We start from the raw sequence: 115,343 nt of genomic DNA on the forward strand, positions 1-115,343 counted from the left end.
CGACGAATTAATTCACTGTAGTCTGGATAAATAGATACTGGGTTATTTACATCTGAGTTTGATAACAAATCTAGTGCATAGATCACTAATTTTCCAGAATAAACAGTAGCAGATATTTCAGTGGAAAGTTGATAATAGTGACCTGGAATTGTTCGGATTGTATTTTTTACAAGACCAGAATTACTAATATTCCCATCGATTTTAAAAACTATATCACTACTGGTTGCCGTTGCCTTCACAGTATTATCGGCTACAAGGTTTTTAGAAGTGGTTCCATCCCAACTAGGAAAGGATATCCAATTTAGCGTACCATAACGATTATATCCTTCCCATTTCCCTAACAAATTATACTTAGAAAGAAGTGTTTGATCCGCTACTTCTGGAGGTATTGGTTCTGTTTTAGTTAAATCGTTCGTCGTCTTCTTATTCTCTTCCGCTTTTAAACGTGTCTGTGGTTCCGTCTTTAAATAAAAAAAACTTGTACAAATGATAGGTACCATAATTAGTGTTAAGATAAGATACCACTTTTTTTTATTCATTTTCTTTCCTCCTATTTTATGCGTAATCATATAAATACATTATAGGATTTAAAACTAAGCATTTTTCTCCACTTCTCCTCCATCTCTCGTCGAAGTAGATTTTTAAACGTCTAAATTATGTTGAGTGGAGGATCCCCCTACTAAAAGGTCTTCAGAAGCACTTATTATTTGCTACTAATTAAGGCGCGGTCAACTTCATCTAAGATCCAAAACAATGCTTCTTATCCATCTAACAAATGTTAAATAAATTTTTATCATATTTAATTAAGATATTTTTCTTTTTTCTGCCACTATATTATCATAAAACATAAAATTTTTTTTTGAAAATCCAAAACTGAACACATTTCAGTTCTTTTTTAGATAAAATAATAACTATAGTTTATTTAAACTAATCTAAATAAAGGTTTCTATGATTAAAAATAACAAATATAAAAGAAATAATATTGATTTAAATATTAGCTTCATTGACTTTGTTTTTTTTCTAATCTATAATTCCACGGAAACTACTAATTAAAGGATGTACCTGAATGGAATTTTTTTTAAATGACAAAAACAAGAAAAAATTAGAACTTTTTAAAAAATTAATCTTTAAAGATGGTGAAAAAGTTTCTTTCACTTACCTCCAACATTATTTAGATATTTCTTTAAGCACATTAAAAAGATACTTTAATGAGCTAGAAACAGATGTTCAAAAAAATGAAGACCTAAAAATGATCATTTTTGAGAAAAATACAGGGGGATTCCAAGTAAACAATTATTCTGATTTTAAAATTGATTATCTACTTATACATTTAAGACTCCATTACTTGAATGAGTCTTTACAATTTAAGATCATTTCATGTATTCTTACCAAAAGCTATTTGACTGCAGATGAATTAGCAGAAGAGTTATTTGTAAGTGTTCCTTATCTCTACAAACAAATAAACACTTTGAACGAACAACTCAAAAATTTTCATATAAAAGTAGTTTTTCATTCAAATGAAAATTTGTGTGGTGAAGAAAAGCACCTGAGAATGTTTTGTTTTTATTTTTATTGGAATGCCTATCGCGGGACCATTATTCCTTTTGAATCTGAACTCAGTTGTGTATTTTCTTGTCCAGATATAATAGATAGTTTAGAGAAACGTTATTCATCTTCTGTGATCAATCGCATAAAATTAATGCTTGGCATCACTATGATGAGGCAATTTAAATATCAAATTCAGTTACCAACAGAAATCAAAAATATACTAAAACCTTTTGAAGTAACAACCGAAATTTCAATGTTGGTTAAGAGATACTTTATCTCTGAAGACGAACACTTATTTTTTAATTTGATGTTACGAAGTTTCATCTCAGACATCGATACTTCAAAAGAGAAAATCATCCTTTTTGATATGTTTCCAAGATCTTCTTCTTTAGTTTTTTCTAGTGAATTGTTAGTTAATGAATATGAAAAAAGTTTTTATTCTTCTGCTTCAATGACCTCTAAACAAAAAGCCAATATTTTTTATTATCTACTTATAGGATTAGTTCATTCTACTTTTTTTGAAATTAATCCAATGTATTTTTTCAGACAAGTGATGATCAACGAACAAAGTAATACCGAATTCTTAAAAAAATATTTAAAGAGACATCCAAAGAACTATCGCTTCTATAAAAAATTCAGAAAAAATCATCCTGAATTTACAGTAGATCCTACATTTAATTTTGGGATTTGTATGCTGTTGACAATTTTAACTGATATGTTTTTGATCCCTACAGTATCTATTTACATTCAGTATAGTAGTAATAATTTTGGTTCCGTATTTATAAAGAACAAACTTTTAACACTTTTTAATCCAGAGTCAATTAACTTTACAAAGCAAATACATGAAGCAAACATTGCGATTGTAGACAATTTTGAAGTTCATGAAGAAAAGGAAGAACAAACTTTTTTCTTCGTAAATAGTTTTTTAGATGAACGGATGTGGCTTGATCTGATCATTGTTATTCAAAAAATTTTACTATGGAGTGACTAGTACAAAGAAGGAGTCATTATTTGAAAAATAATAAAAAGCAAGACTATATCAGGTTGATATAGTCTTGCTTTTTTATTAGCTTTTTAATTACTTTTCATTAATTCAGTAACATATGCTCTTGTTTCAGGCTGTTCTGTTTCAATCTTAGCAATAGCCTTTGAGAAATTCGGTAAATGGTCTTTATGAGCAATCAACAACTCATCTAGCAATGTTTTGGCCATCGTACCACCTGGCACTAACGGATTAATGGTAAATGCATGTAGCGCCGCACCATAGTCTCCGTCTATTGCAGCACGAATCACGGTTTCTTCCATCCCTTTCATCACTTGAATGATACCACGTGCTGCTGGTGGAAACGCTCCCCAATTATAGGGTTCATGTCCATGAGAAGTTACGGGTCCAGAAACTTCTACAACACAGTCGTATGGCAAATCAGTGATTGTTCCGTTGTTTTCTGTAGAAACAACCATATCCGTTCGTTTATCATTATAAATTGATGCAATCATTTCGCATGCAGCATCACTGTAGTGTGTACCTCCACGTTCCTCTAATTCTTTTGGTTTGTAATCTAATTGAGGATCTTTATATAATTCGAATAAACGTGCTTCAGTTTCCTTTACAACTTGTGCTCTTGTTTCACCCTTTTCAAATTCTTCAACAGAATGTTTCAGCATTTCATCTTCAATATAATAATAACGATGGTAACCACAAGGCAACATACCTAGGTCTTTTAGTTGTTCATAGTGAAAAGGTGCATCCCAAATGTTCTTCAGATGACTTTCTTGTTCATTTTGTGGTCCATAGATTAAGTCTATCAATTCTTGCGTCCGTTCATTTCCTTCTTTGTCCCATACACGATGCCAATGGAAATGGTTGATACCGGCAAATTTAAAGAACAGGTCTTCTTCAGGAATTCCTAGTTTTTCTGCCGCTTGTTTACGATGCCCAATCGGTACATTACATAAACCAACCGTTTTCTTCCAACCGCCATGTTTAATAGCTGCCTCGGTAACCATTCCTGCTGGATTCGTAAAATTAACTAACCAAGCGTTTGGACAGAGCTCTTTCATATCTTCTATGATGCTTAAAATGACTGGAATTGTACGAAATGCTTTGAACATACCTCCTGCTCCGTTTGTCTCTTGTCCTAAAACACCATGTGATAATGGAATTCTTTCGTCTTTGATTCGAGCGTCTAATAATCCAACACGGAATTGCGTGGAAACAAAGTCAGCATCTTTTAAGGCTTCACGTCGATCCAAGGTAAGATGAACTTCCCAGTCAAGTCCTGCAGCTTTGACCATGCGTTTTGCCATAGCTCCTACTATTTCTAATTTTTCTTTACCAGCTTCAATATCTACTAACCAAATTTCTTTGATTGGTAATTCATCTTTTCTTTTAATGTAGCCCTCGATTAATTCAGGTGTATAACTAGAACCTCCACCAATTGTAGCGATTTTCAATGCATCTCTTGTCATGTGTTTCCCTCCTGATATTTTGTTCAGAATATGTTCTGACATCGTTTACATTCATATCATAATATGTGGGAATGTTCCCAGGTCAAGCTCTTTTCCTATTTTTTTTGTGTTATACTAAAAAGTGAACAGATCTTTAACTAGTTAAGTGTACAAAAATCTGAAAGAATTCTTTATTCTTCTAAATAATAAGGAGTAAAAATGACAACAATTATTGATGTAGCTAAACAAGCTCAAGTTTCAAAATCAACCGTGTCTAGAGTGATTTCAGGAAATGGCTATGTTAGTCAAGAAAGCCGTAAAAAAGTTCTCGATGCAATGGAAGCGTTATCGTACTCTCCTAACTTAATTGCTCGAAATTTACAAAGTGGTGAAACAAAAACAATTGGTTTTCTTGCCCATGGTTTTTTCGATCCTTTAGGAATTTTTCTTGAGAGTTTCATTTCCATTGCAAAACATTATAATTACTATGTCACCTTATATTTTACGGATGGTGATAAGGCAAAAGAAATTGATGCATTAAATCAAATGAAGTATAAACAGCTAGACGGTGTATTTATTTTAACTAGAGCAAACGAATGGGAAGTTATCGAACCTTATAGCATTTATGGTCCTATCGCAACTTGGCATCGAATTGATTCCGAGAGAATTTATTCTTCTTATGTTGATCATTATTCAGGTTATTTACGATCATTAAATTATCTTTTTCAGCGTGGATACCACTCTATTGGTCATGTTTTAGGTAATTCTGAAAATCTAAATACAAAAGCTAGGCTACGAGCAATCGCTGATTTTCACAACGAAAATCATATTCCAAACAAAAGTGAATGGATATTTCATGATAATGCAAGGCAAGACAACGGACGTATTATTGCTCGTCAATGGCATAGTATGGCGAATAGAACGGATGCAATGGCCTTTTACACAGATTCAGTTGCAGCAAGTTTCATCTCTGAATTACAAATTTTGGGTTACTCTATTCCAGAGGATGTCGCTGTGATTGGATTCGACAACAGTGAAATTAGTCGTTTGATGCACATCACAACTGTTGATTACTCTATTAAGCACCAAGCTGAAAATTCTTTTATTTATATTCATAATCAACTGAATAAAAAAACAATTGCTGAACGAAAAATGAGTGTTCAATTGATAGAAAGAAGTACAGTTCCTGTGAGAAGTGATAAAAAAAAGCAATGAAGTTTTTCTTCATTGCTTTTTTTGCATTATTTTTTTCGTTCATTTTTTAATATAGAGATCGATTGTTTCAATGATTTCCATACGCCGCCTTCACTATAAACCAATACATTTGATTTATATAATTTTGCTGAAAACATGGTTAACAATAGTCCAAAAACTATGAGAATCATAACAGAAATAATAGCTCCTGCCGTTGTTACTGTCTCACTTGCTAAACGAATAGGCATAATAAAAGATGAAATCAAAGGAATATAAGAAGATACCTTGATTACAATATTCTGTGGATCAGTCGTTCCTAATGAAATTCCGATAAAATACCCAATCATAGCAATATAGATAATTGGCTGAACTGCTTTTGCTGTATCTTCTGGTTTGGACACCAGTGATCCACATAATGCTGCTAATACTGAATAAACTAATACGCCCAATACAAAGAATATCAACGTGAAAAATAGGAAGCTTCCAAATAAATTTGCAGAGGACAATCCAGATAAGAAACCCTTGACCATATCTAAATTCTTCAACTGCGTATAACCGATTCCGATCGCTCCCGCATAGATTACGATTTGAGTCAGTGCTACTAAAATAACACCTGTCAACTTTCCGTAAAAATGTGTTTGTGCTTTCGTACTTGATAAAATAACTTCCATGATTCTCGTTCCCTTTTCGGATGCAATCTCTTGAGCAATAATTGATGCGTACGTGATAATAATCACCCAAAGAATGATGGTTACCACAAATGACACAGCTGATTGAATCGCTGTATTATCTTGCCCTGTCGTCATTTTCCCATCTTTATCGAAACTAACTTTGGTCTTTTTAAAATTTGCTGGTTGGCTTAAGCTCGCTAATTGTTCAGGAGTTAAGTTTAATTTTCCAGCATTCAGAGAAGATTGTAATCCATTAAGCATTTGACTCATCATTAGTTCAGTCGTTGTGCCTAATGACGATTCAGCATATAACTTTCCTTGAACCTGTTTTGATTCTGTTTCTAACACAAGAAACGCTTCAATATCTTTGTCCTTCAACTGCTTCTCAGCTTCTTTTTGAGACTTGACTACTTTAAATGTATAGTCATCTGTTTTTGATTTCGCTAATTCTTCTGCTACTTTGGGATTATCTGAAACAAGGCCAACCTTTGTCTCTTCTGAAAAACCCCCAGCTAGTGAACCAGCAACATAAATAATCCCCATAACTAAAAATGGAACGAGTATCATGATGACAAAGGAAACAGATTTTACATTCTTTTTATATACATCACTTGCTATGATCCAAAATTTATTCATTTGGTTCACCTGCTTTCATCTTGAAAATTTCTTCTAGGGTTGGCGGTTGTTGATTGAACATTGGAATATAGCCGTACTGAGTCGCACGAGCGAAAATTTCTTGACCTGCTTTTGGATCAGACAATGTCACTTCAACAACACCATCTCCACGTTTGACAGCTGATTTTACTCCATCAATTGGCAAAACATCTTCAGGATTTAGTGGTGATTCTAAAAATACTTTCGTTCGTCCAAAACTTTCTCGGATTTCATGAACTTTGCCATTTAGCACCATCTTCCCACTCTTTAACATGACTAGATGATCACAAATTTTTTCCACATTATCCATATTATGACTTGAGAATATGACACATGATCCTTTTTCTTTCAAAGCGATAATTCCATCTTTTAAAAGCTCTGCATTGACTGGGTCTAATCCACTAAATGGTTCATCCAAGATAACCAATTTCGGTTCATGAATCAGTGTTGCGATTAACTGAACTTTTTGCTGGTTTCCTTTAGACAGTGATTTTACTTTATCTGTTTTTTTGCCTTTAACTTTGAACCTTTCCATCCATTCATCGATTTTAGGTTCGATTTCTTTTTTTGTTTTTCCTCTTAATTCAGCAAAATAAATCAATTGTTCTTGAACAGATACTTTTGGATATAGACCACGTTCTTCTGGCAAATAGCCAATATCGTTATAGTCTTTAACACTTAGTTGGTGCTCATTCCACAACACCGTTCCACTGTCTTGAGTTAGAAAATCTAATATCAAACGAAATGTCGTTGTTTTACCAGCTCCATTTTGCCCGATTAACCCAAGTATTTTTCCATCTGGGATTCTAAATGAGATATTATCTACTGCAGTATAATCACCAAATGTTTTTACCAAATCATTTACTTCTAACATTCCCCATCCTCCTGTATTCAATTTAAATCAACTTTTTATAAAAAAAGTAAATTAAGTAATTCCTGATCAAAGGTTTTCAAATTAATCTTTAATCCATTTTAACATGTATCAGCATAAAAATACTAAATATTCTGATAATTAAACCATAGATTCGATGATACCTTTGATTATTTTTTTCTCCAGCTTCTCTTTTGATATACAAACAAGAAATTTCTCAAAAAATGTTTTTCTGCTACCCAATCATTATATAAATATTTTCTGTTTATATAATTTTGATGGACGGTATATAATGATATGATATCGTTAGTTATTAATAGTGTCAAACTCTTTTTTTTCGAAATGAGCCTTTTAGTTGACAAATAAACTAACGTGATAATTAAGAAAAGTTCTACAATAAGTATATTATCAGCAGAACTTTTCTTCTCATTATCCAACCATTTAAAACTCTTTTTTTGAGTCAAGTTCCTGATGTAGATGGTCATACACATTTTTGGCAACATTTTTCGGCAATCCAGAAGCATTCAATTCTTCTACGGATGCAGCGGTAATGTTTTTTAACGATTTAAACTGTTTCAATAACTCTTTTTTACGTTTTGGCCCCAACCCTTCTATGTCATCTAAGCGTGAAGAAAAGCTGTTTTTACTTCTTAATTGTCGATGGAATGTAATCGCAAAACGATGAACTTCATCTTGAATGCGTTGCAATAAAAAAAATTCTTGTGAATTCCGTTCTAAAGGAACGATATCTAAATTAGAACCAAAAAGAAGTTCGCTTGTTTTATGTTTGTCATTTTTAGCTAGACCTGCAATTGGAATATCTAAGCCTAATTGATTATCTAAAACCTCTTTGGCGGCATCAACTTGACCTTTTCCCCCATCAATTACAATCAAATCAGGAAATGGTAAATTTTCTTTTAAGACACGTGAATAGCGTCGATAAATAACTTCTCGCATCGAAGCGTAATCATCTGGTCCTTTTACCGTTTTTATTTTATATTTACGGTATTCTTTTTTGTCTGGTCGTCCATCAACGAAAACCACCATCGCTGAAACCGGGTCGGTTCCCATAATGTTTGAGTTATCAAAAGCCTCAATTCTTACAGGAGCTGGAATATTCATAGCATTCCCTAATTTTTCAACAGCTCCAATCGTTCGTTCTTGTTTGCGTACAATTAAATCAAATTTTTCTTGCAAAGCAACTGTCGCATTTTTTTCGGCTAATTTGACTAATTTCTTTTTTTCTCCTCTTTGAGGTTGTAGTACTTTTGTTGCCAACATGGCTTCCACACTTGCAATGTCGATATTGTCAGGAATCAAGACTTCTTTTGGAATAAAGTGTTCGTTTTCCTGATAAAATTGTCCCATAAATGTTAAAAAGTCTTCTTCCTCCTCATTATAAAACGGAAAAATAGAGACATCACGCTCAATCAATTTTCCTTGACGAACGAAGAATACTTGAACACACATCCAACCTTTGTCAACTGCATAACCAAAAACATCACGGTCAACTAAATCAGCATTGGTCATTTTTTGGCGAGTCATCACAGTTTCAATTGCTTTGATTTGATCACGATATTCAGCTGCTTTTTCGAACTCCATCTCTTGTGCAGCCGCATTCATTTTTTTCTGTAATTCTTCTTGGATTAATGGATGTCCGCCATTTAAGAAACGCTTGATTTCTCCAACCATTTCTGTATACGTTGATTTTGGGATATCAAATACGCACGGTGCTAAACATTGTCCCATATGGTAATACAAGCACACTTCTTTAGGTAAAACTCGACATTTTCTTAATGGAAATAACCGATCAAGCAATCGCTTGGTTTCATTTGCTGCACCAACATCTGGATAAGGTCCGAAGTATAGAGCTTTATCCTTTGAGACTTTTCGAGTGATCAATAAACGAGGATAATCTTCATTTGTAATTTTAATAAAAGGATAACTCTTATCATCTTTCAACATGATGTTATACTTGGGATCATTTTTGTGGATCAAATTTATTTCTAGAAGTAATGCCTCAATATTTGATTCCGTCACAATATATTCAAAATCCTCGATTTCGCTGACAAGACGCTCTGTTTTTGTATCATGACTGCCAGTAAAATAAGAACGTACACGATTTTTTAAGACTTTAGCTTTCCCGACGTAAATAATGGTACCATTTTTGTCTTTCATTAAGTAACAACCTGGTTGGTCAGGAAGCAATGCTAATTTATTTTTGATTTTTTCGTTCATAATACTTCCCTTCTTTTTTCTTGATAAATTATATTATACCATTTCATCTAGATTTAGACATAAAAAATAGGATGAAGAATATCTCCATCCTAAGAATTAATTCTACAGATATTTGTCGATCATTGCACGTAATTGTTCTTTTGACTGAACGCCTACTGCTTTTTCTACAACTTCTCCGTCTTTTTTCAAAAGTAATGTTGGAATACTCATGATTCCAAATGAAGCAGGTGTTTCTGGATTTTCATCTACATCCATTTTTGCGATTTTCAATTCGCTCTCATCATATTCTTCACTTAATTGTTCTAAAATTGGCGCCTGCATACGACAAGGACCACACCATGTAGCCCAAAAATCGATTAAAACAAGACCACTGTCTGTTTCGGCTGAAAATTCTTTATCTGTAATTACTTGTGTCATATTAAAAAACCTCCTACTCTTTTATATCTAAAACGATTATATCACTCGTTTGATTGTTCGACTAGTTTTCTGCTTACTAAAGGTAAGCGAACTATTTAAATTTAACAATTGTTGCTCCATTACCACCCTGATTCCCTGGGGCGAATTCAAAACTGCTAACACTTCGATGATTTTTTAAATAATCTGTAATACCAGTACGTAATGCCCCGGTCCCTTTACCATGAACAATCGTGACTTGAGGATATCCCGCTAAAATAGCGGCATCTAAATATTGATCTACCTCTGCCAACGCCTCTTCGTAACGTTTTCCTCGCAAATCTAATTGATTTGCTACGTGGCTCACTTCACTTGAACGAACAGCTGTCACTCTTTGTTTGGGCTCTTTTTCTGGAGCTACAGGTGTCATATCACCTTCGTCAACAGACATTTTTAAAATGCCCAACTGAACTTGCCATTCATGATCTCCTGACTTACGAATCAGCGTTCCACGCTGTCCATAAGTATTCACGATGACTTCGTCTCCTATTTTTAATTTCTTTTGTTCTTTTGCCTTTTTCAAAACTTTATTTTTTTCCAACTTCGCTTCTTCTTGATGTAAATTAGAAAGTTTGGATTTCGCATCAATCAATTGATGTTCTTTTATCCCACCTTGATTAACTCCGCTAAGCTGCATTTTGCGAATATCAGAAATAATCCCACTTGCTTCTTCTTCTGCTTGAGAAACTAACTCATTGGCTTTTTTACGAGCTTTTGACATTTCTTTTTCACGTTCATCGAAAAAGTAAGTGTAGGCTTCTTTTAACTCGTTATGCAGTCGTTGCGATTCATCTACATAATGACGTACTTCTAAATATTCAGTTTCTGCCATTTTACGACGATTTTCCAAATCAGCGATCATTTCATTTAAATCTTGGCTTTCGCCGTCCATAATGTGTTTTGCTTCATCAATAATCGTTGTGTCTAAACCAAGACGTTTTGAAATTTCAAAAGCGTTACTGCGTCCAGGAACACCAATCAATAAGCGATAGGTTGGACTCAACGTATCCACGTCAAATTCCATACTAGCATTAATTGTACCTGAACGATTATACCCATAAACTTTCAGCTCTGGGTAATGGGTTGTAGCCATCACATAAGCACTTTTACTTCCTAAGGCATCTAAAATGGAAATAGCTAGTGCTGCACCCTCTTGAGGATCCGTCCCAGCGCCTAATTCATCGAATAATACTAAGCTATGATTATCGACTTTATTTAATACATCCACAATATTCGTCATATGAGAAGAAAATGTACTTAGGCTTTGTTCGATTGATTGTTCATCGCCAATATCTGCAAAAACTTCATCGAAAATCCCCATTCTACTTTCTTCACCCGCTGGAATTGGCAACCCTGATTGTCCCATTAATTGAAGAAGACCTAGCGTTTTCAATGTTATTGTCTTACCACCTGTATTTGGTCCAGTAATAACAATTGCTTGATACTCTTTTCCGATCATGATATCGTTTGGAACAGCCTTTTCTTGATCCAACAATGGATGTCTTGCTTGCTTGAAATAGATATGATTCTCTTCATTGATTTCAGGAACTACAGCTTTCAATTCTTTACCAAAACGGGCTTTGGCATTTATAAAGTCCAATTTTCCGATCACATATGCATTGTGCATAATGTCGTTTCGATGAGGAACTAATTCGGCAGATAATTCGGATAAAATCCGCTCAATTTCATTACGTTCTGCAATCTGATGCTGACGTAAGCGGTTATTCAGTTCAACAATTTGTTTCGGTTCAATAAATAAAGTTTGACCTGATGCGCTTTGGTCGTGTACTACACCGCCAAAAACACTTTTATACTCTTGTTTAACTGGAATAACATAACGTTCGTTTCTCATTGTCACAATTGCATCACTTAGATATTTTGCATTCTTGCCTCTAACAATACTATCTAGTTGTTCCCTGATCGTCTGCTCACTTCTGCGGATATTATTTCGAATAATTTTTAATTCTGTGGATGCTTCGTCAGTCACCCGACCATCTTCATCAATCGACTCTTTCAGACGATGGTTCAATTCAGGTAAAACAATCAATTGTTCCGCCCAAGAATATAGTCTTAACAATTCAATCTCACTGTCTTGTAAATCATTAAAAAAGCGAATGATTTCAGAAGTCGTTGACAATACTCGCCCTACTTGTGCCAGTTCAATACCATTTAAATCTGCACCAATTTCGATTCGTTTCATATGAGGACGAATATTCTCCACTTTAGGAATCGGGATGCCTCCACGTAAACGTTGAATTTTTAATCCGTCTTCTGTTTCCTTCAACCAAGCATGAATTGTTGCTGCATCATTTATAGGAACCAAATGTTCAACTTCTTCTAGCCCTTGAGCTGTAACAAGATGTTGAGAAATTAACTGTTTGACTTTGTCAAAACCTAGTGTCGTTAAAATTCGTGTGTTCATTTTTTCACCTTCTGTTCTTTTCAAACTTAGACATAGCTTTTCTAAAATACAATGTTTCAATTATTTTAGACAGCTAATTGTCAATTAAGCCTTTATTTGATCATCTGTTCAATCCACATATGATAGATTTGCTTTGAAAAAAGCGGTGTATCTTTTACGATAAACCTAGCTAGTCCACTATTTTTAAACTGGTTTTGAACAGCGTCAACAGGCAACATTGATAACATGCTTAACACTAAAAATACACCAATGTAAATAACTAGTACACTTATTAAACCTCCAGCTAATCCGTTGGCTTGTTTTAAAACTGGAATAAAAACTAATCCGTGAGCAAAAATTGCTAAGAAGCGTACAACTAGCCAACCAGCTACTAATATAAGTAGAAAAGCTACCGCACCATAAAATGCCTGATCCAAATCTAGTGTTAATTCTTGGTTGAAAAAAACTAATTTTGTATCTGCTGTTGGTGAAGGATATGGGATGTACAATTCTAAATGAGAGGCCAAGCTCTTATAATACGTTTTCGCCACTAAATAAGAACAAAGATAACCGAATGTATATATAATCTGCAGAACTAATCCGCGTTTAGCTCCTGTGTAAAATCCAATGGCTAATAGTAGTAAAATGAGTAATGTTAGCATCCTGTCATCCTCTCAAATTATTGATCTTGAGTGCTTTTGTTTTGAATCTGTTGTTTACGATTTTCATTTAAAATTTGTTGTGCTTCCATATGATTATGGATTTCAACGTCTTCTTGACCATTGTTTTTCAGCACAACTCTCGCTTCTTCTTCGATTGCTTCGATACGCTTGATACGATTTTCAAGTTCTGCTAATCTAATTGTTCTCTTTTTTAACTCAGCCACTTCTTGTTCCAGATTAAGTGCTTTTTCTTGTTTTTTTAATTGATCAGAAATTGCATTGATCGCTAACAAAACAGATGCTTGCTCATCGTTCGTTTGTGGTGAGATATGCTTAATTTCCGCTAATTGTTCATTGACTAACCTTGTTACTAAATCCATATGCTGTTTACTTTCTTGCCCGATAATCGTATATGTGTGATCGGCAATCACAGCTTTATATCTTGTTTTTTCTTTGACCATGATCGTGTTCCCTCCTGTAGTGATCCATTACATGCTATTGTACCATGAAAATCGTCCATGTGTTCTCTAATAAACCCTTTCTTATTATATGCTACAAAACAGAAAAATTAAAGGTTTACTGTTATTATTACAACCTTCATTCACTTTTTTCCTTATTTATTACAAAATTTGAAGTGTAAATACTGGGGATTCTTTGAAAATAAAGCGAAATCCACAAAAATTTTAAAATCAATTTTCGTGGATTTCTTTTTATAACTTGAGATCAATCGCCTCTGACTTTTTATAACATGTCAAATAATGATAATTGGTTTTCATCTGGTAAATCTTTCAGCACACCATTTTCATTCATATACTCGATTAAAGTTTTAGAAACTTTTCCTCGACTTGCAAGATCTTCCTTAGATAAGAAGGGTTGTTCTCTTGCATCAACTATTGATTTTGCAACGTTGAGACCCAAACTAGGGACAGCTCTGAACGGTGCAATCAGGGTATCTCCATCAATCACGAAATTTTCCGCGTCTGATTTATATAAGTCGATCATGCCAAATTTAAAACCTCGTTCAATCATTTCGTTAGCAAGTTCTAAAACAGTCAATAGATTTTTCTCTTTCGTAGATGCTTCTAATCCTTTATCTTGAATCTCTTTCATTCGAGCTTTTACTGCTTCTTTTCCTTGTGACATGGCAACTAAATCAAAATCGTCTGCACGTACAGAAAAATAAGCACAGTAGTAAAGAATTGGGAAATACACTTTAAAGTACGCCACCCGTAAAGCCATTAGAACATAAGCTGCTGCATGGGCTTTTGGAAACATGTATTTAATTTTTGAACAAGAATCAATATACCAGTCTGGCACATTATTTTCTTTCATAGCCGTTAAATATTCTTCCCTTAATTCATCAGGAATTTTATTCCATAAACCTTTACGCACTGTTTCCATAATCTTAAATGCCATCCCACTGTCTAATCCTGAGTGAATCAGATAAACCATGATATCATCACGACAGCCGATAACCTCTGCTAAGGTTGCTTCACCTCTACGAATCAATTCTTCAGCATTCCCTAACCAAACATCCGTACCATGAGAAAGTCCAGAGATTTGTAGTAACTCCGCAAAAGTTGATGGATGTGTTTCTTCCAGCATTCCTCGTACAAAACGAGTACCGAATTCTGGAATCCCCAATGTGCCTGTTTTAGAGTAAATTTGTTCGGGAGTCACACCTAATACTTCAGGTCCCGCGAAAATCCGCATCATTTCAGGATCGTCAGTTGGAATCGTTTTAGGATCAATTCCAGATAGATCCTGCAGCATACGAATAACAGTAGGATCATCGTGTCCCAGAATATCGAGTTTTAAAATATTATCATGAATGGAATGGAAATCAAAGTGAGTCGTTTTCCATTCAGAATTTTGATCATCTGCCGGATATTGAATCGGCGTAAAATCATACACATCCATATAATCCGGAATAACAATAATTCCCCCTGGATGTTGTCCAGTTGTTCGTTTTACACCTGTAGAGCCTTTAGCTAAGCGATCAATTTCAGCTCCTCTAAAGTGTAGATTGTGATCACGTTCATAACCTTTCACGAATCCATAAGCTGTTTTATCCGCAACTGTACCGATCGTTCCAGCTCGATAAACGTATTCTTCTCCGAACAAAACTTTAGTATAATTATGGGCTTCTGCTTGATAATCACCAGAAAAGTTCAAATCAATATCGGGAACTTTATCTCCGTGGAAGCCTAGGAAAGTTTCAAACGGAATATCATGACCATCTTTAAACAAACGTTGACCGCAGTTGGGACAATTTTTCTCTGGCATGTCAAATCCTGAACCATATGACCCATCTTCGAAAAACTCAGAGTGCTTACAATTGATACAATGATAATGCGGCGCTAAAGGGTTTACTTCTGTAATACCCGTCATCGTCGCTACAAAGCTTGAGCCCACAGATCCACGGGAACCAACTAAATAACCATCTTCCATACTTTTGTGCACGAGTTTTTGTGAAATCAGGTAAATAACGGAGAACCCATTTCCGATAATACTATCTAATTCTTTTTTTAATCGTTTTTCAACAATGTCAGGCAATGGATCACCGTACAACTCTTTGGCACGAGTATAACTCAAATTTCTGATTTCATCTTCCGAACCTGGAATTTTAGGCGTATATAAATCATCTTTAACTGGTGTAATTTCATCACACATATCCGCAACTGCATTAGGATTTTCTACAACCAATCGATGAGCAGTTTCTTCACCCAAAAATTGGAAAGCCGTCAACATTTCGTCGGTTGTTCTAAAATGAACTTCTGGCAAACTATGGCGATTCAATGGATTTGCACCACCCATAGAACCAACTAAAATTTTGCGATAAATACTGTCTTCTTCATTTAAATAATGAACATTTCCTGTCGCCACGACCGGTTTCTCTAGCTCATCACCAATCTTGACCAAATTAGTGATAATTTCTTCAAGGTCGGCTTCGCTTTTCACTAACTCTTGCTCAATCAACGGCGCATAAACAGCTTTTGGCATTACTTCAATATAATCATAAAATTTCGCCCGATTTTTTGCTTCTTCCACACCTTTTTGCATCATGGCTTCAAAAATTTCACCATTGGAACAAGCTGATCCGATGATCAGACCTTCCCGCAATTTATTCAATTGAGAACGAGGAATACGAGGAATTCTGAAAAAGTAATTAACATTGGACATTGAAATCAACTTGAAAAGATTTTTCAAACCAGCTTGTGTCGTTGCTAGTATCGTAGCATGAAATGGTCTGGCTCGTTTATAAGAATCGCCTTCTCCAATATGCATATTCAATTCATCATGGTAATTCATATTATGATTTTCTTTGGCATCTTTTAAAAAGATCCAACACAAATGTCCAGTGGATTCAGAATCATAAATTGCTCGGTGATGTTGTTCTAAATTAACACCGAATTTTTTAGATAATGTATTTAATCGATGACTTTTAAATGTCGGATGTAAATAACGGGACAATTCTAATGTATCAATAACTGGGTTTTCAGCTTCAGGAATATCGTATTTGCCATAACTTGTATTTAAGAACCCCATATCAAACGAAGCATTGTGCGCTACTAGAATAGTATCTTCTGAAAATTCTCTAAACAAACGAAGAACTTCTTCTTCGGATTTTGATCCTCTGACCATTTCGTCTGTGATCCCAGTTAAATTGATTGTTGTTTGAGATAAGGGATGACCCGGGTCAATAAATTGTTCAAAAGTATCAATGATATTTCCTTTATGCATTTTGACAGCAGCCAACTCGATAATCGTATCATAAACAGCAGATAATCCAGTTGTTTCCACGTCAAATACTACATAGGTCGCTTCACTTAATTCAATGTGGGCTTCATTATATGCAATAGGTACACCGTCATCAACTACATTGGCTTCCACACCATACAAAATTTTCACGCCAGCTTTTTTTCCTGCGCTGTGGGCGTCTGGAAAGCCTTGGGCTCCGCCATGATCTGTAATGGCAATCGCCTTATGTCCCCATTTCCCTGCTTGAGCCACAAAATCAGCGACATTGTTTGTTGCATCCATCGTACTCATGTTACTGTGCAGATGAAGCTCTACTCGCTTATCACCTTCTGGTGCATAATCTTTCCGTGGTGCATGTTTTACTTCCATCAAATCTTGACAGTTCATCACTAAATCTCGCATGAATGTATCTTCTTGAATGCTTCCACGAACTCGTATCCAACTATGTTTTTGGATTGCGTCAAAAATTTGTTCATCTTTTTCGCCATTTGAGAATTTCTTAACGATAAATGATGAGGTGTAGTCAGTAATCTTTAAAATTAAGATTTTACGTTTAGATCGTAATTCACGTACCTCTACATCAAAAACAAATCCTTCAATCGTTACTCGACGTTCTTCTTCTAAAATGTTCTCCATAGGTATGATCGGTTCGTCATTTGGTATATTTCTGCCAAGACGAATTGGCCCTTCAAGTGCAGGCCCTTGCTGCTGTTGTTGCTTTTTCTTTTGCTCATGTTTAACAAGTGATTCTGCTGCTTGTTGTTGGAAGGCAGCATCTTGTTCTTGTTTACGCTCTTCGAATAGTGCTAACACGCGTTTGGCCTGTTGTTCGTCCATTTTAGGTTCGATATGAAACTTTTGAAAACCATAATTAATATACAGCTCTTCAATAATTGGTAAGTACTGTTGTTTTAAATAGGGTATAACTGCTTCATTGTCAACAGGTAGAATTATTTTTTTATCCTCAATAATGGGGGTTTGTGTTTTTATTACGCGTTGAACCAACGGTGTATCACATTGACTATTTAATAATGCTAGTTGCCAATAGTCCGTTAATTGCTCTTCTGAAAAGTCCGTTTTGTCCGCCGAGATTTTTACAGATATCCCTGCAATTTGCTGAAAAGCAAGTTCTAATTGTTGCATGAATGATTGATACAGCATCACAGGTAAAATTTCTGCGAAACCTAAATGAAATTCCCATAAGCGACTTTGTTGATGAACGACTACTTTGTTGATTCTTCCCTGTTGAATCAGAGGATGCTGACGTTCTTGGTCACTTAACTGAATCTGATCAATCAACTTTGCGAATAACTCCTGTGCCTTTTCTGCCACTAAAAGAACCTCCTTATTTTAAAAGCTGAACAGGCTAACCTGCGAAGTTAAATATATACAAAATCCAATAGCTTTTTAATTGGACAACTTGATAAGAAAGAGGCCCTTAGACATTCCTGCCAAGTGCCTCGCCACATTTAAGTATACTATTTTTTTTGTTGGAATACAATGTAAACAAAAAGATCTCTTCTTTATTTTCTTCTCTTTTATCAAGCCAAAACCAACAAGAAAATGTCTGCGAAATCTGATAAAGACAGATTCCACAAACATTTTTTATTATTCTTTATCTGCGTTCAGCAAAATAGATAATGTGCTTTCAAGTTCTTCTTTACGAACTTCCACCATTTCACCTGTTCGTTTAATTTTTACCTCTACAACTCCATCAACTGCTTTTTTACCTACAGTGATACGAATTGGACAACCAATTAAATCGGCATCAGCAAATTTGACACCTGCACGTTCATTACGATCATCAACTAATACTTCGTAACCAGAAGCCGACATTACTTCTTCTACTTCTTGAGCTAGTTTTGTTTGATACTCGTCTTTTACATTCATTTGAACAACATGCAAATCAAATGGGGAAATACCCGCTGGCCAATTAATGCCATTCTCATCAGTATTTTGTTCAACAATTGCTGAAAGTAAACGGCTGACTCCAATGCCGTAGCATCCCATAATTACATGTTTTTCTCTGCCATTTTCATCTAGAACTGTTGCACCCATAGACTCACTATAGCGAGTACCTAGTTTAAAGATATGACCAATTTCAATTCCCTTAGTAAATTCTAGAACACCATTTCCATCAGGTGAAGGATCGCCCTCTTGTACAAAACGTAAATCTTCATAACTAATTGGTGTAAAATCACGTCCTGGATTAACGTTGCTTAAATGGAAACCAGTCTCATTAGCTCCTGTAATAGCATTTGCTAAATCTTGGACATGAAGATCAGCATATAATTTCACTTCTTCAGACAACTCGACTGGACCAACAGAGCCAAAGTCTGCACCTAGATATTTACGTGCATCTTCATCTGTTGCTTCATCTAAGAAATCCACACCCAAGAAGTTTTTCAGCTTCACATCATTTACTTCGTGATCTCCACGAATCAAAACTAATACAGGCTCTTCATCAGCCATGAACAGAACAGATTTGATAATACGTTGTGGTTCTACATTAAAGAACGCAGAAACCTGTTCAATAGATGTAACATCTGGTGTTGCTATTTTTTCTATATCTAATTGTGTCTCATGTGATTTTTTAGGTGTATACAAACTAGTTGCCATTTCTAAATTGGCTGCATAATCACCTTCTGTTGAGAAACAAATTGTATCTTCACCAATATCAGAAATCGCCATAAATTCTTTAGAATCTTTTCCGCCCATCGCACCGCCATCACCAATAATTGCACGGAAATTCAAGCCGCATCGTTCAAAAATTGCTGAATATGCTTTTTCATAATCACGATAGGACTGATCAAGACTTTCTTCATCAGCATGAAATGAATAGCCATCTTTCATAATGAATTCTCGTCCTCTCAATAAACCAAAACGAGGGCGTTTTTCATCACGATATTTTGTTTGAATTTGATATAGATTCAACGGTAGACGTTTATATGAGTTTACTTCATCACGAATTAATTCCGTAAAGGTCTCTTCGTGAGTTGGTCCAAGAATGTAATCACGCTCATTACGGTCTTTTAAACGATAAAGATTAGGACCGTATGTTTCATAACGACCAGATTCCTTCCAAAGTTCCGCTGGAAGCAACGCTGGCATCAGCATTTCAACTGCATCAATTTTATCGAATTCTTCACGCATGATGTTTTTCAATTTCTCAATCACCCGATTAGCCAATGGTAAATAAGAGTAAATTCCAGCTGAGACTTGACGAATATAGCCTGCTCTCAGCAACATTTGATGGCTTAAGACTTCTGCGTCGTTAGGCACCTCACGTAGAGTAGGGATTAGCATTTTTGATTGTTTCATTAGAACTCTCCTTTGTTTAAACGAATATGTTGAAACTCCTCAAGTGATTCGTCATAAAATCTAATTATTTAATTAAAGAAAAAACGTTGAATATCGTTCCAAGTAACTAACACCATCAATAACATGATAAACCCAAAACCAATGAGTGTTAATACCCCTTCTTTTTCCTGACTTAAAGGTTTACCTCTAAGTCCTTCCAAAATATTCAAGACAATTTTACCGCCATCTAAAGCTGGAATTGGTAATAAATTAATAATTCCTAAATTGACCGACAGCATAGCCATTAATAGAATCACTGTGTTCAATCCTGCTTTAGATGCTTCTGAAGACATTTGGAACATCATTACTGGACCACCCAATTTGTCTAAACTAAATCCAGTAAATAGTGATTTAAGTGCTTTGAAAATTTGCATAGAACTATCTAGAGTTGTTTGGACACCACCTAGTAGTTTATCTGATAAGCCTGTTTTCTTTGGTGGTAAAATTCCAATTACACCAATTTCTTTTTTACCAGACTTTTGACTTTTAGGCGTTATATCTACTTCTCTTGTTTTACCACCAGATTCGACCAGTAGATTTAATTCTTTATCTGGACTCTCTTGAATGATCTTTGTAAATCCTTCCCAGTTAGCAACTGATTGTCCATCGATTGACACAATTTTATCATCTGCTTTCAAACTAGCTTTTTCCGCTGGACTATCTGCTTGTACTCCGCCAATGAGATTAGTGTTAGTATACGTTACTCCACCTTGCATGAATACATAAACTGTGAATAATACAAAAGCCAAGATAAAGTTGTTCATCGGACCTGCAAAATTTGTCAACATCCGCTGCCAAAGTTTCGCTGACTGAAACTGTACATCGATTGGTGCAATTCTAACTTCTGTCCCATCTTGTTCAATGATTGTAGCATCATGATTCACTTTGTAAGTGATCTCTTGTGACTCATCACCATTAACATAACCCTTTATAAATAAATCTTTTTCCAGATCTGCTTCCAACATTTCCATTGGAACACTGTTAGTTAACTGAATTTTCTTACTTGTATTGATCTTCACGACTTCTTCCTGTTCATTTAACTCAACAGAAAGAGTCATCCCGGGGGCTAGCTCCGTTTCATCTTCTCCCATACCAGCCATACGTACATAACCGCCAATCGGTAAAATACGAATCGTATAAGCTGTACCATCTTTGCCTTGATGAGCAAAGATCTTGGGTCCCATACCTATCGCAAACTCACGTACTAAAATACCAGAACGTTTTGCGAAGAAAAAGTGTCCAAATTCATGTACTAAGACAAGAATCCCAAAGACAATAATAAATGTAATGATAGTTTTCATAAACGACCTTCTTCCTTAATCCATCTTTCTACGATAGTTCTTGTTTTTTTATCAATTTCAATCACTTGTGCTAAAGTAACTTCGGTAGTTTCAGTGTAGTTCTCTACTGCTCTTTGAACAAGTTGTTCGATTTGCAGATATGAAATTTGTTCATTAATGAAGGCTGCCGCAGCAATTTCATTAGCTGCATTATAGACAGTAGGATACGCACCGCCCTTTTTTCCAACCGTGAAAGCTAATTTCAACATTGGAAAACGCTCGAAATCCATCGCCTCAAAATTTAATTGACCAATCTGTGTTAAATCAAACTCTTTTTCTTTTTTTATGGGTAAACGAGTTGGATACGTCAACGCATATTGAATCGGTTCTCGCATGTCACTAGCTCCTAATTGAGCCAAGTAGGCACCATCTTTTAAAACAATCATTGAATGGACTATACTTTCTTTATGTAAAACAACTTTTATTTTATCATAATCTACCCCAAATAACCAATGGGCTTCAATAACTTCTAACCCTTTATTCATCATTGTTGAAGAATCTATCGTAATTTTTTTACCCATTGACCAGTTTGGATGCTTCAATGCCTGTTCTAAAGTCACAGATTTCAGGTCTTCACGACTTAAATCTCTAAAGCTTCCTCCAGAAGCCGTAATCATTAGCTCCTTCAAATTGTCTTTCTTTTGACCTTCTAAGCATTGAAATATAGCCGAGTGCTCACTGTCTACGGGCAAGATATTCACATTATTTTTAATTGCTGCTTCAATTACCCACTTTCCTGCCATTACCAACGTTTCCTTATTTGCTAGAGCAATATCTTTACCAGCTTCGATTGCTGCCATCGTGGGTTTTAACCCCACACTTCCAGAAACCGCAGTCAAAACAACATCCACAGTATCAAGTGTTGCAGCCTTTATAAGCCCTACCTCTCCCACACCAAATGCAATGTTTGGAAAACGCTGAGAAAGCTCAATTTCCATTTCTTTTGAACCAACGCCCACATATTGGGGATTTAATTTTTCAATCAAAATCGAACCTTCTTCAATATTGGAATGAAACGTTAAGGAAATGATTTGAAATAAATCTGGATAAGATGTGACCACATCAATCGTACTTGTACCGATCGAACCTGTAGCACCTAACAATGCAATTTTTTTCATATTAAAAAGAAAAACCCTGAACATTCAGAGTTTTTCACCTTCCCTTCTTGTTTAGAAATTAAAATAACCCGAATAAATGCATGATTGGAAAAACAAAAAGTAAGCTGTCAAAACGATCCAGTATGCCACCATGTCCTGGTAATATATTTCCAGAGTCTTTCACATCATAATGTCGTTTGATAGATGATTCAACTAAATCACCAAATTGACCAACAACTGAAAAGACTACTGTTATAATCAACATCATTGGCAAATTGTATGCAAATAATTCTTTATTCGGCGTTAACACCAAGAATAATAGTGCGACAACAACTGCACAAAGAATACCACCTAGTGATCCTTCGATCGTTTTATTAGGTGAAACCTCTGGCCAAAGCTTTCTTTTCCCAAAACGTTTCCCAATAAAATAAGCACCTATATCTGTTGACCAGACAACGAATAATGCATAAAGCAAAACAACAAATCCAGTATGTCTTGCACTTACAAAATTTTGGAAACCAACACCTACATATAAACTTGTGATTACAGGAAATCCTGCTTGAGAGATGGTATACATATTCTTTGAAGCAACTAATCCGCCCAAAAGAATCATGACAGTCAAATAAAATAAAATAAAATTATCCGCTTTTTCTGGTAAAAAGAAAAACCAACGTTCTTTCGGTAAAACTAAAAATACGGCTCCTAAAGCTGAAAGTACGCCTTCAAAGCTAGCGATTTCCAACCCTTTCATTCGAAATAATTCATATACACCAACGACTGCAAGTAAGGCCGCCGCAAGTTCAATAACAAACCCCCCGTACCAAATAATTGGTATAAATATGACCAATGCTAGGACCGCCGTAATAACGCGCTGTCTCATTTATCTTCCTCCTCAGTTTCTTTTAAACCGCCAAAACGTCGGTTTCTATTTTGAAATGATGCTAGAGCACTCTCCAATAGCTCGGCATTAAAATCAGGCCACAGCGCATCTGTAAAAAATAATTCACTGTATGCGATTTGCCAAAGTAAAAAGTTACTGATTCTCTCCTCGCCACTTGTGCGAATCAATAATTCAGGATCCCTTAATTCTTCTGGTAAAAAACCAGTCATTAGGTGGTCTGCAATTGTCTTTTCAGTAATATCCTCTGGCAAAAGTTGCTTAGTTTTTGTTTTTTCAGCAATTTCTTTCACAGCTGTAATGATTTCAGCTCTTGATCCATAGTTTAATGCAAAATTCAAAACCATTCCAGTATTATTTTTTGTTTGCTCAATGGCACGTTCAATTGCATCTTGTGTATGAGCTGGTAAAAACTCTTGATACCCCATAACATGCACTTTTACATTTTCTTTGATTAGTTCCGGCACAAAGGTATCAAAGAAATCAACTGGTAACTGCATCAAGAAGTTTACTTCTTCATTTGGACGCTTCCAATTTTCAGTAGAAAATGCATACAAAGTAAGGACTCTTATCCCTAATTTATTTGCATGTTTTGTGATTTTTTTTACTGTATTCATACCTTCTTTGTGCCCAGCGATTCTTGGTAAACGACGATTTTGAGCCCATCGTCCATTGCCATCCATAATTACTGCTACGTGTTTAGGAATTGCTCCCTCATTATTAAAAGTAAACGTACTTTCTTTTTGTATGTATTTATTTTTTTGCGGAAAAAAACGTAACATATTTTTCCCTCCAATCCAAAATCTGTCTAAACCATTATAACAATATCTTTCAGAAAAGCCTATGCAAATGAAAAAATTTTCGATATTATTTAAAGATTTTATTGATGTTTCATTCTGCTATTTACTAAATCAGCAACTTTTTTTTACTTATTATTCCCAATTCAAGTCAATTCACCTCAAAAGAAAAAGTGAGGATGAGACAAAACAAACGTTGTTTTGCTGCACCCTCATTTAACATTAAAATCAATTTTCTGCTTGTTCTTGTTTTTCTGAATTTTTATTTTCTTCTGGTTTTAAGTTTCCTTTACTTATGCCGATTTGAACAACACAATCAGTTGGTACGAATTCATTATATCTACTCATTTTTACAACGGTTCCTTTAGTCACTGTCGAATCAATATAGTAAACTTGATACGTGATGTTAGCACCCTTAGATTGATATTCATCATAAAAAATCTTTTGAAGATCACCTTCTAATGTACTATCCTTCAAATCTTTGATGTATGGCTTACCGAATGAATAAACAACCTGAATCGTCGGTTTTTCATCTTTTTCAGTATATTTTTTGCCTATCTCCACAGACTGGCTAATGAAACGGCCATAAGGAACTGAATCGTTAAATACTTGTTTCACTTGTACTTGTAATCCATTGGCTTTCGATTCTGCTTCTTCCACTGTAAAGTTTGAAAAATCTGGAACTACTAAAGCTTTACCGGTCGAAACTTGGATTGACATAGATTCTTTTTTTGCAACTTTGGTGTCTTTGCCGATACTTTGCGATATGATCTTTCCATTTTCAACTTTTTCGGAATCTGCTTCATCTACTTTTAACGAAATTTCATTTTTCTTTGCCCACTCTGCAGCTTCTTCTTTTGGTTTCCCTGCAAAATCAGGCACTGAGATATCTTTTTCAAAGACTTCTTTTCCTTTTGAATAATAAACCTTGGCTTTATCTTTACGCTTGTAGTTTTCAGATTTGACGTCTTTATTTGTAATTTCAAATTTTAAGTAGTCTCCTGCTGCTACTTTATCACTGTATTCTTCAATGATGGCTAGATTATCTGCTTTGTGTTTACTAATCCAACCTTTTGCTTCATCAAGCTTCATTGATTTAAAATCTGGCAATGCAACTGGTTCTTCTGGGTCAGGTCCCAAGCTAGCATCAATCAGTAATTCTTGATTCTTTTTAATTTTTTTATTTTTCACTTTTTGATGGATGATTATATTCGCTGCTTTATCAAAATCATATTTCTGTTCTACTTGCAGTTTCACACCATTTTCCGATGACCACTGACGAACTTCTGATAATTCTTTCCCTTCGAAATCGGGTACTTTTACGTGTGTCATTTGATAGTAACCAAAGTACATTACTAGTACTGCCGCTAAACTTCCTAAACCGATTAAAACGAATTTTCTAATTTGTTTCTTTTTATACGTTGGATCTGTCTCAATCATTTCTTCTGGATTTCTTTGTTGATTTGTCACTGTTTCTACTGCAACAGCTGGTTCTTTTTTTGGTTCATATTTTTTCTTTTTTGATCGTTTTTTGGTATAAATCAACTCTTCTAAGTTCTCTGGTTCACTATGAGTCTTAGGCTGTTCTTCATTTTTTTTAGAGGTGTCGTACACATTTGTCTTACTATTTTTAGGACCATAAGACATTTCCGACTTAGCTTCTACTCTATCGGTACTTTGCTTGTCCTTATTTATTGAAAGACTTCCTGATCTGGTTTTCTTTTTCGCCTCTGATTGACTCTGTTTTTCTTTCTGCTCATCTTTTTGTTGGCGGATTTTTTCATAATTATCTCCGCTAAAATTCGATAAAAAATCACTCATATTTTTTTAACACACCTTTTTTCAGGTAATAGGTTTCATCAGACTGCTCAGCAATATCATTTGAGTGAGTCACGACGATGACGCACTTGTTGTGAACTTTCGCAAGATTTTGAAAAATATCGACTATCTCTTGTTCCATTCCTTCGTCTAAGTTCCCAGTTGGTTCATCTGCTAAAATAACATCAACATTTGTAGCTAATGCACGAGCAATAGCTACACGCTGTTGTTCACCACCAGAAAGTTGATTCACAAGACGATCAGCTTTTTCACTCGTAATACCAATATAATCTAATAAATTATATGCCACTTCCTTCTGATTAGAAGGCAATTCGTTATCTGTAATTGACATTGCAACTAAGACATTTTCCAAAGCTGTAAGGTAAGGGACTAAATTGTAACTCTGGAAAATAATACTAATCTCATCGCGACGATATTTTTCATAACCGATTGTCTTAATATCTTTTCCGTTCAATAAAATCTGACCTTCCTTAGGCGTGTCTAACGCACTTATCAACGAAAGAAATGTTGTCTTTCCTGAGCCGGACTGTCCTAAGATCGTATAAAATTTACCCTGTTCAAAAGAAACATTTGTATCTTTTAAAATAAATCGACGTTGATCGCCATCTTGATAATAATAATTAAGATTTTTTGTTTCTAAAATCGCCATTCTTCTTACCTCCTACATCATGATTTTTTTTGGATTCAAGCGAACAATATAAAGCAATGGTAAAACCGCTGATAACAATACTGTTCCCAACCCAACAAGCAAATAAGTCACGATATATCCTAATGAAAACTTCACTTCGTAGGCATTCATAATATCATCAGTTGTAATCTCTATAGAATCTAATGTATCCAGTCCAAACGCATTGATTGAATCACCTGTACTGTTTAGTATATCGCTATTCAGTAATGATTCTGAAACCATTTTTCCTAAAAAGTTTCCAGTAATCAATGAAAGAATCAAAGCAACACCACTGATAATCAACATTTCAATAATGATTTGTCCCATAACATGGCTACGCTTATCTCCTAATGATAGATAGATACCTAATTCGTGTTTACGATCACGCATAAATAATAAAACTACAAGAGAAATAATTAACAGCGTAGCTATAACTGCAATCAAAACAACATATCCTGAAATTTGAGACATTTTTTTCATGCTTCCGCCAATAGTTTCGTATTGATCTGTTGAAGCTCTTACCTTATATAATTTTGGTATCAAGGGTTCAGTTTCTTGTTTAAACGCTTCTACATCATCAGGACTTTTTAAGATGTAAATCGGGGTATAATATTCACCATCATTTTCTTCCGCACCTTTTACGTACGGATTTTCTGGATCTACTTTTTTCATCTTCTCAATATAATTTTTACTGATATCCGACACTGTTTTATTTGGCAGATAAATTGTGTTGATCTGTTGCAACGAAACAAATTGTTGATTGGAATTTTGTTGTTCTGTTTCTTTGTTTTCTTTATCCTTCATTTGAACCGTTGTCGGTTCAAAGATTCCAATAATTTGAATAGGAACATCTATTTTAAGTAGCTCTTTCTTACTGCCATCTTCATTAAAACTATTTCCTCTCATATCCATAACCATCTGGTCACCTACGGATAAACCATTTTCTTCCGCAACTTTTGAAGAAATCAACCCAACATTTTTTCCGTTATCTATATCTTCTTGAGTAAAGACTTTGCCTTCAAGAAGTTTGATTTTATTTTCTTCTACATCTAAAATTTTGGAATAATTTGAGCCTTTCAAAGAGAATCCTTCCATTCCAAAACCTTCTTCTTCTTTGGCTGAAACGCTCTTCAAATCCTTCGTCTCTGCCCAGCTGCTCGCATTATAATCGTAATATTTCACATAAGGTGATTCACCAATTTTTTTTATTAATTTCTCATCAAGTTGTTCAAGCTTACCTTCTGCTGCGGTAACCTCTTCTTGATTATTTTCATAATCAATTTCAATTGTTGCCATACCACCCAGTTGTTTTTTGATATTTTTTTCAACGTTCTGAGTAGATTGCTGAATCGCGATCGACCCTGCTATGACATTTCCCAACACAAAAATCACTGCAAATAAAATTAGCGATTTCCCTTTTTTTCTTGTCACACTGCATAATGCACGTTTGATAAAATTCATTTTCTCATCTCCCTCTCAAAAAAATTATAGCTACTAACTATTATTCCATAACACTTGACGTTTAACAAGCTAATTTTTAACACACGTAACTAAGTAGATATATTTATCTGAATCTCATTTTATAATCAAATTTTTACATTTTTTTAAAATAACAATTAATTTTAACATAACAAAAAAATCCTATCCAAATTAATAGATAGAATTTTTCATAACCACTATAATTAAACTTCTAAAAGTTCTTTTTCTTTTTCCGCTGTGATTGCATCAATATTTTTCACGCTGTCATCAGTCAATTTTTGAGCTTCTTTTTCTAAGCCTCGTAATTCATCTTCTGTGATTTCGTTATTTTTTTGTTGTTTTTTCAAATCATCAATAGCATCGCGACGAATATTACGAACAGCTATTTTAGCACTCTCAGCTGATTTTTTTACATCTTTCGCTAATTCTTTACGACGTTCTTCCGTTAATTGCGGAATAACTAAACGAATAACTGTCCCATCATTTGTTGGACTAATTCCGATATCGCTTGCTTGAATTGCTTTTTCGATATCTTCAAGTGAGTTTTTGTCAAATGGTGTGATCATCAATACTCGAGCTTCTGGAATGTTAATTCCAGCTAGTTGATTCACAGGTGTCATTGCACCATAATAATCAACTTGGATTCTGTCTAAAAGACTTGCATTGGCGCGTCCCGCACGGATTTGACCAAGCTCACGCTGTAGACTTTGTTCTGCTTTACTCATTTTTTCTTTTGCTGTTGCTAATACATTTCCACTCATTTTTTATTTCCCCCTTACGGTTGTTCCAATGTTTTCGCCAAGGCATGCACGGCGAATATTACCCGTTTCATTTAAATTGAATACCACTAATGGAATATCATTATCCATACTTAGTGAGCTTGCTGTTGAATCCATTACTTGTAATCCTTTTGAAATCACATCTAAGTGTGTTAATTCTTCAAACTTGACTGCATTTGCATCTAGCTTTGGATCAGCAGAATATACACCGTCTACGTTGTTCTTAGCCATTAAAATCACATCTGCATCAATTTCAGCTGCACGTAATGCTGCTGTTGTATCAGTTGAGAAATATGGATTACCCGTTCCGCCAGCAAAGATAACAATTCGTCCTTTTTCTAAATGACGTTCTGCACGACGTCTGATATATGGCTCTGCAATTTGACGCATCTCAATAGAAGTCTGTACGCGCGTTGGAACACCTAAGTTTTCTAATGTATCTTGTAATGCTAATGCATTCATTACAGTAGCTAACATGCCCATATAATCAGCTTGAGCACGTTCCATACCCATTTGGGCACCAATTTGTCCACGCCAGATATTCCCTCCGCCGACAACAATTGCCATTTCAATTCCTAATTCATGGACTTCTTTGATTTCTTTTACAATCTCTTTAATTGTTGGAGGTTTAATTCCAAACCCGTCTTCTCCGGCCAAAGCTTCTCCACTTAACTTTAATACAACACGTTGATATTTAGGTTTTACCATTTTTTATTTCCCTCCACCATTTGTCTAAGAACATTTTAACATACTCTAGGCATTCTGCCAGTCTATTTCTTTTGTTTTGCCTAAAAAAAGGGAGCGCATCTCAATGCGTTCCCAACTGCTACACAAGTAACAGATTTATTTTTTAATTTGACTCATAACTTCATCCGCAAAGTTATCTTCACGTTTTTGGATTCCTTCGCCAACTTCAAAACGGATGAATGATTTAACTGTTGCACCTTTAGATGCAACATATTTTTCAACTGTCATGTCTGGATCTTTAACAAATGGTTGATCTACTAATGAAATTTCAGCTTTAAATTTGTTTAAGCGTCCCACAACCATTTTATCAACGATATTGGCTGGTTTACCTTCGTTTAAAGCTTGTTCTGAAAGAATTGCTTTTTCGTGTTCTAATTCTTCTTGAGGAATTTGTGATTCATTCACGTAACGAGGGTTAATCGCTGCTACGTGCATCGCAACATCTTTAGCAACTTCTTCGTCTGTAGTTCCTTCTAATACAGTTAGTACGGCAATACGTCCACCCATGTGTAAATAAGCACCAAATGCAGCGTTATCGTCTTTTTCTACTAATTCAAAACGACGGAAGCTGATTTTTTCACCGATAACAGTTGTTGCTTCGATCAATTCAGTTTCTAAAGTTCCTTTATCTGTTTTAAGCGCTAAAGCTTCTTCCATGTTTGCTGGTTTGTTTGTTGCAATCTCAGTTGCAATTTTTTTAACTAAATCTTGGAACATTTCATTTTTAGAAACGAAATCCGTTTCAGAGTTAACTTCAACGATTGCTGCAAAGTTACCATTTGAAGCAACGTTTGCCAAACCTTCTGCTGCTACACGATCATTTTTCTTAGCAGCTTTTGCCATGCCTTTTTCGCGTAGGTAATCAACTGCGGCTTCCATGTTACCTTCTACTTCTACTAACGCTCTTTTTGCATCCATCATACCGACACCAGTCATGTCGCGTAGTTCTTTAACTAATTTTGCTGAAATATCTGCCATTTTTTTGTTCCTCCTAATTTTAAAAGCCTAGCGGGCTCGTCTAGTTCTGACAGAAAAACATGAAAATATAACTGAGCTGTTTGTGCCTCTTGTATATTTTATCTTTTTTCCGAAGAGCTAGCCCACATAGCTAGATAATTTAATTCTAAAATTCGTTTTAAAAAAGCTATCTCAAAGGAGAATCAGGCTTTTTCGCCTAGCCTTCGAGACAGCTCCGTCATTTTAAATTATTCTGCTGAATCGTTTGTTCCTTCAACAACATCAACGATTTCTTCAATTGATGCTGCAGCTTCTGGTGCTTCTTCAACAAAAATTTCTTCAACAGCTTGATCTTCACCTTGATTTCCTTCGATGAAAGCATCAGCCATTTTAGCTGTAATCAATTTAACCGCACGAATTGCATCATCATTTGATGGAATTACTACATCGATTTCATCTGGATCACAGTTTGTATCAACCATCGCAACGATTGGAATGTTCAATTTTTGAGCTTCTTGAACAGCAATACGCTCTTTACGAGGATCAACAATGTACATTACATCTGGAATTCTAGGCATATCAGCAATACCACCTAAGAATTTTTCAAGACGTTCACGTTGTTTGTTTAAACCAACAACTTCTTTTTTAGGAAGTAAATCGAAAGTTCCGTCTTCTTCCATTTTATTGATATCTTTCAAACGTTTGATACGTTTTTGGATTGTATCCCAGTTAGTTAATGTTCCACCTAACCAACGGTGGTTTACAAAGTATTGACCTGAACGAATAGCTTCGTCTTTGATCGCTTCTTGTGCTTGTTTTTTAGTTCCTACGAATAATGCAACGCCGCCATCTTCAGCAACATTTTTCATGTAATCGTAAGCTGCATCTACTAATTTAACTGTTTTTTGCAAGTCAATGATGTAGATACCGTTTCTTTCTGTGAAGATGTATTTCTTCATTTTTGGGTTCCAGCGACGAGTTTGGTGACCAAAGTGTACGCCGGCTTCTAGTAATTGTTTCATAGAAATTACTGCCATTTTTTGTTTCCTCCAATTTGGTTTTTATTTGTTCCCTCTTTCCAGCTTTAAGCTCCCTTGTGGACTGTATTCCTACAGCACCTCACAAGAAATATACTGAAAATGTGGATTTGATGCAATTTCCAGAAATTCTGAAAATAACACCTTTGTTAGTATACAACAGAACCTTAACAATTTCAACAGATTTTAAACCTATTACTTGTTTCAGTTAAAATTATACTATTATTTCGGTTTAATTAGCTGTAATTTACAGTTCTATAGATATACAGCCCAACATCCACATGCAATCAAGTCAACTAGTGGAAATAGCTCTAATTAGTACAATTCAAATCACCGATTGGTTATTCATCATGTTCTAGAATCACTCGATCATTTAGCGATTGAATATTTCTATTATTATGATCATAAAATTTTTGGAATGATTTAATTTGTTCTTTTGATACTTGGACAGGATTTTTTAAAATATACCATTCTACATTTTCTGTTAATGGTGGTGTTGTTAAGGAACCCAAATAGTGATAGTAACTCATATTTTTTGGAAACATTTCAGGAATATCAGAAATTTCTGTTTTTCTATCATCTGTGACATCATTGAGTACTTCTTGAAAGCCTTTATTTTCCGATCCTTCTTCGAAAAATACACCAATAACAGCCAAACGTCCATCTTGAGCTTGGTTAACAAAATGTGCTTCCATAGGATAATGCTTACCGTCTATTGTGTGTTCGCTTTCTGCATGAAAATGAAACTGTGTCAAATTAAACTCTCGTTCATCAATTGTTGCAGTGCCAGAGTCTGTAACTTGGATACTATGTCCGTTATTTTCAGCATTGGTAATTTTAGAACTGTAATTCAACTCGATTTTTCCACTATCAGTCATTTTTTTAGCTGATGAACTCAGAATATTGATGGGCGATTGCATCTTACCACTTGTTTGTTCCCAGCTTTTTTGATCATCATATTCAAAATGACCAGCTACTTTCTTGTGAGCGCTCTCTTGTGTGTGTGAAGCGCTCTCCTTAGTTTTTGTTTGAGCTTGTTGCGTACAAGCTGTCACAAGCAGTAGTGATGAAAACATCACTGGAATAAGTAATTTTTTTTTCATATTGTGTATCCTTCTTCCGACTCCGATTTGCTCAGCGTAAATTCTAAGCGTAAATCAGTATAAATTAAACAGGGCTAATTTTCTACTGGTAAAACCATTAACTTTAAATTAAATTTTCGTTAATCACAATAAAAACCGAAACAAATCTCTGAATAACCATAGATCGTTTCGGTCTTATTAATAAATTATTTAGTTAAATGGTACATTAAAATCCCTGCTGCAATAGCCACATTCAATGACTCTGCTACACCTCTAATTGGAATGTAAATATTTTTATCCGTCTTTTCTAAAAAACAGGCTGAAACTCCCTGACCTTCGTTCCCCATGATCAACGCATAATCATTAACTTTCTTTATTTCTTCGTATGAAACAGCTTCTGGATTTAGTTCGGTTCCGTAAATAGGAATCTGTGCTTCTTTGAAGCCATCAATCATTTCAGCTAATGGCTTGCGTATCACTGGTAAATGATAGTTACTCCCCTGCATCGCCCGAAGTACTTTGGTATTATAAATATCCGAACTTCCCTCGCCTAAAATGACACCAGATAAACCAGCTGCATCTGCTGTTCGAATCATCGTTCCCACATTACCAGGATCTTGAACATTATCCAAAAGTAACCAACTCCCTGAAAACTGTATATCTCCTTCATGATTTGGCATCTGAACAATAGCAATCATTCCTTGGGGTGTTGGCAATTCTGAAAGAGAGACTAAAACTTCATCAGAAACTTCAATCAATAACTCTTCTGGTTGTCCCTCAAGCCATTCCGACCATTCTGTCTTCCCCCGTTGATTATAAAGAATCCAAGTGATTTCTTCATTCGCTTTAGCTGCTTCTTCAATCAAATGAAAACCTTCAATTATATATTGTTGTTTTTCTTCTCTGTGTTTCTTTTTATGTAATTTTTTAAATTCTTTTATCATTGCATTTTTTGTTGATAAGATTTCTTTCATTTCTACACCTCACGTATTTATTATACCACGTTTTTTTTTAATCAAACAATCACTACTTTACTTGCCAGATAATCAAAGAGTCGCTATCATTAATTTAACGAAGAGCGAGGTGTTCAAGTATGAGAAAAGTACGCATGAATGTACAAGGAAGAGTTCAGGGAGTGGGTTTTCGTTACATGACTAAAATGGTTGCTGATGAACTAGGTATTAAAGGTACTGTTCGAAATGAAGAAGATGGTTCTGTATCCATTGAATCTGTTGGTGATGATGAAGCCATGACACAATTCATCAAAAAAATAAAAGATTCCCCTAGCCCTGCCGGACGTGTCACATATTTAGATATTCAAGAAGATTCAATGATGGAAGAACACATGAATTTTAAAGTTATAAACTGATTTAGACAAGAAGAATCTTACTCAGTCTTGAGGTTGATTCTTCTTATTTTTATTGAAAAAAAACACTTTTTCAAGTATAGTTAATCTTGTGCAAATTTCTTAGAAAAGGAAAGAATAGAATGAAAAAATTAAATAAGTGGCTACTAGGTTCCGGGCTTTTTACTTTAGTATTGTTTTTATCTGGATGTGTGAAAACGGGGTCAGATGGTCAACCAACTGGTGAAGGAATCATTTATAACGTTTTAGTTAAACCAATGAGCAGTGCCATTACATATCTAGTGGATAATTTCGATTGGAACTATGGCTGGGCAATCATTTTTATCACAGTTATTGTCCGAATCATTATCTTACCGTTAGGATTAAGTCAATCTAAAAAAAGTATGATCCAAACGGAAAAAATGCAAGCCATCAAACCTCAAATCGATGCTGCACAAGCTAAATTAAAAGAAGCAACCTCTCGTGAAGATCAAATGAAAGCGCAAGCTGAATTGCAACAAGTCTACAAAGAAAATAACATGAGTATGATGGGCGGTATCGGTTGTTTACCATTACTGATCCAAATGCCGATTTTCTCTGCATTATTCTTTGCTGCTCGTTACACACAAGGAATTGCTGATGCTAGTTTCCTCGGGGTCAATCTTGGAAAGCCAAGTATACTTTTTGTCATTTTAGCTGGAGTAGCATATTTAATCCAAGGATACATTTCCACAATTGGTATTCCTGAAGAACAAAAGAAGACAATGAAATCCATGCTGATCGTATCTCCTTTAATGATCGTTTTCATGTCTATTAGTTCTCCTGCTGGGGTAACCTTATACTGGGTCGTTGGTGGTATCTTCACCTGTATCCAAACATTCATTACAAATATTTTATTAAAACCAAGAATCAAAGCTCAAGTAGCTGAGGAATTAAAACAAAACCCACCCAAACAAGTCGTTACACCTCGTAAAGATGTAACCCCGACTGAAGAAAAATCGACAACACAAAAAAACGTTTCTAACCAAGGACGTAATGCTGGAAAACAGAATAGAAATTAAGGAATAAAAAGAAGAGCCTTACGCAGTCATATTTTGCGTTGGCTCTTCTTTTCCTCTTTATTTTCAGTGATCCCGTATATAAAAAGATCAACAACTTGAGTAATAGTCAGTAATGAATTACTTTGTTGTGTCTTGATGTAAGGGGAAAGTGTGTTAAGAAAATGCGTCGTTGTCATTTCAGCGGAAAGACCTGAACGTAGTAAAAAATCACTTTCTTCGAACAGTTGTAACAATGGTGCCTTATATGATTGATTCCAAAGCATAAATAATTTGAACTGGGTCTCCTCTTTTAATTTTGTCTTAAAATCATGCATCATTAAATCAAAATCGAAAGGATGTTTTGTTTTTAAACACTCCGCAAACTGTTGTAATTTGCTAATAGTATCAAGCTGCTGATCTTTAACAATCTGCAATAACTCTTCATTTACATCACTTAATAAATTTTCGATAACGCCAACATAAACTTCTTCTTTATTTTTAAAATGATGATATAAATTGGGTTGTGTAACCGCTGCTAATTCAGCGATTTTCCTTGTTGATGTACTTTGGTACCCATTATCCATAAACAATCGCGTTGCAACATGGATAATTCTAGCTCTAGTATTTTTCGTTTCTTTATCCATTATTTAGCCACCTACAGTAGATTTCTCTATTATTCTAACAGATGGATACAAAGAAAAATAGACTAGGTAGCTTTCTTTTTGTTTTTTATTTGTAAAAACAATTCATAAACACAAACAACGACAAGAATAACTAAGCACACAATAACAGTTGTAATAATCATTGGATATTTTTGATTCCAACCATCCACTGACTGATGTTTTAGCAAAATTCCAAAGTATGCCCATAACGCCACTAACCCATAAGCGACGTCTTGATTATGAATGATCGTCCAACTAACAATGAATACACCTACAGCTAAAATAATAACTGTCCATAAGATTTGATTATTTTGAAAGAAATCTATATTCTTATCAACAAAAAATGCTGTGATATTTGCAATAGTTGCAATGGTGATCCAACCAAAATAAACACTAAACGGAAGTCTTACAAAAATAGACTCTTTTTTATTTAATGAAGCTTTTGCTAAAACCTGATTTATATAGATCAATGTAATTAGTAAACCTAGCATAATCAAAACAGATAAATCAATTTGGAGATATTGCCACGCAAATAACCATGCGCTGTTCAGTATAGATGATAGGATAAACAATATCCGTAATTGCCCACTTATTTTCTGATCCGATAAAATAGATTTACCCGTTGGTGCAAGCCATTGATAAACAACAAAGACTGCCAACAATAAATAAATCAATGACCAGATCGTAAAAGTCAAACCTGCTGGTGCAAATAAATTAGAGTACGTATCTGAAACTTCTTCTGTAGTCATACCATTCAATGGTAACAAAACAGCCGCTGCATTTGTACCAAGCATGGTCATATAAGTAATAGTTACTAGCCACTTCAATATAGATGATTTCCTTAGTTTCATTTCAGTTCCTCCTTATTACAATCCTTTTTTACCGATAAATGGAAAAAATTTAGACGTTTTATTTGCGTAAACAATAAAATCTGGCCGATCTTTATATTTCTTTTCCAATAATGGAACACCTGACACAAATAAAAGTAACATTGTGATTGTGATGGGACCAATAACTCCCCATATATTTCGTGTCTCATTCAAACTTATGAGAAAAATCCCCCACCAACTTACTGCTTCACCGAAATAGTTTGGGTGTCTTGTCACTGACCACAGCCCGGTTGTTAAAAGCTTCCCGTGATTACTTCTATCTTTCTTAAATTGTGTCAGTTGATAATCACCTATTGTTTCAAACCCAAATCCAACCACCCAAATGACAATCCCTAGGGCATTCCACCAATAAAAGTCATTAACTGAACTTGTCATAACAAATAAGATTGGCATTGAAACAATCAACAAAAGAACACCTTGCAAGAAAAATACATTTAAGTAAGCTTTCAGTTTCACCCAGTGCGTTCCCCAACGTTTTCTCATATTTACATAACGATAATCTTCGGGTTTTCCGATATTTCTTTTTGCCAAGTGCCAGAACAAGCGAATTCCCCAAATCGTAACTAAAGACAATACAATTGTGCTAACCTTTGTTTTATCTGGTGTCACTAGATACCCCGTCACTGCAACGATTACAAACCCAATTCCCCAAGCTAAATCAACAATTGAATTATTATGAAGATATTGCGCTAAAAAAAATAACGCTGTAAAGTAAACAAAAATCACACTAATAATAATACCGATCGTCATAACGGTTCAACTCCTTCTTCTATTTCAAACGCCACAGCTACACTTCCTTGACCTGCACTCATTGCAACTACTGTTGAGATATCCATAATATAACTTGGTTGGAAACCAACTTGCTCTGCTAATTTATCTCCCCAAAAACGGGCTTTACTTTCTGAATTTGCATGAATAACAGCATATCGTTTTATTCTATTTTTCTTGTGTAATTTTTTTAACCGCTGAAATATCTTCTTTTCAATTCCTTCACGGCTGAATGCAAAATCACTCAAATTACCTTCTCCGTCTTTGTTCAAACTAACTATAGGTTTCAAATTAATCTTCTTCGCTATCTTTCCAGCAAATTTTGGAATTCTTCCAGAAGCAATCATTGGATCTAAGTCATCTACGCTAACCAGAATTTCTACTTGATCTCGTTTACGCTTTGTCTTTTCTATGAGTTCTTCAAAAGGAATTCCTGATTGAATCCATTCATTTGCGTTCATTACTAATAAACCTTGTGCGGCAGAATTTTGTTTGGAATCAATAACTGCTATCCTAGCTGATGATGTCGTTCGTTTCGTTGCTTCTTTTACAGTGTGAAATGTTCCGCTTAGTTTACTTGACACAGTGATAACCAAAATGGATTCATATTTTGTTTCTAAAAATGAAAACAGATTCTCTACGGTTTTTAGCGTTGGTTGAGAACTCGTTGGACGTTCCTTTTGATTGCCCTTCATTTGAAAAAATTGATTCGTTTGGATCGTTATTTTATCAATATAATTTGTATTTCCTATCAAAATATTCATTGGTAATACATGAATTTGATTGTTTAAAATATAATCTGTTGGTAAATCAGCTATCGAGTCCGTTACTAATGCAATTGGCGCTTTTCTTTGCTTACTTACTTGATACTGTAATAGCATATCATCTGCTTTTTGCTGAATTGGCTGACCAACAGTACTTAAGTAACTTAACACTTGACTTGGTTGATTAGAATGAATATGAATTCTGGCTTTTCCTCGATTGACGGCCACAACTAGTGAATCTCCATAATCATTTAGTTTTTCTTGAATTTCATTTTTAGATTGTGTTACGTGATCTAGTAAAATTTCTGTACAATACCTATACACAGGTTCTGAATTTATAGTATGTAGCGATTCCGACAGATCAATTTTTACAGAACCGCTTGAATCCTCTGCCCTCTTTTTAATTGACTGTTTATTGACGAATGCTTCTGTGAACCCTTCGATGAATAAATAAAAGCCTTTCGCTCCAGCATCCACCACTTGATTTTTTTTCAATATTTTCAATTGGTTCGTCGTATTTTCTAATGCCTGCTTTGCTTGTAAGAGTGCCTCAGGTAATACTTTTTCTAAGCTAGTCAGGTCTTCATTTTCATTTAAAGCTTCCGCCCATGAGCGAATAACAGTGATAATTGTCCCTTCAACAGGATGTTCTATTGCCTGATATGCTTCTGTAATCGCTAATTTTACACTTTTTACAAAACTATGAACAGAATTCGTTTCTTCCAAACACAATAAATTATTATAGATTCCATTAAAATATTGAGCAAAAATAATTCCTGAATTTCCTCTTGCACCTAATAAAGAAGCATCTGCAACCTTTTCAAAAACTTCAATGACAGAAGATGACTCTTCTTTTGTTTCTTCCAATATCGTTTGCATCAATGAAGCTAGGTTACTGCCTGTGTCTCCATCTGATACGGGAAAAACATTGATCTGATTCAACGTTTGTTTCCCATTAATCAGTTGGATAGCTCCTTGTTGAAAAGCAAATAATAATTCTTTGTGATCAATCATTTGTTTTGTTTTACTGCTTTTCATAAACAACGTTACCTCCAATTAAAATGTTGTGCTACATACACAGTAATTCCTGAAACACTTGCTGTTACAACGGTTCCCCAAATCAAATCAATAATCGTCACCAGATATGGCCAATCCTTAAGTGTGGCCAAATTGGTCAAATCATAGGTCCCGTAGCATAAAAAACCAAGGAAGCCCCCAGCTACAAGAGCGTACAGCAAACTGCCTTTTTCCAATGCTGGATTAACGACAAAAAATACAATTCCCATAAGATAGATTACATAAAATACAATAGCTGGGACTAATTTGGTCTGACCCATTAGTCCACCTAATTGTTCTTGGTAAAGTTTTTTCGCAATCAATAATAGCCAAATAAAATCAAATGTAAGGAACGTAACTGCTGAAACACTGTACAATTTTAACAAATAACTCATCTTATCCCCTCCTCAATTAAAAACTAAACCGGTTAAATTAACCTTATTGAAAATAGTAGTACAACAATTTTAGTTAGAAGCACTTTTATCTTTTTTCACCCCAGTACTTAGAACTTAATAATTTAAAACAGTACGACTACCTTATCGATTGATAAGGTAATCGTACCATGAATAGGTTGTTTACAAAAAAGTTTTGCTCTGGAATTTGTCTAAATAATTAGTTGGTTGATAACAAATAAAAGATGGAGACCACGCTATTTTCTAGCGGTTTCTCCATCTTTCATTTAATTATTTCACGATTAATAAGTCTAAACTAGCAAGAGATAATGACATTTTTGCAATTCGATTTAGTTCATTCAATCGATTTACTTTTACTCTCTCATCTTCTACCATAACCATTGTTTCTTCAAAATACTGTTCGATTAGCGGACGTAGACTCACTAACGCTTGATAATTTTCTAACATTGTACTGTCTTTAAAACTTTCTTCAATTTTATTCACAGCTTGGTGTAATGCTTTTTCAGCCTCATTTTCAAATAAGGATGTATCTATTTGATTTTCTTGATTCAACACTTCTCGACCTTTTTTAGCTAAGTTGATCACGCGGGTCAAAGCCTCTATCGAAGGTCTAAAATCTTTATCTGCCAGATGTTTTTTGAGAATAGCTGCAGATGAAAATAGTTGTGTAAGATCCTTTTGTTCTGCCGAAATAACAGCATCAATTACATCGTGACGAATATCTTTAGTTGTTAATAATTGACGTAAACGTGCTTTTACAAACTCTATTACTTCTTCTTGTCCGCTAGTCAATTGAATACCATATTTTTGACGATCAGAGTTAACCGCTTCATCAATATCCATTTGTAACTGAACTAATGGGAACTGCCATTCTTTATTTTCAACAATTCGAATCACTCCATATGTTTGACGACGTAGTGCATATGGATCGTTTGAACCACTAGGGATCATTCCAACCGCAAAGAATGAAAATACACTATCTAACTTATCCGCAATTGCCAGAACTGCTCCTATAGAAGAAGTAGGCAACTCACCTTCACTTGAAGTTGGCATATAATGTTCTCGGATTGCTTGAGCCACTGCTGGTTTTTCACCTTGTAGCAATGCATATTTTTCTCCCATAATTCCTTGTAATTCAGGGAATTCACCTACCATATTAGTAACTAAATCAAATTTATAAATTTCAGAGGCACGTTTCAAATCAGTCAACTCAACTTCTGATAAACCAACTTCTTTACCAATGATTTGCCCGATAATTCCTACCCGTTGCATTTTTTCATAGATCGTACCGATTTTTTCGTGGAACGTAACTTGTTTTAATTTATTTACACATTGTTCGATAGATACTTTTTTATCTTCGCTATAGAAAAACTCTGCATCTTCTAAACGAGCAATCAACACTTTTTCGTTTCCTTTTATTACATTCTCAATATGAACGTTATCTCCGTTTCTTACTGAAATAAAATATGGCATCAATAAACCTTGATCGTTACGAACATCAAAGTAACGTTGGTGCTCTTTCATAGAAGTAACTAATACTTCCTCTGGAACAGATAGATATTTCTCGTCAAAACCTCCAACAAAAGCTGTTGGATATTCAACTAAATTAGTGACTTCTTCCAATAAGTCTTCATCCAAATCCAGTGTCCAATTATTTTTTTCAGCAATTTTATTCGCTTGATCAACGATCATTGACTTTCGTACCATTGGATCAACAATAACAAATTGCTCTTTCATTTTTTCTTCATATTCATTTGAATGAGTAAATGCAACGTCATCTCCTAAGAAACGATGACCTCTAGAACGATTGCCTGTTTCAACATCTAGAATTGAAAATGGAATCACTTGGTCATCAAACAAAGCAACTACCCAATGAATTGGACGAATGTATTCAAAGTCATAATCTGCCCAATGCATGGTTACCGGGAAAGTCAAACTAGTAATAACCTCTTTTAAACCAGTTAATACATCACTTGTTTTTTGACCTTGGTTATGTTTAGTTACATAAACATACTCCACTCCATTTAATTCTTTATACGTGATTGCCTCAGTCGTCACCCCTTGTCCTCTGACGAATCCCTCAGCAGCTTTACTCCAATTGCCTTGATCATCTTGTGCAATTTTTTTTGCTGGGCCTTTGACTTCTTCCATTCTATCTTCTTGTTTTTCTGGTAATTGCGTCACTCGAACAGCCAGACGACGAGGTGTTGAAAAACTTTGTACTGTTTCATAAGTTAGATTATTCTCGTCTAAAAATTTCACTATTTTTTGCTCTAATTGTAACCGACTAGGGCTGACAATATGAGCTGGCATTTCCTCTAAGCCAATTTCAAGTAATAGATCTTTTGCCATGTTATTTTGCCTCCTTAGTCGTTTTATTTTCTTTGTTTAGCAGTGGGAAACCTAATTTTTCACGCTCCGCCACGAATATTTTTGCTACTGCACGAGCCATATTTCTGATACGAGCTAGATAACCTGCACGCTCAGTAACAGAAACGGCTCCACGAGCATCAAGTAAATTAAATGTATGGCTACATTTCAAAATGTAATCATATGCTGGATGTACTAGATTTTCATCAATGCAACGTTTGGCTTCTTTTTCAAACTTGTCAAAATTCTCCAGCAACATTTCTTGATTGCTGACTTCAAATGAATACTTAGAATGCTCATATTCCGGCTGATTGAAAATCTCACCGTATTTTACTCCTTCAGTCCACAATAGGTCATAAACACTTTCCACTTCTTGAATATATGAAGCTAAACGTTCAATTCCATAAGTGATTTCTGATGTTACAGGGTGGCAGGCCAATCCTCCTACTTGTTGAAAATAAGTAAACTGAGTAATTTCCATGCCGTCTAGCCAAACTTCCCAACCTAAACCAGCACAGCCCATAGATGGATTTTCCCAGTTATCTTCAACAAAACGAATATCGTGAGCTAATGGATCAATCCCTAATAATTCTAAACTTTCTAAATACAACTCTTGAATATTATCCGGTGAAGGCTTCATAACTACTTGAAATTGATGGTGCTGATATAAACGATTTGGATTTTCCCCATAACGACCATCTGCTGGACGACGTGAAGGTTCTACATACGCCGCATTCCAAGGTTCAGGTCCAATTGCTCGTAAAAATGTATAGGGACTCATTGTTCCCGCTCCCTTTTCAGTATCATAAGCTTGCATCAACATGCACCCTTTTGATGACCAAAATTTTTGCAATGTCAAAATCATTTCCTGTACAGTAAGTTTCTTTTCCATTATGTTCCTCCTTATTTTAAAAGCTGAATAGACTCATTAAACCTTTTCTTCAAAAAACTAGCCCACGAAGCTATATAACATAAAAATCGATAGTCTTCTGCGAAAAAATAAAAAGTCCCTATGCCTCTTAGAGACATAGGGACGAATAATCGCGGTTCCACCCTACTTCTGACAATATTTGTCAGCAGCTTTATTGACTCATACTCAAAAGCGCCCTTCAAAAGTTCCTTGTACCTGGCTCTCACTTTCCCAGACTCGCTATGACAGCAGTTCTTTTTACTCTTCTTTTTCAACGTATGTATTTAATTACTTCTTATGATAATCTTTGATGAGGAAGTTGTCAAATGATTTTGAAAAATCATTTAGAAGTTAAGATTAAATCTTAGAATCTTCTTCACCTTTTTTTTCGCGCCTCGGTAATTTGAGCGTATCTTCCCAACTTTTCATCTGATCGATAAATTTCTTGCTCTTGAGGTGGAGACCTACATACTCATCATATAATTCATCAATTGTTTGTCTAATTGCTACTTTTGTTTCCGACTTAACATTAATATCTTGTACTTTATCATACGAAATTGCAGAGAAGAGACGAATAAAATGAATGGCTCTAGGATCTGCATGGTAACGATGGTTATCAAAATGCCAATGCCGTTCACAAAGTACTCCACTGTATTTTGATGAATAATCAAACTTCCCTCGTGTCTCTTGACAGACTGCACAATGGGTCCATTCGGGTGTAATTCCAAAACGACTAAGCAATTGGATTTCAAAAATATTAGTGATAATTTCAGCATCTTTGTTTTCATTCAATAATCTTAATGCTTGTTGAACAAAATGGTATAGATTAGGATCATATGTCCGATCTTCGATTGCTGCATCAACTAAATTTAATATGTAAGTTGCATATGCGTTCACAAAAATATCTTCTTGGATCGTACGAAACGGTTGTATCTCTTTACTACCATTTAAAAAAGATAACCCCTCTTCTCGAAAGTCCCCAATATACACGGCTTCTGTAAAAGGCAAAATAGCCGGACCAATTGGATTATTTTTACGATGTGCTCCTTTTACAAAAAACATCAATTTACCAAAAGACTCCGTAAAAATTTTAACCAGCTTATCTTTTTCTTTGTAATCTTTGGTAAATAAAATAATTCCTTTTGTTTCCCCTAAGCTCATGATTTCGCCTCCAATATATGTTCTAATCTATTTTAGCAGAGATATACATAAAAGAACAATCCTGCATTACTACAGAATTGTTCTTTTGTTTCTTATTAATAATCGTCTTTGCGATAACCAAAATCTTGCAGGTGAACTTTTTTATCACGCCAGTCTTTTTGAACTTTTACCCAAAGTTCTAAATAGACTTTATCATCCAATAAATATTCAATATCTTGTCTGGCTTTAGTTCCGATCTGTTTAAGCATCTTACCGCCTTTACCAATGATAATCCCTTTTTGGCTATCACGTTCAACAATGATCGTTGCTTGGATACGAACTTTATCGTTTTCATCTCGCTTCATCGAATCGACAACTACTGCAACTGAGTGCGGGATTTCATCTCTAGTAAGTAACAATACTTTTTCACGAACTAATTCAGAAACAATAAAATATTCAGGATGATCTGTTATTTGATCATCTGGGAAATATTGCGGACCTTCTGGTAATTGATCGACCAGAATATCCATCAAACGTTCCACATTGTTTCCTTCTGTTGCTGAAATTGGCACGACTTCTGCAAACTCCATCTGAGTTGAGTAATCTTCAATAATTCCCAAAAGCTGATCTGGATGAACCGTATCTATTTTGTTAATAACTAAATAAACTGGACTATTCATCGTTTTAAGGCGTTCAATGATGAAATCGTCCCCTTTGCCTCTTTTTTGGTCAGCACTGATCATAAACAACGTAGCATCTACTTCACGTAAAGCACTATAGGCTGTTTCAACCATAAAATCACCTAAACGATGTTTTGGTTTATGGATACCAGGTGTATCAATGAAAACAATTTGAGCTTCTGGAACTGTATAAATTCCTTGGATCTTATTTCTCGTAGTTTGTGCTTTATCACTCATAATCGCAATTTTTTGTCCGACAATTCGATTAAGTAACGTAGATTTGCCGACATTCGGTCTTCCTACAATCGCTACAAATCCGGATTTATGTGTTTCTGTCATTGTTTCTCTCCTCTATAAAAAATCTTTTAATATTTGCCAAATTTTCGGGACAAACAACAGCAATCCAACGACCACCGCAAAACCTGTCGTTAATAGAACTGCACCTGCAGCCATATCTTTTACTTTCTTTCCGATTGGATGAAAATGAAAATCCGTCACCATATCAACTACATTTTCAAAAACCGTATTTATGATTTCTACAACTAATACTAGAAAAATTGCCAATAGCAACCATAGCCATTCCGTAATAGCCAATCGGAAAATAAATCCAATAATTATAGCCACTACTCCCATAAAAACATGAGTCCGCATATTGCGCTCTTCCTTAAAAACAGTGCGAATACCTTGAATAGCAAATTCCAGTGATGTAATAAAGTGCTTATTTTTCTCCGTACCTTTATCTTTCGAGTCCATAGGCATCTAAAATCTCTTTCTGTAAACCAAACATTTCTTTCTCATCATCAGCTTCCATATGATCATAGCCATTTAAATGTAAAAAACCATGTACAGCCAAAAATCCTAATTCACGTTCAAAAGAATGGCCGTACTCTTCAGCTTGCTCCGACGCCCTTTCAGTTGATATCATTATATCCCCTAAATTTCTAGGAAAAAGGTCTGCTTCGTCTTCAAAGATAATCGGTAATTCATCCTCACCCTCTTCTTCCAAAGCAAAACTAATCACATCAGTTGGTGCATCTTTTCCTCGGTAATCTCGATTAATTACCTGAATACCTGAATTATCCATAAATGTTACAGACATCTCTGTCTCTTCTGATATTTTCAGAAAACCTGCTGCGAACTGCAACAAATTTTCTACTTCTTTTACATGATTTTCCGATAAATCCTTCGTTTCATCAATGAAAGTTATATCCACTAGTCATCTCTCTTTTCTTGTTCGTCTTTCATTTTCTCAGCTTCTGATTTCATTTTTGGATACTTGATTCTTGAGTGGAAAGTACTGCACAATCCACTGACAAGAGATTTCTCCACAATCCGAATCTCTTTCATAGTTAAACCACAATCATCCAACTGTCCATCAGAAATCCGATCTTGGATAACATTATGAACAAATGCTTGAATTTTATCATTTGTTGGATGATCCATCGCTCGAACAGCAGCCTCACAAGTATCTGCAATACTAACGATTCCCGCTTCTCTTGTTTGAGGTTTAGGACCAGGGTAACGGAAGTCTTTTTCAGCAAGATCTGGATTTCTTTCTTTTGCTTTGATATAGAAAAATTTCATTAACGTCGTCCCATGATGCTGACGGCAGATATCAATCACCATTTCAGGCATATGGTAATCTTCTAAAATCTTAGCACCATCAATAACATGTCCAAAAATAATTTGTTTGCTATCTTCTGGCAGTAAAAAATTATGCGGATTTTCTGCACCCGCAGGTAAATTTTCCACGAAAAAATTGGCGTGCTTGATTTTGCCTATATCATGATAGTAACAAGCCACTCGAGTCAACAATGACCGTCCGCCAATCTCAGCTACGGCATTTGCACTTAAGCTGGCCACCATCATACTATGATGGTACGTTCCAGGCGCTTCTTCTAGTAGTTGTTTTAATAACGGATGATTGGGATTACTTAGTTCATTTAAAATGATCATACTATCATCCGTTACCAATAATTCAATGTAAGGGTGAAGTCCCATGGTTGCTAAAAAGGACAATACAGCTCCGGCAAGAGCGCAAATCATCATCGTCCATGTTTTACTATCAAAGACACTCATTCCTTGATAAACGACTAAGATAAAATCCATACAAACAGGGAAGATAATTACCCAAAAAACAGCAACCATTCCTTGTTCACCTATTCTTGTCCGCTTAACCACTGTTGCAAAAAGACCCGAAACCATATAACTTACTATAATAATCGTTAATGAGTTCGTACCTATAGAATTATAAAAAACAAATAATGAGAATATCACTTGGAAAACAGCTGCAAGTACTCCAGCTCTTCGACTGACAAAATAATTTAATACAAGTGGTGTAAATGCTGCTGGAAAAAATAGTGAAATGTACATCATTTGTTCCGTTTGGAAGATTTGGAAAAATTTCATTAATAAGACACTTAATGACATCGCTCCTACGTAAAACAGAACAAAGTGACGACGTTTGCCTTCTTCGGTAACTTGTTTAGTAAAAAATAATAGAACAAGAATCTGCATCACGATAGATAGTGCTAAAGCTGCCATTGGAAATAAAGAAGTACTTTGACTGGTCATACCTAATAATTCAAGTTTTTCCATCGCTTTACTATCGATTTGTGTTCCTTCACGAACAATGATCTCTCCTTGATAAATCATAGCAGGAGGAACCGCATCCATCGCATTCCGACGCATCTCTTTTGTTTTTTTATCATTCGCAAAATCATTTGCGACAATACCTTCGTTCACAATATAACGAATTTCTTGTTGAGAAGTACTGTCAACGTCAAGAAATTGAATTTTTTCAATAGCACTCTGACGGACAACATCTAAATCAGCTTCACGAACGTGATTCTTCATCTTTTCATCAACAATTTTCAAACTTTCAGTTTTCACTTGTTGAATCTGATCTACATTCAATGCAAAAATATTTTGATAAAATACATTTGAAAACTTTTGATAAAAAGAGACCTCATCTTGATCTAGCAATTCAAACTGAGCTTTTAAATTAGCTACTCTCTCTTCTATCGTTGGTTTAGGAATTGTTTCATCTTTTTTTGCTTTGGCTTTTTTTTCTTGGTAGTCTTTGTCTGTTTTTTCATTTGCCGCAGTAATCAGCTTGAAGAGCTTTTCAATTCGTTTATGCTGAACATCTGCTGTTTCCTCCTGATAGATGTATTCTGGAGTAACTGCTTCGGCTGCCAACTTTTTCTTTTGCGATGTTTCATAGGTATTTTCAACGTTTTTATTCGCTCGAATCGTATTCTCAGCAAGTTGACCTTCTTTTATTTCCACTTTTTTCTGATGGATACTTCCAAACATAACAATAAAAAGAAAAATAGAAAAAACAAATAAAAGTATAGGGATGTAAGCTTTACCTAGTTTATCACGTAATTTTAGTAATGAGTACTTCAACGGAATTTTCACTCCTTTCCGCAGGTTTAAATCTAATTTTGATTCTCTTTTTCATATGCTCTAATGATTTGAGCCACAACTGGATGTCTGACAACATCTCCAGCATCAAAATGAACAAAAGCAATTTTATTGATTGATTTTAATGTTCTTTCTGCATGAATCAACCCACTAGCAACACCTTTGGGTAAATCAATTTGACTTGTATCACCATTAACGATCATACGAGAATTAAAACCTAGTCTTGTCAAAAACATCTTCATTTGGGCAACAGTCGTATTTTGAGCTTCATCTAAAATGACAAAAGCATCATCCAACGTACGCCCTCTCATATATGCTAGTGGCGCAATTTCAATAACACCACGCTCCATTAGACGGTTAGTATGATCCATCCCAAAAACTTGATACAAGGCATCATAAACTGGACGAAGATAAGGATCTACCTTTTCTTTCAAATCTCCAGGTAAAAAGCCCAAGCTCTCTCCAGCTTCAACAGCAGGACGAGTTAAAATTATTTTTTGGACTTCACCTTTTTTTAGTGCAGCTATTGCCATAACAACAGCTAAAAATGTTTTACCTGTTCCAGCTGGGCCAATCCCAAAAATAATATCATGTTTTCTTACTGCATCAATGTATCTTTTTTGACCAACATTTTTGATACGAATCGCTCTGCCATGATGATCTTTAATTATTTCTTCTTCATACATTGTAACAAAAGCGTCCAAATCACCGCTTTTTGCCATCTTCAAGGCAGATACAACATCTGGGGTACTCACCTTAATCCCCCGTTGAATCAATACTTGTAACGTGCGTAATACAGATGCAATCAATTGAACTTCAGATTCTTCACCAATTAACTGAATTGTCTCACCGCGAGTATTGATCGTTACTGCGGTATTATCTTCTAAATATTTTATATGTTTATCATGGGTTCCTAAAAGCATACTCACATCATCGGAATCACTTAATTTCAATTCCAAAGATATTGACTGATTTTCTGTCAAAAAACGCCCATCTCCTTTAATTTTTTCATTCCTTATAATCATACCATATTATTTATTTATAAAAAAGAAGACATCTCTTTTGTATTGGTTTTTTAAACAAAAAAACCAACGAAAATCCGTTGGTTTCTTCATTATGACTAATTCTCTTTTAGTAATTCTTTTACAATTGCATTGACCTGATTGCCATCTGCTTTACCTTTGACTTCAGGCATTACAGCACTCATGACTTTACCAAATTCTTTAGGTGAAGACGCTCCGGTCTGATCAATTGCCTTTTGAACGATCTGATGAATCTCTTCTTCAGAAAGTTGTTTTGGCATATATTTTTCAACAATTGCGATTTCGATTTTTACTTTGTCAGCAAGATCGTCACGTCCCGCTTTTTCAAACTCTGATAAAGAGTCTCTGCGTTGTTTCATCTCACGAGATAAAACCGTTAACTCTTCTTCTCCGTCCAAATCACGGCTAGTTTTAATCTGCTCATTTTGAATGGCTGCCTTCAGCATACGAAGTACAGACAAAGTATCTTTATCTTTTGACTTCATAGCTGTTTTGATATCGTCATTCAATGTTGTTAGTAATGACATACAACCAGCTCCACTTCATCGAAAACTAGAATTTTTTACGTTTTCTAGCTGCTTCAGATTTTTTCTTACGCTTTACACTTGGTTTTTCGTAGAATTCACGTTTACGAGATTCTTGTAAAGTACCCGCTTTTGAAACGGAACGTTTGAAGCGACGAAGAGCATCGTCAAGAGATTCGTTTTTACGAACGACAGTTTTTGACATGTTAATTCCCTCCCTCCGAGCTTAAAAAGTAACCGTTTTTTATATTTATGAATTATTTGACATAAATAAAATACCGTTCTTTTTACATTATATCGAATGGTTATTTTAACGTCAACCTTTGTATTGAAAAAATGTACAAAAAAGTGCCAAAATGAGCAATGTTTTACACATATATGAAATATTCAAGTTGTTTTCTGAAAAAAAGTCATCTACATTCCTCACAACGGCCAAAAATCTCAAATCGATGACCTTCAATTTCACATCCGTTTAATTGTTCTTTAAAGAAATCCATTGGACACATGTGGATTTCTTTTGTCTTTCCGCAAACTGTACAAATAAAGTGATGGTGATGTCCTACTTCGTGGCAACAACGAAAGCGAAACTTCTTTTCCCCGTTCAAATCAGTTGTTTCCAGAAGTTCAAAATCTGCAAAGTCATGTAAATTTCGGTAAATAGTGTCGTAACTAACCCCATTGAATTCTTGGTTCATAAATTCATAGACTTCTCTTGCGGAGACATATCGATTGCGTCTAATCAAATAAGTGATCATTGCTTCTCTTTTTTTTGTATATTTTAAGCCATTCTCTTTCATTACTGCTAATGATTGTTCTATTTTAGAATTGGATTGCACCATTTTATTACCTCCAGAGATCAAATCAGAACCATTACGAATAAGATTCATGAAGGTATGGTATAATATATCTACAAAAAAAGCAAGAAAGGAATCATATTATGTCAATTGATGAACAAAAAAAATGTGTAACAATCTTTGTTATCTCTGATTCAGCTGGAGAAACAGCATCAAAATTAGCAGCAGCGTCCATGGCTCAATATCCTAGCGTTGATTTTTCATTATTCAGACGAACATTTGCCAAAGAAGAAGTTAAACTAAGAAAAGCACTTGAAGATGCAAAACGTGAAAACGCAATGGTTTTACATACAATTGTTAATGAGCGTTTAGTAAAAATTGCTAATGATTTTTTTGAGGAACACAATTTATATCATTTCGATATATTAACACCTCCCGTAGCTGAAATCGAACGCTTAACTGGCATTGCCCCAACTAGAGAAGCAGGTGCTTTACATCATTTAAATGAAAACTATTTTAAACGGATCGAAGCGATGGAATTCGCAGTGAAATATGACGACGGCAAAGATCCTAGAGGTTTCCTAGAAGCAGATGTACTATTACTAGGTGTTTCCAGAACATCAAAAACACCTCTTAGTTTATTTTTAGCTAATAAAAATTTAAAAGTAGCAAACTTACCTTTGATTCCAGAAGCACATTTACCAAAACAGCTTTGGGAAACAAATCCAAAAAAAATCGTTGGTTTAACTAATGATCCTGATATTTTAAACGGCATACGTAAAGAACGGATGAGAACTTACGGATTACCAGCTGATACTTCTTATTCGGATATTGAAAAAATCAGAAAAGAGTTAGCTTTTGCAAATGACCTCTATGAAAAGCTAGGCTGTGTTGTAATAAACGTGGCTTCACTTTCGATAGAAGAAACTGCTTCAATGATTTTAAATGCTCTTAACTTGGAAGATCATAGCTATTATGCAACAGAATCACCTGAAGCTTAATAATAATAAAAAACTAAAAGTAGTAAGACTACTTTTAGTTTTTTTTCATTATTTAAAACACCTGAATACCTTCTTTGTCGATTGATAATACATTAATCGCCGCTGAAAGTGGTAGTTTTTCCAATTCTTGAACCATTTTTTCTGTTTTTTCTTCTGGAGATAAGATTAAAACTGTTGGACCTGCTCCACTCAAAAATGCACCATATACGCCTACAGTATGCCCTAAATTCCGAATTTGATCTAAATGCGGAACTAGCTTTTTGCGGTAGGCTTCATGCCAACGGTCTTTTTCCATCATTACCCCTGCTAGTGGTAAATTGCCATTCAATATTGCAGCAATCATTACATTCGCAATTGAGCTAGCTTGCACTGCCTCTTTATAGGGAATAGATGCTGGTAACACGCTACGACTTTCAGATGTTAACAAATGAACATCTGGAATATAGGCAATCACATCACACATCGGAAAATGATGTTTCACAGAATGAACCTCGCCATCAACATAACTTGCAACAACAAAATCTCCACAAATTGCTGGAGCCACATTATCTGGATGTCCTTCGATTTCAGTGGCAATCTGCACTTTATCTTTTTGAGATAAGTTAAGATTTCCTAATCGGTTAGCAAGTTCAATACCTCCCACGATCACACTAGAACTGCTGCCTAATCCACGAGCTAAAGGGATATCCGACGTCATCTTCAATACCCTAGGCGTAAGATCAGGAGCGATTTTTAATGCTGTTTGAATCAATAAATTGGATTTATCGTTCGGGATATCCGTTCCCAGAGAATGCTTAATCACCCATTCTTCAGCAATTTCTAGTACTTCAATACTCAAGTACTGAGAAAGTGCAATACCACATGAGTCAAAACCCGGACCTAAATTTGCACTGGTTGCGGGAATTCTTATTTTCATAGTTCTGACACTCCATTACGTAAATGCATACGCATTTCCTCTAGATCACTCATTTTAGAAATTTTTACATCGGTTGCATTGATAGCTGTGTCGGGATCCTTTAGACCATTTCCAGTGAAAATAGTTACGACCGTTTCGCCTGGTTTGATTTTCCCACTCTTCACGTGTTGAATTACACCTGCTAAAGAAGCTGCCGAACCTGGTTCAACAAACACACCGTCTTGAGCCGCAACTTTACGGTATGCGTTTAAAATTTCTTCATCCGTTACAGAATCAATGAACCCTTTGGATTCATCACGTGCTGCTTCTGCCAATTTCCAACTAGCAGGATTTCCAATTCGAATTGCTGTTGCTATTGTTTCAGGTTGTTCGATTACTTCGCCTTTCACGATAGCAGCCGCTCCCTCTGCTTCAAATCCGTGCATTCTTGGTAAAAGTGTTCCTTTTTTGTCATGCCATTCCTTAAAACCTTTCCAATAAGCAGAAATATTCCCAGCGTTTCCTACTGGAATTGCTAAAACATCAGGTGCTTGTCCTAGTTGCTCACAGACTTCAAACGCTGCTGTTTTTTGGCCTTCTAAGCGATATGGATTCACAGAGTTTACCAGAGCTACTGCTTCAGTTTTCGCAATATCTCGAACGGCTTTCAGTGCTTCATCGAAATTACCTGGTATTGAAATTATATCTGCACCATAAATGATCGCTTGCGCTAATTTGCCCATTGCGATTTTCCCATCTGGGATTACGACATATGCTTTAACGCCTGCTCTTGTAGCATAAGCTGCAGCTGCAGCACTTGTGTTTCCAGTTGAGGCACAGACGATTGCTTTTGCGCCTTCTTCAACGGCTTTGGCAACAGCCATAACCATACCACGGTCTTTAAAAGATCCTGTGGGATTCAATCCTTCGTATTTTCCATATAGATTAATTCCTAATTCTTTTGATAAGCTATGCAATGGAATTAACGGAGTATTTCCTTCTGCTAATGAAATCATTGGTGTTTTGTCTGTAATTGGTAGATATTCCTTATATTGTTTTAATAGTCCTTCGTACATCTCATTACTCCTCCAATACTTTGAATGTATTTAATAATTCAAATTCATCTGTTGATTTTATTTCTTTAGTCACTTGCTTCATCTGCTCTTTTGTAATTGTATGTGTAATCGCAACGATTCTAGCTCTTGTACCATCAGATTTTTGCTGAACTAATTGGTCAAAGCTAACATTTGCCTCTGTCATTATTTGCGTTAATTTTAAAATTTGACCATGTCTGTCTGGTACTTCAATAGAGAAATAATATTTTCCAGAAATAGTCTCATCTGCAGCTAATTTAGTGTCGTGCTGATAGGAATTGAACATATGTCCTGTAGTCCCCAAACGAATATTTTTAGCAATGGTTATAATATCACTAACAACACTTGTTGCAGTTGGTTTAGCCCCTGCTCCTGGTCCGTAATACATTGATTCGCCCACACCTGAACTTTCGATAAAGACTGCATTGTATTCGTTACGAACGGAAGCAATAGGGTGAGATTTAGCAACAAGCATTGGTCCGACTTCTACCGCTATACTGCCTGATTGATTTTCAGAAGAACCAATCAATTTCACTTCGTACCCTAATTGAGCTGCCATTTCAACATCATCTAAAGACAATCCGCGAATCCCTCGGGTATCAACCTGATCCAATCTAATATTCATCCCAAATGCAAACTGACTTAAAATGACCATCTTATATGCTGCGTCGATTCCATCTACATCATTTGTCGGATCTGATTCAGCAAAACCTAATTCTTGCGCTTCTTTTAAAGCTTGATCATAAGATTTTTTTTCAGTGACCATTTGTGTCAGCATATAATTTGTTGTTCCATTCACGATTCCCAATACTTTTTGAATATTGTCAGCTGCCAAACTATTGGCAATAGTTCGTAAAATAGGGATTCCACCTGCTACACTGGCTTCATAATATAAGTCACAGTGATTTTTCTGTGCTAAAGCGACAAGTTCACTACCATGTTGCGCCAAAAGATCTTTGTTCGCAGTTACGATATGTTTGCCATTTTCTAAGGCTTTGGTAATGAAGGATTTTGCTGGTTCAACTTTTCCTATTAATTCTACAATTATTTTAATTTCATCATCATTGATAATATCATCAATATTTGTTGTGAGCTGGATATCAAATTTCTCAGCTAGTCGTTTTTTTTCTGTTTCATCACGTACCAATGCTTTTGAAATACTAATTTCCATCCCAGTCACCTGAGAAATTTTTTCTTGATGTTCATGTAAAATTGTCGGCACACCAGATCCAACTGTTCCCAGTCCGAGTAAACCCACCTTCATCTTATCCTTCATTCTTCTTCCTCCAACTATATAATTAGAATCATTTCATCTTATTCTAATAAAACATGGTTCTAGTATACCCAACTAACGTAAAAAAAACTACCCTTTTCTTTTAATTTCCCAAGGGAGTCATAGAAAAGGTGAGTTATTGGTGTTTGATATGTTCAAATGTCTGATTGAGGATATCTATAACATGGTGATCATCCAATGTATAATAGATAGTTTTACCTTCGCGTCTAGATTTTACTACGTGAGTATCTCGTAATAATTTTAATTGATGGGAGACGGCTGACTGCTCCATCGATAAACGTTCTCCGATTGCTGTCACGTTTAGTTCTCCTAGTTTTAGCAAAAGTAACATTCGCAACCTAGTTGGATCACTCAACACTTTATAAAGCTGACTTACTTTTTGAATTTCTTCGTTTTCTTTCATCGCTGAGCTCCCTTTCGTATTTTCTCTTGCTTATTATAGCAAATATTTTTTAAATGAGGATAGATTTTATTTCCATAATTATAAAAAAGACAAGTAGATAAAACATCATTACTTGTCTTTAATTAGTGTTAAATTTAACTATTTGCTTTTTTTACAGCATCCATCACTGCATATCTAAACCCATTTTTTTCCAACGCTGCAACACCTTTGATCGTACTTCCACCAGGAGAAGTTACACCATCTTTTAATTCGCCTGGATGTTTTTTAGTCTCAATGGCTAATTTCGCAGACCCTAACATCATCTGTGCAATGACTTCATAAGAAAGACTACGAGGCATACCTTCCATTACAGCACCATCGGCTAAAGCTTCCATAAATATATCGACAAAAGCAGGACTGCATCCGGCAACTGTACCGAAAGTACCTAGAATATTCTCGCTAACTTCTTCTATCTTTCCTAGTGATTCTAATACACGAGTTGCTTCCTCTTTTGATGCTCCTGGCATGTCAGAAGCAAAAACGGCACCAATCATTCCAGCGTTAACACTTACAGGTGTGTTCGGAATAGCGTGAACAACATGGATTTCTTTACCTAAAACAGCTTGAGCTTCTTCTACTGTATGTCCTGTGGCAACAGAGATAAGAATAGTACCTTTGGACATAAATGGTGCTGCTTGTTTTAAAATATCTAAAACAATTTTCGCACCCGTTGCGATAAATATAACTTTACATTCTTTAAATGCGTTATAATCTTTAATCAATTGAAAGTTGAATTTTTTTTGTAACGCTTCAGCGGTACCACTTGATCCACCTTTTACGAATAAATTTTCTGGTGTTACAATTTTCGCTTTTAAAAGACCTTCAATCATGGCACTTCCCATATGCCCAGCTCCTATAAATCCAATGTTCATCTTGATCACTCCTCATAATTTTTGCAAATGAAAGGACTGAAATAAACCTTCTATCTAGTTTTTTCAGTCCTTTTATCTTATTCTGTTAATGCATTAACTGCATGTTCAAAGTTCTTAATTTTTTGATTTGCTTCCACTTGAGAAGTGGCTTTTGTTGCCAAATAAAATTTAATTTTTGGTTCAGTTCCAGATGGGCGAATTGCAATCCAACTGCCGTCTTCTAAGAAGTATTTTAGCACATCTGATGGCGGTGTTGTTAGTTTTTCGACTTTTCCATCAGAAGATGTACGTGTTAATTCTTTGAAATCTTCTGTTTGCGTTACTTTAATGTCAGCAAATGAAGTTGGCGCTTCTTCACGGAATTTTTTCATTAAAGCTTTAATTTTTTCACTACCTTCAATACCACTCAAGGTAACTGAAATAGTTTTTTCTTCATAGTAGCCATATTCTTCAAAAATATCTTGTAATCCATCATAAAGTGTTTTTCCTTGTTTTTTGTAAAAAGCAGCAACTTCCGCCAATAAAACTAATACTTGGATTGCATCTTTATCACGAACGAAAGATTTCACCAAATAACCATAGCTTTCTTCAAAACCAAACATAAAAGTTTGTGAATGATCTTCTTCATATTGTTGAATTTTTTCTGCAATAAATTTAAATCCAGTTAAAACGTCTACCATTTTTGTCTTATATTTTTCTGCAATCGCTGTAGCTAGTTCACTAGATACGATTGATTTCAACACTACTGCATTTTCTGGTAACGTACCTGCTTGTTTATGAGCTTCTAAAATGTATTGAATCATGATCGCTCCTAATTGATTACCTGTTAAAACCTGATACGATCCATTAGGTAAACGAACAGCGGCTCCTAAACGATCTGCATCTGGATCTGTGGCGATCAATAGGTCTGCTCCTTCTTTTTCACCTAAACGAATTGCATATTCAAAAGCAGAATGTTCTTCTGGATTCGGTGATTTAACTGTTGTAAAATCAGGATCTGCAATGGCTTGTTCAGGTACAAGAACAAATTTTTCAAATCCAGCCTGTTTTAAAGCCTTCTCTCCTAGCATTTTTCCTGTACCGTGTAATGGCGTGTAGACTAGCTTTAATTCTTTCCCCATATCATCGATCAACTCTTGATTAATCGTAACGTTTTTCACTTCTTTTAAATAGGCCGCATCAACTTCTTCGCCAATGATTGTGATCAAATCACTCTCTTTTGCTTGATCGTCCGATAAAACATCAATTTTTAATGGATTCTCAATTTCACGGACATACTTAGTTAATGCATCTGCATCTGCTGGCGGCATTTGTCCACCATCAGCACCATAAACTTTATAGCCATTATAAGCTGCTGGGTTATGAGAAGCAGTAATCATAATACCTGAAAAAGCATTTAGATAACGAACAGCAAACGACAACTCTGGGGTTGGACGTAAACTTTCAAAAACAAATGCAGGAATATTATGTTGCGCTAAGGTTTTCGCTGCTTCCATAGCAAATTCTGGAGACATATGACGAGAATCGTAGGCAATAGCAACCCCACGACGCTTTGCCTCAGCACCTTGTGCATCTACAAAACGAGCCAAACCTTCTGTTGCTTGACGAATCGTAAAAATATTCATTCGATTGATACCTGCACCTAAAATCCCTCGCATCCCGGCAGTTCCAAACTCCAATGGCGCATAAAAAGCATCCTCGCATTTTTCAGGATCTTCGTTCAAATCGCTCAATTCTCTTTTTAAATTTTCTGGTATATTTTCTTCATTTATCCACTGTTCATAGACTTGTTCCCAAGACATGTTAAGCACCTCTTTTTATCATTTGTTTTCTTATCCACTAGTAAGTATATCATTCCATCGCCTTAGAAGAAAGTGATCCCTTAAAAAAGCTTTCTTATAAATTCTTTACGCTATTTCTTCAAAAGTCCCTGCATTTCTAATAGTTGATCCGTAATCATTACTGGTTCAGCTGCGAAATAATCCGAGAATTTTTGGCTCCACTGTTTTGTTTCTCTTGCTTCACCAAATATTTCCATTGTCTCATTGTATTCCTCAATCAAAGAATAATTGTATAGCTGAAACTTATCATAATGGACTACAGCCTTTTCAGGTAAACGTGGTTTGACTTCCATAGCTACAGTTGGTTTGCCTATGCTTAAACCAAATAATGGAAATGTATGTTCTGGCAATTCTAGTAATTGACTAATCTCTTTTCCATGTTTCCGTATACTTCCTACGACAACTGATCCCAGACCCAAACTTTCAGCAGCAATTACAGCATTCTCTAAAGCTAGCGCTGCATCAGTTGTAGCCAAAATAATCGGCTCGATACTTTCATCAATTAAATAAGGACTTTCGTGAGCCTTGCTCACCATTTTTGTTCGATAAAGATCACCAACAAAAATCAAAAAGACCGAACTTTTCAAGATTTGAGGATTCCCCGGATTCCATTTCACAAGCTGTTCTCGAATTACATTATCTTTAACAACAATAATGCTGTAAAATTGACCATTCATCCAACTGGGAGCTTGACGTGCGGCATCGACTATTGCTTGCAATTCTTCATTGGGCAAGACATAATTCTCATCAAAGTCTCGATAGCTGCGTCTATTTTTCAAAAATTCGATCGTTTCATTCATATTAATCTCCTCCATTTATTCTTATTTTATCATAGTGCATGCGAATCAAAAGTAATTTTTTTCGTGATTTTCTTCATTTTCTTTTCAAATATTGACAACTTATCTTCGTCTACTCTGGAAAAATTGATTCGTATACTATCCTGATTTTCACTAAAAATAAAACTTGGAGCAATTAATAGTCCTTCTTGTAGAAAAATTGCCCAGTCTTTTTGACGTAACCTCCCTCGTTTCCACTTTGCCCACAAATAAAAACCGCCTTTAGGCATTTCAACTTCCCATCCATCTATCTTGCTGACAACATCGAATACTGCCTGACCTCTTTCTTCTACCTTTTTCTTCAGATAAGTAGTTTTAGCTGAAAAGGCTTCATCAGTCAATGCCAAGTTCGCCAATACCTGGGGAAAAATACTCAATGAAAAATCCATCATCTTTCTTGCTTCAGCTAATTGTTGATTTACAGATGTCGGAGCACTTAACCAACCAATTTTTGTAGTTGACCCAAGAATTTTTGAAAGGGAACCGATATAAAGTACGTTTTCTGGATCTAATTTTTTTAGTGGCTGAATTTGATCCGATGAAATAAAATTTAATTTTCCAAAAACGTCGTCTTCTAATATTGGTACTTGGTAATTTTGACATAATTTAACTAATGCTTTTCTTCGTTTCATTGACATCGTTTTACCCGTTGGATTTTGGAACGATGGGTTAACCATAACCATTTTTACCCGATGTTGGCGAATCATCTTTTCAAGCGAGTCAAGACAAATTCCTTCCTCATCCATTTTCACACCATAAAGACGGATACCCGCTGCTTGGAAAATCGGTAACGCATAAAGAAAAGACGGATCTTCTATTGCTACACTATCGCCTGACTGGAGTAGTACTTGTAGAATCAAAAATAATGCTTGTTGAGCACCAGAGGTAATCAATAAACTTTCTGGGGGTAAGGAAAAGCCATACTCTTTTTCAGTCTCTCGACTAATTGATTGCCTCAATGGGAGATACCCTAAATCATCCTGCTGTTCTTCTTCTAAAAAATGCTTCCATGTTAATGGAGGAAACGCAAAACTGGGGATCAAATCTAATGGAAGTTCTCCTGTGTACAAATCTAATACATGTTCATTGGATTGTTTAAGCAACATTTCTATCTGCTCAATAAAAGGATCTACTTTGGCAAATGCGTTTTGCTGTAAATATTGGCGCCAATTGGTTCTTGGGGTGGTAGTGATTCCCCACTTCCCTTCATTGACGATCGTTCCGCTGCCTTGTTTTCTAACGATCCAACCTAAAGAAACAAGTTCGTCTAATGCATGAACAACGGTGGAACGATTGACTTGGAAAAATTCTGCTAGCTTTCTTTCAGAAGGTAAACGCTCACCGGGAAGTAGTTCTCCATTTTTTATATAAGACAGGATTAGTTCAATGATACTTATGTATATTGGCACGCCTTTTTCTTTTTTTAAAGACCACATTTTTTTGCCTCCTATTTGTTGATTTGGATTTTTGTTTTTTTGATTGATTCTTTATTATTGATATAGCTTAATTGTAGTATAACTTTATTTTTCTGTTTTCTTGATGTTTGATGGCATGTTGTTTCTGGCTGATTTTCGGCATTTAGTGGTAGTTAACGAAAGGTCCCAACGCTTTCTTTGGTCGCCTTGCACTGCTCAACATCGAATCATTTCATTCTTCGTGTTTCAAAACTAAGGATCAACGCTCCCTTTGGTCGCCTTGTACTGCTCAACATCGAATCATTTCATTCTTCGTGTTTCGCAGCAATTGGATGACCTGAAAATAACCCAATTGGCTGTTTTTGTCAACTTATGTTTGTTTTACAATGTATGTATCAAATTATTTATGAATAGAGGTTAGAGAATGATCAAAAAAGTTTTGACAGTTGCTGGTTCTGATTCTAGCGGTGGTGCAGGTATTCAAGCGGATTTAAAAACATTTGAAGAATATGGAACGTTTGGTTTTTCGGCTTTAACTAGTATAGTGACAATGGATCCAGATGAAGGTTGGAGTCATATGGTTACTCCTATTGAGCCTGAGTTGGTAGAAAGGCAATTAAAAACTATTTTTGCCGGTGGTTCTCTAGATGCGATGAAAACAGGCATGCTTGGTACAATTGAGGCCATTGAAATTACTCGAAGCTACATTGATAAATTTTCAATGGATAATATCGTCATTGATCCAGTTATGGCTTGTAAAGGAACGAGTGAACTGTTACAGCCGGAAAATGTCGCTGCTATGACTCGTTTACTTTTACCTAAAGCGACAATTACAACGCCAAACTTGGTAGAAGCTGGGATTTTATCTGAAATGGGTGATTTGACTTCTATAGATCAAATGAAAGAAGCAGCCAAGAAAATTCTTGCGTTGGGCCCTAAAAATGTCGTAATTAAAGGTGGTCACCGCTTGCAAACAGATAAAGCAATTGATCTTTTTTATGATGGATCTGATTTTACTACCTTAGAAAACGAATTATTTGCAACTGACTACAATCATGGTGCTGGCTGTACCTTTGCTGCTGCAGTAACTGCTGGTCTTGCTAAAGGATATTCTGTCATTGAAGCTGTAGCTCTAGCTAAAAAATTTGTGGCGTCAGCAATCAAAAACGGGCAAAAAATTAATCCATTCCTTGGTCATGTTTGGCATGGTGCATACAATCATGCAGAAAATCGAATGACGGATAATTAAGGAGTGATTCTATGTATAAAAAAAACTCAACGACTTCCATTGTTTTAGTTGGATTATTTGCTGCATTGACTATTCTAGGTACAATGCTTAAAATCCCTTTGCCTACTGGCGCATTTGTTCATTTAGGCAACGCCGTTTTATTACTAGCGGTTCTTTTGATTGGTTATAAAAAAGGTGCCTTGGCTGGTGGTTTGGGTTTTGCTATTTTTGATGTTTTAAACGGATTTGCAGCAGAAGCTCCTTATTTTATTATAGAAAGTTTTATAGTAGGCGGTGCAGCAGCTTTGATGATTGTATTTTTCCATCACAATATTAATACTATCTGGAAAATCATTGTTGTAGCTGCTGTGACCGGTATTGCAAAAATCATCATGACACAAGTAAAAAATACTATGATGGGTCTTCTTGCTGGTGCAGATTTTAATGTGGCATTTGCAAGCTCTCTGTCAAAATTACCCGCAACTTTCATCAATGTTGCTACTACTATTGTCATTGTGAGCCTTGTCTATTTCCCGCTGAAAAAAGCCATGGATATAATATTTACAAAACAAACCTTTTAATCAACCTTACAAAAAAACAGTCCACTTATTTTGACAATATCAAAAATAAGTGGACTGTTTTTTATTCTTTTCTACTAAAAATACTTTCCAACACCCCAAATGCAATTGCACCCACAGGAAAGATTATCCAGTTTGATCCCCAATTTCCTAAGAGAAAACCTTGGCATAAAAAGATTCCAACAATGATGGGCCAATAAACTTTTTCAAGTGTATGCAACCATTCTGGTTTCCTACTGTTGCGTTCAGCTTTTGCTCTTGGCCCCAGCTCATTTTCGTTTGAAATAAAATAAGTATTCTCAATCAATTTAGTAAAACTACCCATAATTACTCCACCAAAAATAAAGAAGAAAACACTAAAAGAAACTACTCCAAACATGCCTCCAACACCCAATAGCGCTCGTCCTATTGATTGATTGAATACAGTTAGTAAAACTACCGGTATCAATGATAAAATGGCCAATATTACTCCTGTAACCATGCAAAAAACAAACGAACGTTGGAAAATTTCTTTTCTTGTCTTCACTTCATTTTTCACTTGAAGAGGAATAAAACGATCATCTAGCCTTTTATTTGAATTGATCATACTTGTTCCAGCTATAATAAACAACGGAACTCCAATCGCTATACCAATAAAGAAAAACAGTAAACCAAAACCTATACCAAAAGGTCCGCCCAATACACCAATTGAAGCAAATAAGGCAGCGCTGCCCATCAAGATCATCATCACACCCAATCCAATCAGTGTAGCACCTTTACGTCTAATAGCTAAAAATTCAATCGATTCATCTATCGTAATTTCGTCGATTTCATATCCTTTCTCATCAGCAAACTCCTGCTTTATATTCATTTCATCTAGTAGTTCATCAATAGAGCCAAATTCTGAAATCACTGCACCTATAGCTTCATTTTCAGATTTCCCTTGTCTTTTTAAATCTTCGTATCTGTCTTCTGCGCTTGCAAGTAAATCTTCTTTTAGCTGTATTGTTTGGCTTGTTTCCGGTACGCTTAAAAACAAGCTGTCAATATAATCACTGATTGTTTTCATTCCATTTCCTCCTTAAATTAAAAGCATAGTAGGTTAAATAATAAAACGTTCGACCACTTTTTTTGTCAATAACCATTCGACTTTTTTTTCTTCCAAGTATTGTTTTCCAGACGACGTAATTTTATAGTACGTTCTTTTCTTCCCATGTGTGATTTGCCCGGGAAATGATTCGATAAATCCATTCTTTTCTAAACGGTTAAACGCTGAATATAACGTTGTTTCTTTGATCGAATAGTTATTTTGAGAAATCTCCGTGATTCTTTTAGAAATCGCATAACCATAAGAATCTCCTTCCTGCAAAACAGATAAAATGAATGTATCATTATATCCTCTTATTGCATCGCTGCCGATCATTGGACCACCTCCAATTACTCCATCAGATGTACTACGTCTGTCGTTGTAATTATAATACCATGATTACTACGACAGGTAAAGTAAAAACAAAAAAAGACTAGGAACTAACTCTTCGAGTCATCTCCTAGTCTCATGATATCTAGATTTTAATTAAATTGTATCACCATTAAAAATTGAATTTTTTACTATAACATAATCCACTTTACGAATTGCTTCAAGATCACGTCCACCTGCATATGAAATGGAAGATTGCAAATCTTGTTGCATTTCTACTAATGTATCAGCTAAACTTCCTTTGTGTTGAAGCCAGATTTTCTTCCCTTCAACGTTTTTCTTCTCACCTTTTTGAAATTCTGAAGCACTGCCGAAGTATTCTTTGTAAACAACGCCATCTTCAACTTTCGTCTCACCAGGAGATTCTTCATGACCGGCAAATAAAGAGCCAATCATAACCATCGTTGCACCAAAGCGTACTGATTTTGCGATATCTCCGTGTGTACGAATACCACCATCTGCAATTATTGGTTTTCTAGCTGCTTTAGCACACCAACGTAGTGCTGCTAATTGCCAACCACCAGTACCAAATCCTGTTTTAATTTTTGTGATACAAACTTTACCAGGTCCAATTCCGACTTTCGTCGCATCTGCCCCAGCATTTTCTAACTCACGAACAGCTTCAGGTGTTCCCACATTACCAGCAATAACAAAAGTATCTGGTAAATGTTTTTTCAGATGCTGAATCATATTGATCACTGCGTTGGAATGACCATGAGCGATGTCGATCGTTACATAGTCAGGAACTAAGTTGCGTGCTGCTAATTCCTCAACAAACGCATATTCGCCTTCTTTTACCCCTACGCTAATTGAAGTGATTAGACCCTTAGCATTCATTTTTTCAATAAATGGAATTCGAGCACTTTCATCAAAACGATGCATAATATAAAAATAATCATTTTTCGCTAAAAATTCTGCAATTTCTTCATCAATAATCGTCTGCATGTTTGCAGGAACGACTGGCATTTTAAAGGTGTGCTTACCTAATTTCACCACTGTATCACATTCAGAACGACTGTTCACGATACATTTATTCGGAATCAACTGGACATCTTCGTAATCAAAAACTTTCATACTTTATTGCCTCCTAGCAAGTTCTATTAAAAATACGCAAAAACCCGAACATTAAACATTAAATCGTTCGCATTTTCCAACACCTATGCTAATTTACACTATTTATTCGTGAAAGTCAAAGGTAAATGACGAAAAATATGCAGACTAACTTCCGATTGTTCGTCTTTTCAGATGAAAACTTCAAATCCAGAGTCTTCAAACAGCATTTATCTCACTTTTTTCTAATCTTGTTTGCTCCATTTTGTGTTTTTCCGCCTTTTCCTCTGGCAATAAGCGATTTAAAAGGATCGCTGCAATTGAAGCTGTAGCCACCGAAGAACTAAATAGATATTGTAAAAATTGAGGTAAAGATTGAATAAATTCCTTAGGTATTAAGGTTAACGCAATCGTAAGAATCATAGGGATTGCAATCACATACATTTCTTTTTCACTGATTTCAACTTCTTTAATTACTTTAAGCCCACTGATTGAAATAATACCGCACACAATGACGAAAACTCCCCCAATCACAGGAGATGGTATGGAAGAAATCAATGTTGATAGTTTTCCTGACAAACCAAAAACAATGAACCATGCTCCCGCTGCTACAAACACTTTTTTACTGGCAACACCAGTGATTGAAATGATTCCTGCATTCGTTGAATATCCCGTAACTGGTGTTGTTCCTAACATAGACGATATAAAACACCCAATGCCTTCCCCTACAACACCACGGTTAATGTTTTCATCTGTTAAAGGTTCTTCGCAAACATTACTAACCGCAAACCACGTACCTGTTGTTTCAGCCATTAAAACAACGTAAATGATAACCATTGTTAAAATAGATGATAGATCAAATGAAAAATGGAAATTAACAAACGGGATTTTGGGAACGCTAAGTAACTGCGCCTTAGATACCTGAGACAAATCAAGTATCCCCATAAATTGCGCAGTCAGACAGCCAATAATCAACGCCAAAATCACTGAAGATATTCTAAATATACGACCTTTCCCAGGAAAATGCGAGCCGATCATCGCAAACAAAATAAGCGAAGAAGCCGCAATGGTCGCCAATAAAATATTTTGACCTAAATCTCCCGAAGCCATAAAAACATTATCATTTAAAGCAACAGGCATTAGTGATAAACCTACAATAAAAATAATCGTTCCTCCAACAATCGGAGGCACAAAGGCTTTGATTAGTCGGTTAAAGACACCTGTTACACCTAAAATAATCACTAAAATTGCTCCAATCAAACTAGCTCCTAAAACAGTTCCCCATCCATTACCATTTTGACTATTGGCAAAATAAATACCTGCAACTGCTCCAATAGGTATAAATGAAGGGCCTTGTGCAACTGGTAGTTTCATACAAAAATAGGATTGAATAATTGTAGCAAGTCCAGCAGCAATAAAAGTAGATTGAATCAGCGCTGAAGATTCTTTAGTTGTTAGACCTATTATTGAAGCAATGATAAATGGGACAACGTATACATCCATCGCTAGAACATGTTGAATTCCTAAAAGAGCTGATTGTCCGATTGATACATCATCATTTGGCCCGACAGTTAATTTTGATTTTTTTACCTTCATCTCTGACATTATACTATTGCCCCTTTAATATCTTCATATTTTTGTCGTGAACTTTTCTTCCTTGAACCCAAACTTCACGAATATTCTCAGGTCGCGATAAATAAAGTATTTTTTGAAAAATATCCATTAACGGTTCTTCTTCAGAAAAAATCGGTAACTCCTGCGTATCAATAATTTGGATATCCCACGCATAATCAATAGCTAACTTTCCAACAGATAAACTTAATGATTCCCCGCCGCCAGCAGTCGCTAAATAAAATGCTTCGTTTAACGTAATGCTGGAATTTGGAACGCCACGTGTTTCACTACTACATTCTTTATCTACGCCATCTTCCAACATTCTTGAAGACATAACGGCTTGTTTGATGTTATCAAAAAGGCTAGGAGAAAAACCTCCTGAAATATCGCTGCCTAACCCAACTTCTACTTGATATTCCCTTAATAATTTAGCTATTGGCGTCACAGCATTGCCAAAATAAGCATTAGATATTGGACAATGAGCAACTGCTGTTCCTTTTTCCGAAAATAACTTCATGTCTTTATCAGATAAAAAACCACAATGAGCCATGACTGCTTTTTCTGTTAGTAAACCGAAATCATTTAGTGCAAAAGCATCATTTTTTCCAAATCGTTCTTTAACAAACGAGTGGGCCCAATCACTTTCACTACAATGAGATTGGATATGAACATCATATTTTGCTGCTAAATCCCCTAATCCTTTTAAAGAATCCTCTGTACAGCTTGGAATAAAGCGTGGTGTTACTACTGGATAAACGCCTTGAGGTGTTTTTTTATTTAGTTCTAACACTTCTTGTATAAATAATTCTGTTTCGGAAATGGCTTCCTGGGCATTAGTATCACGATAATACTCAGGATTTTGTTCTGGATCGTCCATCACAACTTTTCCAACTAAGCCTCTTTGCCCTTTTTCACTACAAATTTCAGCTAAACGTAGGCTTGCTTCTCGATGAACAGTTGCAAAATACAAGGCGGTGGTTGTTCCATTTTTTATTAATTCTGAAACTAAATCAGAATAGACTTTTTCTGCAAATTGCTCATCAGAAAATTTTGATTCTAGAGGAAATGTGTAAGTGTTAAGCCAATCATATAAAGGCAGATCAAGCGCAGTTCCAGCTTGGGCCCATTGAGGTGCATGAATATGAAGATCAACAAAGCCAGGTAAAATATACTGACCCTTAGCTAATTCTTGCAACTTATTTATAGCTGAATACTCATGGATCGTTTTAGCGTATTCTTCTTCAGATGAAAATATGATTTTAGTGATTATTCCAGATTCAGAAATACAAAATAAAGCATCTTCAAGAATAGTTACATTTTTTGAATCAGCACTGGAAAATGCAGTTCCTTTTACAACAAATTTAAACAAAATAAATACTCCTCTCATAACAATACAAAAGTAGTATACACAATAATTCGTATTCTTGATATATTTTTCTTGTATTTTTATAAAAAATAATCGAAAGAACAAGCGAAACACGAACATTGAAATGTCGAACACAAAAAAAGACAAGTTATTTTTACAACATTTGAATCAACTTAATAAAAAAATTCATTTAAAAAAATTGATATGATTCCTAAAAATTATTTTAGAAAGAACATCTATAGCTTTTGATTCTAGTCTAAATTGGGTTATACTTATAGAAGATTCACACTTACTAGGAGGCAAAAATTATGCTGAAAATCGAACGAATCAAAACTGGCGAGATTCAAGAAAATTGTTACTTAATCTATAACGAAAACAACCTATTGATCATCGATCCAGGTGCTGAAGCAGAAAAAATTGTTTCTTTAATTGAAAAAACAAACAAGAAACCACTTGCTATTTTGTTAACACACACACACTATGACCATATTGGAGCAGTCGAAGAACTACGTCATCATTATCATATTCCTGTATATGTTAGTCCCCTTGAACAAGAATGGCTATCAAATCCAACCTTAAATTTATCCGGCTTAGGTCGTCATGATGATATTGCAGACATCATTGTCCAACCTGCAGAAATAGAATTTGAATTAACGGACTATGATTTAGGTGGCATCAAATTTTCTGTTGTACCTACTCCTGGTCATTCAATTGGTAGTTTAAGTTTTGTTTTCGATGACTTTGTTATCACTGGAGATGCCTTATTTAAAGGCAGTATCGGTCGGACAGATTTGCACACAGGTGATATGCAACAACTTCTTCACAGTATCAATACCTATCTTTTCACATTACCAGATGAGTTTCCAGCTTATCCTGGCCATGGAGATGCTACAACTATTGAGCATGAAAAGAAAAACAATCCGTTCTTTAATTAAAACTAGACTTTCATACTTATCTTTTATATTCTCTAGCTCCTCAAAAAAAGATAAAATAAACCTGTGACTAAAAGCGTCACATCAATTTTCCTGAATAAATCTTTACCCCACTAAGCTTTTAAAACAAGGAGGATATGTCATGAATAAACCAACAACGTTATATATTATTCGTCACGGCAAAACCATGTTTAATACAATAGGCCGAACACAGGGCTGGTCAGATACTCCTTTAACTAAAGAAGGAGAAAAAATCATTCACTATCTAGGTCTTGGACTAAGGGACACGGACTTTAAAGAAGCATACTCTAGCGATAGTGGACGTGCAATGCAGACTGCTCGTATTATTTTACAAGAGCACCAACATGGCTCAACGATTCCTTATAGTACTGATAGTCGTATTCGTGAATGGTGTTTTGGTTCTTTAGACGGAGGCTATGATGGTGAACTTTGGGGCGTTGTACCTAGAATTTTAGCGTTTAAAGACTATGAAGATATGATGACAAATCGAATTAGTTATAAAGACTTAGCCGATGCCATTATTGCAGCTGACACGGCAAATTGGGCAGAACCTTATGAAAAAATCAAAGAACGTGTCTGGAGTGGCTTTGAAGACATAGCACAACACCGAGAAAAAAATGGCGGTGGAAATGTGATGGTTGTCTCACATGGATTGACAATTTCATTTTTATTATCTCTGATCGATCATAGCTTACCAATGCAAATTGGTTTAGAGAACGGTAGCGTAACTAAACTCGTATACGAAAATGGGACGTTTACCATTGATAGTGTCAATGATACTGACTACATTGCCAAAGGACGTGCTCTTTCATTATCTAATTAACTGAAAAAATAAGGTACTGGAGAATTTATTAACATTTCTCATCAGTACCTTATTTTAATTGATTAAACAAATTTTAATTGCTTTTTTTTACGATTGCCACGGCGTCTCTTGAATGTTGAATTTTTTCTAATGTAACCTCATAATTTTTAGCTGCATAAGCAAAGAACAAAACATCAACCACATATAATTGTGCTGTTAAAGAAACAGTTGCCGCACTTCTCAAAGGTGCTTCTTCTCCTTCTGGAGTTAACAATATAATCGAACTTTTTTCTGCCAACATTGAATTTGGGTTCGTTGTCAGCCCGATGACTGTCAGTCCTTTTTCTATGGCAAGATCGGCTAATGCATTTGTTTCCTGATTCATTCCAGAATTTGAAATACCAATGAAAATGCCCTTTAATCGGTTTGTTCCCATTGCAGAGGCAAATAAATGCTGATCCATCGTAAAGAAAACACTCAAGCCTATACGGGTAAATTTCTGATAGATATCTTGTGCAACTAGCGAGGAAGCACCCAATCCATAAACAAAGATAATCTCAGCATTTCCTACTGCTCTAACAGCTCGGTCAACCGCCTCATCTGCCAAATGCTCACTCGTTCTTTCCAACACATGAACCAAACGATGCTGCAACTTTTCTTTTATCGCTGCTGTTGTCTCACCATTTTCAACTTCAGTATACATTTTCGTATCCACAGTTCCTAGATTCGCTGAGAGCAATAATTTTAATTCAGTAAAGCCATTTACTTCTATTGATCGGCACAAGCGGATGATAGCAGCTGGACTAGATCCTGCTTTTTTTGCAAGTTCCTGAGCACTTAAATTAATGACTTCTCCTGTATTCTCTAAGATATATTCTGCCACTTTTTGTTCCGAACCTGGTAAATGCTTAAGATGATCTTGGATCGTTAAGATAATATTTTGCAGCATTACTACACATCCTTTTTCTGCTTAACTCAAACTTGTTTTCATAACTATAAAAAGATTTCCAATCAGTTCATAGATTTATTATAGCTAAAATCAAACAGAAAAGAAACGCATCCATTAAACCTCTATTAAAAAGTAATTGACATCTCTAAAATTCCCAACTTATGTTTCTTGTAAATCCTTTGGAATTCCGAATAAAAAGGTAGCAATAAATCCGCCTGCGTATGCAGCGAGTAAACCTAAGACATAAGCTAACCATTGATTATTAGCAATTAATGGTATCAGTGCTACACCGCTTGGACCAATGGCAATCGAACCGATGTTACCGAATGCTCCGATTACAGCCCCACCAATACCGCCTCCAATACAAGCTGTAACAAAGGGGCGTCCTAATGGCAGTGTCACACCATAAATCAATGGCTCACCAATCCCTAATATACCTACAGGTAGTGCACCTTTAATCATTTCAACAAGTTTCTTATCTTTTTTACAACGAATCCACAAGGCTAAAGCTGCACCTACTTGACCTGCACCCGCCATTGCTAGAATCGGCAACAGTAATGTCATCCCTGTTTGATTAATCATTTCAATATGAATCGGCGTTAGTATTTGATGTAGCCCAAACATGACCATTGGCAAGAAGGTAGCACCCAAAGTAAATCCTGCTAAAATACCTCCTTTTTCTAAAACAACATTGATTACACCAACAAGACTATTTGATATAAAACCTGCAATAGGCATAATCAGGAAAATCGTTATCAATCCAATCACAAGTAAGGCAACTGTTGGTGTAATAATGATATCAATCGAATCTGGTATCACTTTATGCAGTTGTTTTTCTATCAAAGACAACAACCAAACAGCAAAAATAACACCAATAATTCCACCTTGTCCAGCTGATAAATTCCCCCCAGTCAAAAAATTAGGTAAGGGTGCTTCTGGATTCATACCAGTCAACATGGTTACCGCACCGATCACTCCTCCAAGCGCTGGTGTTGCCCCAAATTCGCTAGCGCTATTAATCCCAGTATATAAAGCTAGATAAGCAAATATTCCATTTTTTATGATATTCAAAACGTCTATATATTGTTGCCATGAATCGCCGATCGTTCCAGCAACTAGCAAGTTTGACATTACTGCCGCAATCCCACCAATTATACCTGCTCCAACAAATGCAGGTATTAACGGAACAAAAATATTAGAAATCGCTTTCAAAACCTTTTTGAATCTAGAATTACTTTTATTTTTTTCCTTTTGTGTCGCTTTGACTTTAGCAGCTTTTTCTTCGACTAGTTGTTTTCCAGTTTGATCTTCCTGATCTGGAAATGGCTCACCCAATTTTACACCAGCTATGTCAACCATTTCTTGCGCCACTTTATTCACAGTTCCAGGTCCAATTACAACTTGCAATGTGTCATCTTCTACGACACCCATTACTCCCTCAATAGTTTTTAATCCTTCTAGATTAACTTTGTTGTAGTCACGAATATCCATACGAACACGTGTCATACAGTGACGTAGTTTTAATACATTCCCTTTACCTCCTACTTCTTTATAAATTTCTCTAGCCAAATATTTGATTTTGTCCTCTACCATGATTGTTTCTCCTTTCGATCTCATTTAAAGTGTATTTTTTATAAATTGGTTACCTTGTGCTAATTTTTTTAGCGCTTCGTCTTTTGACGCATTTGTCAATAACATAACGATTGCTAGTTTTACATTTTCATCTGCTTTGATAAAATATGTTGTTGCTGTTTCGTAGTTGCAAGCAGTTGCTTCCATAATAATTCGTTTTGAGCGTTCAACAAGTTTTTCATTCGTTGGTTTTACATCTACCATTAAGTTCTTATACACCTTACCAATTCCGATCATTGAAATAGTCGATAGCATATTCAAAATTAGTTTCTGAGCCGTTCCAGATTTCAATCGAGTTGAACCCGTTAAAAATTCAGGACCTGCGTCAATTTCAATAGGCCATTGTGCATATGGACTGATTTTAGCTTCTTTATTACAAGAAATTGAAGCGGTAGTGGCACCAACTGAGTCTGCGTAGATCAATCCACCGATCACGTAAGGAGTACGTCCACTTGCAGCAATTCCGATCACAATATCTTTACTTGTTAGTCCTAAATCTGTTAAATCTTGTTTTCCTAACTCTTGTGAGTCTTCTGCTCCTTCAACAGCTATAGTCATCGCTTTTTGTCCGCCTGCAATTAAACCTTGAACCATTTCTGGCGATACACCAAATGTAGGTACACATTCTGCAGCATCTAGCACACCTAAACGGCCACTTGTTCCTGCCCCCATATAAATGAGTCTCCCTCCATTATTAAAAGAATCTATGATTGATTTTACAACTGGTTCTATTTGAGGAAGTGCTTCTCTTACAGCTAAAGCAACCTTTTGATCTTCTCGATTCATTTTCTCCAGTGCTTCTTTTATGGTTAGTTCATCTAAATTCATAGTTTCTTGGTTTCTGCGTTCTGTGGTTAATTTTTCTAAATTCATTTTATAATGTTCCTTTCTCCGTCAAGTTAAACGTTCTACCAGCTTTTATCAATTGCAACAAAGAATGATCTTCTGGCGTCACTTGTGCAACAACATTAACCTTTTTATTCTCTGGTAAATCTATTTTTGTTAATTGAATTTCTCCCATATATCTTCCATAACCAATATTGTCAATCGTTACACTGCCCATTTTACGTTCTAATACTTCCTCTGGTTCAATCATTTCAATTTTTCCAAAACGTGCATCAGCACTGCGTATCACATCTCTTGCTTCATCCTGTCGATTATTATGATCACCTAAAATAAGTGAGTAATAACGACTACCAATATCTTCAACTTCCATTTGAATAACACCATACTTACTGTATATTTCAAACTGCTTCTGTGTTCGTTTGCTAATCATAGGATCTCCGAAGTAAACACCTTCAACTCTATAATTTTCTTTCAGATCAACTGCGGCTGAAAATGGATTGTCATAGCGATGTTTTTCAAGGGTAGGTAATCCTTCATATAATGGACCACGCAGCTGCTCATTCCCCGGAACAAAGGCAACTACTTGAAATCCAGTTTGCTTTAACCATTCATTTTTCTTTCTAAAAAATCGACTTGATAAACCTGTTTCGGGTCTTGGATAGTAATTATGCCACGCTTCAATATGTTCAAAATTTGCACGAAAAGATTTTAATTCTGTTATATCATCTGTTGTAATCGTGCTAGCATTCAAACCAACATCAAGAGATTGAGATACTTTTGCAATTAGTTGATTGGAAATAGCATAATCCATACGCAAACCGGTTACTCCTATAGATAAAAGTTCATCTAAATGCTCAAAGGAAAAGCCCGCACGTTCCAAAGCAATTCCTGAGATATCAACCATTAATTTCATCTTAGCTTTTTTAGCAACTTCACCAAGCTCTTTCAGTCTGTTTGCATAGAGGTCTCCATTCTCTTCTGGAATATGTAGGGAAGTAAAAATCCCTTTAAATCCAATTTGATGCATTTCTTGAATATATGTCCGTGTCTCACCAGTCATTTCTTCACCTAAGAAAATTGAAATGCCAAACATTTCAGCCACTCCTTTCTAATACGCTTTCATTATAAACTTTATGAAATTAAATTTCAACAAAAAACATAAATATTAAGATTTAACAAAATAAAATTTCGGATTAATCAATATAAAAAGAGCGAAAATGTTTATTTTTTCGACTCTCTCAAACACTCTTTTATTTATTCAATTGGCGATCCACGTTTTTACGCTGTAGCAACCCCAACTTCATCTTCTACATTTATCGGTCCAGTTCTAGTTAGATTAAAGCTCTTTACTAAATCCATATTGGTAATTACAACAACCATGTCGGTAGCTTTCCCAGCAGAAGTAATAAATTCTAAATCAACCTTAGCTATCAACGTTCCTCTAGATACTTTGCTTCCTTCACTGACTTTTATGTCAAATGGCTCTCCATTTAATTCTGCAGTATCAATTCCCATATGAAGTAAAATTTCTAAACCATTTCCCATCTTCATGCCAACCGCATGCTTTGTTTGAAACACACTAAGTACTTCCCCTTCAATGGGCGAGTATATTTCACCTGTTTCTGGAATAATTGCAAAACCGTCTCCCATCATCTTCTGAGAAAAAACAGGATCCTTAACTTCACTGATGGGAATTAAATTCCCTTTAGCAACTGCATATAGCGTTTCATTTAATTGAACTGGTTCTTTCTTTTTCAAAAATCCAAACATTTACTTTATCCTCCAATTTTCATGAATAGTAATAGTATAGAAAATTCTCAGAATAATTACAAGAATGAATATGTTGTAGTCCACTTTTCTCCCCTCACAAAAAGTTAGTTGGTTTTTTTGACACTAAAAGGTATACTATTAGTGATTTATTATTTTATTCCGGAAAGGATTGAACCTATGCTTTTATCAAATTTATGGAAAGCAATTATTCTTGGCATTATCGAAGGTGTGACAGAATGGCTTCCTATTAGTAGTACTGGGCATTTAATTTTAGTCGATGAATTTATTAAAATGAACCTTAGTAAAGACTTTATGGAGATGTTTAATGTCGTTATCCAACTCGGTGCAATCATGGCTGTTGTCTTTCTTTACTTTCATAAACTAAATCCCTTCTCTCCTCAAAAAACTGAAATAGAGAAAAAAGATACTTGGGTTCTTTGGTCTAAAGTTATTGTTGCTTGTGCACCCGCAGCAATCATTGGCATCCCGCTAGATGACTGGTTGGAAGCTAAATTTCACAATTTCTTTACAGTGGCCCTAATGTTAATTGTTTACGGAGTTGCCTTTGTAGTAATTGAAAAAAGAAATAGAACACGTAAACCAAAATGTACAGATTTAAATCAATTCACGTATAAAGCGGCAGCAGTTGTTGGCTTTTTCCAAGTTTTATCGTTGATTCCAGGTACCTCTCGTTCAGGAGCGACAATTCTTGGAGCAATTATTATTGGAGCCTCAAGATTTGTTGCAACAGAGTTTTCATTCTTCCTTGGAATTCCAGTTATGTTTGGAGCAAGCTTCTTAAAAATTTTGAAATTCGTATTGAAAGGAAATTCATTTGGATTTACAGAAATTTTTATTTTGCTAACTGGCTCTATCGTTGCATTTGTTGTATCAGTTATCGTTATTAAGTTCTTATTAAACTACCTGAAACGAAACGATTTCACCGCTTTTGGATGGTATCGAATTATTTTGGGTGTGCTACTTATTAGTTATTGGCTATTTTCATAAGACTATTAGAACCGATTGAATCGGTTCTTTTTTATTTATCGGAATAATTTAAGTAAGTAAAATGAACTCTCCTTAATGATAATGATTATCACTATTAATTAGAATCAATCTATTTAAAAACAAAAAACAAAACCTTATAAATAAAGGTTATTTCTAATTGATAACCACTATCATTCTCATTTAGTTGATTCTATTATCAATTAGATAATAGATGTGTTATCCTTTTTATAAGGAGTGATATTTATGAAACTTTCAGAAGAAAAACAAGCAATTCTATCTACTATTTTATGTTTATTATTTATGGTTATTGGCTTTATACTAGAAAAATCAGGTACAGCCCTTTACCCCATCAGTTTTATTTTAGCTATTTTTTTTGGCGGATTTAAACAAACAAAAGAAGGGCTAATTGAAACGATTAAAAATCGTCATTTAAATGTAGACTTACTGATGGCTTTAGCTGCCATCGGAGCTTGTATCATCGGTAATTGGTTTGAAGGTGCTATGCTAACATTTATTTTCTGTCTTAGTGGTGCATTGGAAGAATATACGACAAACAAAAGCAAAAAGGAAATTGCCAGTTTGATGAATATGCAACCAGAAACAGCATTGTTACTTAACGATCAAGGAAAAACGACCGAGACCGCTGTGAACCAATTACAGATTGGAAATTTATTACTTGTTCCTAAAGGAGCAAGTATCCCGATTGACGGTATATTAACAAAGGGTTCTTCAACAATTGATGAAGCAGCAATAACAGGAGAATCTGTACCTGCTGAAAAAAGAAAAGATGATTCCTTATTTGGAGGAACAATCAATTTAGGCGAAGCCATTACAATGACTGTTACTAAGAATAGTGAAGATACACTATTCGCTAAAATCATCCGACTAGTAGATGAAGCGCAAAATACTCCTTCCCAAACAGCAAGCTTTATCGAGAAACTGGAAAACATTTATGTAAAAGTCGTTTTGATTGCTATTCCATTAATGATTTTGATTCCTTATTTATTTTTAGGTTGGTCATGGAATGAGAGTTTTTATAGAGGAATGGTTTTATTAGTCGTTGCTTCTCCATGTGCTTTAGTAGCTTCAGCTACACCTGCAACACTAGCCGCAATCTCTAATGGAGCAAGAAATGGTGTATTATTTAAAGGCGGCGTGTATTTAGAAAATTTGGCTTCATTAAAAGCAATTGCTTTTGATAAAACTGGCACTCTGACACGTGGTGTTCCTGTTGTTACTGATTCCCTATTCTTAAACAACGATCAGGATGCTCTAAATATTCTTGTAGCGATGGAAAGAAGGTCTACTCATCCTTTAGCTCAAGCTATTGTCAGCCGTTTTGATGATGAAACTACATTAGATTATGAACAGATTGAAGTCAAAAACGTCATTGGTTTAGGAATGGAAGCAACTATTGCCTCTACTACTTGGCGTATAGGGAAAAGTACGTTTAACGACCAAACAACAATAGACAACACCTTACTGACAAAAATTGATGAACTCCAACAAGATGGAAAAACAGTGATTTGTTTGTTCAAAGACCAAGAAATAGTTGCATATTTTGGATTATTAGATGTTCCTAAGCCAGAAGCCAAAAAAACTATCAGCTATTTTAAAGAAGCAGGTGTTCATACAACCATGATCACTGGAGATCATGAAAAAACAGCTGCTGCTGTAGCAAAAGAACTTAAGATTGACGAAGTTTATGCGAATTGTTTACCTGAAGACAAGACAATCTTGATTAAAGAACAAAAAAAGAAATACGGCGTGAATGCAATGGTCGGTGACGGTATCAATGATGCTCCAGCTTTAGCAAATTCGGCTATCGGCATAGCTATGGGAGAAGGAACAGATATTGCTATGGATATCGCCGATATGGTTTTAATCCAAAATGACTTGGAGAAATTACAAATGAGTCATTTACTTTCAAAAAAATTGAAGCGAATTGTCACTCAAAATATTCTATTTTCTGCGGGAGTCATTATCATACTGATTTTGTCTAACTTTTTCCAAATTATTAATTTACCCTTAGGCGTGATTGGGCATGAAGGCAGTACGATTTTGGTGATTTTAAATGGCTTGAGAATGCTACAAACGATCTCTGTTAAACAATATTCTCCTGCAAAGAACTATTCTACAAAAACAGCAGAATCCGTCTAATTATCCTTACACAAAAATTCATTTTTACATGATGAAATCAATAATTTTACTGTTAAGGAAAAAAACTTGTCATCTTTTATTGCAATGCCTGTTTGGATTAGGTATAATGATTAGTGTTGAATTACATATGGATTTTCCTGTGTAAGACCTTAATTTATCGGAGGTGAAAGAAATGCCAAATATTGAATCTGCAATCAAACGTGTACGTACTAACGCTAATAAGAATGCTCAAAATTCATCTCAAAAAAATGCTATGCGTACAGCTATCAAGAAATTTGAAGATGCTGTAGCTGCTGGCGCTGACAATGTTGATGCGTTATATAAAGAAGCTGCTAGAGCTGTTGATATGGCTGAAACAAAAGGATTAATCCATAAAAACAAAGCAAGCCGTGACAAATCACGTCTAAGCAAAAAATTAGCAAAATAATGATTTGTAGAAGCTAACAAACGTTAGCTTCTTTTTTATACAAAAAAGTAAGGAAGAAAAAAACTTATGTTTTTCATCCCTTACTTCTTATTTTTCGACATAATTACTTCTAGTCCTGAAGTTCAAGTCCTTTACGATCAATTTGGATCCAGTATTCAGAAATTTTATTTTTCTCCACAAGGTAAACAGCGCTCGCAATTTGGACGACCGTTTTTCCGTTACTAATTTGTCCAGTCTGTTTCCACCGGACATAGACCTTATTATCCTCAGCCAATAGCTCTTGAATCTCTAATGTAAATTGACCATAGAGCTCCTGCATTTCCTTTACATGATCAATATAATCTTGAGGAGTTCTCGTTATTGTATATTCATTTTCAGACTGAACTTGATGCGCAACTACGGACTCATGCAAAAAATCGTGTGCCGCTTGAAGTTTTTTTCCAGACCGAACTTCCGCAAAAAAAGACTCAACTACTTTTTTAGATTCATTCATAGAAAGTTACCTCTATTCAATATTTAACTCATAACCTGTCCAGATAATTTAAGAATAAATAACTCAAAAAGTAACTCTTTATCCATCTTACCTGTTTTCATTTGATAATCATTCTCCACTAATTCATCATAGATAGCTTCCAAACGATCAAGTTCAAATCTTCGCACCTGCTGTAAAGCTAGTTTCACTCGATAAGGATGAACCTTTAATGTATCAGCAATATTTGATTGTTGATACCCTAACTTCGCTAAAATTTTTGTTTGTAAAAAGAGACGAATCTGATTTAATAAAATCGCATTTAACTTGATAGTTTCTTCTCCTTGAAGCAATAGATCTTCATATAGTTGGATTGCTTTTTCTCCATGACCAGATAAAACATCATTTGTTAGGTCAAACACATTATGTTCTAAGGATTTAGGCACTAACTCTTTGACACTATTTAATGAAATTATTTTGCTATCAGATGCATATAAAAATAATTTCTGTAACTCTCCCATCACTTTTGATAAGTTTAAATCAGTCAGCTGTAGTAATAAGTCAAAAGCTTCTGGTCGAATTTCATATCCTTCTCCATGAATTGTTTGTTCCACGTACTGTCTTACTTCTCGCTCCCCCATTGGATTAACATCAATGATTTCAGCTAGCTTTTTTATTGATTTGACCACTTTTTTTCGTTCATCTAATTTTTCAACGTTCGCAATAAATACTAGAATAGTCGTTGGTGACGGCTGCTCTAGATATTTAAGTAAACTGTCAATATCGTGTTCGAGCCCATTTGTTTTTTTCTCAGCGGTTAAAAAATAAGGATTTTCAATAAAAACCAACCGATAATCACCAAAAAATGGTATCGTTTCAGCTTCTTCCATTGCAACAGATAACGGAACTTCTTCCATATCAAATGAAGAGTAGTTAAATTGATCATCTTCTGTTTTGATCAGTTGGTTCATTAATTCTGTTTTAAACAATTCACTTAAATACCCTTCTGTTCCCTGAATTAGATAAACAGAAGCAAACTGCTGTTGTCTTACTTTTTTCAACGCCTCTTGTAAATTCATATTTTCCCTCATTTCTCTTTTCCATCCTATCACTTTGCTTAAGGAATTGCTAGTTTCCTGTTATGATTGTTTTGGCAGATGACATTTTTGAAAATGGTGACCATTCATAATAAATCATCCCATTTTTATCTGTTTGAAAAATCTTTACGTCACTCTTAGTTAATGCAGAAATTGACTCTTCATGAGGATGTTTGAACCTATTATTACGCCCACATGAAATAATTCCATCAGCCACTCTGAGCTTTTCAATGAACACAGGATCAGATGAGGTTTTGCTGCCATGATGTCCTACTTTTAAAACATCTACTTTTAGCGAAGAAAACTGTTCTAATAATTGTTGTTCCCCTTCTTTTTCTAAATCTCCTGTAAATAAAAAACGCCTTCCAGCAATCTTGGTATAAACTACCATCGAATCTTTATTTTCTCCTGTTCCTGAAATGCTAGGAGCAAGAATTTTAAGTGGAATTTTTTGACTAATCGAAGCACCAACTAAAATTGGATAGCATTTAGTACCTGTCTTTTTTAAACGATTCATCATAAGACGAAAAGCGACTTTATTTTCTGTACCAACTGGAAAATAAAGGGAACGAATTGGGATTTTGTCATTGATCGTTAATAAATCACCACAATGATCAATATCTCCATGACTGATCAACACCTTATCTAAATATTTCACGCCTTTACTTTTCAAGTATGGAATTACTGAATATTCAGCATTCTTCGGTTGTTTTGCTTTAACAGCCCATTCTTCTTTTTTAAAATCAATTTTCCCACCTGTATCAATCAAAATATTCTCCTGATGAAATGGCGCTTGAATAAAGATGCTATCTCCTTGTCCAACATCAATAAAAGCAACGGTTCCGTTGAAGGATAAATATTTATTGTACAACATCAGAATAAGAATAATACCAACTACGTATGATTTTTTTGATCGAATATACATCGTATGCAACAACAAAAAAAGTAGAAAACAAATTAGTAGAAAAAGTACTGGAGAAAACACACCAGTAACTATTGCATATGTGCTATAACGACTTAGCCACTCAAAGGCTGCTCGCTGTATTAGAAAATAAATCTCTAATCCATTAATTAACAAGTTAAGTTTAAATAAAAACGATCCTAACAGACTAACCGTTAGTACGGGTAATAATATTACCTCAAAAACAGGTAATAACAAAAATGTAAATAAACTACTCGTCAGCTGCCATTCAAAAAAGGAAAGTCCAACCAAGGGAATCATGGCGATATTCAGTAACAGAGAGAAACAATACATCTGTAGCTGTCGATTTTGGATTCGTTCTACAATTGGCTGAACATATAAAATAAAAAAAGATAAACTATAACTTAATTGGCCACCTATTGAAAATAACAAATACGGTTGAAAGATAAGTCCTACAAGCAATGATAAACTCCAACAATCCAAACTTGATAAATGCCATTTAAACTGTCGATTACTAAGGGAAAATATACTCTGTATCAACGCTCGAACAACACTAATTGAAAAGCCAGTTAATCCAGCATAAACAAAAGAAAATAATAACTGTAACCAAAATAGTCGATCAACAACAATCCCCCATCTCAAGAACAAATATCTAAAACTCCCAATAAAGAAGGTTACATGCATACCTGATAAACTAAACAGATGTAAAATGCCCAGATTAGCTAACATACCTTCTTTTTGAGAAAATTCACTTGATTTAAAACCAAAAATCAAAGTTTTTAGATGCATTGCAGTTTCTTCCAAAAAAGTATCTGAGCAATAATCGATTGCTTTTTTTCTGATTATGCTTAACCAAGCTAAAATTTCATAAAATTTAGGATTTTCAATTTTAATTGTGTGTATATCACTGATTGTTAAAGTTTGGTATACACCTTTTTCTCGCAAGTGTTGTCGATAATCAAAACCATTAAGATTCGTTTGAGTAATAGGTATCTCAAAGGTACCTGAGAGATTGATCTTTGTCACTTGATTCTCTTTTTCCCATCTCTGTTTTTCTTCCTCAGAATCAAAGCGATAAAAAGCGATTACTTTGTGCTTTTCTTTTTTATGAGTAGAGAACTCTCCCTCTAGCTGAAGTTGATCACCATCAATTTTAAACTTGTCAGGCAATACCACTAGTTGTCCGGTGGTCTCGCTTGTTTCTGAAAACTTCGGTTGTTTCTCTTTACTTAGAGTGAGATAACATGAAACAATAATCGTAAACATACATAGAAAACTAATACTAATTAACGTCTTATTTCCTGTACAAAGAACTCGACTAATAAGATAAAACCAGACCATTCCTGTTAATAAGCTTGGTTTTAAAACTAAAAAAACTGTTCCTATTGTTAATAAAACTGGAAATACCCAGTAATTATTGACCTGTTTGAGGTGCTTCGTCCATTGAAGCAATCTCTTCTTCTCCTAATTGTAATTCAGCAAAATATTTTTTTGATAAGGTTACTTGATCCACGGTTGCACCCACTTGCTGGATCAAAGCCATCGCATATTCATCATTTCGATAATCTTTTAAATAATGAATCTTTTTAATTCCAGCCTGTAAAATCATTTTTGTGCATTGTAAACAAGGGAAATGAGTCACATAAATTTCAGCCCCATCTGTTGGAATACCAAATTTTGCACACTGTAAAATTGCATTCATCTCAGCATGGATCGTTCGAACACAGTGATTATCAACAACATAACATCCCTCATCAATGCAATGAACGTCTCCACTAACTGATCCGTTATAACCTCCAGCAATGATCCGTTTGTCTCTAACAACTGTTGCACCGACTTCTAATCTGGTACACGTACTTCTTAACGATAATAATACACTTTGCGCCATAAAATATTGATCCCAAGGAATTCGTTCTACTGTCATTATTTACTCCTTTTTAATATTTATTTTTTTAAGCTATTTTTGCTGATTTTCAAATTAATAGTAGGATATACAAATAGTAAATTATAGAAAAAGTCTCGTCAAGAACCTGCACAAGATATTTGTAAAAATAGTTACTTTCCACCTCCCAGAATTAAAAAAATACAGTTTTTAGGAAGTAATTGAATCTTTTAACTTTTCAAATGTTTTCTCTCCAAATCCTGAAATATTCTTTAAGTCTTCGATTGTTTTGAACCCACCGTTTTCTTCCCGAAATCGAATAATTTCTTGAGCTTTCTTTTGACCGACCCCAGGCAAAGTCTGTAATTCTGTCTCACTTGCTTGATTCAAATTAATCTTCTTAGTATCATCATTTTGCTTTTCTATAGAATCATCATTTTTTTCAGGGTTTTGAATTATTTCACCTAGTTTTGGTACATAGATCACCATCTGATCAATAATCCGCTCAGAAAAATTGACTTGTTTTGTATCTGCTTCTTCACTTACCCCTCCAGCAAGCATTACGGCATCCCAGACACGCATATTGGCCGTTCCTTCATACATCCCTGGTTTTTCCACTGCGCCTTTGATATCCACGTATATTTGCCTAGAAATCGATTCTGTTTCTGGGAGTTGTGATGAGCTAGCTGAGGGTATAACTAATTCTTCATCTTGCAACATATCAGTAGTAGATTTACCTAAAACCAATATAACAATGATCACCAATGCTACGACCACAACGGCTCCTATAATCAAATATTGCTTATATTTGTGTAACACGGTACGATAATCCATACTTTTCCTCCTTCAAGATAAAGATACGCATTATTTTTATCTTTTCATGATAGAAAAAAAGAAACTCCGTCGTATAATAAAGTAAGAAGGTGATAAAAGATGGAAAAGGAAATAATCGAACTTTTAATAAATAAAGATTTTTTAGGGTTAGAAAAATTTATTGATCTTTTCGGGACTGATATCGTTAAATGTATCCGATCTATCTTAAATCATACGGATGAAAGAACCTATCACAAAGAAGTTGAAAACGAGGTTTTTTATCGTATTTGGCAAAAAATTTCTACTTATAGCGAGGAAAAAAGTAGTCTAAAAACTTGGAGTTTAACTATTACACGCAATATTTGTTTGGACAAAAAACGTTTGATTATTCGACAACAGAAGATGATTCCCATGGAACAACTACCTGAGAGTATTCTAGAAGAAAATTATTTTGAAAAAGAAGATTTTTTAGATTTATTGCACCATCTAACACAAGAAGATCAATTGATTTTCTTAAAATATTATTACTATCAAGACACACCAAATGAAATAGCCGAAGAATTGAATATAGATGTTTCACAAGTCTATAATCACCTTTCACGTGGAAGAAAAAAACTCAAACAGTTATTGATATGAGCCAACTGTACTTTCATATTTTCCTGTCAGAGCATACATTTTTAAAATTTAAGGAGGAATTTCAAATGGTCAATCCTTTTAAAGCTGTCATTAACCAGATCAATAAAGAAATAACAAGTGACTCAAAAAATGAGTTGAATACACAGCAAAAAAAGAATTTATTCAATCAAACAAAGATGTATATTTTTTTACAGGACTTTATAGAAAAAATTAAACCTTACTTAGAAGATGATGAAGAAATACGAGCTTATTTACCAATGACCAGCGACGGACAAAATGCTTCTGCAGTTGGGCTTGGTTTACTAGGAATGTATCATCCAGAATCTAAAGAAGCGAAAGCTTATGTGAAAGATTTCAATGACTTGAGGGGAAATAGAATCTTAATTTTTACAAATCAAAGAATGATTTTTACAACAATTATCGAATTTTTAGATCAACAAACGTTCTTTAGTTATCCTTATGACACGATCAAAGCTATTACTTTAAAAGAAAATAAAATAAACTATTTCGATTGGGAAGATTCTTTCCCACCAAAACGAGTTGCTCTTCATACGTATACTTTTGACTTTGAATCTGAGGATCATATTTTTTCAGAGTTACTAGGTCAACAAGATGCAGATATCTTGAAACGGCAATTGTTAGAAATACCTGCTTTGGAAGATATGCTTGTTACAAGAAAAATATATCGTGAGCGAAAATTTGACAGAATTGTTAATAATCCTGTGTTAGCTTATAAGTTGAGCTATTACTTTTTTAGTATCCTTGCAATAATCGTTCTTTTACTATTTGCTTTAGGAGGCTTCTTTCATATAGGACCCTTCAAAGCTACGTTTAACTTCTCTACTACTTGGATTATTCAAGAAATCTACAGTTCTTTTTTGAAATAAATAGAAAAAAGAAAACCAAACATTTTATTGTCTGGCTTTCTTTTTATTATTTTTCTTTTAATTTTTCAAGATAATTCAACGCATCCTGTACATTTTTTACAGGAATAATTTTCATTTTGGTCCCGACTTTTTCAGCAGCAGCTTTTGCTTCTTCATAATTTGTTTTAATTCCTGGTTCCGCTTTTTTCATTTCTTTTGTAATTTCATCGTCTGGTGCAAAAAAGATTTCTGTATTATTTTTGCTAGCTGTGACCACTTTTTTGTCGATTCCGCCTATTCTTCCAACAATACCGTCACTATTAATTGTTCCTGTACCAGCAATTTTATGTCCCTTACGAATCCCTTTTTGAGTCAATTGCTCATAGGTCTGCAAGGTAAACATCAGCCCTGCCGATGGTCCACCAATATCTCCAGCATCAATTTCAACTGGGATAGAAGAGTGAATCTCTGTATGATCAGTTAGCCCAATACCGATACCAGCTTTTTTATCAGTTGGTAGTTCAATCAATTTGCCAGTTGCCTCGTTTGATTTGTTATCTTGTAAATAAGTAACAGTAACCTCTTGTCCAACTTTTTGTTTTTTTACATAATCAACAAATTCTTGACTACTTTTAAAAGTCTTTCCATCAATTCCGGTTACTGTATCACCAACAGATATTTTTCCTTTAAAGTTAGAATTATCTTCAATTGCTAAAACATAAACACCTTTAAATGTCATTTCATAAGGAATTTTAGCAAGTTTAAGTGCTTGTTCTATCGCAGCATTTTTTGAAGAATCCATATAATATTGCTGTATCCGTTCATATTCACTGTTTGTGCTTGAACCCATTAAGTCTTTTTTACTAACTAGTTCTTCAAAATTAGAAAATTTTGCTTTTAACGCTGTAGCTAAAGTCGCTTTGCGCACACCAACAGTTGTCAGATAAAAAGCTCCTGGTTCTGAATCTTTTTTATTATTTACCGTAACGAATTCTTTCAAATTCTCAGTTGTACCGGGACCTTCAATATAATAAGGAATAGGAAAAATCAATATAATGATCAATAAAATGATTACTCCGAAAGGAAATATCGACTTGATTGATACTTTTTCTTCATGATTATTATTCATTGGGTTTCATCTCACGATTCTTTTGATTTAATGCTTCACAAATAACTGATGGTAAGTAGGCAGAAACATCCCCGCCGAACTTCAACACTTCTTTTAACAAACTTGAACTAATATGAGCATATGATTCATCCGCCATTAAAAAGACTGTTTCTAATTCGGGTGCTAGATGATGGTTCATCATAGCAATATCTTTTTCATATTCATAGTCCTTCACATTTCTTATACCACGAATTAAAAAACTAGCACCTAACTGCTCAGCAACTTCAACGGTCAGCTTTGTTTCCTGAACAATCACTTCAACGTTTTTCAGATCCTTTACCACGGTTTTTATCAGCGAAAGCTTTTCTTCCAATGTAAAAAGAGCGGATTTATTTGTGTTAACAAAAACACCAATGATCACTTTGTCAAACAGTTTAGTACTGCGCTGAATCATATTCAAATGACCATTCGTCAGCGGATCAAAACTACCAGGAAAAAGAGCAATTTTAGTCATTTTTTTCCTCCTGTTTATAAATCGTTATTTGAGTAATACCATATGTTGTTTCACGAAATTTTACTAACGTACTAATCGTTTCAGGTAGGTTTACAGATTTATCAGTCTCACAAACAACAATGGCATCTTCATTTAATAAATCATATGTTAGCATTCGATCGATTTGTTTTTCGATTTCCTGTTTTGCGTATGGTGGATCAAGCAAAACTAAATCAATCTTTGTTCCATCCTCTTTTAGGTACTCCAATGCTTTATTTGCATCCATCTTTTTTATGATGAATTTTTCTGGTTCTTTCGTCACTTCAATATTTTCTTTGATGATTTTAATAGCAGCAAAATTTTTCTCAATACAAATCCCTTTGTCCATCCCTCTAGATACTGCTTCAATTGCAAGTCCGCCACTGCCAGCATACAAATCTAAAGCTATTCCTCCGTCGAAATAAGGACCGATCATATTGAAAATTGCTTCTTTTACCTTATCAGTTGTAGGTCGAGTATTATCACCATCGAGTGCTTTTAGACGGCGTCCCCCATATTCTCCAGAAATAACTCGCATCTTTTACCGCTCCTTTTCTTTGACATCCAATACTTATAATAGTATAACAAATATACAGAAAAAAGATGAAAAATGTTTGAAGTCCGTTCACATTTTTCATCTTAATTTTTACACGTTTTCAGCTAGACGGATTTGGGTGTTTAATTCTTCTACTTCAAAACCTTCTTCTTTTTCATATTGATACGCATTCTTTGTCCCAATTTTCTCTGCAAAATTCATTTCTACATCCGGACGATAAGAACGTTCTACTTTACGAACAAAATGCAACCCATTGATTTTAGCTTCTGAGGGTTCAATATCTTCTTCATTCATATAAATCACAACGTATTTCATCCGACGAGATACATAGTGAATCAAGCCATAACGTTTTAATGTTTTAAGTTGTTTTAGACTATAGACCCAAACAACTAAACAGCGACGTTTTTGGATTGTAAACTCTTTTTCTTCGCTAACTTGCATGACAATTACCTCCGCAACCCGAATGTTTCCCTTTTTCAAAGAAAGGATTCCCGGCATCTACTTTAATATCCTCTGAAATTGTTTTAGCTACTGACATACCAACCAAATCTAATATTGTTTGAACAGCTGTTTCAGAAAAACGAAATTCAGCTACTTCATCGCTCATATCCAACGCTCTTTTGGCCTGTCGAAGAGCTCTTTGTTTTGTCCGAAAATCTGGCGCATGATTCCCATATGCTTCGATTCGTTCAAAAGAATCTTTAGCATCCAAAAAAGCTTTCTGTTTCTCACGAATATCTTTGGATTCATACATTGCTTGGCGATTTATTTTATAAGATTCAATACTTTCACTTGTTAAGATAGCTTGAACAAGTTTTTCTGTTTGATCTTCTATTTCAAATAGTTTTTCTGTTACTATCATAATTACTCACTTTCCTCTGTCTGAGATATTTCTTTTTCTGTCTCTTGTAATAAGACTAACATACTTGCTTTAGAGAAAGCAACGCCAATGTTTTCATTTTCTCTATGTGCAAAACGTGAATGGTATAATGAATCAGAAAACCATGCTAGAACTGTAAAAGATGGATCATAGATTGGTTCGGTAAATATTCCAGTCGCTTTCTTTTTATCCAGCTGTCCAATTTTCAACAATTTTTGATACTCATCGTTTGTTAAAGTAAATATCTCTGATGCTGTCGCTTGCTCTTTACTAAATTGCCAAATTTCAGCTCTTTCAGTTGAAAGAATGCTTTTTGTGTTTTTAGCTAATGTTTCAAAAAGTTTTTGAGCATTTTTTTGATTCTCGGTATTCACATGATACGCAGGTAAATTTTCTTTTAGCTTCAATAAATTGATCATCCTAATGACCTGATGACTTTTTATTGCGTCAAATCCATTTGTTTTTTCCGTCATCAATATAGGTACTGCTTCACCTTCCATTAGCTGATAAGGCATTAAAGTCAGTAATGTTTCTTTATCTAAATACGTCACAGCAGCCAATTGACCATTTCCTTGATTAAAAAACAAAATGGCAAATGTTTTATTATCAAACGCAATCAATGGACGATAATTCATATCTTCTTCCATCAATTCAATGTTATAGTTCTCTTCTTTATATGTAAATGCAAAATCTGAATAAATGGTCATCAATTCTGAAACTTCTGATAATGTCATACCGATAGAAAAAGGAGCTGTTTTTTTTGAACTATTAAAAGCTTTGAGCATTGTGATTTTTTCATCTTTGACATTCACTTCTAAATATTCAGAATCTTTTTCTCCATATATCCATAGTTCATAGCCCATTCCCGTTTTTTGCTTTTCAATTGGTTCTCCATAATCAGTGACAAAATCAATTGTTTTTTCCCCTATGTAAGTAGCGTATCCAGAAGTTGGAATTTCTTCGTAAGGCAATGCAGTAAGGGAGGCTTGAAGCCCCCCAGTATCTGCTTCTTGCTGCTTTTTTTCAACAGGAAAAAAGACAGGCTGTAAATAGCCAATTGTTAGGACTACAAAGAAAATGCCCAAAAAAGCTAAAAATCGTCTCATCTTTCTCCCCACTTCTCGTTTAATTTTCTTTTACTTCTATTAATAGATCGCCTGAACTGATTGGTTCGCCTTCAAGAACGTAAATATGTTCTACAACACCGTCAAAACGTGCTTCAATGGTAGTCTCCATCTTCATCGCTTCTGTAACCAGGAGAGCATCACCTTTTTTGACATTGTCTCCTTTATTTACTAAAACTTGGAGTACAGATCCTGACATCGTTGCACCGATTTGTTCTTTATTTGTTGGTTCTGCTTTACGTTTTGCCTGAATAGAAGATTTAATAGACGTGTCTTTTATGACTACTTCACGACGTTGACCATTTAAATTGAAGAATAACACTCTGTTCCCTTCAATGTCTGGATCCCCAATTTCATCTAGTCGAATAATCAATGTCTTCCCTTTTTCAATTTGTACTTCTACAGATTCACCTTGACGAATCCCTTGGAAGAAAGTTGGCGTGTCTAATAATGTGACATCTCCAAAATTTTGATATGATATACGGTAATCTAAGAATACTTGAGGATACATTAAGTAACTCAATATCTCTTCCATTTTTGGCTCATAACCGATTTTTTCAGTCAATTCTGCTTTTACTTTATCAAATTTTACAGGTGCTGCCAAATCCCCAGGTCTTTCAGTGAATGCAGGACGTCCTTTTAAAATAATTCTTTGTAAATCTTTAGGAAATCCGCCAACTGGCTGACCTAAATCACCTTGGAAAAATGTCACTACTGATTCTGGGAAGCTTAAATCTTCACCATTGGCATAGATATCTTCTTCAGTTAAATTATTTTGAACCATAAATAATGCCATATCTCCTACGACTTTTGAAGATGGGGTTACTTTAACAATATCACCAAACATCAAGTTAACAGTATGATACATCTTTTTGATATCATCCCATTTGTGCCCTAAACCAACAGCTTTGGCCTGTTGTTGTAGATTGGAATATTGACCACCAGGCATCTCATGCATGTACACTTCTGTTTGTGGTGCATTCAATCCATTTTCAAATGGTTTGTAATACATACGAACATCTTCCCAATAATGGTTTAGTTTTTGCGTATTGTCAATATTAACGTCTGGCGTACGCTCACCATTTACTAAAGCATAATATAAACTACTCATACTTGGCTGACTAGTTGCTCCACTCATTGCACTTGTTGCTACATCAACAATGTCTACGCCAGCCTTCGTAGCTGCCGAGTAAGTGATAATACCATTACCGCTAGTATCATGAGTGTGCAAATGAATTGGTAAGTCAGTAGTGTCTTTCAGCTCACTAATTAAACGGTATGCTGCTTGGGGTTTTAACAAACCAGCCATATCTTTGATTGCAATAATATGCGCACCCATTTTTTCAAGTTCTTTTGCCATATTTTTGTAATACTCAACATTATATTTTGCTCTAGAAGGATCATTGATATCACCAGTATAACAAATGGCAGCTTCAGCGATTTTCCCTGTATCTCTAACAGCTTGAATACTTTTTTCCATTTGTGGCAACCAATTTAAGCTATCAAAAATACGAAATACATCAATGCCTTGTCTTGCTGATTCTTTAATAAATTCTTCAATAACATTATCTGAATAATTTTGGTATCCTACAGCATTTGATCCTCTAAACAACATCTGTAGCAATGTATTTGGCATCAATTTACGAATTTTTCGTAGTCTTTGCCATGGATCTTCATTCAAGAAACGATAAGCAACATCAAAAGTTGCACCACCCCACATTTCACTTGAGAATAACTCCGGAAGACCTTCTCCAGTCAAACGTGCAATTTCTTTGAAATCTTGCGTTCTAACACGTGTAGCTAATAAACTTTGATGTGCATCACGGAAAGTCGTATCAGTCAATAATACATTCTCTTGCTTCTTGATCCAATCGATTACACCACTCGCACCATCTGTATCCAAAATATTTTTTGCTGTCACATAATCACTGCGTAATTCTAAATCAGTTGGAATACGTGGAGCATCAAAATATCTCTTTGTTGATTTTTCAATCCCTGGAAAACCGTTAACGGTTACTTCACCAATATACTTCATTGTTTTGTTGCCACGATCTCTTAATTTAGGGAATTCAAATAACTGCGGAGTACTATCAATAAATGTTGTTTTGGCTTCACCCGACTGAAACTCAGGATGACCAATCACTTTGTGCAGAAACGGAATATTCGTTTTAACACCACGAATTCTAAATTCTCTTAAGCAACGTTCCATTTTCTGAATTGCTTTTTCAAAAGTAAATCCATGTGTACAGACTTTTACTAATAGAGAATCAAAATACGGAGTCACCACAGCACCAGAGTAGGCATTTCCAACATCCAATCGAACGCCAAAACCACCTGGTGATCGATAGGTATCAATTTTACCAGTATCAGGCATGAAGTGATTCAATGGATCCTCTGTTGTAATACGGCATTGAATAGCTGCACCATTTAAAGTGATGTCCTCTTGAGCAGGGATCTTCATATCTTTATGCAGATCCAAACCTTGAGCAATTTGTAACTGAGAAACAACGATATCAATATCAGTGATCATTTCAGTGATCGTATGCTCTACTTGAACACGAGGATTCACTTCAATAAAATAAAATCGATCGCCTTCAACTAAAAACTCTACTGTTCCTGCATTGATATAATCAACATGCTTCATTAGTTGAACGGCGGCATCACAAATTTCTTTTCGTTTGGCTTCACTCATTGAAATACACGGAGCTACTTCTACCACTTTTTGATGGCGACGTTGAACCGAACAATCTCGTTCAAATAAATGAATCACATTCCCATGTTTATCACCTAATATTTGAACTTCAATATGTTTAGGATTAGAAATATATTTTTCTACATATACTTCATCAGAGCCAAATGCAGCTTTTGCTTCACTTTTTGCTCTCAAGTAGCCTTCTTTAGCTTCCTTTTCATCATGAGCTACACGCATTCCGCGACCGCCTCCACCAAGTGCGGCTTTAATCATAATAGGGAAACCATGTGTACGTCCAAAATCCAAGACGTCTTCCACGGTATCAACTGGTCCATCAGATCCAGGTATAGATGCGATGCCTGCTGCTACAGCAGCTTCTTTGGCTTTTATTTTATCTCCAAAAATATCTAAGTGGTGCAAAGAAGGACCAACAAAAATAAGACCTTCTTCCTCACAACGACGAGCAAATTCTAAATTTTCTGAAAGAAAACCATAGCCTGGATGAATCGCATCAGCACCAGATTTTTTAGCGATACGAATAATATCCTCCATATCAAGGTAGGCTTCAATTGGTTTTTTTCCTTTACCAACTAAATAAGCCTCATCAGCTTTAAAACGATGAACAGAATATTCATCTTCTGCCGCATAGATTGCCACTGTCCCGATGTGCATTTCTGTGCAGGCTCTAAATATTCGAATTGCAATTTCTCCACGATTTGCTACTAAAACTTTTTTCATTCTTTCACTCCTACCCGTTTTTTTTGGCTGACAAAAGAAGTGTCTATCTCCGAAACATGACGGAAGCAACATTTGTCCTGCCATTTCTTTGCCTTCATTTATATTTATTGATTACCAAGTAATCGGTACTCTTGATCTATTTTTTGTTTTTTTTCATCTGCACTAATATTCAATACAAACGCCACAGCGATAGAAATAATTAGCACACTGTTTCCCCCATGACTGAGGAATGGAAAGGTTATACCAGTCAAAGGAATAACTCCTGTAATACCACCTAAATTAATAAAAACTTGTAACAATAACATTGAACCAATACCGACACACATCAATGAATTGAATGGTTTTTTAGAGCGTACGCCTACTAAAATAATACGAGCAATCATAAACATCAAAATCGCCAAAATTATCAAGGAAACTAATAAGCCTAGCTCTTCAATCGTAATAGCAAAAATAAAATCTGAATGTGCTTCTGGTAAAAAGCCTTTTTTCTGAATACTATTGCCCAATCCTTTTCCAAACCAGCCACCATTATTGATTGCATAGTATGAATTTGCCAATTGATGTCCAGTGTTTCGTTCATCTTTAAACGGATTCAAGTATACAGCAAAGCGTTGATAGACATATTGAAATCTCTCAGGAATAAAACTTCCTTTACTTATGATCAAGGCTTGAATAATGACAATACTACCAAAAATACCAGCACCACCCACAATATACGTGTACATATAATTCACACCGCTAGCTAACAGCATAATAACCACTATTAAAGTCAAAATAGCAGCATTCCCTAAATCGGGTTGAATGGCAACTAGAAAAACTAAAAAACCAACCAAAAGCATTGGTCTGAATACTGCTTTCTTAAATTCTTTATCAATGTACTTCTGTCTGCGTCCCAAAATAAAAGCCAAATACCAAATGACCATAATCTTCAAATATTCAGCTGGCTGCATTGAAAAAGCGCCTAAATATAGCCAACCAGAAGCACCATTAATCGTTCTACCTAACGGTGTAAATTTAACGGCCATTAATAAAACAGATATTACTGCGATTGCAAACATAATAAACGCTTTATTTTGAAAAACAGTTGTTTTCATCTTGTAAATAAAAAACATCGCTACTAAGCTTAACACCCAAAATTGTAATTGAGAGATAACCATACCTGTTGGCGGCAAACCCTTTGACACTAACAACGAAGATGTCGAGCTATATACCATAATCAACCCCACAGCACTGAGAACTAGGTAAGGAATCAAAATACTATAATCTAATAGATGTCTTTTTTTTATCTTATTTGGCAAAGCTTAAACCTCCTTGCCCATATCTTTTTTTTCTTGTGTTTCCTCATAAACGTCACTATATAATTGATTTAGTTCTTTTTCTAAATCACTAAGTAATTGATGTCCTTCTGTTGAACTTAAAATACCTAGACGAATTGCATAAGTTACTTGGCGAGAAAAACCATACATTTGTGTATCTACGACTTCCTCAAAAGCTTTACATTGGGAAATACATAGGCTATTTTTTTGATTGCGTATCAACATCATAATCCTTTGTGCATCATCGTTTAACAGTTGAACGGCAAAATCTTTTGAAATGGATTCCATTGCACCCAACCTCCCATCTTAATTATGTAATTATAGCATAATTTGCCCTATTATTAACAGAAATTTTCTGAAAACCTATTGTTTAATTTTTTTTAATTTCGGATAAAGATGAATGAAAAAAAACTTATCTTATCTAAATTTCACCTTAAAAAAGAACCAAGAAAACCAGACACTCAAAAAAATTCAAATTAGAGGAACTATCATTTATATTACGTATCTAAGTATTTGAACGTAACCCATTTTTTTATTTGAGTTTAATTTTAATTCAAACCATAAACAATTACATAATAAATAACATAAAACCAACTTAGTATCCCATGGAATATTGCCCACAATATACTATGCCAATTCACATACGAAATAACTAGCGCTAGCGCACAACCAAACGAGATACCTGCTTTTGCACTTTCTTTCATTGCTAATCCTCCTAGTCTAATTTCAATAGTTTTTTATTTTCAGAAAATATACATTCTAATAGCATTCACAGTCGCAAACTTTTTTACAAATACTAATATTAATAGTAACAGAATCTATTTTAAGAAGCTATCAAAGTACATAAATATAAACGGAAAAAATAAAATATTGTTTCAAGAACATCCAATTCATAATTTTAATATTAATTCAATTTAATAACTTAAATAAAAAAAATATGTTTATTACACAAATAAACCCCCAAAACCTAGACTTTGAGGGTTTTTTGTCATTTCAATTCAGATTGAATTTATTTCTTTAAATCTACAACCATTCTTCCTTTGATTTTCCCTTGTTCCATTTCTTCAAAGATATCATTAACTTCATGTAGACAGCGTGTTTCAACAACTGGCACAACTTTTCCTTCTGCACCGAATTGGAATGCTTCTTCTAAATCTTTTCGCGTACCTACAAGAGAACCTACAATTTGAATACCATCTAATACTGTTTTAACGATTTCTAAATCCATTGTTTCTGGTGGAAGACCTACTGCTACAACTTTACCTGCAGCTCGAACTGAATTAACAGCTTGATTGAATGCCACTTTTGAAACAGCTGTAACAACCGCTGCATGAGCACCGCCAACTTTTTCTTGAATCCATTCGCCGGCATCACCATCTTTTAGAGGATTACATACTAAATCAGCACCTAACTCTTTTGCAAATTCTAACTTATCATCATTAATATCGATGGCAATTACTTTTGCATTAAAGACATTCTTAGCATATTGAATTGCTAAATTACCTAAGCCACCGATACCGTAAATCGCCACCCATTCACCAGGTTTTACATCAGAAACTTTGATTGCTTTATAACATGTAACTCCTGCACACGAGATACTGCTGGCTTGTGCTGGATCTAATCCTTCTGGAACTTTAACAGCATAATCCGCTTTAACGATGCATTGTTCTGCCATTGCACCATCAACAGAAAAACCTGCATTTTTTACTTGGCGACAGAATGTTTCACGGCCAGTAATACAATATTCGCAAGTTCCACATCCTTCAAAAAACCAAGCGATACTTACACGGTCTCCAACTTTCAAACTTTCTACCCCTGGGGCAATCTCTTTAACAATACCAATTCCTTCATGACCGATTACTCTTCCAGGTACTTCCCCAAAATCGCCATGAGCTACGTGTAAATCAGTATGACAAACTCCACAATATTCTACATCCACTAAAGCTTCACCAGCTTCAAGTGGTCTAATGTCTAACTCCTTGATTTCTACTTTTCCATTATTTTCTTTACTTACAACAGCTGCTTTCATATAATCACTCCTGTATTTATTTTTTATCGTAACAATTAGATTATACCATGTATGAAATCGTTTTAAAAGCTATTTGAGAAAATATTCACAATGAAAAGTATAATTTCTTTTCCTTTTATAAAAAAAGGGAATAAATCATATAACATGATTCATTCCCTTCATTAAAGAGCAGATTTAACGTTTTAGATTGCTGTAGTTGCTCCGCGGTATACAATACCACGACGAGGATCAACAGTAATCAATTCGTCATTTGCAATTAAACTTGTTGCATCAGCAGCACCAACAATTACTGGAATATCTTTAGCAATTGCAACAACTGCTGCATGAGAAGTTAAGCCACCTTCTTCAACAACTAAAGCAATTGCTTTATCGATTGCAGGCATATAATCTTTGTCTGTTGTCTTAACAACTAAAATAGAACCTTCTGTTGCATTAGCAACAGCTTCTTCAGCAGTATTAGCAACAACTGCTTTAGCAATAACTGAAGCTTCTCCGATTCCTTGACCTTGAACTAATTTTGATCCAATCATTTGGATTTTCATTAGATTTGTAGTTCCTTTTTCACCTACTGGTACACCAGCAGTGATGATGATCAAATCACCTTCGCTTGCAAAGCCTTCATCTTGAGAAACGTGTGTCGCTAAGTTGAACATTTCATCAGTACTTGATGGTTTTTCAGCAACAGTTGCATAAACACCCCAAGATAATGATAAGCTGCGTGCTTTTTGTTCTGAGAATGTGATTGCAACGATATGAGCTTTTGGACGATATTTAGAAATCATACGAGCTGTGTGTCCTGATTCAGTTGCTGCAACGATTGTTTGGATACCCAAATTACGAGCAGTGTGACCAACTGATTGACCAATAGCTTCTGTCATATCTGTTTTGCTGTATAGTTTTAGTGCAAATGAATCTTGATTGATCAAGGCTTCTTCTGTACGAACAGCGATGCGAGCCATCGTTTGAACAGCTTCCAACGGATAATCTCCAGCAGCTGTTTCACCAGAAAGCATTACTGCATCAGTTCCGTCATAAATTGCATTAGCAACGTCGTTTGCTTCCGCACGAGTTGGTCGTGGGTTACGTTGCATAGAATCTAACATTTGAGTTGCAGTGATAACTGGTTTACCTAAAGAGTTACATTTTTTGATTAATTCTTTTTGAACAACAGGAACGTCTTCAGTTGGAATTTCAACACCCATGTCTCCACGAGCAACCATCAAACCGTCAGAAACTTTTAGGATTTCATCAATGTTATCGATACCTTCTTGGTTTTCGATTTTAGGAATGATTTGGATGTGTGTTGCGTCTTGTTCTTCTAAAATTTTAGTAATTTCTAAAACGTCAGTTGCACGACGAACGAAACTTGCAGCGATAAAGTCAACGCCTTGTTCGATCCCAAAACGGATATCTGCAGCATCTTTATCAGTGATTCCAGGAAGTTTTACAGAAACACCCGGCACGTTAACGCCTTTTTTATTTTTTAATACACCTTCGTTTTTGATTTCAGTAACTATCTCGTTTGCATTGCGATCAATATCAGTTACTTCTAAATCAATTAATCCATCATCTAAAAGAATATGAGAACCAACGTTTACATCGTTAATTAATTCTGGATAAGTAATTGAGAATTTTTCGTTTGTTCCTAAAACTTCTGTCATAGAAAGGCGTACTGTATCACCAGTTTTTAAAGTGATTGCACCATTTTCCATTTCGTTCGTACGAATTTCAGGTCCTTTTGTATCAAGCAAAATTGCGACACGTTTCCCTGTAATTTTTGCAGCTTCACGGATATTTTTAATACGGTTGCCATGCTCTTCAAAATCACCATGTGAGAAGTTCAAGCGACAAACATTCATCCCTGCATTCATTAAGTTTACTAGCATGTCAACAGACTCACTAGCTGGTCCGATCGTACATACGATTTTCGTTTTTTTCATTACCAAACGCTCCTATTCCATTTTTGTTTATACGTTAGTTAAGTTTATTTTCCTCAAGGATACTTTATACAGCTTATTTTTAAAAAGAAATCTCTTGATTTAAATCATAAAGTGATAAATCCGGTTTATGTTTGTGGTTTTCCAATGTATCAACGATATCTGCTGAAACAACTTCGTTATCAAGCATACCGATACATTGACCACCTTTTCCGGCTTTTAATAATTCAACCGCATATGAACCGAATTTACTTGCTAAAACGCGATCCCGAGCACTTGGTGAGCCACCACGAACAACGTGTCCTAAAATAGATACGCGTGTATGGAAATCGCCATGTTGAGAGAGCATATCAGCAAATTCATTTCCGCCCATAACGCCTTCTGCTAAGATGATCAAGCAATGTTTTTTCCCGCGGTCACGACCTTCTCTAATGCGTTGTGCAACATTGTTCATATCAAAGTCGTGTTCTGGAATGATGATTTCATCTGCACCACCGGCCACACCTGACCAAAGAGCGATATCACCTGCACCACGTCCCATTACTTCAATAACGAATGTACGTACATGTGAAGTTGCTGTATCACGAATACGGTCAATTGATTCTAAAACTGTATTGATCGCAGTATCAAAACCAATCGTAAAATCCGTTCCCGGAATATCATTATCGATCGTCCCAGGAATACCTACAGCTGGAAATCCGCGTTTTGTCAAAGCCATTGCACCATGATAAGAACCGTCACCGCCGATAACGACTAAGCCTTCAATACCGAATTTTTTCAATTGTTCGATACCTTTTAGTTGTCCTTCTTCTGTTGCAAATTCAGGGTAACGTGCAGAATATAAAAATGTTCCCCCACGTTGGATTTTATCGCCAACATCAGCAATATCCAGACGACGAATATCTCCTGCCACCAAACCTGCAAAACCGTAGTTGATTCCATAAACTTCGATTCCGTCAAAAATCCCTTTACGTACTACTGCACGAATTGCAGCGTTCATTCCTGGGGCGTCTCCCCCACTGGTTAAAATACCGATACGTTTCATTCGTTCTTTCACCTCATATAATATACTTTTAAGCTGTAACGAGTTTTGTCACAGTTATTTATTACTCAAAAATATTACGTCACTCATTTTACCATTAATAGTGCAAAATGTCTTGATTTAAGAAGAAAAAAATGAAAAAGATGAAAACAACTAGTATTTTTTACCGTAAATCATTTGAAAACAACATTTTCAATCCCTAAAATTGTTTCCAACTGTTCTTTTGCAGCGACTGTGTCAGCCAACCAATTTTCTTCACCCAGAACTAACTTCTTTCCATTTTTTTCAAAGTACATAATCACTGGTGTATTGCCTTTGTATTGTTTAATCACCTCATGAACACTTTGCAAAATGTCTTTTTGATCTTTCTCTTCAACAATTCTTAAGTAACACGTTGTTGCACTAATATTCTTTTCGATGTCACTGGCTTTTTCAATTTGGTTTACTAGTAATTGCAGTTCTTGATTGTAATTACTTTTTTCGATTTTACCTTCTACATAGTATACCTGATTTTTTTCAACGTTTTGACGAAGCGTTCTGAAAACAGCTGGAAAGAGAGTCAAAGATAATGAACCGGTTAAATCATCACCTTCTACAAAAGCCATTTGTTCTCCTTTTTTTGTGCGGATTACTCGTATATCTTTCACATAAATTAATAATCTCCCAGGTTGATTTTCCACCACATCACTAATTAGCATCACTTGTTTAGCCAGACGTGTTTTTTTAAACTCTTCTGTTGGATGACCAGACAGATAGACACCTAAATATTGTTCTTCTTGTTCTAATTTTTCTTCTAAAGTGTAGTCAGCAACTTCTACTTCTTTAAGCTTCAATGTATCTTCTAAAAGATTCATGCTACCACCGCTGTAAATGATATTTTGAATTTCACTATCCAGACTGACCGCTAACTGTCGACGATTTCCTTGTAATTCATCAAAAGCACCTATTGCAATTAGAGGTTGAATATTTTCAGCTTTCAGCCACTTGCGATCAATACGTAATAAAAATTGATCAAATGTTTGAAATGCGCCCCGTTCTTTACGTTCATCCAGAATATTTTGTATAAAATCTCGACGAATTCCTTTTAACGAACTAAAACCAAACACGATCTGACCATGATTATTTAGATGAAAACTATATTGGCTAGTGTTAATTGATGGTTGTAAAATAACCATTTTGTTTTTACGAGCTTCACCGATATATTCTTTAATTTTATTTGGATTATGTCTGACCGAATGCAGAATTGCCACGTAAAACGCACCAGGAAAGTGTACTTTTAAATACGCCATTTGAAATCCGATAAATGAATAGGCAAATGCATGTGACCGGTTAAAGCCATAATTAGCAAACCGTTCGATATAATCATAGATCTTCGTTGCGACATCTTCGTTGTGGCCTTGTTTCATCGCACCATCAACAAAGTGTCTTCTTTCTTCATCCAACACCTCTTTTTTCTTTTTACTAACTGCACGTCGCAAAATATCGGCTTGTCCCAAACTGAACCCTGCCATTTTAGAAGCAACTTGGATGATTTGCTCTTGGTACACAATGATGCCATACGTATTTTTTAATATCGGTTCTAAGATCGGATCTGGATAATCAATTGCTTCTTGTCCTTTTTTTCTACGGATAAACAAGTCAATATTCTGCATCGGACCTGGTCGATAAAGTGCGTTAACAGCCGCAATATCTTCAATACTTGTCGGTCCAAGCTTTCTTAATACATTTCTGATCCCAGCTGATTCAAATTGGAAAACACCACTTGTTTCCCCTTTTCTAAACAACGCTAAGGTCTTTTCATCGTCTAATGGAATTTGGTTTAACACGATCTCTTTTTTATAGACACGTTTGATAGATTTAATGGTATCATCAATGATCGATAAATTTCTCAAACCTAAAAAATCCATTTTTAATAGTCCGATTTTTTCAACATCATTCATTGTGAACTGAGTAAGGAAAATGTCATTTGAACCAGGCTGCAACGGAACCAACTCTAAGAGATCCATGTCACTGATCACTACTCCTGCAGCATGTGTCGAAACGTGTCGTGGAAGTCCTTCTAAACGAACTGCTGTATCATATAACAAACGGTTGCTATCAGAAGAATTCACCAATTCAACTAGATTTTTAGAATCAGAATAGGCTGTTTCTAGTGTCATTTTCAAGGCGCTGGGAACTGCATTTGACCATCGGTTCGACTCACTTTGAGAAAGTCCAAAAACTCTTGCAACATCTCTTAGAACCATTTTTGCCGCCATTGTTCCAAAGGTAGCGATTTGAGCCATATGATAGTGTCCGTATTTTTCTCGAACATATTGCAACACTTCTTCTCGGCGATTATCCGGAATGTCTAAATCTATATCAGGCATCGAATGTCTTTCAGGATTTAAGAAACGTTCAAAAAGCAAATCATACTTGATTGGATCAACATCAGTGATGGATAAAACATACGAAACTAAAGATCCAGCTGCAGATCCACGTCCAGCTCCTGTAACAATTTTTCGCTCATGAGCAAAAGCCATCACATCCCAAACGATCAAAAAATAATCATCAAATCCCATTGTGTGAATAATACTCAGCTCTTTTGCTAAACGTTTTTCATACTCAGATGAAGGGTTATTTATTCGTTCAGGCAATTTCTGCAAGCATAATTCTTCTAAGTACTCTCCTGCTTGTTTCCCTTCTGGAATCGGATAATGAGGAAGTAATTTTTGATGCAAAGGAATTTCTAAGGAACATGAATCAGCAAGAAGTTCTGCATGTTGAATTGCTTGTTCACCAATTTTTTCACGTAGTTGCGCTACAGCTTCGGATTGATTTCTCAGATAAAACGGACCATCCACTTCGGTATCTCCAGCGTTTAAAGTCATTTGTTGCCCTTCGTTAATGTGAGCTAGTACCCTTACTGCAAAACCGTCTTCTCGATTTAAGTAACGCGTTTCTTGCAAAGCAATTAATCGTTGCATCTTTTCTTCGTAAAATTGGAATAGCTTAGGTTCAGTCTCCTGGTTACAAGTAAAAGAAGCTCCTATAAAAAAAGAATCTTTATCAAAAAACTGCATTAATTGAGCTAAACTTTCTGCAGCTTCCTGCTCATCTCTTTTCAAGGCAAAAGCGACTTCTCCTTTATCAGATGGCATTACAGCGAATAGATGCTTCAAATAATCTTTGATTCCCTCTAAGTAAAAAAACTTTTCACTATTCGTCTTTGCCGTGGAGATACGCATTAAGTTTTTATAGCCTTCTAGATCTTTTGCATATAACAACAATTGGGCAGATTGTTCGGATTTTTGAGGTGTATATTCTAAAGTCAAACCGATAATTGGTTTGATTTTTTCTTTCTTACATGCTTCGAAAAATTCGACCGCTCCATGTAATACATTGATATCCGTTATAGCTAAGGTCGTATAGCCTAATTTTTTTGCTTGCTCTACTAATTCTTGAATACGAATGGTACTTGAAAGTAATGAGTAGGAAGTTATTGTATACAATTGTGGAAAGGGCATAAGACATCTCCTTTTATATACGGTTGGAACAGAAGTGATTATTACCTATGTAAGTTACTTCTAATTCAACCGTTTCTTGTGAGTATTTCAAATAAAAAATGTACCTTTGAATTTCTTTACATTTAAAAAAATTGTGCTAAACTAAAGCTAGAAAAGAGGTGCAATCCATGCGTTACATTCTTGTATTGTTGTGGTCTTTTTTACTAGGACAAGTTGTCGGCTACATCGGCGGTGCCTTAAATGGTGGTACTTATGATTTTATGTTAACAACAATTATATCATTGATCACTGGTGTGATTATCATATTGATTGGTCAATTCGCAGTGCCAAAAAAAGAAAACACACGTGTCCAATAGCTCAAAGAACTAATTCAGTTGTTAAATTGTGTAAATTACCAGTATAAAAAAACCAGTTACTACAAACATTGTAACTGGTTTTTTTATGTTTTCAACTGTTTACAGTCTTTTATTTAAAATTTTGCGAAAATTAAACAAAGAAAGACAAATATTTGCTAAAACAAAACATGCCGTTACAATAAACACTGCACTATATCCCATGCCATGCGCAACAGTAGAACCAACCATCGGACCCAAAACTTGGCCAAAGTTACTACACATTTGGTTATAACTATAAATCCGACTTACACCTTCAGATGGTGTGAGTTTACTAATCAAGGTATTGATTGAAGGCATCAGTGCACCTGTAGAAAAACCTAAAAAGAAGCGCAATAAGCCTAATTGAAATGGAGTCGTAACGAAAGCCATAGGTATATAACAAATTATTGAGAATATCAATCCAGCTAACAGCACTTTATGATTTCCTATCTTATCCCCAAGTTTCCCTAAAATCGGTGAAGAAATTACCGCTGATACTCCTGCCACAGAAACAATCAATCCACTAATAAACAAAATATTTCCAGTATCGTGACTCAATGATCGAATATACAGCGTTAAAATCGGACTAATACTCGTAACACCGATTTGTAAAATCAAGGTTGTTATAAACAAACCAATTAAGATTGACACATGATTCATTTTCGAGAAAATTTCTTTCGTACTTAGTAAGTCTTTTTTCTCAACTGGCTGGAAATCTTCCTTAACCGTGAAAATCGTCAACAAAGTAGTAACTAATAGTACAAATCCAGTTATAATAAACACATTTTCCATACCAAACCACTGAGCCAAGGCTCCACCAAACGATGGACCAATCAACGTTCCTGCAATCGCTCCTGTTGAAAGAGTACCTAAAGCCCAACCACTTTTTTCTTTAGGTGCTTGTGATGCAATCATAGCTGTAGCGTTAGGAATATAGCCAGAAAGAATGCCATTAAAAAAGCGCATAATCAATAACCAATATACGTTTGGAACAAAAGCCAAGGACCCCATTGTGATAGTCATTCCAGCTGCCGCTCGAATCATCATTAGTTTACGTCCTTTTCTATCAGCTAAATTTCCCCAAACAGGCGCTACAATTGCTGCAGCAAATGCTGTGACAGATATTGCAAGTCCTGAAAAAAGCTCAATTTGATTCTTCGGCGTCCCTAACTGCTCAACATAAACAGGAATAAACGGCATAACTAAACTAATACTAGCTCCAGTGAAAAAACAACCTAGCCAAGCAACCATTAAATTTTTTTTCCAATTAATTTTCATTTTAACGAACACCTCACCAGTTCTTCATCACTAACTATACTCCAAATTTCCTAATCTCTCAAAAATTTTTTCTGTGAATAAACTAAAAAGAGACTAAGACATAACTCTGCGAGTTACATCTTAATCTCATAAAATCTAGATAAATCAGTAAAGTTAGAATAAATCTTTCCAAAAATCCCAACTTATAAAATGGCTAAAATAATAAAGTTCAAAATAAATAATGCATTAACAATCCATAGAATTGGGGAAACTTCATTAAATTTACCTTTCGCTACTTTAACAATCGCATAAAAAATGAATCCTACTGCAATTCCGTATGAAATACTGTAACATAGCCCCATAAAGATTGATGCAAAAAACGCTGGAACTGCCTCTTCCAAATCATTCCACTGAATATCTTTAAATGAAGCCAACATCATTATACCTACTAAGATTAATGCTGGTGCAGTTGCTTGTGCTGGAACAACTGCAATTAGTGGTGAAAATAAACTGCTTAATGCAAATAATCCTGCAACAACAACTGAAGTTAAACCAGTACGTCCACCAGCACCAATTCCTGCTGCACTTTCAACATAAGTCGTTGTATTTGATGTCCCTACAACGGCTCCAATAGACGTTGCAATCGCGTCTGCAAACAACGCTTTGTCCATTTTCGTAGAAAAACCTTTGCTATCTTCCAAAGCTAATTCATCTTCCTTAGAAAAAATTCCAGTCCGACGTCCTGTTCCAATAAATGTACCAATCGTATCAAACGTATCGGACAAACTAAAAGCAATAACCGTCATCAACACTTGAGGAATTTTTGATGCATCACTAAACAATGTTTGCATGCCGTCTGGGCCAAAAGCAGCACCAAAAGTCGTTCCTAATTCACTAAGAGAATTTCCTAAAGAATTTGTTTGCCAATCGATCGTTGACAAATCAACTACGCCCATGGGAATTGCAATAATTGTCGTTGTTACGATACCAATTAGAATCGCTCCACGAACATTTAAAATAACAAGAATTGTCATTAAAACTAAACCTATAATTGCTAATATAATTTCAGGGTTGTTGAAATTTCCTAACGCTGGAACAATGCTATCTCCATTAACAACACCTTTCGTTGGTTCTTTTTGTACAGTAAAATCCAATAGTTTGGCATTTTTAATACCCACGTAAGCTACAAAAATTCCAATACCGCCGCCAATCGCATGCTGCATACTTTCTGGAATTGCTTTGATAATCAATTTGCGAATTTTAGTTACTGTAATCAAGACATTGATCAATCCACAAATAAAAACCATCGCTAACGCCTGCTGCCATGTATATCCTAAACCAAAAACAACAGTAAAAGTGAAAAACGCATTCAATCCCATTCCAGGAGCCTGCGCATATGGAACATTTGCAAAAAGTCCCATAATCAATGTACCAATTATTGAAGCAATAATTGTTGCTAAAAATACAGCTTGAAACGGCATTCCTGTTTGAGATAAAATAGATGGATTTACAAATAAAATATAACTCATTGCAAAAAATGTCGTTACCCCTGCCATCATTTCAGTTGAAACCGTCGTTTTGTTTTCCTTTAATTTGAAAAACTTTTCCATGAATTTGTTTCTCTCCTCTGTACTATAAAATTTTATCAGGATTATTTATCAAATTGAATCAAAATAATAAGTGCATGTTCCTATTTCCTGATGAATACTTTTAAAGTATAAGTTAGAGTATTCTCCTTTTCAACAAATTATTAACTTTAAAGATGCATTTTCTTTTTAATGTTCGTGTTTTTCTGGTTTAACTTAAAAAAATCTCTAACTCACGCTTCGGACATTACTTTTTGTATTCTTTCTCTCCTGTTGATCATGGAAATTGATTAGTTTATCTGTTCAAAAAATAGCCTTACAATTACAAGCACTGCTGCTGCAATTGTAAGGCTTCATACCTATATCTTTTTAAATATTTCTTTTTAAATACACTATAAAACTTATACTAATAGATACCAAACCTATAACTACCGATACATCCATTTGCTCCTCACCTGTTTTCGGCAATTCTTTCCCGGCAATTGTTTCTGGAAGCTCCTTCGTGTTTGTCGGATCTATAATCACTTCTTTTTTCGCTAAAATTTCTATTGGAAAGACAACTTTATTTTTTTCTTCATCCAACACTACGGCAGTTAATTTTCTTTTTCCTTGAAGCTTCAATGAAGTCACATTGATTTTAATACGCCCTTCAGAGTCAGCATGCCCTACTAGATCTCCTTCTGGAAGTTCTGCTGTTCTAGCTTTAGGTTGCGGGATTTCCCCATCGTAAAGAACGATGGTCGCATTTGGTAAAGTAACTCCTCTCAATAGTTCATCATCTTCATACAGAGGATCAAAAATAGTCGCTTTTTTTATTTTTGCTTCGGCATCGTTCGCTTCTGGAAATTCAGGATCTATTATTGGCTCAGCTAACTTTTTACGACCTTCTATTGATGCCGAAATTAACTCTCCTGCAGCTTCTTTGCTTTCAATATACCCGATAAACGTCTCTGTATCTGGTTGAATTGCATTTACTAATTTTGCTCCAGTGAAACCAGAAAAACCATCCCCTCCACCAAATAAGAAGTCATTGATTACTACAAGATATGTCTGATCCGCCTGAATTGGTGTGCCATCTGTTTTATGCATTTCTCGGACTTCGAAAGGTTGATTTTGGTCTCCAGTTGCTACATACGTGTAAGCTAAACCAGAAATTTGTAAAAAGTAGCGTCCTTCTTCGTCATACTGCTCATTTAAAACCTGATGAATTTGTGCTCCAGTCATTTCGACTACTTGCATGATATTACCAAAAGGTTGAACTGCTTGAGCTGCACCCCATGTAATCTCATTATTTTCTCCAACCGCTAAGTCAGCACGAATTCCACCATTATTAGTCATGGCAAAATCAGCATTGATTCCCTGAGCTTTTGCCATAGCAACTTGGCCATCAGTAATTAGATTTCCGAGAGGCGATTCTTTTGACTCATTCACTTCTCGAGTGATCGCTCCGCTATCTTTAGCCGTTCCAATTTTCTTATTTGTGACTGCCTCTACCCGTTGTTGTGCATCTTTTACAGTTGCTTCAACTTTTTCATCCAGCTTTGGTACGTCTTTTCCTGTTGGGTCAACCGGCAAGACTTTTGCTGTTGGTGTATCTACAAAATCATTAGTATTCGGGTCAAGAACTCCCTGTAAATCAATATAGCCTTTTCCTTGCGATGTAGACTGAACAACTCGTGTTTTATTGACCACACCATTCGTATATTGGTGATTATGCGCTGCGAAAAATGCATCTACGCTATTTTCAGGATATAGCTCATTGACTTTGTTGATAACACTAGCTGCTTCACCATTGACTTTATTTGCTTTACTAGTTGCTGGAATATGAGCTAAAACAACAATCGCATTCACTTCCTGTTCCTTCAACTTGCTGGAATAATAGGCAATCGTTTCTGCTTCGTCCAAAAAATCATAAGCTTCATAATGTTCTTTTAATACTAGATTGGGAATTTCAGCTGTAACCACACCAATAAAGCCAACTTTAACTTTATTAGTCCCTGTTCCTATTTCTTTGATTGTGTAAGGCTTCCAATTAAATGGAATCTCCTCAGTTCCCTTTTTAACAACATTTCCAATTACAATTTCAGTTTTCGATGCTTCTCTTGGATAATTTTTTAAAATACCATAAGGATCCTCTAAAGGTGTTCCGCCAATCATAATCCGATTAAATTCTTCAAGACCTTCATCAAACTCGTGATTCCCTAATGTTCCTATAGAAAAATTCATCTGATTCAATATTTTAATTGTAGGTTCATCTTGAAGTAACCCTGAACTTGCCGGGCTTGCTCCAACCATGTCACCTGCATGTACACGTATCGTTTGAGCATTCTGGTTAGCTATTGCAAACCGTTCCTGTGCCTGATCCAAATAACCCGCAAGCAATGGAGCTGTTCCAACGTTTGCTACTTTATTTCCTTGGTCGTCAAAGAATGAGCCTGTGGTATTCAATGCACCGTGAAAATCATTGATTCCTAAAATCTGAAATGGAATCATCTTATCCTGTGATTGTTCTTGTGTTGTTTTTTGTTGAATTGATGTATTTTTAATTTCTATTCCATTAACCGTTTGTCCGTTAACAATCGGATGATTCAAAAGAACTGTTCCGCTAAGTCCCCCAATAGCGAATAACATAGTCAATAAAGAACGTTGCCACTTTTTCATCTTCATAAAACTCCTCTTCATTTATTTACAAACACACTTACCAACAGAGTAACAATTTATTAACACACTGTCAATCCAACCATTCTTCCTTCTTCGTCCAAGACAATTTCATTATACCAACTATAGTAAGTAATAAAACCAGTTGCAATCCTGTAAACAACAAAATAAATAAGACTTTGTCTACAGACCAATTCAGAAAAATGGTTTTTAACGTTTCAACAGGTTCAGTAAATAAATACACACTATGTAAACGATCAAAACGCCCGACAAAAATGGCTAGACTTGATAGTAGATTGACGATTAAAAAAAAGAACACTCCCTGCTGCTTTTTACTAAAAACACCTCTGCGATAACATTCATTAAGAGCAGTAAGTAATGTTGTCATTCCTAAAAAAGCATATACACAAATCCCTGCTGTCAACAAACTGAATGAAAGCCAAGCAGACAACGACTGGCCGAACAACTGATCCATTCCCCGATAGATGGATAAATTCTCTAAATGAAAAAAATCCGTCAATAAATATGGCGCATTAGGATAAAATAATAACCAAAGCATTCCTAGTATCAGGGCTATTTTTCTGTTTACTTCTCTGAAATGAAAGCTAATCTCGATGGGAATATATGCTAAAAAGACATTCAACGCCATAAAATGATACCTATCAGCAAAAAACACCATGCAAATACAATAAATCAATGTTGCTATTCGGATTGTCCAACGATAGATAAGATTCAACCTTCTCTCCCCTCCTTTTATTCAGTGTATCATAAACTAATTTTTTTCAAAAATTTTCTTGAAAACTTGTCATTCTACTATTTTATGCTAGACTAAATGAAGGAAATCTTCTGGGAGGAATGACTTTGAAAAAATTAATCGCAATAGATCTTGATGGTACAACGCTGAACGCACAGTCATTAATTAGTGGAACAACTGAAAAAACGCTAAAAAAAGCTATAAAAAACGGTCACTATGTTAGTATCGTTACTGGTCGTCCTTACCGTATGAGCGGACAATTCTATCGTCAATTAGGTTTGGCCACTCCTATGGTTAACTTTAACGGCGCACTCGTTCACATGCCTGAAAAACAGTGGGCTGATGAAAAAGAAACAGGCATTCAAAGAGATTTAGTTTTTGATATTTTAGCGCAAAAGAAAGCATTAAATCTTGATTTTGTCGCTGCAGAAAATAAAGAAACTTTTTTCATCGACAGTTTAGAGTACTTCGATTCAACATTTTTCGCCTCCGAAGCAACACCTAGTAATCTGTTGACTGCCAAAAACTTGATTGCAGATCCAACTTCAATGATGGTCAGAACTTCACAAAATCAAGCAAAACAAGTGTCCGATTCTTTAATGAAGCAATATGGGGACTATGTAGACGTCAGAACATGGGGCGGGCCAACACCGATTTTAGAAATCGTCTCAAAAGGGATACAAAAAGCGAAAGGCGTAGAACAAGTAGCTAATTACCTAAATGTGAAACGCTCTGATATCATTGCATTCGGTGATGAACACAATGATGAAGAAATGCTAGATTACGTTGGCTGGGGTGTAGCAATGAAAAATGCGACAGAACAGATCAAATCTGTTGCCAACGATATCACTGAAAAGACCAATGATGAAGATGGTTTAGCAGATTATCTAGAACGCTATTTGGATTTAAATGAGCAGTAACTCCAAGCTATCTTACTATAAAGAAAAAATGACTGAAGCGAAGCCTGCGGCTTTTCGTTCCAGTCATTTTTATTTTATAATTGACTACTCTACTCTAAGATGGATTTTTTTCAAAATTAGTTTATCTGATAATTGTGATTGATTGCTTTGTTCCCCGATCACTTCAGCAAAAATATTCGTTCGATCTTCTTTTTTCTGAAGTTGGTATTCTATTTTTCCCGTTTCATTTAACTCATTCATCATTTCATTGTAATTGTCTGATTCAATTTTTTTAGTGATAAACCCTAAAGACACCAATTGTTCATCTAAATTTTTTGCGGACATTAACGAACCAAAAGAAAGAGTTTGGCGAATCGCTTGATTTAATTGCTCTGTCTTCCTATCTTGCCCCTGATCTAACGATTTTTTCTTTATCAGAGCTTCATATTGTTCAACCGTCAGCATCACACCAGCAATTTTTTTTCTATTATAAATGTAGACTCCCGAGTTTGATTTTTTTGCTGCTTCAAAAATCGACATAGGAGATTGCTTTACATCTGTTATTGAAACTGATAGATTTTGTTCTGCTTTATTTTTCATTGGTCAACTTCCCTTCACAGATGATTATATCATACAGAATAGTGCTGTGAAGGGATTTTTTTGGGATTGTCTCTTTGTTTTACTTAATTATTCCAAGACAAAAAAAGGATAAGACAAAAGCGTTTTTTACTTTTGTCTTATCCTCCTCGCTTTTATTTCTGTATCAATCCAACATACTAGTTATCTTTTACTTTTCATTCATCCCTTTAGAACCAATATCTTTACGGAAAAAAGTTCCTTGTGTATCCACCGAATTCAATACAGCATAAACAGCTTGTTGCGCTTCTTTTAACGTTTTAGCGCTAGCTTCAACAAGATACACACGCCCACCATCAGAAACCAGTCGCCCTTTTTCCTCTGTTACTCCAGCATAGTAAATGTGTTCTTTGTCCACGGTGGAAAATACAGGAATAAGACTCCCTTTTTGATAGGCTTCTGGATATCCCTTTGCTGCAACAACAACACCTACACTATAGCCATCTTGCTTCCATTTTATTTCTGGTTGTTCCCCTTTAAGCAAGTCATCTATAACCTGTGCAAAATCACTCTCTAAGCGTTGCAGTACAACTTGTGTTTCAGGATCACCAAATCGCGCATTGAATTCAATTACTTTAGGACCCTCTTCTGTTGCTATCAACCCAGCATATAAAATCCCTGTAAAAGCTCTACCTTCTGCCATCATGCCGCTAGCTGTGGGTTTTAGAATCGTTTCAATAGCTTCTTTAACAATATCATTAGGAATTTGCGGAACAGGAGCATAGGCACCCATACCACCTGTATTAGGTCCTAAGTCATTATCGTACGCTCGTTTATGGTCTTGAGCGATAACCATTGGGTAAACTTCTTGATTACGAACAAAAGCTAACAAAGAAAATTCTTCTCCAACAAGAAACTCTTCAATGACCACTTTTGTACCACTTGTACCAAACTTATTGTTTTCCAACATATCTTTTAAAGCATTGTTCGCTTCTTCCACTGTCTCGGCAACAACTACCCCTTTTCCAGCTGCTAGTCCGTCCGCTTTAATAACAATAGGCGCCCCTTGTTTAAGCACATAAGCTTTTGCTTGGTCAATATCAAAAAATGTTTGATGGTCTGCTGTTGGTATTTTATACTTATTCATGATGTTCTTAGCAAAATCTTTAGAGCCTTCAATAAGCGCTGCCGCTTTCATCGGACCAAAAGCTAACAATCCAGCTCTAGTAAAATCATCAACGATCCCATTCAATAATGGTACTTCTGGTCCAACAAATGTCCAATCAACTTGATTTTTCTTGGCAAAGTTGATCAAACCAAGATGATCGTCTTCAGAAATGTTTACTAATTTAATTCCATCTTCTTTCATTCCATCGTTCCCTTTGGCACAAAAAACTGTTTCTACTTTAGGACTTTGAATCAACTTTTGACTAATCACGTGTTCTCTGCCGCCGCTTCCAATAACTAAAATAGTTAGTCCCATCAATTTCTCCTTTTAATGTCTAAAGTGTCTAATCTCAGTGAAGACCATGGCAATATCATACTTGTCTGCCATTTCGATTGATTCCTGATCTTTAATACTCCCACCTGGTTGAACAATTGCTTTGACGCCACATTTTCCGGCATACTCCACACTGTCACCCATCGGAAAAAAAGCATCACTAGCTAAAACTGCATCATTAATCATGGTGCCGGCTTGATCAATTGCAATTTGTACAGATCCAACGCGATTCATTTGCCCTGCACCAATTCCCAAGGTACGATGACTATTTGCTACTACGATACCATTACTTTTCACATGTTTCACCGCTTTCCATGCAAATTCTAATGCTGTTAATTCATCAACAGTGGGCTGTCTCTTGGTAACGACTTGCCAATTTTCAGCTGCTTCTTCAACAAGATCTTGATTTTGGATCAATAATCCACCTAAAACAGAGACCTTTTCATCTTTGATTGCTTGATTTTTATTAGAAAAGTCCAAGGTCATCAAACGAAGATTTTTTTTACTGCTCAAAATTTCAAAACCTTCTTTTGAAAAACTCGGAGCAATGATAATTTCTAGAAATAATTTATGCATTTTCTCAGCGATTTGTGCATTGACTTCACGATTTAAGACAATGATTCCACCAAAAATAGAAACTGGATCTGCTGTATACGCATAGTGATAGGCCTCATCGATTGTTTCACCAATACCGATTCCACAGGGATTCATATGTTTCACCGCAACCACTGCCGGCTGTTCAAATTCTCTTGAAATTCGAATTGCTGCATCCGCATCTTTGATGTTGTTGTAAGACAATTCTTTACCATGAAGCTGCTTAGCACTAGCAATCGAGAAAGAAACAGGAAGCGCATCTTGATAAAAAGCAGCTTGTTGATGGCTGTTTTCTCCATATCGCAATGTTTGTTTTAAATCATACGTAAGAGTTAATGATTCAGGTTCTTTTTCATCCACTAAATCTGTCAAATACTCAGCAATCAAAGCATCATAAGCAGCTGTATGTCTAAAAACTTTTGCAGCTAATTGCTGTCTTGTTACAAAGGTCGTTTCACCAGCTTCACGAAGTTCAACTAACACTCGTTCATAATCTTTAGGATCAACAACCGCTGTTACAAATGCATGATTTTTGGCTGCGCTTCTAAGCATACTCGGTCCACCAATATCAATGTTTTCAATTGCTTCTGCAGCAGTGACACCATCTTTCAGGATGGTTTCTTTAAATGGATAGAGGTTTACACAAACAAAATCGATGGGCTGAATACCATGAGATTCCATCGCTTTTATGTGTGCACTTAGATCGCGGCGTCCTAACAAACCACCGTGAATTTTTGGATGTAGAGTTTTGACCCGACCGTCCATCATCTCTGGAAAACCAGTCACCTCTTCGATTGAAACTGTTGGAATTCCCGCTTCTTCAAGAACAGCTTTTGTACCACCAGTAGAAATAATTTCTATCCCTTGTTCAACTAATCCTTTAGCAAAAGTAACAACCCCTGTTTTATCCGATACACTAATCAACGCTCTTTTTTTCGTCATGAATGGCTCTCTCCCTGTTGAGTTTTTATAAGATTTGCTAAAACATTTGGATACAGTTTATGCTCTAAATCATGAATTTTTTCTTCCAAAGAATCAAGGGTGTCATTGCTTTCAATCGCCACTCTTTCTTGTGCTATGATCGGCCCAGTATCAACTCCATCATCGACGTAATGAATGGTAACTCCTGTTTCAGAAACATTCCCTTCAAAAGCATCCTTGATTCCATTTAACCCTGGGAAATTCGGTAACAATGCTGGATGAATATTGATGATTCGACCTGAAAACACCTCTAATAAGGTTGGACCAATAATTCTCATGTAACCTGCTAAAACCACTAAATCAACTTGTTCTTCTTCAAGTAAATGAAGAATTTCTCCTTCATACATTGATTTCGATTCAAAATCCTTCGGTGAAAAAGAAATGACTGGGATCAACATCGTTTTGGCTCGTTGGATCACGTAGGCTTCTTTTTGATCACAAAATAACAAAGCTATTTGGGCATCAATCATTCCATTTCCTACTGCTTCAGCGATTGCTTGGAAGTTGCTTCCGTTTCCTGAGGCAAATATTGCTAGTTTCATTTTTACACCTCTTTAAAAACAATCGCTTGCTTGTCCTTAGAGATTATTTTGCCAATAATATAACTTGGTTCGTTAAGTTCACTTAGAATTGTACGAACATCGTCTACTTTATCTAGTGAAACCGCTAAAACCATTCCTATTCCCATGTTGAAAATCTCATACATTTCCATCGCAGGAATCTGACCATACTTTTCCAAAGCTTTAAAAATCGGTAATATCGGCCAAGTTCTTAGATTGATTTGTGCAGATACATTCTTCGGCAGCATTCTAGGAACATTTTCAACAAAGCCACCACCAGTAATGTGTGCAATCCCACTCACTAGTTCCTGTTTTACTAGTGGTAGTATTCCTTTCACATAAATTTTTGTTGGTGTCAAAAGCTCCTCTCCTAGAAGTTTTTCGTTCAACTCCGGAATACGAGTCTCGCCAGTGAATTGATGCATTTCAAAAAAAATCTTACGAACAAGTGAATAGCCATTTGAATGAATACCACTGGACGGCAACCCAAGAAGAACGTCTCCTTCTTTAATTTTCTCACCAGTGATTAATTGACTTTTTTCAGCAATTCCAACAGCAAATCCAGCAAGATCGTAGTCAGCACCTGTGTACATGCCAGGCATTTCAGCAGTTTCACCGCCAATCAGTGCTGCTCCCGCCTGAATACAACCTTCTGCCACGCCGGCAACAACTTGTTCCAAACGTTCAGGCATACTTTTACCTGTGGCGATATAATCTAGAAAATATAACGGCTCAGCGCCTTGTGCAACGATGTCATTCACGCACATAGCAACACAATCGATCCCAATACTGTCATGCTTATTTTCTTGAATTGCAATCATTAACTTTGTCCCTACTCCGTCTGTTCCCGATACTAAGACAGGTTCCTTCACTTCCACCTTACTTAAATCAAAACAACCTCCAAAACCGCCAAGCGTTCCCATCACACCTATGCGTTCTGTTTGTTTCACATGTTTTTTGATTCTTTCTATTACCTCATAACCAGCTTCAACATCTACACCAGCTTTTGCATAGGCATTTGCCATTAAGGTTCCTCCTAAAATTTTGTTTGACACACTGCTTTTGACTATACAAAACTTATTTTTTTCGCAAAGAAACTTGATAGTTTTGTTCGTAATCA

The 115,343-nt window shown here is 35.4% G+C and carries 102 protein-coding genes, 1 pseudogene and 1 other annotated feature (1 of these 104 running past the window's edge); of the genes and pseudogenes, 16 read left to right on the forward strand and 87 right to left on the reverse strand.

What is annotated here, in order from left to right; genetic code table 11:
* Positions 1-539, reverse strand: a pseudogene (locus BCR23_RS00005) (hypothetical protein); the annotation flags it as partial.
* 527 nt (positions 540-1,066) lie between these two features.
* Between BCR23_RS00005 and BCR23_RS00010 the strand changes: the two are divergent.
* Complete coding sequence (locus BCR23_RS00010; protein ID WP_069633455.1) at positions 1,067-2,539, forward strand: helix-turn-helix domain-containing protein; 1,473 nt, start codon at positions 1,067-1,069, stop codon at positions 2,537-2,539.
* Positions 2,540-2,622: 83 nt separating this feature from the next.
* On the opposite strand, the gene BCR23_RS00015 is transcribed toward BCR23_RS00010, so the two are convergent.
* On the reverse strand, positions 2,623-4,017 hold the full coding sequence (locus BCR23_RS00015) for a 6-phospho-beta-glucosidase (RefSeq protein ID WP_069633456.1): 1,395 nt from the start codon (positions 4,015-4,017) through the stop codon (positions 2,623-2,625).
* Positions 4,018-4,215: 198 nt separating this feature from the next.
* Between BCR23_RS00015 and BCR23_RS00020 the strand changes: the two genes are divergently transcribed.
* Positions 4,216-5,211, forward strand: a complete 996-nt coding sequence (locus BCR23_RS00020; protein ID WP_069633457.1) for a LacI family DNA-binding transcriptional regulator — start codon at positions 4,216-4,218, stop codon at positions 5,209-5,211.
* Positions 5,212-5,237: 26 nt separating this feature from the next.
* On the opposite strand, the gene BCR23_RS00025 is transcribed toward BCR23_RS00020, so the two are convergent.
* From BCR23_RS00025 to BCR23_RS00135, 22 genes are all read right to left on the reverse strand, one after another.
* The gene (locus BCR23_RS00025; protein WP_069633458.1) at positions 5,238-6,497 is read right to left on the reverse strand and encodes an ABC transporter permease; all 1,260 of its coding nucleotides are present in this window, start codon (positions 6,495-6,497) and stop codon (positions 5,238-5,240) included.
* The gene (locus BCR23_RS00030) at positions 6,490-7,389 is read right to left on the reverse strand and encodes an ABC transporter ATP-binding protein (protein ID WP_069633459.1); all 900 of its coding nucleotides are present in this window, start codon (positions 7,387-7,389) and stop codon (positions 6,490-6,492) included. The genes BCR23_RS00025 and BCR23_RS00030 overlap by 8 nt, the downstream gene beginning before the upstream one ends.
* A gap of 438 nt (positions 7,390-7,827) precedes the next feature.
* On the reverse strand, positions 7,828-9,624 hold the full coding sequence (gene uvrC / locus BCR23_RS00040) for an excinuclease ABC subunit UvrC (protein ID WP_069633461.1): 1,797 nt from the start codon (positions 9,622-9,624) through the stop codon (positions 7,828-7,830).
* Between the two features lie 102 nt (positions 9,625-9,726).
* Positions 9,727-10,041: a thioredoxin gene (gene trxA / locus BCR23_RS00045; protein WP_069633462.1), complete on the reverse strand. Its 315-nt coding sequence runs from the start codon at positions 10,039-10,041 to the stop codon at positions 9,727-9,729.
* Between the two features lie 91 nt (positions 10,042-10,132).
* On the reverse strand, positions 10,133-12,499 hold the full coding sequence (locus tag BCR23_RS00050) for an endonuclease MutS2 (RefSeq protein ID WP_069633463.1): 2,367 nt from the start codon (positions 12,497-12,499) through the stop codon (positions 10,133-10,135).
* 92 nt (positions 12,500-12,591) lie between these two features.
* On the reverse strand, positions 12,592-13,140 hold the full coding sequence (locus tag BCR23_RS00055) for a CvpA family protein (RefSeq protein WP_069633464.1): 549 nt from the start codon (positions 13,138-13,140) through the stop codon (positions 12,592-12,594).
* A 17-nt stretch (positions 13,141-13,157) separates the two neighbouring features.
* Complete coding sequence (gene zapA, locus BCR23_RS00060; protein ID WP_069633465.1) at positions 13,158-13,601, reverse strand: cell division protein ZapA; 444 nt, start codon at positions 13,599-13,601, stop codon at positions 13,158-13,160.
* Between the two features lie 280 nt (positions 13,602-13,881).
* Positions 13,882-18,234 carry a PolC-type DNA polymerase III gene (locus BCR23_RS00065; protein ID WP_069633466.1) on the reverse strand — a complete coding sequence of 1,451 codons (4,353 nt, stop codon included), beginning with the start codon at positions 18,232-18,234 and terminating at the stop codon, positions 13,882-13,884.
* A gap of 276 nt (positions 18,235-18,510) precedes the next feature.
* On the reverse strand, positions 18,511-20,223 hold the full coding sequence (locus BCR23_RS00070) for a proline--tRNA ligase (RefSeq protein WP_069633467.1): 1,713 nt from the start codon (positions 20,221-20,223) through the stop codon (positions 18,511-18,513).
* A gap of 68 nt (positions 20,224-20,291) precedes the next feature.
* Positions 20,292-21,563, reverse strand: a complete 1,272-nt coding sequence (rseP, locus tag BCR23_RS00075) for an RIP metalloprotease RseP (protein WP_069633468.1) — start codon at positions 21,561-21,563, stop codon at positions 20,292-20,294.
* On the reverse strand, positions 21,560-22,720 hold the full coding sequence (locus tag BCR23_RS00080; RefSeq protein WP_069633977.1) for a 1-deoxy-D-xylulose-5-phosphate reductoisomerase: 1,161 nt from the start codon (positions 22,718-22,720) through the stop codon (positions 21,560-21,562). The genes rseP and BCR23_RS00080 overlap by 4 nt, the downstream gene beginning before the upstream one ends.
* Positions 22,721-22,778: 58 nt before the next feature.
* Positions 22,779-23,579 carry a phosphatidate cytidylyltransferase gene (locus BCR23_RS00085; RefSeq protein ID WP_069633469.1) on the reverse strand — a complete coding sequence of 267 codons (801 nt, stop codon included), beginning with the start codon at positions 23,577-23,579 and terminating at the stop codon, positions 22,779-22,781.
* Entirely contained in the window at positions 23,576-24,379 is an 804-nt protein-coding gene (locus tag BCR23_RS00090; RefSeq protein ID WP_069633470.1) for an isoprenyl transferase, read from the reverse strand. The genes BCR23_RS00085 and BCR23_RS00090 overlap by 4 nt, the downstream gene beginning before the upstream one ends.
* A gap of 243 nt (positions 24,380-24,622) precedes the next feature.
* A complete protein-coding gene (locus BCR23_RS00095; protein ID WP_069633471.1) occupies positions 24,623-26,215 on the reverse strand; it encodes a PASTA domain-containing protein in 1,593 nt (530 codons plus the stop codon).
* Positions 26,208-26,882, reverse strand: coding sequence for an ABC transporter ATP-binding protein (locus BCR23_RS00100; RefSeq protein ID WP_069633472.1), 675 nt, complete (start codon positions 26,880-26,882; stop codon positions 26,208-26,210). The genes BCR23_RS00095 and BCR23_RS00100 overlap by 8 nt, the downstream gene beginning before the upstream one ends.
* Positions 26,883-26,894: 12 nt before the next feature.
* Positions 26,895-28,361 (reverse strand): FtsX-like permease family protein, encoded by a 1,467-nt coding sequence (locus tag BCR23_RS00105; protein WP_069633473.1) that lies wholly within the window; start codon positions 28,359-28,361, stop codon positions 26,895-26,897.
* A gap of 221 nt (positions 28,362-28,582) precedes the next feature.
* Entirely contained in the window at positions 28,583-29,140 is a 558-nt protein-coding gene (frr, locus tag BCR23_RS00110; RefSeq protein WP_069633474.1) for a ribosome recycling factor, read from the reverse strand.
* Between the two features lie 3 nt (positions 29,141-29,143).
* Complete coding sequence (pyrH, locus tag BCR23_RS00115) at positions 29,144-29,866, reverse strand: UMP kinase (protein WP_069633475.1); 723 nt, start codon at positions 29,864-29,866, stop codon at positions 29,144-29,146.
* Positions 29,867-30,001: 135 nt separating this feature from the next.
* Positions 30,002-30,883 (reverse strand): translation elongation factor Ts, encoded by an 882-nt coding sequence (tsf, locus tag BCR23_RS00120; protein ID WP_069633476.1) that lies wholly within the window; start codon positions 30,881-30,883, stop codon positions 30,002-30,004.
* A 227-nt stretch (positions 30,884-31,110) separates the two neighbouring features.
* Entirely contained in the window at positions 31,111-31,899 is a 789-nt protein-coding gene (gene rpsB / locus BCR23_RS00125; RefSeq protein ID WP_069633477.1) for a 30S ribosomal protein S2, read from the reverse strand.
* A 341-nt stretch (positions 31,900-32,240) separates the two neighbouring features.
* The gene (locus BCR23_RS00130; RefSeq protein ID WP_069633478.1) at positions 32,241-33,002 is read right to left on the reverse strand and encodes a carbonic anhydrase; all 762 of its coding nucleotides are present in this window, start codon (positions 33,000-33,002) and stop codon (positions 32,241-32,243) included.
* Positions 33,003-33,187: 185 nt separating this feature from the next.
* A complete protein-coding gene (locus BCR23_RS00135; protein WP_069633479.1) occupies positions 33,188-33,955 on the reverse strand; it encodes a TrmH family RNA methyltransferase in 768 nt (255 codons plus the stop codon).
* A 119-nt stretch (positions 33,956-34,074) separates the two neighbouring features.
* Between BCR23_RS00135 and BCR23_RS00140 the strand changes: the two genes are divergently transcribed.
* Both BCR23_RS00140 and yidC read left to right on the forward strand, forming a co-directional pair.
* Positions 34,075-34,350 carry an acylphosphatase gene (locus tag BCR23_RS00140; protein WP_069633480.1) on the forward strand — a complete coding sequence of 92 codons (276 nt, stop codon included), beginning with the start codon at positions 34,075-34,077 and terminating at the stop codon, positions 34,348-34,350.
* A 119-nt stretch (positions 34,351-34,469) separates the two neighbouring features.
* Positions 34,470-35,387, forward strand: a complete 918-nt coding sequence (gene yidC / locus BCR23_RS00145; RefSeq protein WP_069633481.1) for a membrane protein insertase YidC — start codon at positions 34,470-34,472, stop codon at positions 35,385-35,387.
* A gap of 26 nt (positions 35,388-35,413) precedes the next feature.
* On the opposite strand, the gene BCR23_RS00150 is transcribed toward yidC, so the two are convergent.
* From BCR23_RS00150 to BCR23_RS00225, 16 genes are all read right to left on the reverse strand, one after another.
* Entirely contained in the window at positions 35,414-36,010 is a 597-nt protein-coding gene (locus tag BCR23_RS00150) for a TetR/AcrR family transcriptional regulator (RefSeq protein ID WP_069633482.1), read from the reverse strand.
* 62 nt (positions 36,011-36,072) lie between these two features.
* On the reverse strand, positions 36,073-36,879 hold the full coding sequence (locus BCR23_RS00155; RefSeq protein WP_069633483.1) for a tryptophan-rich sensory protein: 807 nt from the start codon (positions 36,877-36,879) through the stop codon (positions 36,073-36,075).
* 15 nt (positions 36,880-36,894) lie between these two features.
* Complete coding sequence (locus BCR23_RS00160) at positions 36,895-37,668, reverse strand: DUF1295 domain-containing protein (protein WP_069633484.1); 774 nt, start codon at positions 37,666-37,668, stop codon at positions 36,895-36,897.
* Positions 37,665-39,488, reverse strand: a complete 1,824-nt coding sequence (locus BCR23_RS00165) for a DegV family protein (protein WP_083241850.1) — start codon at positions 39,486-39,488, stop codon at positions 37,665-37,667. Before BCR23_RS00165 ends, BCR23_RS00160 begins: the two co-directional genes overlap by 4 nt.
* Before the next feature lie 8 nt (positions 39,489-39,496).
* On the reverse strand, positions 39,497-39,901 hold the full coding sequence (locus BCR23_RS00170; RefSeq protein ID WP_069633485.1) for a DUF2177 family protein: 405 nt from the start codon (positions 39,899-39,901) through the stop codon (positions 39,497-39,499).
* A 288-nt stretch (positions 39,902-40,189) separates the two neighbouring features.
* On the reverse strand, positions 40,190-42,271 hold the full coding sequence (glyS, locus tag BCR23_RS00175) for a glycine--tRNA ligase subunit beta (protein WP_069633486.1): 2,082 nt from the start codon (positions 42,269-42,271) through the stop codon (positions 40,190-40,192).
* A 1-nt stretch (position 42,272) separates the two neighbouring features.
* Positions 42,273-43,181, reverse strand: coding sequence for a glycine--tRNA ligase subunit alpha (glyQ, locus tag BCR23_RS00180; protein WP_069633487.1), 909 nt, complete (start codon positions 43,179-43,181; stop codon positions 42,273-42,275).
* Positions 43,182-43,315: 134 nt separating this feature from the next.
* Positions 43,316-43,483, reverse strand: a binding site (T-box leader).
* A gap of 73 nt (positions 43,484-43,556) precedes the next feature.
* The gene (gene recO, locus BCR23_RS00185; protein WP_069633488.1) at positions 43,557-44,360 is read right to left on the reverse strand and encodes a DNA repair protein RecO; all 804 of its coding nucleotides are present in this window, start codon (positions 44,358-44,360) and stop codon (positions 43,557-43,559) included.
* Between the two features lie 95 nt (positions 44,361-44,455).
* Complete coding sequence (era, locus tag BCR23_RS00190) at positions 44,456-45,358, reverse strand: GTPase Era (protein ID WP_069633489.1); 903 nt, start codon at positions 45,356-45,358, stop codon at positions 44,456-44,458.
* 12 nt (positions 45,359-45,370) lie between these two features.
* Complete coding sequence (locus BCR23_RS00195) at positions 45,371-45,772, reverse strand: diacylglycerol kinase family protein (RefSeq protein ID WP_205688486.1); 402 nt, start codon at positions 45,770-45,772, stop codon at positions 45,371-45,373.
* Complete coding sequence (ybeY, locus tag BCR23_RS00200; protein ID WP_069633491.1) at positions 45,756-46,232, reverse strand: rRNA maturation RNase YbeY; 477 nt, start codon at positions 46,230-46,232, stop codon at positions 45,756-45,758. Before ybeY ends, BCR23_RS00195 begins: the two co-directional genes overlap by 17 nt.
* A complete protein-coding gene (locus BCR23_RS00205; RefSeq protein ID WP_069633492.1) occupies positions 46,232-48,430 on the reverse strand; it encodes an HD family phosphohydrolase in 2,199 nt (732 codons plus the stop codon). Before BCR23_RS00205 ends, ybeY begins: the two co-directional genes overlap by 1 nt.
* Before the next feature lie 32 nt (positions 48,431-48,462).
* Complete coding sequence (locus BCR23_RS00210) at positions 48,463-49,431, reverse strand: PhoH family protein (RefSeq protein WP_069633493.1); 969 nt, start codon at positions 49,429-49,431, stop codon at positions 48,463-48,465.
* A 137-nt stretch (positions 49,432-49,568) separates the two neighbouring features.
* Positions 49,569-50,018: a GatB/YqeY domain-containing protein gene (locus BCR23_RS00215; protein WP_069633494.1), complete on the reverse strand. Its 450-nt coding sequence runs from the start codon at positions 50,016-50,018 to the stop codon at positions 49,569-49,571.
* Positions 50,019-50,043: 25 nt separating this feature from the next.
* On the reverse strand, positions 50,044-50,220 hold the full coding sequence (gene rpsU / locus BCR23_RS00220) for a 30S ribosomal protein S21 (protein ID WP_002356740.1): 177 nt from the start codon (positions 50,218-50,220) through the stop codon (positions 50,044-50,046).
* Positions 50,221-50,425: 205 nt separating this feature from the next.
* On the reverse strand, positions 50,426-50,854 hold the full coding sequence (locus BCR23_RS00225; RefSeq protein WP_141706659.1) for a Fur family transcriptional regulator: 429 nt from the start codon (positions 50,852-50,854) through the stop codon (positions 50,426-50,428).
* 98 nt (positions 50,855-50,952) lie between these two features.
* Between BCR23_RS00225 and BCR23_RS00230 the strand changes: the two genes are divergently transcribed.
* On the forward strand, positions 50,953-51,810 hold the full coding sequence (locus BCR23_RS00230) for a pyruvate, water dikinase regulatory protein (RefSeq protein ID WP_069633495.1): 858 nt from the start codon (positions 50,953-50,955) through the stop codon (positions 51,808-51,810).
* Between the two features lie 52 nt (positions 51,811-51,862).
* Here the strand turns inward: BCR23_RS00230 and thrB are convergent, their stop codons facing one another.
* From thrB to BCR23_RS00270, 8 genes are all read right to left on the reverse strand, one after another.
* A complete protein-coding gene (gene thrB, locus BCR23_RS00235; RefSeq protein ID WP_069633496.1) occupies positions 51,863-52,726 on the reverse strand; it encodes a homoserine kinase in 864 nt (287 codons plus the stop codon).
* Entirely contained in the window at positions 52,723-53,781 is a 1,059-nt protein-coding gene (gene thrC / locus BCR23_RS00240; protein ID WP_069633497.1) for a threonine synthase, read from the reverse strand. Before thrC ends, thrB begins: the two co-directional genes overlap by 4 nt.
* Positions 53,782-53,785: 4 nt before the next feature.
* A complete protein-coding gene (locus tag BCR23_RS00245) occupies positions 53,786-55,075 on the reverse strand; it encodes a homoserine dehydrogenase (RefSeq protein ID WP_069633498.1) in 1,290 nt (429 codons plus the stop codon).
* A 133-nt stretch (positions 55,076-55,208) separates the two neighbouring features.
* Complete coding sequence (locus BCR23_RS00250; protein WP_069633499.1) at positions 55,209-55,496, reverse strand: ArsR/SmtB family transcription factor; 288 nt, start codon at positions 55,494-55,496, stop codon at positions 55,209-55,211.
* Between the two features lie 134 nt (positions 55,497-55,630).
* Positions 55,631-56,407, reverse strand: a complete 777-nt coding sequence (proC, locus tag BCR23_RS00255) for a pyrroline-5-carboxylate reductase (protein WP_069633500.1) — start codon at positions 56,405-56,407, stop codon at positions 55,631-55,633.
* A gap of 77 nt (positions 56,408-56,484) precedes the next feature.
* The gene (locus BCR23_RS00260) at positions 56,485-58,209 is read right to left on the reverse strand and encodes a phospho-sugar mutase (RefSeq protein ID WP_069633501.1); all 1,725 of its coding nucleotides are present in this window, start codon (positions 58,207-58,209) and stop codon (positions 56,485-56,487) included.
* 110 nt (positions 58,210-58,319) lie between these two features.
* The gene (locus tag BCR23_RS00265; protein ID WP_069633502.1) at positions 58,320-59,048 is read right to left on the reverse strand and encodes a nitroreductase family protein; all 729 of its coding nucleotides are present in this window, start codon (positions 59,046-59,048) and stop codon (positions 58,320-58,322) included.
* Between the two features lie 29 nt (positions 59,049-59,077).
* Positions 59,078-60,520 carry an aminotransferase-like domain-containing protein gene (locus BCR23_RS00270; RefSeq protein WP_069633503.1) on the reverse strand — a complete coding sequence of 481 codons (1,443 nt, stop codon included), beginning with the start codon at positions 60,518-60,520 and terminating at the stop codon, positions 59,078-59,080.
* 403 nt (positions 60,521-60,923) lie between these two features.
* Between BCR23_RS00270 and thiD the strand changes: the two genes are divergently transcribed.
* Positions 60,924-61,748, forward strand: a complete 825-nt coding sequence (thiD, locus tag BCR23_RS00275) for a bifunctional hydroxymethylpyrimidine kinase/phosphomethylpyrimidine kinase (protein ID WP_069633504.1) — start codon at positions 60,924-60,926, stop codon at positions 61,746-61,748.
* 11 nt (positions 61,749-61,759) lie between these two features.
* The gene (locus tag BCR23_RS00280; RefSeq protein ID WP_069633505.1) at positions 61,760-62,308 is read left to right on the forward strand and encodes an ECF transporter S component; all 549 of its coding nucleotides are present in this window, start codon (positions 61,760-61,762) and stop codon (positions 62,306-62,308) included.
* A 61-nt stretch (positions 62,309-62,369) separates the two neighbouring features.
* Here the strand turns inward: BCR23_RS00280 and BCR23_RS00285 are convergent, their stop codons facing one another.
* From BCR23_RS00285 to guaD, 5 genes are all read right to left on the reverse strand, one after another.
* Positions 62,370-63,353 carry a permease prefix domain 1-containing protein gene (locus BCR23_RS00285; RefSeq protein ID WP_069633506.1) on the reverse strand — a complete coding sequence of 328 codons (984 nt, stop codon included), beginning with the start codon at positions 63,351-63,353 and terminating at the stop codon, positions 62,370-62,372.
* A gap of 33 nt (positions 63,354-63,386) precedes the next feature.
* Entirely contained in the window at positions 63,387-63,707 is a 321-nt protein-coding gene (locus tag BCR23_RS00290; RefSeq protein WP_069633507.1) for a PadR family transcriptional regulator, read from the reverse strand.
* Positions 63,708-63,857: 150 nt separating this feature from the next.
* Positions 63,858-64,835 carry a GMP reductase gene (gene guaC / locus BCR23_RS00295; protein WP_069633508.1) on the reverse strand — a complete coding sequence of 326 codons (978 nt, stop codon included), beginning with the start codon at positions 64,833-64,835 and terminating at the stop codon, positions 63,858-63,860.
* A gap of 195 nt (positions 64,836-65,030) precedes the next feature.
* On the reverse strand, positions 65,031-66,416 hold the full coding sequence (locus BCR23_RS00300) for a uracil-xanthine permease family protein (protein ID WP_069633509.1): 1,386 nt from the start codon (positions 66,414-66,416) through the stop codon (positions 65,031-65,033).
* A 4-nt stretch (positions 66,417-66,420) separates the two neighbouring features.
* Positions 66,421-67,794 (reverse strand): guanine deaminase, encoded by a 1,374-nt coding sequence (gene guaD / locus BCR23_RS00305; RefSeq protein WP_141706660.1) that lies wholly within the window; start codon positions 67,792-67,794, stop codon positions 66,421-66,423.
* A 305-nt stretch (positions 67,795-68,099) separates the two neighbouring features.
* Here guaD and BCR23_RS00310 point away from each other — a divergent pair, with 305 nt between their 5' ends.
* Positions 68,100-68,726 carry an MBL fold metallo-hydrolase gene (locus BCR23_RS00310; RefSeq protein WP_069633511.1) on the forward strand — a complete coding sequence of 209 codons (627 nt, stop codon included), beginning with the start codon at positions 68,100-68,102 and terminating at the stop codon, positions 68,724-68,726.
* Positions 68,727-68,865: 139 nt separating this feature from the next.
* Entirely contained in the window at positions 68,866-69,567 is a 702-nt protein-coding gene (locus BCR23_RS00315) for a histidine phosphatase family protein (protein WP_069633512.1), read from the forward strand.
* A gap of 73 nt (positions 69,568-69,640) precedes the next feature.
* Here BCR23_RS00315 and BCR23_RS00320 read toward each other — a convergent pair whose 3' ends face one another.
* The 5 genes from BCR23_RS00320 to BCR23_RS00340 all read right to left on the reverse strand — a co-directional run bounded on the left by BCR23_RS00320 (position 69,641) and on the right by BCR23_RS00340 (position 74,743).
* A complete protein-coding gene (locus tag BCR23_RS00320) occupies positions 69,641-70,495 on the reverse strand; it encodes a MurR/RpiR family transcriptional regulator (RefSeq protein ID WP_069633513.1) in 855 nt (284 codons plus the stop codon).
* 159 nt (positions 70,496-70,654) lie between these two features.
* Positions 70,655-72,088 (reverse strand): PTS transporter subunit EIIC, encoded by a 1,434-nt coding sequence (locus tag BCR23_RS00325; protein WP_069633514.1) that lies wholly within the window; start codon positions 72,086-72,088, stop codon positions 70,655-70,657.
* A 24-nt stretch (positions 72,089-72,112) separates the two neighbouring features.
* On the reverse strand, positions 72,113-73,000 hold the full coding sequence (gene murQ / locus BCR23_RS00330) for an N-acetylmuramic acid 6-phosphate etherase (protein ID WP_069633515.1): 888 nt from the start codon (positions 72,998-73,000) through the stop codon (positions 72,113-72,115).
* 1 nt (position 73,001) lies between these two features.
* Positions 73,002-74,066, reverse strand: a complete 1,065-nt coding sequence (locus tag BCR23_RS00335; protein WP_069633516.1) for a DUF871 domain-containing protein — start codon at positions 74,064-74,066, stop codon at positions 73,002-73,004.
* 185 nt (positions 74,067-74,251) lie between these two features.
* A complete protein-coding gene (locus BCR23_RS00340) occupies positions 74,252-74,743 on the reverse strand; it encodes a PTS sugar transporter subunit IIA (RefSeq protein WP_069633517.1) in 492 nt (163 codons plus the stop codon).
* A gap of 177 nt (positions 74,744-74,920) precedes the next feature.
* Here BCR23_RS00340 and BCR23_RS00345 point away from each other — a divergent pair, with 177 nt between their 5' ends.
* From BCR23_RS00345 to rpsT, 3 genes are all read left to right on the forward strand, one after another.
* Positions 74,921-75,751 carry an undecaprenyl-diphosphate phosphatase gene (locus tag BCR23_RS00345; RefSeq protein WP_069633518.1) on the forward strand — a complete coding sequence of 277 codons (831 nt, stop codon included), beginning with the start codon at positions 74,921-74,923 and terminating at the stop codon, positions 75,749-75,751.
* A 243-nt stretch (positions 75,752-75,994) separates the two neighbouring features.
* Entirely contained in the window at positions 75,995-77,911 is a 1,917-nt protein-coding gene (locus BCR23_RS00350; RefSeq protein ID WP_069633519.1) for a heavy metal translocating P-type ATPase, read from the forward strand.
* Positions 77,912-78,083: 172 nt separating this feature from the next.
* A complete protein-coding gene (gene rpsT, locus BCR23_RS00355) occupies positions 78,084-78,338 on the forward strand; it encodes a 30S ribosomal protein S20 (protein ID WP_069633520.1) in 255 nt (84 codons plus the stop codon).
* Positions 78,339-78,447: 109 nt separating this feature from the next.
* Here rpsT and BCR23_RS00360 read toward each other — a convergent pair whose 3' ends face one another.
* The 5 genes from BCR23_RS00360 to BCR23_RS00380 all read right to left on the reverse strand — a co-directional run bounded on the left by BCR23_RS00360 (position 78,448) and on the right by BCR23_RS00380 (position 83,542).
* Complete coding sequence (locus BCR23_RS00360) at positions 78,448-78,831, reverse strand: ester cyclase (protein WP_069633521.1); 384 nt, start codon at positions 78,829-78,831, stop codon at positions 78,448-78,450.
* A gap of 23 nt (positions 78,832-78,854) precedes the next feature.
* Positions 78,855-79,886 carry a DNA polymerase III subunit delta gene (gene holA / locus BCR23_RS00365; RefSeq protein WP_069633522.1) on the reverse strand — a complete coding sequence of 344 codons (1,032 nt, stop codon included), beginning with the start codon at positions 79,884-79,886 and terminating at the stop codon, positions 78,855-78,857.
* A gap of 49 nt (positions 79,887-79,935) precedes the next feature.
* Positions 79,936-82,278 (reverse strand): DNA internalization-related competence protein ComEC/Rec2, encoded by a 2,343-nt coding sequence (locus tag BCR23_RS00370; RefSeq protein ID WP_069633523.1) that lies wholly within the window; start codon positions 82,276-82,278, stop codon positions 79,936-79,938.
* Complete coding sequence (locus tag BCR23_RS00375) at positions 82,241-82,750, reverse strand: ComE operon protein 2 (protein WP_069633524.1); 510 nt, start codon at positions 82,748-82,750, stop codon at positions 82,241-82,243. Before BCR23_RS00375 ends, BCR23_RS00370 begins: the two co-directional genes overlap by 38 nt.
* Before the next feature lie 168 nt (positions 82,751-82,918).
* Positions 82,919-83,542 carry a helix-hairpin-helix domain-containing protein gene (locus tag BCR23_RS00380; protein WP_069633525.1) on the reverse strand — a complete coding sequence of 208 codons (624 nt, stop codon included), beginning with the start codon at positions 83,540-83,542 and terminating at the stop codon, positions 82,919-82,921.
* Between the two features lie 99 nt (positions 83,543-83,641).
* Between BCR23_RS00380 and BCR23_RS00385 the strand changes: the two genes are divergently transcribed.
* Both BCR23_RS00385 and BCR23_RS00390 read left to right on the forward strand, forming a co-directional pair.
* The gene (locus BCR23_RS00385) at positions 83,642-84,157 is read left to right on the forward strand and encodes an RNA polymerase sigma factor (RefSeq protein WP_069633526.1); all 516 of its coding nucleotides are present in this window, start codon (positions 83,642-83,644) and stop codon (positions 84,155-84,157) included.
* Between the two features lie 65 nt (positions 84,158-84,222).
* Positions 84,223-85,044 carry a PH domain-containing protein gene (locus BCR23_RS00390; protein WP_069633527.1) on the forward strand — a complete coding sequence of 274 codons (822 nt, stop codon included), beginning with the start codon at positions 84,223-84,225 and terminating at the stop codon, positions 85,042-85,044.
* 46 nt (positions 85,045-85,090) lie between these two features.
* Here the strand turns inward: BCR23_RS00390 and BCR23_RS00395 are convergent, their stop codons facing one another.
* The 14 genes from BCR23_RS00395 to dnaE all read right to left on the reverse strand — a co-directional run bounded on the left by BCR23_RS00395 (position 85,091) and on the right by dnaE (position 102,483).
* On the reverse strand, positions 85,091-86,152 hold the full coding sequence (locus BCR23_RS00395) for a SepM family pheromone-processing serine protease (protein ID WP_069633528.1): 1,062 nt from the start codon (positions 86,150-86,152) through the stop codon (positions 85,091-85,093).
* On the reverse strand, positions 86,145-86,645 hold the full coding sequence (coaD, locus tag BCR23_RS00400; RefSeq protein WP_069633529.1) for a pantetheine-phosphate adenylyltransferase: 501 nt from the start codon (positions 86,643-86,645) through the stop codon (positions 86,145-86,147). Before coaD ends, BCR23_RS00395 begins: the two co-directional genes overlap by 8 nt.
* The gene (rsmD, locus tag BCR23_RS00405; RefSeq protein ID WP_069633530.1) at positions 86,638-87,201 is read right to left on the reverse strand and encodes a 16S rRNA (guanine(966)-N(2))-methyltransferase RsmD; all 564 of its coding nucleotides are present in this window, start codon (positions 87,199-87,201) and stop codon (positions 86,638-86,640) included. Before rsmD ends, coaD begins: the two co-directional genes overlap by 8 nt.
* A gap of 108 nt (positions 87,202-87,309) precedes the next feature.
* On the reverse strand, positions 87,310-87,660 hold the full coding sequence (locus BCR23_RS00410; RefSeq protein ID WP_069633531.1) for a YlbG family protein: 351 nt from the start codon (positions 87,658-87,660) through the stop codon (positions 87,310-87,312).
* Positions 87,650-88,081 (reverse strand): YlbF/YmcA family competence regulator, encoded by a 432-nt coding sequence (locus BCR23_RS00415; protein WP_069633532.1) that lies wholly within the window; start codon positions 88,079-88,081, stop codon positions 87,650-87,652. The genes BCR23_RS00410 and BCR23_RS00415 overlap by 11 nt, the downstream gene beginning before the upstream one ends.
* 2 nt (positions 88,082-88,083) lie before the next feature.
* A complete protein-coding gene (locus BCR23_RS00420; protein WP_069633533.1) occupies positions 88,084-89,205 on the reverse strand; it encodes a CAP-associated domain-containing protein in 1,122 nt (373 codons plus the stop codon).
* A 19-nt stretch (positions 89,206-89,224) separates the two neighbouring features.
* A complete protein-coding gene (locus BCR23_RS00425; RefSeq protein WP_069633534.1) occupies positions 89,225-92,653 on the reverse strand; it encodes a pyruvate carboxylase in 3,429 nt (1,142 codons plus the stop codon).
* 104 nt (positions 92,654-92,757) lie between these two features.
* A complete protein-coding gene (locus BCR23_RS00430; RefSeq protein ID WP_069633535.1) occupies positions 92,758-93,951 on the reverse strand; it encodes an FtsW/RodA/SpoVE family cell cycle protein in 1,194 nt (397 codons plus the stop codon).
* A gap of 3 nt (positions 93,952-93,954) precedes the next feature.
* A complete protein-coding gene (locus tag BCR23_RS00435) occupies positions 93,955-94,257 on the reverse strand; it encodes an Fpa/YlaN family protein (RefSeq protein ID WP_069633536.1) in 303 nt (100 codons plus the stop codon).
* Positions 94,258-94,517: 260 nt separating this feature from the next.
* Positions 94,518-94,673, reverse strand: coding sequence for a hypothetical protein (locus BCR23_RS14670; protein ID WP_167352140.1), 156 nt, complete (start codon positions 94,671-94,673; stop codon positions 94,518-94,520).
* A 305-nt stretch (positions 94,674-94,978) separates the two neighbouring features.
* A complete protein-coding gene (gene adhP / locus BCR23_RS00440; RefSeq protein ID WP_069633537.1) occupies positions 94,979-95,998 on the reverse strand; it encodes an alcohol dehydrogenase AdhP in 1,020 nt (339 codons plus the stop codon).
* A gap of 182 nt (positions 95,999-96,180) precedes the next feature.
* The gene (gene pyk / locus BCR23_RS00445) at positions 96,181-97,938 is read right to left on the reverse strand and encodes a pyruvate kinase (RefSeq protein ID WP_069633538.1); all 1,758 of its coding nucleotides are present in this window, start codon (positions 97,936-97,938) and stop codon (positions 96,181-96,183) included.
* 79 nt (positions 97,939-98,017) lie between these two features.
* Positions 98,018-98,980 (reverse strand): 6-phosphofructokinase, encoded by a 963-nt coding sequence (pfkA, locus tag BCR23_RS00450; RefSeq protein ID WP_069633539.1) that lies wholly within the window; start codon positions 98,978-98,980, stop codon positions 98,018-98,020.
* A 170-nt stretch (positions 98,981-99,150) separates the two neighbouring features.
* Positions 99,151-102,483 (reverse strand): DNA polymerase III subunit alpha, encoded by a 3,333-nt coding sequence (gene dnaE, locus BCR23_RS00455; RefSeq protein ID WP_069633540.1) that lies wholly within the window; start codon positions 102,481-102,483, stop codon positions 99,151-99,153.
* Between the two features lie 167 nt (positions 102,484-102,650).
* Here dnaE and BCR23_RS00460 point away from each other — a divergent pair, with 167 nt between their 5' ends.
* A complete protein-coding gene (locus BCR23_RS00460) occupies positions 102,651-102,839 on the forward strand; it encodes a YjzD family protein (protein WP_069633541.1) in 189 nt (62 codons plus the stop codon).
* A 99-nt stretch (positions 102,840-102,938) separates the two neighbouring features.
* Here BCR23_RS00460 and BCR23_RS00465 read toward each other — a convergent pair whose 3' ends face one another.
* From BCR23_RS00465 to BCR23_RS00480, 4 genes are all read right to left on the reverse strand, one after another.
* On the reverse strand, positions 102,939-104,135 hold the full coding sequence (locus BCR23_RS00465) for a multidrug efflux MFS transporter (RefSeq protein WP_069633542.1): 1,197 nt from the start codon (positions 104,133-104,135) through the stop codon (positions 102,939-102,941).
* Positions 104,136-104,317: 182 nt separating this feature from the next.
* The gene (locus BCR23_RS00470; RefSeq protein WP_069633543.1) at positions 104,318-105,724 is read right to left on the reverse strand and encodes an NCS2 family permease; all 1,407 of its coding nucleotides are present in this window, start codon (positions 105,722-105,724) and stop codon (positions 104,318-104,320) included.
* Positions 105,725-106,069: 345 nt separating this feature from the next.
* Complete coding sequence (locus BCR23_RS00475) at positions 106,070-108,361, reverse strand: bifunctional metallophosphatase/5'-nucleotidase (protein ID WP_069633544.1); 2,292 nt, start codon at positions 108,359-108,361, stop codon at positions 106,070-106,072.
* Between the two features lie 70 nt (positions 108,362-108,431).
* Positions 108,432-109,037 carry a DUF1361 domain-containing protein gene (locus BCR23_RS00480; RefSeq protein WP_069633980.1) on the reverse strand — a complete coding sequence of 202 codons (606 nt, stop codon included), beginning with the start codon at positions 109,035-109,037 and terminating at the stop codon, positions 108,432-108,434.
* Positions 109,038-109,219: 182 nt separating this feature from the next.
* On the opposite strand from BCR23_RS00480, the gene BCR23_RS00485 reads away from it, so the two are divergent.
* Positions 109,220-110,032: a Cof-type HAD-IIB family hydrolase gene (locus tag BCR23_RS00485; RefSeq protein ID WP_083241851.1), complete on the forward strand. Its 813-nt coding sequence runs from the start codon at positions 109,220-109,222 to the stop codon at positions 110,030-110,032.
* 84 nt (positions 110,033-110,116) lie between these two features.
* Here the strand turns inward: BCR23_RS00485 and BCR23_RS00490 are convergent, their stop codons facing one another.
* From BCR23_RS00490 to purF, 6 genes are all read right to left on the reverse strand, one after another.
* Positions 110,117-110,611: a type II toxin-antitoxin system Phd/YefM family antitoxin gene (locus BCR23_RS00490; RefSeq protein WP_069633546.1), complete on the reverse strand. Its 495-nt coding sequence runs from the start codon at positions 110,609-110,611 to the stop codon at positions 110,117-110,119.
* 187 nt (positions 110,612-110,798) lie between these two features.
* The gene (gene purD, locus BCR23_RS00495) at positions 110,799-112,070 is read right to left on the reverse strand and encodes a phosphoribosylamine--glycine ligase (RefSeq protein WP_069633547.1); all 1,272 of its coding nucleotides are present in this window, start codon (positions 112,068-112,070) and stop codon (positions 110,799-110,801) included.
* A gap of 12 nt (positions 112,071-112,082) precedes the next feature.
* Positions 112,083-113,624: a bifunctional phosphoribosylaminoimidazolecarboxamide formyltransferase/IMP cyclohydrolase gene (gene purH, locus BCR23_RS00500; RefSeq protein WP_069633548.1), complete on the reverse strand. Its 1,542-nt coding sequence runs from the start codon at positions 113,622-113,624 to the stop codon at positions 112,083-112,085.
* Positions 113,621-114,205: a phosphoribosylglycinamide formyltransferase gene (gene purN / locus BCR23_RS00505; RefSeq protein WP_069633549.1), complete on the reverse strand. Its 585-nt coding sequence runs from the start codon at positions 114,203-114,205 to the stop codon at positions 113,621-113,623. Before purN ends, purH begins: the two co-directional genes overlap by 4 nt.
* Before the next feature lie 2 nt (positions 114,206-114,207).
* Positions 114,208-115,248 carry a phosphoribosylformylglycinamidine cyclo-ligase gene (purM, locus tag BCR23_RS00510; RefSeq protein ID WP_069633550.1) on the reverse strand — a complete coding sequence of 347 codons (1,041 nt, stop codon included), beginning with the start codon at positions 115,246-115,248 and terminating at the stop codon, positions 114,208-114,210.
* 52 nt (positions 115,249-115,300) lie between these two features.
* Positions 115,301-115,343, reverse strand: partial view of an amidophosphoribosyltransferase gene (gene purF / locus BCR23_RS00515; RefSeq protein WP_069633551.1) — the final stretch only. 1,385 nt of this gene lie beyond the right edge of the window; 43 of the gene's 1,428 nt are visible here — the last part of the coding sequence; the start codon falls outside the window, past its right edge; the stop codon is at positions 115,301-115,303.

Origin of the sequence: Enterococcus quebecensis (assembly GCF_001730365.1) — a bacterium.
GTDB lineage: Bacteria > Bacillota > Bacilli > Lactobacillales > Enterococcaceae > Enterococcus_L > Enterococcus_L quebecensis.

What these genes read in the sequence shown, in the direction of transcription:
- BCR23_RS00010 (WP_069633455.1), top strand. Translation starts at nt 1,067, where the DNA reads ATGGAATTTTTTTTAAATGACAAAAACAAGAAAAAATTAGAACTTTTT.
- BCR23_RS00015 (WP_069633456.1), bottom strand. Translation starts at nt 4,017, where the DNA reads ATGACAAGAGATGCATTGAAAATCGCTACAATTGGTGGAGGTTCTAGT.
- BCR23_RS00020 (WP_069633457.1), top strand. Translation starts at nt 4,216, where the DNA reads ATGACAACAATTATTGATGTAGCTAAACAAGCTCAAGTTTCAAAATCA.
- BCR23_RS00025 (WP_069633458.1), bottom strand. Translation starts at nt 6,497, where the DNA reads ATGAATAAATTTTGGATCATAGCAAGTGATGTATATAAAAAGAATGTA.
- BCR23_RS00030 (WP_069633459.1), bottom strand. Translation starts at nt 7,389, where the DNA reads ATGTTAGAAGTAAATGATTTGGTAAAAACATTTGGTGATTATACTGCA.
- uvrC (WP_069633461.1), bottom strand. Translation starts at nt 9,624, where the DNA reads ATGAACGAAAAAATCAAAAATAAATTAGCATTGCTTCCTGACCAACCA.
- trxA (WP_069633462.1), bottom strand. Translation starts at nt 10,041, where the DNA reads ATGACACAAGTAATTACAGATAAAGAATTTTCAGCCGAAACAGACAGT.
- BCR23_RS00050 (WP_069633463.1), bottom strand. Translation starts at nt 12,499, where the DNA reads ATGAACACACGAATTTTAACGACACTAGGTTTTGACAAAGTCAAACAG.
- BCR23_RS00055 (WP_069633464.1), bottom strand. Translation starts at nt 13,140, where the DNA reads ATGCTAACATTACTCATTTTACTACTATTAGCCATTGGATTTTACACA.
- zapA (WP_069633465.1), bottom strand. Translation starts at nt 13,601, where the DNA reads ATGGTCAAAGAAAAAACAAGATATAAAGCTGTGATTGCCGATCACACA.
- BCR23_RS00070 (WP_069633467.1), bottom strand. Translation starts at nt 20,223, where the DNA reads ATGAAACAATCAAAAATGCTAATCCCTACTCTACGTGAGGTGCCTAAC.
- rseP (WP_069633468.1), bottom strand. Translation starts at nt 21,563, where the DNA reads ATGAAAACTATCATTACATTTATTATTGTCTTTGGGATTCTTGTCTTA.
- BCR23_RS00080 (WP_069633977.1), bottom strand. Translation starts at nt 22,720, where the DNA reads ATGAAAAAAATTGCATTGTTAGGTGCTACAGGTTCGATCGGTACAAGT.
- BCR23_RS00085 (WP_069633469.1), bottom strand. Translation starts at nt 23,579, where the DNA reads ATGAGACAGCGCGTTATTACGGCGGTCCTAGCATTGGTCATATTTATA.
- BCR23_RS00090 (WP_069633470.1), bottom strand. Translation starts at nt 24,379, where the DNA reads ATGTTACGTTTTTTTCCGCAAAAAAATAAATACATACAAAAAGAAAGT.
- BCR23_RS00095 (WP_069633471.1), bottom strand. Translation starts at nt 26,215, where the DNA reads ATGAGTGATTTTTTATCGAATTTTAGCGGAGATAATTATGAAAAAATC.
- BCR23_RS00100 (WP_069633472.1), bottom strand. Translation starts at nt 26,882, where the DNA reads ATGGCGATTTTAGAAACAAAAAATCTTAATTATTATTATCAAGATGGC.
- BCR23_RS00105 (WP_069633473.1), bottom strand. Translation starts at nt 28,361, where the DNA reads ATGAATTTTATCAAACGTGCATTATGCAGTGTGACAAGAAAAAAAGGG.
- frr (WP_069633474.1), bottom strand. Translation starts at nt 29,140, where the DNA reads ATGAGTGGAAATGTATTAGCAACAGCAAAAGAAAAAATGAGTAAAGCA.
- pyrH (WP_069633475.1), bottom strand. Translation starts at nt 29,866, where the DNA reads ATGGTAAAACCTAAATATCAACGTGTTGTATTAAAGTTAAGTGGAGAA.
- tsf (WP_069633476.1), bottom strand. Translation starts at nt 30,883, where the DNA reads ATGGCAGATATTTCAGCAAAATTAGTTAAAGAACTACGCGACATGACT.
- rpsB (WP_069633477.1), bottom strand. Translation starts at nt 31,899, where the DNA reads ATGGCAGTAATTTCTATGAAACAATTACTAGAAGCCGGCGTACACTTT.
- BCR23_RS00130 (WP_069633478.1), bottom strand. Translation starts at nt 33,002, where the DNA reads ATGAAAAAAAAATTACTTATTCCAGTGATGTTTTCATCACTACTGCTT.
- BCR23_RS00135 (WP_069633479.1), bottom strand. Translation starts at nt 33,955, where the DNA reads ATGAAAGAAATCTTATCAACAAAAAATGCAATGATAAAAGAATTTAAA.
- BCR23_RS00140 (WP_069633480.1), top strand. Translation starts at nt 34,075, where the DNA reads ATGAGAAAAGTACGCATGAATGTACAAGGAAGAGTTCAGGGAGTGGGT.
- yidC (WP_069633481.1), top strand. Translation starts at nt 34,470, where the DNA reads ATGAAAAAATTAAATAAGTGGCTACTAGGTTCCGGGCTTTTTACTTTA.
- BCR23_RS00150 (WP_069633482.1), bottom strand. Translation starts at nt 36,010, where the DNA reads ATGGATAAAGAAACGAAAAATACTAGAGCTAGAATTATCCATGTTGCA.
- BCR23_RS00155 (WP_069633483.1), bottom strand. Translation starts at nt 36,879, where the DNA reads ATGAAACTAAGGAAATCATCTATATTGAAGTGGCTAGTAACTATTACT.
- BCR23_RS00160 (WP_069633484.1), bottom strand. Translation starts at nt 37,668, where the DNA reads ATGACGATCGGTATTATTATTAGTGTGATTTTTGTTTACTTTACAGCG.
- BCR23_RS00165 (WP_083241850.1), bottom strand. Translation starts at nt 39,488, where the DNA reads ATGAAAAGCAGTAAAACAAAACAAATGATTGATCACAAAGAATTATTA.
- BCR23_RS00170 (WP_069633485.1), bottom strand. Translation starts at nt 39,901, where the DNA reads ATGAGTTATTTGTTAAAATTGTACAGTGTTTCAGCAGTTACGTTCCTT.
- glyS (WP_069633486.1), bottom strand. Translation starts at nt 42,271, where the DNA reads ATGGCAAAAGATCTATTACTTGAAATTGGCTTAGAGGAAATGCCAGCT.
- glyQ (WP_069633487.1), bottom strand. Translation starts at nt 43,181, where the DNA reads ATGGAAAAGAAACTTACTGTACAGGAAATGATTTTGACATTGCAAAAA.
- recO (WP_069633488.1), bottom strand. Translation starts at nt 44,360, where the DNA reads ATGAGCTTAGGGGAAACAAAAGGAATTATTTTATTTACCAAAGATTAC.
- era (WP_069633489.1), bottom strand. Translation starts at nt 45,358, where the DNA reads ATGACAGAAACACATAAATCCGGATTTGTAGCGATTGTAGGAAGACCG.
- BCR23_RS00195 (WP_205688486.1), bottom strand. Translation starts at nt 45,772, where the DNA reads ATGGACTCGAAAGATAAAGGTACGGAGAAAAATAAGCACTTTATTACA.
- BCR23_RS00215 (WP_069633494.1), bottom strand. Translation starts at nt 50,018, where the DNA reads ATGTCATTACTAACAACATTGAATGACGATATCAAAACAGCTATGAAG.
- rpsU (WP_002356740.1), bottom strand. Translation starts at nt 50,220, where the DNA reads ATGTCAAAAACTGTCGTTCGTAAAAACGAATCTCTTGACGATGCTCTT.
- BCR23_RS00225 (WP_141706659.1), bottom strand. Translation starts at nt 50,854, where the DNA reads ATGGTGCAATCCAATTCTAAAATAGAACAATCATTAGCAGTAATGAAA.
- BCR23_RS00230 (WP_069633495.1), top strand. Translation starts at nt 50,953, where the DNA reads ATGTCAATTGATGAACAAAAAAAATGTGTAACAATCTTTGTTATCTCT.
- thrB (WP_069633496.1), bottom strand. Translation starts at nt 52,726, where the DNA reads ATGAAAATAAGAATTCCCGCAACCAGTGCAAATTTAGGTCCGGGTTTT.
- thrC (WP_069633497.1), bottom strand. Translation starts at nt 53,781, where the DNA reads ATGTACGAAGGACTATTAAAACAATATAAGGAATATCTACCAATTACA.
- BCR23_RS00245 (WP_069633498.1), bottom strand. Translation starts at nt 55,075, where the DNA reads ATGAAGGATAAGATGAAGGTGGGTTTACTCGGACTGGGAACAGTTGGA.
- BCR23_RS00250 (WP_069633499.1), bottom strand. Translation starts at nt 55,496, where the DNA reads ATGAAAGAAAACGAAGAAATTCAAAAAGTAAGTCAGCTTTATAAAGTG.
- proC (WP_069633500.1), bottom strand. Translation starts at nt 56,407, where the DNA reads ATGAACATTGGATTTATAGGAGCTGGGCATATGGGAAGTGCCATGATT.
- BCR23_RS00260 (WP_069633501.1), bottom strand. Translation starts at nt 58,209, where the DNA reads ATGTCTTGGGAACAAGTCTATGAACAGTGGATAAATGAAGAAAATATA.
- BCR23_RS00265 (WP_069633502.1), bottom strand. Translation starts at nt 59,048, where the DNA reads ATGAATGAAACGATCGAATTTTTGAAAAATAGACGCAGCTATCGAGAC.
- BCR23_RS00270 (WP_069633503.1), bottom strand. Translation starts at nt 60,520, where the DNA reads ATGTGGTCTTTAAAAAAAGAAAAAGGCGTGCCAATATACATAAGTATC.
- thiD (WP_069633504.1), top strand. Translation starts at nt 60,924, where the DNA reads ATGATCAAAAAAGTTTTGACAGTTGCTGGTTCTGATTCTAGCGGTGGT.
- BCR23_RS00280 (WP_069633505.1), top strand. Translation starts at nt 61,760, where the DNA reads ATGTATAAAAAAAACTCAACGACTTCCATTGTTTTAGTTGGATTATTT.
- BCR23_RS00285 (WP_069633506.1), bottom strand. Translation starts at nt 63,353, where the DNA reads ATGAAAACAATCAGTGATTATATTGACAGCTTGTTTTTAAGCGTACCG.
- BCR23_RS00290 (WP_069633507.1), bottom strand. Translation starts at nt 63,707, where the DNA reads ATGATCGGCAGCGATGCAATAAGAGGATATAATGATACATTCATTTTA.
- guaC (WP_069633508.1), bottom strand. Translation starts at nt 64,835, where the DNA reads ATGAAAGTTTTTGATTACGAAGATGTCCAGTTGATTCCGAATAAATGT.
- BCR23_RS00300 (WP_069633509.1), bottom strand. Translation starts at nt 66,416, where the DNA reads ATGTCAGAGATGAAGGTAAAAAAATCAAAATTAACTGTCGGGCCAAAT.
- BCR23_RS00310 (WP_069633511.1), top strand. Translation starts at nt 68,100, where the DNA reads ATGCTGAAAATCGAACGAATCAAAACTGGCGAGATTCAAGAAAATTGT.
- BCR23_RS00315 (WP_069633512.1), top strand. Translation starts at nt 68,866, where the DNA reads ATGAATAAACCAACAACGTTATATATTATTCGTCACGGCAAAACCATG.
- BCR23_RS00320 (WP_069633513.1), bottom strand. Translation starts at nt 70,495, where the DNA reads ATGCTGCAAAATATTATCTTAACGATCCAAGATCATCTTAAGCATTTA.
- BCR23_RS00325 (WP_069633514.1), bottom strand. Translation starts at nt 72,088, where the DNA reads ATGGTAGAGGACAAAATCAAATATTTGGCTAGAGAAATTTATAAAGAA.
- murQ (WP_069633515.1), bottom strand. Translation starts at nt 73,000, where the DNA reads ATGAATTTAGAAAAATTAACCACAGAACGCAGAAACCAAGAAACTATG.
- BCR23_RS00335 (WP_069633516.1), bottom strand. Translation starts at nt 74,066, where the DNA reads ATGTTTGGCATTTCAATTTTCTTAGGTGAAGAAATGACTGGTGAGACA.
- BCR23_RS00340 (WP_069633517.1), bottom strand. Translation starts at nt 74,743, where the DNA reads ATGTTTGGATTTTTGAAAAAGAAAGAACCAGTTCAATTAAATGAAACG.
- BCR23_RS00345 (WP_069633518.1), top strand. Translation starts at nt 74,921, where the DNA reads ATGCTTTTATCAAATTTATGGAAAGCAATTATTCTTGGCATTATCGAA.
- BCR23_RS00350 (WP_069633519.1), top strand. Translation starts at nt 75,995, where the DNA reads ATGAAACTTTCAGAAGAAAAACAAGCAATTCTATCTACTATTTTATGT.
- rpsT (WP_069633520.1), top strand. Translation starts at nt 78,084, where the DNA reads ATGCCAAATATTGAATCTGCAATCAAACGTGTACGTACTAACGCTAAT.
- BCR23_RS00360 (WP_069633521.1), bottom strand. Translation starts at nt 78,831, where the DNA reads ATGAATGAATCTAAAAAAGTAGTTGAGTCTTTTTTTGCGGAAGTTCGG.
- holA (WP_069633522.1), bottom strand. Translation starts at nt 79,886, where the DNA reads ATGAATTTACAAGAGGCGTTGAAAAAAGTAAGACAACAGCAGTTTGCT.
- BCR23_RS00375 (WP_069633524.1), bottom strand. Translation starts at nt 82,750, where the DNA reads ATGACAGTAGAACGAATTCCTTGGGATCAATATTTTATGGCGCAAAGT.
- BCR23_RS00380 (WP_069633525.1), bottom strand. Translation starts at nt 83,542, where the DNA reads ATGGATTATCGTACCGTGTTACACAAATATAAGCAATATTTGATTATA.
- BCR23_RS00385 (WP_069633526.1), top strand. Translation starts at nt 83,642, where the DNA reads ATGGAAAAGGAAATAATCGAACTTTTAATAAATAAAGATTTTTTAGGG.
- BCR23_RS00390 (WP_069633527.1), top strand. Translation starts at nt 84,223, where the DNA reads ATGGTCAATCCTTTTAAAGCTGTCATTAACCAGATCAATAAAGAAATA.
- BCR23_RS00395 (WP_069633528.1), bottom strand. Translation starts at nt 86,152, where the DNA reads ATGAATAATAATCATGAAGAAAAAGTATCAATCAAGTCGATATTTCCT.
- coaD (WP_069633529.1), bottom strand. Translation starts at nt 86,645, where the DNA reads ATGACTAAAATTGCTCTTTTTCCTGGTAGTTTTGATCCGCTGACGAAT.
- rsmD (WP_069633530.1), bottom strand. Translation starts at nt 87,201, where the DNA reads ATGCGAGTTATTTCTGGAGAATATGGGGGACGCCGTCTAAAAGCACTC.
- BCR23_RS00410 (WP_069633531.1), bottom strand. Translation starts at nt 87,660, where the DNA reads ATGCAAGTTAGCGAAGAAAAAGAGTTTACAATCCAAAAACGTCGCTGT.
- BCR23_RS00415 (WP_069633532.1), bottom strand. Translation starts at nt 88,081, where the DNA reads ATGATAGTAACAGAAAAACTATTTGAAATAGAAGATCAAACAGAAAAA.
- BCR23_RS00420 (WP_069633533.1), bottom strand. Translation starts at nt 89,205, where the DNA reads ATGAGACGATTTTTAGCTTTTTTGGGCATTTTCTTTGTAGTCCTAACA.
- BCR23_RS00425 (WP_069633534.1), bottom strand. Translation starts at nt 92,653, where the DNA reads ATGAAAAAAGTTTTAGTAGCAAATCGTGGAGAAATTGCAATTCGAATA.
- BCR23_RS00435 (WP_069633536.1), bottom strand. Translation starts at nt 94,257, where the DNA reads ATGGAATCCATTTCAAAAGATTTTGCCGTTCAACTGTTAAACGATGAT.
- BCR23_RS14670 (WP_167352140.1), bottom strand. Translation starts at nt 94,673, where the DNA reads ATGAAAGAAAGTGCAAAAGCAGGTATCTCGTTTGGTTGTGCGCTAGCG.
- adhP (WP_069633537.1), bottom strand. Translation starts at nt 95,998, where the DNA reads ATGAAAGCAGCTGTTGTAAGTAAAGAAAATAATGGAAAAGTAGAAATC.
- pyk (WP_069633538.1), bottom strand. Translation starts at nt 97,938, where the DNA reads ATGAAAAAAACGAAAATCGTATGTACGATCGGACCAGCTAGTGAGTCT.
- pfkA (WP_069633539.1), bottom strand. Translation starts at nt 98,980, where the DNA reads ATGAAACGTATCGGTATTTTAACCAGTGGGGGAGACGCCCCAGGAATG.
- dnaE (WP_069633540.1), bottom strand. Translation starts at nt 102,483, where the DNA reads ATGCCCTTTCCACAATTGTATACAATAACTTCCTACTCATTACTTTCA.
- BCR23_RS00460 (WP_069633541.1), top strand. Translation starts at nt 102,651, where the DNA reads ATGCGTTACATTCTTGTATTGTTGTGGTCTTTTTTACTAGGACAAGTT.
- BCR23_RS00465 (WP_069633542.1), bottom strand. Translation starts at nt 104,135, where the DNA reads ATGAAAATTAATTGGAAAAAAAATTTAATGGTTGCTTGGCTAGGTTGT.
- BCR23_RS00470 (WP_069633543.1), bottom strand. Translation starts at nt 105,724, where the DNA reads ATGGAAAAGTTTTTCAAATTAAAGGAAAACAAAACGACGGTTTCAACT.
- BCR23_RS00475 (WP_069633544.1), bottom strand. Translation starts at nt 108,361, where the DNA reads ATGAAAAAGTGGCAACGTTCTTTATTGACTATGTTATTCGCTATTGGG.
- BCR23_RS00480 (WP_069633980.1), bottom strand. Translation starts at nt 109,037, where the DNA reads ATGGTGTTTTTTGCTGATAGGTATCATTTTATGGCGTTGAATGTCTTT.
- BCR23_RS00490 (WP_069633546.1), bottom strand. Translation starts at nt 110,611, where the DNA reads ATGAAAAATAAAGCAGAACAAAATCTATCAGTTTCAATAACAGATGTA.
- purD (WP_069633547.1), bottom strand. Translation starts at nt 112,070, where the DNA reads ATGGGACTAACTATTTTAGTTATTGGAAGCGGCGGCAGAGAACACGTG.
- purH (WP_069633548.1), bottom strand. Translation starts at nt 113,624, where the DNA reads ATGACGAAAAAAAGAGCGTTGATTAGTGTATCGGATAAAACAGGGGTT.
- purN (WP_069633549.1), bottom strand. Translation starts at nt 114,205, where the DNA reads ATGAAACTAGCAATATTTGCCTCAGGAAACGGAAGCAACTTCCAAGCA.
- purM (WP_069633550.1), bottom strand. Translation starts at nt 115,248, where the DNA reads ATGGCAAATGCCTATGCAAAAGCTGGTGTAGATGTTGAAGCTGGTTAT.